The sequence below is a fragment of the Streptomyces sp. NPDC111507 genome, from assembly GCF_055638955.1.
This window is the reverse complement of sequence record NZ_JBVKBU010000002.1, coordinates 282716-398058: the sequence shown is the minus strand read 5'-3', so window position 1 is coordinate 398058 and position 115343 is coordinate 282716. Positions and strand designations below refer to the sequence as shown.

105 protein-coding genes and 2 pseudogenes (2 of these 107 running past the window's edge) are annotated in these 115343 nt (G+C 70.4%); 66 read left to right on the top strand and 41 right to left on the bottom strand.

Annotated elements, in window-relative coordinates:
• Positions 1-2199 carry the final stretch of a golvesin C-terminal-like domain-containing protein gene (locus ACZ7M2_RS09280; protein ID WP_471594748.1) on the top strand. Its footprint begins 2271 nt before the window's first position, so only the last 2199 of its 4470 coding nucleotides appear in the window; the start codon falls outside the window, past its left edge; the stop codon is at positions 2197-2199.
• Between the two features lie 66 nt (positions 2200-2265).
• On the opposite strand, the gene ACZ7M2_RS09275 is transcribed toward ACZ7M2_RS09280, so the two are convergent.
• The 8 genes from ACZ7M2_RS09275 to ACZ7M2_RS09240 form a co-directional block, all read right to left on the bottom strand.
• A complete protein-coding gene (locus ACZ7M2_RS09275) occupies positions 2266-2904 on the bottom strand; it encodes an SMI1/KNR4 family protein (RefSeq protein ID WP_471594747.1) in 639 nt (212 codons plus the stop codon).
• Between the two features lie 74 nt (positions 2905-2978).
• Positions 2979-4442 (bottom strand): catalase, encoded by a 1464-nt coding sequence (locus tag ACZ7M2_RS09270; RefSeq protein ID WP_471594746.1) that lies wholly within the window; start codon positions 4440-4442, stop codon positions 2979-2981.
• Between the two features lie 133 nt (positions 4443-4575).
• Positions 4576-6741, bottom strand: a complete 2166-nt coding sequence (locus tag ACZ7M2_RS09265; protein WP_471594745.1) for a SpoIIE family protein phosphatase — start codon at positions 6739-6741, stop codon at positions 4576-4578.
• 319 nt (positions 6742-7060) lie between these two features.
• Positions 7061-7753 (bottom strand): cytidylyl-2-hydroxypropylphosphonate hydrolase, encoded by a 693-nt coding sequence (fomD, locus tag ACZ7M2_RS09260; protein WP_179436447.1) that lies wholly within the window; start codon positions 7751-7753, stop codon positions 7061-7063.
• A 126-nt stretch (positions 7754-7879) separates the two neighbouring features.
• Entirely contained in the window at positions 7880-9280 is a 1401-nt protein-coding gene (locus tag ACZ7M2_RS09255; RefSeq protein WP_471594744.1) for a class II fumarate hydratase, read from the bottom strand.
• A 109-nt stretch (positions 9281-9389) separates the two neighbouring features.
• Positions 9390-10211, bottom strand: coding sequence for a helix-turn-helix domain-containing protein (locus ACZ7M2_RS09250; protein WP_471594743.1), 822 nt, complete (start codon positions 10209-10211; stop codon positions 9390-9392).
• A 325-nt stretch (positions 10212-10536) separates the two neighbouring features.
• Positions 10537-11052 carry an SH3 domain-containing protein gene (locus ACZ7M2_RS09245; protein WP_471594742.1) on the bottom strand — a complete coding sequence of 172 codons (516 nt, stop codon included), beginning with the start codon at positions 11050-11052 and terminating at the stop codon, positions 10537-10539.
• 177 nt (positions 11053-11229) lie between these two features.
• Positions 11230-12900 carry a fumarate hydratase gene (locus tag ACZ7M2_RS09240; protein ID WP_471594741.1) on the bottom strand — a complete coding sequence of 557 codons (1671 nt, stop codon included), beginning with the start codon at positions 12898-12900 and terminating at the stop codon, positions 11230-11232.
• Positions 12901-13077: 177 nt separating this feature from the next.
• On the opposite strand from ACZ7M2_RS09240, the gene ACZ7M2_RS09235 reads away from it, so the two are divergent.
• The gene (locus tag ACZ7M2_RS09235; RefSeq protein ID WP_403696860.1) at positions 13078-13770 is read left to right on the top strand and encodes a DUF1707 SHOCT-like domain-containing protein; all 693 of its coding nucleotides are present in this window, start codon (positions 13078-13080) and stop codon (positions 13768-13770) included.
• Between the two features lie 199 nt (positions 13771-13969).
• Positions 13970-14341 carry a WhiB family transcriptional regulator gene (locus tag ACZ7M2_RS09230; protein WP_471594740.1) on the top strand — a complete coding sequence of 124 codons (372 nt, stop codon included), beginning with the start codon at positions 13970-13972 and terminating at the stop codon, positions 14339-14341.
• Between the two features lie 196 nt (positions 14342-14537).
• Here the strand turns inward: ACZ7M2_RS09230 and glpX are convergent, their stop codons facing one another.
• Positions 14538-15572: a class II fructose-bisphosphatase gene (glpX, locus tag ACZ7M2_RS09225; RefSeq protein WP_352045847.1), complete on the bottom strand. Its 1035-nt coding sequence runs from the start codon at positions 15570-15572 to the stop codon at positions 14538-14540.
• A gap of 125 nt (positions 15573-15697) precedes the next feature.
• Between glpX and ACZ7M2_RS09220 the strand changes: the two genes are divergently transcribed.
• Positions 15698-16216 (top strand): DUF4245 domain-containing protein, encoded by a 519-nt coding sequence (locus tag ACZ7M2_RS09220; RefSeq protein WP_352045848.1) that lies wholly within the window; start codon positions 15698-15700, stop codon positions 16214-16216.
• A gap of 139 nt (positions 16217-16355) precedes the next feature.
• Here ACZ7M2_RS09220 and ACZ7M2_RS09215 read toward each other — a convergent pair whose 3' ends face one another.
• The 4 genes and pseudogenes from ACZ7M2_RS09215 to ACZ7M2_RS09200 all read right to left on the bottom strand — a co-directional run bounded on the left by ACZ7M2_RS09215 (position 16356) and on the right by ACZ7M2_RS09200 (position 20053).
• Complete coding sequence (locus tag ACZ7M2_RS09215) at positions 16356-16946, bottom strand: malonic semialdehyde reductase (RefSeq protein ID WP_471594739.1); 591 nt, start codon at positions 16944-16946, stop codon at positions 16356-16358.
• 262 nt (positions 16947-17208) lie between these two features.
• On the bottom strand, positions 17209-17466 hold the full coding sequence (locus ACZ7M2_RS09210; protein ID WP_067368332.1) for an exodeoxyribonuclease VII small subunit: 258 nt from the start codon (positions 17464-17466) through the stop codon (positions 17209-17211).
• Between the two features lie 9 nt (positions 17467-17475).
• A complete protein-coding gene (xseA, locus tag ACZ7M2_RS09205) occupies positions 17476-18684 on the bottom strand; it encodes an exodeoxyribonuclease VII large subunit (protein ID WP_471594738.1) in 1209 nt (402 codons plus the stop codon).
• A 56-nt stretch (positions 18685-18740) separates the two neighbouring features.
• Positions 18741-20053, bottom strand: a pseudogene (locus ACZ7M2_RS09200) (APC family permease).
• 152 nt (positions 20054-20205) lie between these two features.
• Here ACZ7M2_RS09200 and ACZ7M2_RS09195 point away from each other — a divergent pair.
• Both ACZ7M2_RS09195 and ppgK read left to right on the top strand, forming a co-directional pair.
• Positions 20206-21231, top strand: coding sequence for a 4-hydroxy-3-methylbut-2-enyl diphosphate reductase (locus ACZ7M2_RS09195; RefSeq protein ID WP_261685650.1), 1026 nt, complete (start codon positions 20206-20208; stop codon positions 21229-21231).
• Positions 21232-21260: 29 nt separating this feature from the next.
• Positions 21261-22007 (top strand): polyphosphate--glucose phosphotransferase, encoded by a 747-nt coding sequence (gene ppgK, locus ACZ7M2_RS09190; protein ID WP_471594737.1) that lies wholly within the window; start codon positions 21261-21263, stop codon positions 22005-22007.
• A 128-nt stretch (positions 22008-22135) separates the two neighbouring features.
• Here the strand turns inward: ppgK and ACZ7M2_RS09185 are convergent, their stop codons facing one another.
• A complete protein-coding gene (locus ACZ7M2_RS09185) occupies positions 22136-22726 on the bottom strand; it encodes a DUF6542 domain-containing protein (protein WP_471594736.1) in 591 nt (196 codons plus the stop codon).
• Positions 22727-22902: 176 nt separating this feature from the next.
• On the opposite strand from ACZ7M2_RS09185, the gene ychF reads away from it, so the two are divergent.
• The 3 genes and pseudogenes from ychF (at position 22903) to ACZ7M2_RS09170 (ending at position 26962) form a co-directional block, all read left to right on the top strand.
• Positions 22903-23991, top strand: a complete 1089-nt coding sequence (gene ychF / locus ACZ7M2_RS09180; protein ID WP_352045854.1) for a redox-regulated ATPase YchF — start codon at positions 22903-22905, stop codon at positions 23989-23991.
• Between the two features lie 157 nt (positions 23992-24148).
• A pseudogene (locus ACZ7M2_RS09175) lies at positions 24149-24691 on the top strand (glycoside hydrolase family 11 protein); the annotation flags it as partial.
• Between the two features lie 63 nt (positions 24692-24754).
• Positions 24755-26962: a DEAD/DEAH box helicase gene (locus ACZ7M2_RS09170; RefSeq protein WP_471595207.1), complete on the top strand. Its 2208-nt coding sequence runs from the start codon at positions 24755-24757 to the stop codon at positions 26960-26962.
• A gap of 50 nt (positions 26963-27012) precedes the next feature.
• On the opposite strand, the gene ACZ7M2_RS09165 is transcribed toward ACZ7M2_RS09170, so the two are convergent.
• Positions 27013-28119, bottom strand: coding sequence for a pyridoxal-phosphate dependent enzyme (locus ACZ7M2_RS09165; protein ID WP_471594735.1), 1107 nt, complete (start codon positions 28117-28119; stop codon positions 27013-27015).
• Positions 28120-28354: 235 nt separating this feature from the next.
• Between ACZ7M2_RS09165 and ACZ7M2_RS09160 the strand changes: the two genes are divergently transcribed.
• From ACZ7M2_RS09160 to ACZ7M2_RS09135, 6 genes are all read left to right on the top strand, one after another.
• Positions 28355-29557 carry a DUF4190 domain-containing protein gene (locus tag ACZ7M2_RS09160; protein WP_471594734.1) on the top strand — a complete coding sequence of 401 codons (1203 nt, stop codon included), beginning with the start codon at positions 28355-28357 and terminating at the stop codon, positions 29555-29557.
• Positions 29558-29704: 147 nt separating this feature from the next.
• Entirely contained in the window at positions 29705-30457 is a 753-nt protein-coding gene (locus tag ACZ7M2_RS09155) for a GntR family transcriptional regulator (protein ID WP_054228262.1), read from the top strand.
• A gap of 334 nt (positions 30458-30791) precedes the next feature.
• Positions 30792-30974 carry an SPOR domain-containing protein gene (locus ACZ7M2_RS09150; RefSeq protein WP_101400465.1) on the top strand — a complete coding sequence of 61 codons (183 nt, stop codon included), beginning with the start codon at positions 30792-30794 and terminating at the stop codon, positions 30972-30974.
• 155 nt (positions 30975-31129) lie between these two features.
• Complete coding sequence (locus ACZ7M2_RS09145) at positions 31130-31537, top strand: (deoxy)nucleoside triphosphate pyrophosphohydrolase (protein ID WP_471594733.1); 408 nt, start codon at positions 31130-31132, stop codon at positions 31535-31537.
• A gap of 258 nt (positions 31538-31795) precedes the next feature.
• Positions 31796-32227 (top strand): ATP-binding protein, encoded by a 432-nt coding sequence (locus ACZ7M2_RS09140; protein ID WP_099920816.1) that lies wholly within the window; start codon positions 31796-31798, stop codon positions 32225-32227.
• Positions 32228-32607: 380 nt separating this feature from the next.
• A complete protein-coding gene (locus ACZ7M2_RS09135; protein WP_471594732.1) occupies positions 32608-35451 on the top strand; it encodes a SpoIIE family protein phosphatase in 2844 nt (947 codons plus the stop codon).
• A gap of 29 nt (positions 35452-35480) precedes the next feature.
• Here ACZ7M2_RS09135 and ACZ7M2_RS09130 read toward each other — a convergent pair whose 3' ends face one another.
• On the bottom strand, positions 35481-37031 hold the full coding sequence (locus ACZ7M2_RS09130; RefSeq protein ID WP_471594731.1) for a hypothetical protein: 1551 nt from the start codon (positions 37029-37031) through the stop codon (positions 35481-35483).
• A 107-nt stretch (positions 37032-37138) separates the two neighbouring features.
• Between ACZ7M2_RS09130 and ACZ7M2_RS09125 the strand changes: the two genes are divergently transcribed.
• From ACZ7M2_RS09125 to ACZ7M2_RS09110, 4 genes are read left to right on the top strand one after another with little or no spacing between them, the layout of a single operon-like run.
• Positions 37139-38314 carry a hypothetical protein gene (locus ACZ7M2_RS09125; protein ID WP_471594730.1) on the top strand — a complete coding sequence of 392 codons (1176 nt, stop codon included), beginning with the start codon at positions 37139-37141 and terminating at the stop codon, positions 38312-38314.
• Positions 38311-39309, top strand: a complete 999-nt coding sequence (locus tag ACZ7M2_RS09120; protein WP_471594729.1) for a phosphotransferase family protein — start codon at positions 38311-38313, stop codon at positions 39307-39309. Before ACZ7M2_RS09125 ends, ACZ7M2_RS09120 begins: the two co-directional genes overlap by 4 nt.
• A 48-nt stretch (positions 39310-39357) precedes the next feature.
• Complete coding sequence (locus tag ACZ7M2_RS09115; protein WP_471594728.1) at positions 39358-39669, top strand: hypothetical protein; 312 nt, start codon at positions 39358-39360, stop codon at positions 39667-39669.
• Complete coding sequence (locus ACZ7M2_RS09110) at positions 39666-39995, top strand: hypothetical protein (protein WP_471594727.1); 330 nt, start codon at positions 39666-39668, stop codon at positions 39993-39995. Before ACZ7M2_RS09115 ends, ACZ7M2_RS09110 begins: the two co-directional genes overlap by 4 nt.
• Positions 39996-39999: 4 nt before the next feature.
• Here the strand turns inward: ACZ7M2_RS09110 and ACZ7M2_RS09105 are convergent, their stop codons facing one another.
• Genes ACZ7M2_RS09105 through ACZ7M2_RS09090 form a run of 4 tightly spaced genes read right to left on the bottom strand, consistent with a single transcriptional unit; the run spans position 40000 to position 43879 of the window.
• Positions 40000-40785 carry a succinate dehydrogenase/fumarate reductase iron-sulfur subunit gene (locus ACZ7M2_RS09105; protein WP_471594726.1) on the bottom strand — a complete coding sequence of 262 codons (786 nt, stop codon included), beginning with the start codon at positions 40783-40785 and terminating at the stop codon, positions 40000-40002.
• Positions 40782-42725, bottom strand: a complete 1944-nt coding sequence (locus ACZ7M2_RS09100; RefSeq protein WP_471594725.1) for a fumarate reductase/succinate dehydrogenase flavoprotein subunit — start codon at positions 42723-42725, stop codon at positions 40782-40784. The genes ACZ7M2_RS09105 and ACZ7M2_RS09100 overlap by 4 nt, the downstream gene beginning before the upstream one ends.
• A 17-nt stretch (positions 42726-42742) precedes the next feature.
• The gene (locus tag ACZ7M2_RS09095) at positions 42743-43564 is read right to left on the bottom strand and encodes a hypothetical protein (RefSeq protein WP_471594724.1); all 822 of its coding nucleotides are present in this window, start codon (positions 43562-43564) and stop codon (positions 42743-42745) included.
• Between the two features lie 24 nt (positions 43565-43588).
• Entirely contained in the window at positions 43589-43879 is a 291-nt protein-coding gene (locus ACZ7M2_RS09090) for a hypothetical protein (RefSeq protein ID WP_168510906.1), read from the bottom strand.
• A 395-nt stretch (positions 43880-44274) separates the two neighbouring features.
• Between ACZ7M2_RS09090 and ACZ7M2_RS09085 the strand changes: the two genes are divergently transcribed.
• The 13 genes from ACZ7M2_RS09085 (at position 44275) to ACZ7M2_RS09025 (ending at position 61423) form a co-directional block, all read left to right on the top strand.
• The gene (locus ACZ7M2_RS09085) at positions 44275-46521 is read left to right on the top strand and encodes an ABC transporter family substrate-binding protein (RefSeq protein WP_471594723.1); all 2247 of its coding nucleotides are present in this window, start codon (positions 44275-44277) and stop codon (positions 46519-46521) included.
• Positions 46522-46702: 181 nt separating this feature from the next.
• Positions 46703-48610, top strand: coding sequence for a translational GTPase TypA (typA, locus tag ACZ7M2_RS09080; RefSeq protein ID WP_352045870.1), 1908 nt, complete (start codon positions 46703-46705; stop codon positions 48608-48610).
• A 721-nt stretch (positions 48611-49331) separates the two neighbouring features.
• Entirely contained in the window at positions 49332-50957 is a 1626-nt protein-coding gene (locus ACZ7M2_RS09075; RefSeq protein WP_471594722.1) for a peptide ABC transporter substrate-binding protein, read from the top strand.
• A 154-nt stretch (positions 50958-51111) separates the two neighbouring features.
• Positions 51112-52044: an ABC transporter permease gene (locus ACZ7M2_RS09070; protein WP_054228247.1), complete on the top strand. Its 933-nt coding sequence runs from the start codon at positions 51112-51114 to the stop codon at positions 52042-52044.
• A complete protein-coding gene (locus ACZ7M2_RS09065; RefSeq protein WP_403696942.1) occupies positions 52037-52984 on the top strand; it encodes an ABC transporter permease in 948 nt (315 codons plus the stop codon). Before ACZ7M2_RS09070 ends, ACZ7M2_RS09065 begins: the two co-directional genes overlap by 8 nt.
• Before the next feature lie 11 nt (positions 52985-52995).
• Complete coding sequence (locus ACZ7M2_RS09060; RefSeq protein ID WP_054228245.1) at positions 52996-54057, top strand: ABC transporter ATP-binding protein; 1062 nt, start codon at positions 52996-52998, stop codon at positions 54055-54057.
• A complete protein-coding gene (locus ACZ7M2_RS09055; RefSeq protein ID WP_351694857.1) occupies positions 54050-55195 on the top strand; it encodes an ABC transporter ATP-binding protein in 1146 nt (381 codons plus the stop codon). Before ACZ7M2_RS09060 ends, ACZ7M2_RS09055 begins: the two co-directional genes overlap by 8 nt.
• An 83-nt stretch (positions 55196-55278) precedes the next feature.
• Positions 55279-55671, top strand: a complete 393-nt coding sequence (locus ACZ7M2_RS09050) for a VOC family protein (protein WP_403696947.1) — start codon at positions 55279-55281, stop codon at positions 55669-55671.
• 88 nt (positions 55672-55759) lie between these two features.
• Positions 55760-57388: a peptide ABC transporter substrate-binding protein gene (locus ACZ7M2_RS09045; protein ID WP_471594721.1), complete on the top strand. Its 1629-nt coding sequence runs from the start codon at positions 55760-55762 to the stop codon at positions 57386-57388.
• A gap of 74 nt (positions 57389-57462) precedes the next feature.
• Positions 57463-58386, top strand: coding sequence for an ABC transporter permease (locus ACZ7M2_RS09040; RefSeq protein WP_352045875.1), 924 nt, complete (start codon positions 57463-57465; stop codon positions 58384-58386).
• Positions 58379-59362 (top strand): ABC transporter permease, encoded by a 984-nt coding sequence (locus ACZ7M2_RS09035; RefSeq protein WP_471594720.1) that lies wholly within the window; start codon positions 58379-58381, stop codon positions 59360-59362. Before ACZ7M2_RS09040 ends, ACZ7M2_RS09035 begins: the two co-directional genes overlap by 8 nt.
• A 5-nt stretch (positions 59363-59367) precedes the next feature.
• Positions 59368-60381, top strand: a complete 1014-nt coding sequence (locus ACZ7M2_RS09030) for an ABC transporter ATP-binding protein (protein WP_471594719.1) — start codon at positions 59368-59370, stop codon at positions 60379-60381.
• Positions 60374-61423, top strand: coding sequence for an ABC transporter ATP-binding protein (locus tag ACZ7M2_RS09025; protein WP_403696959.1), 1050 nt, complete (start codon positions 60374-60376; stop codon positions 61421-61423). Before ACZ7M2_RS09030 ends, ACZ7M2_RS09025 begins: the two co-directional genes overlap by 8 nt.
• 151 nt (positions 61424-61574) lie before the next feature.
• Here ACZ7M2_RS09025 and ACZ7M2_RS09020 read toward each other — a convergent pair whose 3' ends face one another.
• Positions 61575-63707, bottom strand: coding sequence for a prolyl oligopeptidase family serine peptidase (locus ACZ7M2_RS09020; protein ID WP_471594718.1), 2133 nt, complete (start codon positions 63705-63707; stop codon positions 61575-61577).
• A gap of 176 nt (positions 63708-63883) precedes the next feature.
• On the opposite strand from ACZ7M2_RS09020, the gene ACZ7M2_RS09015 reads away from it, so the two are divergent.
• The 8 genes from ACZ7M2_RS09015 to ACZ7M2_RS08980 all read left to right on the top strand — a co-directional run bounded on the left by ACZ7M2_RS09015 (position 63884) and on the right by ACZ7M2_RS08980 (position 71679).
• The gene (locus tag ACZ7M2_RS09015) at positions 63884-64078 is read left to right on the top strand and encodes a hypothetical protein (protein WP_054228237.1); all 195 of its coding nucleotides are present in this window, start codon (positions 63884-63886) and stop codon (positions 64076-64078) included.
• 69 nt (positions 64079-64147) lie between these two features.
• Positions 64148-65110: an N-acetyl-1-D-myo-inositol-2-amino-2-deoxy-alpha-D-glucopyranoside deacetylase gene (gene mshB / locus ACZ7M2_RS09010; RefSeq protein ID WP_471594717.1), complete on the top strand. Its 963-nt coding sequence runs from the start codon at positions 64148-64150 to the stop codon at positions 65108-65110.
• Complete coding sequence (locus ACZ7M2_RS09005; protein ID WP_352045881.1) at positions 65110-65529, top strand: DUF6113 family protein; 420 nt, start codon at positions 65110-65112, stop codon at positions 65527-65529. Before mshB ends, ACZ7M2_RS09005 begins: the two co-directional genes overlap by 1 nt.
• 160 nt (positions 65530-65689) lie before the next feature.
• On the top strand, positions 65690-67933 hold the full coding sequence (locus ACZ7M2_RS09000; RefSeq protein ID WP_471594716.1) for a peptidoglycan binding domain-containing protein: 2244 nt from the start codon (positions 65690-65692) through the stop codon (positions 67931-67933).
• 299 nt (positions 67934-68232) lie between these two features.
• Positions 68233-69159 carry an ABC transporter ATP-binding protein gene (locus ACZ7M2_RS08995; protein WP_471594715.1) on the top strand — a complete coding sequence of 309 codons (927 nt, stop codon included), beginning with the start codon at positions 68233-68235 and terminating at the stop codon, positions 69157-69159.
• Complete coding sequence (locus tag ACZ7M2_RS08990) at positions 69156-69896, top strand: ABC transporter permease (protein ID WP_212726985.1); 741 nt, start codon at positions 69156-69158, stop codon at positions 69894-69896. Before ACZ7M2_RS08995 ends, ACZ7M2_RS08990 begins: the two co-directional genes overlap by 4 nt.
• Entirely contained in the window at positions 69893-71068 is a 1176-nt protein-coding gene (locus ACZ7M2_RS08985) for a sensor histidine kinase (protein ID WP_471594714.1), read from the top strand. Before ACZ7M2_RS08990 ends, ACZ7M2_RS08985 begins: the two co-directional genes overlap by 4 nt.
• Complete coding sequence (locus ACZ7M2_RS08980; RefSeq protein WP_168510936.1) at positions 71065-71679, top strand: response regulator transcription factor; 615 nt, start codon at positions 71065-71067, stop codon at positions 71677-71679. Before ACZ7M2_RS08985 ends, ACZ7M2_RS08980 begins: the two co-directional genes overlap by 4 nt.
• Positions 71680-71787: 108 nt before the next feature.
• Here the strand turns inward: ACZ7M2_RS08980 and ACZ7M2_RS08975 are convergent, their stop codons facing one another.
• Positions 71788-72639: a transglutaminase family protein gene (locus ACZ7M2_RS08975; protein ID WP_471594713.1), complete on the bottom strand. Its 852-nt coding sequence runs from the start codon at positions 72637-72639 to the stop codon at positions 71788-71790.
• A 17-nt stretch (positions 72640-72656) separates the two neighbouring features.
• Positions 72657-73697 (bottom strand): GNAT family N-acetyltransferase, encoded by a 1041-nt coding sequence (locus tag ACZ7M2_RS08970; RefSeq protein ID WP_471594712.1) that lies wholly within the window; start codon positions 73695-73697, stop codon positions 72657-72659.
• 140 nt (positions 73698-73837) lie between these two features.
• On the opposite strand from ACZ7M2_RS08970, the gene fdxA reads away from it, so the two are divergent.
• Positions 73838-74158, top strand: a complete 321-nt coding sequence (gene fdxA / locus ACZ7M2_RS08965; protein ID WP_018089397.1) for a ferredoxin — start codon at positions 73838-73840, stop codon at positions 74156-74158.
• Between the two features lie 154 nt (positions 74159-74312).
• Positions 74313-75407 carry a bifunctional succinyldiaminopimelate transaminase/glutamate-prephenate aminotransferase gene (locus ACZ7M2_RS08960; protein ID WP_471594711.1) on the top strand — a complete coding sequence of 365 codons (1095 nt, stop codon included), beginning with the start codon at positions 74313-74315 and terminating at the stop codon, positions 75405-75407.
• Between the two features lie 188 nt (positions 75408-75595).
• Here the strand turns inward: ACZ7M2_RS08960 and ACZ7M2_RS08955 are convergent, their stop codons facing one another.
• Positions 75596-76039 carry an ATP-binding protein gene (locus ACZ7M2_RS08955; protein WP_471594710.1) on the bottom strand — a complete coding sequence of 148 codons (444 nt, stop codon included), beginning with the start codon at positions 76037-76039 and terminating at the stop codon, positions 75596-75598.
• A gap of 350 nt (positions 76040-76389) precedes the next feature.
• On the bottom strand, positions 76390-77376 hold the full coding sequence (locus ACZ7M2_RS08950; protein WP_471594709.1) for a VldE C-terminal domain-containing protein: 987 nt from the start codon (positions 77374-77376) through the stop codon (positions 76390-76392).
• Positions 77377-77473: 97 nt separating this feature from the next.
• Here ACZ7M2_RS08950 and dapE point away from each other — a divergent pair, with 97 nt between their 5' ends.
• Together dapE and ACZ7M2_RS08940 are read left to right on the top strand one after the other, a co-directional pair.
• On the top strand, positions 77474-78553 hold the full coding sequence (gene dapE, locus ACZ7M2_RS08945; protein ID WP_471594708.1) for a succinyl-diaminopimelate desuccinylase: 1080 nt from the start codon (positions 77474-77476) through the stop codon (positions 78551-78553).
• Positions 78554-78662: 109 nt separating this feature from the next.
• Positions 78663-79421: an LOG family protein gene (locus ACZ7M2_RS08940; RefSeq protein WP_054228224.1), complete on the top strand. Its 759-nt coding sequence runs from the start codon at positions 78663-78665 to the stop codon at positions 79419-79421.
• Between the two features lie 30 nt (positions 79422-79451).
• On the opposite strand, the gene folP is transcribed toward ACZ7M2_RS08940, so the two are convergent.
• A complete protein-coding gene (folP, locus tag ACZ7M2_RS08935; RefSeq protein ID WP_471594707.1) occupies positions 79452-80312 on the bottom strand; it encodes a dihydropteroate synthase in 861 nt (286 codons plus the stop codon).
• 192 nt (positions 80313-80504) lie between these two features.
• Between folP and ACZ7M2_RS08930 the strand changes: the two genes are divergently transcribed.
• Both ACZ7M2_RS08930 and ACZ7M2_RS08925 read left to right on the top strand, forming a co-directional pair.
• Complete coding sequence (locus tag ACZ7M2_RS08930; RefSeq protein ID WP_471594706.1) at positions 80505-80855, top strand: DivIVA domain-containing protein; 351 nt, start codon at positions 80505-80507, stop codon at positions 80853-80855.
• Entirely contained in the window at positions 80852-81433 is a 582-nt protein-coding gene (locus ACZ7M2_RS08925) for a DNA-3-methyladenine glycosylase I (RefSeq protein WP_352045894.1), read from the top strand. Before ACZ7M2_RS08930 ends, ACZ7M2_RS08925 begins: the two co-directional genes overlap by 4 nt.
• Before the next feature lie 81 nt (positions 81434-81514).
• On the opposite strand, the gene chcB is transcribed toward ACZ7M2_RS08925, so the two are convergent.
• The gene (chcB, locus tag ACZ7M2_RS08920) at positions 81515-82318 is read right to left on the bottom strand and encodes a 2-cyclohexenylcarbonyl CoA isomerase (RefSeq protein WP_471594705.1); all 804 of its coding nucleotides are present in this window, start codon (positions 82316-82318) and stop codon (positions 81515-81517) included.
• A gap of 65 nt (positions 82319-82383) precedes the next feature.
• On the opposite strand from chcB, the gene ACZ7M2_RS08915 reads away from it, so the two are divergent.
• Entirely contained in the window at positions 82384-82548 is a 165-nt protein-coding gene (locus ACZ7M2_RS08915) for a hypothetical protein (RefSeq protein ID WP_352045896.1), read from the top strand.
• A 144-nt stretch (positions 82549-82692) separates the two neighbouring features.
• Entirely contained in the window at positions 82693-82860 is a 168-nt protein-coding gene (locus ACZ7M2_RS08910; RefSeq protein ID WP_003966491.1) for a DUF3117 domain-containing protein, read from the top strand.
• Between the two features lie 143 nt (positions 82861-83003).
• Here the strand turns inward: ACZ7M2_RS08910 and ACZ7M2_RS08905 are convergent, their stop codons facing one another.
• Positions 83004-83528 (bottom strand): O-methyltransferase, encoded by a 525-nt coding sequence (locus tag ACZ7M2_RS08905; protein ID WP_054228219.1) that lies wholly within the window; start codon positions 83526-83528, stop codon positions 83004-83006.
• 414 nt (positions 83529-83942) lie between these two features.
• Here ACZ7M2_RS08905 and sigE point away from each other — a divergent pair, with 414 nt between their 5' ends.
• From sigE to ACZ7M2_RS08880, 5 genes are all read left to right on the top strand, one after another.
• Complete coding sequence (gene sigE, locus ACZ7M2_RS08900; RefSeq protein WP_471595206.1) at positions 83943-84644, top strand: RNA polymerase sigma factor SigE; 702 nt, start codon at positions 83943-83945, stop codon at positions 84642-84644.
• A complete protein-coding gene (locus ACZ7M2_RS08895) occupies positions 84641-85621 on the top strand; it encodes an anti-sigma factor family protein (protein ID WP_471594704.1) in 981 nt (326 codons plus the stop codon). The genes sigE and ACZ7M2_RS08895 overlap by 4 nt, the downstream gene beginning before the upstream one ends.
• A 138-nt stretch (positions 85622-85759) precedes the next feature.
• Complete coding sequence (locus tag ACZ7M2_RS08890) at positions 85760-87529, top strand: S1C family serine protease (RefSeq protein ID WP_471594703.1); 1770 nt, start codon at positions 85760-85762, stop codon at positions 87527-87529.
• A 216-nt stretch (positions 87530-87745) separates the two neighbouring features.
• Positions 87746-88201, top strand: coding sequence for a sec-independent translocase (locus ACZ7M2_RS08885; RefSeq protein ID WP_471594702.1), 456 nt, complete (start codon positions 87746-87748; stop codon positions 88199-88201).
• 180 nt (positions 88202-88381) lie between these two features.
• Positions 88382-89038 carry a hypothetical protein gene (locus tag ACZ7M2_RS08880; protein WP_471594701.1) on the top strand — a complete coding sequence of 219 codons (657 nt, stop codon included), beginning with the start codon at positions 88382-88384 and terminating at the stop codon, positions 89036-89038.
• Between the two features lie 123 nt (positions 89039-89161).
• On the opposite strand, the gene ACZ7M2_RS08875 is transcribed toward ACZ7M2_RS08880, so the two are convergent.
• The 3 genes from ACZ7M2_RS08875 to ACZ7M2_RS08865 are packed head-to-tail and all read right to left on the bottom strand — an operon-like array spanning position 89162 to position 92334.
• Complete coding sequence (locus ACZ7M2_RS08875; RefSeq protein WP_352045900.1) at positions 89162-90295, bottom strand: Mrp/NBP35 family ATP-binding protein; 1134 nt, start codon at positions 90293-90295, stop codon at positions 89162-89164.
• Positions 90296-90338: 43 nt separating this feature from the next.
• On the bottom strand, positions 90339-90923 hold the full coding sequence (locus tag ACZ7M2_RS08870) for a DUF1003 domain-containing protein (protein WP_352045901.1): 585 nt from the start codon (positions 90921-90923) through the stop codon (positions 90339-90341).
• Positions 90913-92334, bottom strand: a complete 1422-nt coding sequence (locus ACZ7M2_RS08865; RefSeq protein WP_471594700.1) for a magnesium transporter MgtE N-terminal domain-containing protein — start codon at positions 92332-92334, stop codon at positions 90913-90915. Before ACZ7M2_RS08865 ends, ACZ7M2_RS08870 begins: the two co-directional genes overlap by 11 nt.
• Before the next feature lie 341 nt (positions 92335-92675).
• On the opposite strand from ACZ7M2_RS08865, the gene ACZ7M2_RS08860 reads away from it, so the two are divergent.
• Entirely contained in the window at positions 92676-93434 is a 759-nt protein-coding gene (locus ACZ7M2_RS08860; protein WP_471594699.1) for a hypothetical protein, read from the top strand.
• 27 nt (positions 93435-93461) lie between these two features.
• Here ACZ7M2_RS08860 and ACZ7M2_RS08855 read toward each other — a convergent pair whose 3' ends face one another.
• Complete coding sequence (locus tag ACZ7M2_RS08855) at positions 93462-94007, bottom strand: hypothetical protein (RefSeq protein ID WP_471594698.1); 546 nt, start codon at positions 94005-94007, stop codon at positions 93462-93464.
• Positions 94008-94050: 43 nt separating this feature from the next.
• Positions 94051-95163 (bottom strand): magnesium and cobalt transport protein CorA, encoded by a 1113-nt coding sequence (locus tag ACZ7M2_RS08850; protein ID WP_471594697.1) that lies wholly within the window; start codon positions 95161-95163, stop codon positions 94051-94053.
• A gap of 549 nt (positions 95164-95712) precedes the next feature.
• Between ACZ7M2_RS08850 and ACZ7M2_RS08845 the strand changes: the two genes are divergently transcribed.
• Complete coding sequence (locus ACZ7M2_RS08845; protein WP_471594696.1) at positions 95713-96297, top strand: suppressor of fused domain protein; 585 nt, start codon at positions 95713-95715, stop codon at positions 96295-96297.
• An 80-nt stretch (positions 96298-96377) separates the two neighbouring features.
• On the opposite strand, the gene ACZ7M2_RS08840 is transcribed toward ACZ7M2_RS08845, so the two are convergent.
• Positions 96378-97631, bottom strand: a complete 1254-nt coding sequence (locus ACZ7M2_RS08840; RefSeq protein WP_471594695.1) for an MFS transporter — start codon at positions 97629-97631, stop codon at positions 96378-96380.
• A gap of 189 nt (positions 97632-97820) precedes the next feature.
• On the opposite strand from ACZ7M2_RS08840, the gene ACZ7M2_RS08835 reads away from it, so the two are divergent.
• From ACZ7M2_RS08835 to ACZ7M2_RS08825, 3 genes are all read left to right on the top strand, one after another.
• On the top strand, positions 97821-98462 hold the full coding sequence (locus tag ACZ7M2_RS08835) for a DUF6758 family protein (protein ID WP_403697037.1): 642 nt from the start codon (positions 97821-97823) through the stop codon (positions 98460-98462).
• Between the two features lie 253 nt (positions 98463-98715).
• Entirely contained in the window at positions 98716-99573 is an 858-nt protein-coding gene (locus ACZ7M2_RS08830) for a PHP domain-containing protein (RefSeq protein WP_403697040.1), read from the top strand.
• A 218-nt stretch (positions 99574-99791) separates the two neighbouring features.
• Entirely contained in the window at positions 99792-100397 is a 606-nt protein-coding gene (locus ACZ7M2_RS08825; protein ID WP_054228205.1) for a MarC family protein, read from the top strand.
• A 120-nt stretch (positions 100398-100517) separates the two neighbouring features.
• Here ACZ7M2_RS08825 and ACZ7M2_RS08820 read toward each other — a convergent pair whose 3' ends face one another.
• Complete coding sequence (locus ACZ7M2_RS08820; protein WP_095852725.1) at positions 100518-100670, bottom strand: hypothetical protein; 153 nt, start codon at positions 100668-100670, stop codon at positions 100518-100520.
• 217 nt (positions 100671-100887) lie between these two features.
• On the opposite strand from ACZ7M2_RS08820, the gene ACZ7M2_RS08815 reads away from it, so the two are divergent.
• Positions 100888-101793, top strand: coding sequence for an NYN domain-containing protein (locus ACZ7M2_RS08815; protein ID WP_179436824.1), 906 nt, complete (start codon positions 100888-100890; stop codon positions 101791-101793).
• Positions 101794-101950: 157 nt separating this feature from the next.
• Here the strand turns inward: ACZ7M2_RS08815 and ACZ7M2_RS08810 are convergent, their stop codons facing one another.
• Together ACZ7M2_RS08810 and ACZ7M2_RS08805 are read right to left on the bottom strand one after the other, a co-directional pair.
• Positions 101951-102820, bottom strand: a complete 870-nt coding sequence (locus ACZ7M2_RS08810; protein ID WP_471594694.1) for an alpha/beta fold hydrolase — start codon at positions 102818-102820, stop codon at positions 101951-101953.
• Positions 102821-102986: 166 nt separating this feature from the next.
• Positions 102987-105434 carry a DEAD/DEAH box helicase gene (locus tag ACZ7M2_RS08805; protein ID WP_471594693.1) on the bottom strand — a complete coding sequence of 816 codons (2448 nt, stop codon included), beginning with the start codon at positions 105432-105434 and terminating at the stop codon, positions 102987-102989.
• A gap of 472 nt (positions 105435-105906) precedes the next feature.
• Here ACZ7M2_RS08805 and ACZ7M2_RS08800 point away from each other — a divergent pair, with 472 nt between their 5' ends.
• Positions 105907-106668 (top strand): ferritin-like fold-containing protein, encoded by a 762-nt coding sequence (locus ACZ7M2_RS08800; protein ID WP_075028978.1) that lies wholly within the window; start codon positions 105907-105909, stop codon positions 106666-106668.
• Between the two features lie 131 nt (positions 106669-106799).
• Here the strand turns inward: ACZ7M2_RS08800 and ACZ7M2_RS08795 are convergent, their stop codons facing one another.
• The 4 genes from ACZ7M2_RS08795 to ACZ7M2_RS08780 form a co-directional block, all read right to left on the bottom strand.
• Positions 106800-107069, bottom strand: coding sequence for a hypothetical protein (locus tag ACZ7M2_RS08795; protein WP_054228201.1), 270 nt, complete (start codon positions 107067-107069; stop codon positions 106800-106802).
• Between the two features lie 215 nt (positions 107070-107284).
• Positions 107285-107512 carry a DUF3107 domain-containing protein gene (locus tag ACZ7M2_RS08790; RefSeq protein ID WP_028801993.1) on the bottom strand — a complete coding sequence of 76 codons (228 nt, stop codon included), beginning with the start codon at positions 107510-107512 and terminating at the stop codon, positions 107285-107287.
• Positions 107513-107689: 177 nt separating this feature from the next.
• On the bottom strand, positions 107690-108331 hold the full coding sequence (locus ACZ7M2_RS08785) for a TetR/AcrR family transcriptional regulator (protein WP_054228200.1): 642 nt from the start codon (positions 108329-108331) through the stop codon (positions 107690-107692).
• A 198-nt stretch (positions 108332-108529) separates the two neighbouring features.
• Complete coding sequence (locus ACZ7M2_RS08780; protein ID WP_067368536.1) at positions 108530-108751, bottom strand: hypothetical protein; 222 nt, start codon at positions 108749-108751, stop codon at positions 108530-108532.
• A gap of 200 nt (positions 108752-108951) precedes the next feature.
• Between ACZ7M2_RS08780 and ACZ7M2_RS08775 the strand changes: the two genes are divergently transcribed.
• The 6 genes from ACZ7M2_RS08775 to ACZ7M2_RS08750 all read left to right on the top strand — a co-directional run.
• Positions 108952-109941, top strand: coding sequence for an alpha/beta fold hydrolase (locus ACZ7M2_RS08775; RefSeq protein ID WP_471594692.1), 990 nt, complete (start codon positions 108952-108954; stop codon positions 109939-109941).
• An 8-nt stretch (positions 109942-109949) separates the two neighbouring features.
• Positions 109950-111482, top strand: a complete 1533-nt coding sequence (locus ACZ7M2_RS08770) for a DUF3152 domain-containing protein (protein ID WP_471594691.1) — start codon at positions 109950-109952, stop codon at positions 111480-111482.
• 68 nt (positions 111483-111550) lie between these two features.
• Positions 111551-111643, top strand: a complete 93-nt coding sequence (locus ACZ7M2_RS08765) for an Ms4533A family Cys-rich leader peptide (protein WP_312639156.1) — start codon at positions 111551-111553, stop codon at positions 111641-111643.
• A gap of 179 nt (positions 111644-111822) precedes the next feature.
• Positions 111823-113541 carry an ABC transporter substrate-binding protein gene (locus tag ACZ7M2_RS08760; protein ID WP_471594690.1) on the top strand — a complete coding sequence of 573 codons (1719 nt, stop codon included), beginning with the start codon at positions 111823-111825 and terminating at the stop codon, positions 113539-113541.
• 4 nt (positions 113542-113545) lie between these two features.
• Positions 113546-114652 carry an ABC transporter permease gene (locus tag ACZ7M2_RS08755; RefSeq protein WP_471594689.1) on the top strand — a complete coding sequence of 369 codons (1107 nt, stop codon included), beginning with the start codon at positions 113546-113548 and terminating at the stop codon, positions 114650-114652.
• Positions 114649-115343, top strand: the 5' portion of a protein-coding gene (locus tag ACZ7M2_RS08750) for an ABC transporter permease (protein WP_352045917.1). It continues 304 nt past the right edge of the window; 695 of the gene's 999 nt are visible here — the first part of the coding sequence; the start codon lies at positions 114649-114651; its stop codon lies off the right edge, out of view. Before ACZ7M2_RS08755 ends, ACZ7M2_RS08750 begins: the two co-directional genes overlap by 4 nt.

The following is a 115343-nucleotide window of genomic DNA, read 5'->3' as shown; positions in this document are numbered from 1 at the left end:
TCCTCCAACAGCTGCGACCCGAGCCGGATCTCCGACAGCGCCTCCAACGACAGCGCGAGCAGCGGCCCCTGCGGCCGTGACGACGTCAAGTGCTGGTGGAACAAGCCGGTGACGTGGAAGACCGACTGCGTCGACACCTGCGGATACGAGTTCGTCCGCTTCGGTGACACCGCGCCTGAAGAGGCCGACGGCACGGCGTATCCAGCGAACTGCAGCACCAGCGGACTCCCGGACGGGGCTCTCATCGTCGACGACGTCCCGGGCGACACCCCCGTCGTCCGAGCGGGCTGCAGCAACTCCTGGACGAACTCAGGAACCTTCAGCTTCGACTTCGCTAACAACGCGGTCGAGACCGTCTACCCGGCCAAGGTCGACCTCCACCAACTGGGCGCGGGCTTCGGCGGCCACTTCTGGTTCGGTCACACACGTGCGGACGACACCAAGGGCCAGCGGCTGAAGATCACCGGAACCTGGAAGCTGAACAAGTCGCTCACGGGGCGGGCCAAGGTCCTCGTCCACCTCCCCGATCACGGTGCCCAGACCAAGTACGCGAAGTACCGGATCAAGACCAGAGGCGGCACGCGCACCGAGACGATCTCCCAGTCGGGCAGCAGCAACCGCTGGTTGGAGCTGGGCGTCTACGCGTTCGACAACGTTCCGGAAGTCCAGCTGGACACGATCACTCCCGATGGTACGGGCGACGAGGATGTCGCGTTCGACGCGGTGGCCTTCGTCCCCGGTCGCTACCAGACCGTCGACATCACGTTGCCGGAGCCGGACGACAAGGCGGCGAACATCGACTGGGACAGCATCAACGGACCCCAGACGATGGAGGCTCCTCAGTATGAGCCCGCTCTCCCCGACAACGCGGGCCCCGGCGCGGGCGCCACGGCCTTCAGCGGCAAGCCGGCGAAGCTGAAGGGCTACTCCTGCGGTCCCGCGAACTCGGCCGGCATCAGCGGCTGTTCCCGCCTGCTCACCACGAAGAAGCAGATGGCCGGTCGGCCCGCGGTTCGAAAGGCGATGTCGGGGCGCAGTGCCTTCGACTTCGGGGACATCGTCTCGTGGTGCACCAACACCATCGGATCGCACCGCTTCACCAGGTTCGAGGCCTGCTTCCACACGACGTACGAATACACGGCCATCGACACGAGTGACGGCTCGGTGTTCGCCGAGGCCGACTTCGATGTCTTCCAGCAGATCAAGCTGAACCAGAAATCGAGGGAGTTCGAGCAGCAGATGGAGGTCTGGCCGGTCGGAACCCTGGATCCGAAACTGGTCAACATCACCCTGGACATGCGCTTCAACTGCTTCGACGAAGGCACCACTTGCGCATCCCAGCCGGAGCAGTGGAATTCGTCATTGACCTGGACGCCCGGTGACGCCCACATTGCCAAGGCGACGAAGAAGCACTCCTGGTCCAACTACACCACGGCCAGGGGGTGGGACATCCTCGGCTTCAACTGGAAGTTCCAGGGCTACACGCCCGTGGCCGGTCCCACCGCGGTCAAGGTCTACGCCCACGACCTGCTTCCCCAGTGCGACAACTTCGCCATCAACAACACGGAGGGCTGCAGCTTCGGCGCCTACCAGCCCACTTATCAGTTCAATTCGGCGAAGTACCCGGCGGCCGCCGCTCACGCCTGGCTCATCCAGAACGCGTTGTCACCGCACGCGGGGTCGAAGAAGTTCAAATCGCCGATGAACTTCCTTCCCAATGGGAAGAACCAGTACGGCCGGGACACGGACGCGAACCGGAAGGTCATCTGTCCGAGATCCTATGCCTATCACGACGACACCACGCTGCTGCCGGAGCTGGTGTCCACGGATACTCCGGACGTCAAGTCGTGCGACGAGTTCGCTTTCGCGGGGACTTATCAGTCGGCCGGTATGCCGGAGGAGATGCGGGGCCGTAACCCCGTGAAATCCGGCGACGAGTGTGTCCAGACCTACGCGACCCGTATCACCCAGGGCACCTGGAAACTGTACGACGACGACCGCTACGATCCGCCCACCTTCAGGGAGGTGTGCGGCCGCTCTTCCATGTCCCAGTGGATGAACGGTGGTTCGATGAACCGTTTCGGTGGCTTCGCGTCGTACTTCCGGCTCCTCGACTCCGACTCCTATTGGGTCGACATCCCCGGATTCGACGGCTGCTCGGCCAGCGGCCCGAAAGTCCAATGCACCATGCAACCCTGACCGGTACACCGAGCTGAGGTGAGGTGAGGGGTGCGTGCCTGACGGGCGCGCGCCCCTCACCCGCGTTCAGTCCCAGGACAACGCATCGTCCTTGACGCTGGGCAGATAGCCGCGCATCTTCGTGATGTCCTCGATCGCGCCGGCCAGGCTCTCGGTGAACGTGGCGAGCGACGGCCACCTCCCGCACTCTCCGCCGCTCTCCATGAAGAAGTAGCCGATCTCGCCGTAGCCGGGTCCGGGACGTGCGTCGACGAAGTAGCAGGTGGCCCCGTCATGGTTGGCCGCAAGGGGAATCCACTGAGGGTGCCACCACACGCCGAGAACCTCGTCGCTGTCGATGAAACCGCTCAGCCTTTTGGTCAGCCCTGTGGCCTCCTGCGCCGAAAGCAGTCGTGCGTCGCCCGGTAGAAAGGCGCCGGCGTCGGTGTCGTCGGCCCCGTCGTGCAAGGAGAGGAGGCCTATCAGCTGCTCGGGAAATTCGGCCCCTGTCCGCTCCTGCGCCCAGCTGATGGTCGAGGGTTCGGCCGGGGACCGCAGCGCGGCGTGGCTTTCCGGCGCCATTACTTCGAGCCACTGCTCCACACGTGACCACGCGTTCTCAAGGGATTCCCCACTCATCGCGCCCTCTTTCGCCCGACCGACCGGCTGCTCATTATGGCGGGCGGCCGAAACGGCGGCGACCCCCTTGTGGAGCCCCGCGAGCACCGCGGTGGAGTGTGCCTCGCCCCGTCCCGAGCGCGGGACGGGGCGAGGCACCTGGCCGAGGGGACGGATGCCGGTCACCCTCCGTTGACGTCGTGGGCGATCCGGTCGCCCAGCTCCTTGTCGATGTTGCGCCAGTACTGCAGGGCGCGGTCCAGGACCGGACGGGAGACGTCGGCCTTCAGGTGGCCGCTGACGTTCGAGACCAGGCGGTCGCGGGCCGCGTCGTCGAGGACCTGGCGGACCATCGTGCCCGGCTGGCCCCAGTCGTCGTCCTCGCGGTGCAGCTTGTACGCCTCGCGCACCAGCTCGCCCGTGGCCTCCCAGCTCACCGGGTCGCCGAAGCGGGAGAAGTCGGCCGCGGGGCCGCCGTAGGAGTTGGGCGCGTACGGGCGCGCCGCGAGCGACGGCTCGTAGCGCATCGGGCCGTCCTTGGCGTACGAGTTCACCGGGGCGTGCGGGCGGTTCGGCGGCAGCTGGGCGTAGTTCGGGCCGATCCGGTACCGGTGTGTGTCCGGATAGGAGAACAGCCGGCCGAGCAGCATCTTGTCCGGCGAGGGGCCGATGCCCGGCACCAGGTTGGACGGCTCGAAGGCGGCCTGCTCGATGTGGATGAAGTAGTCCTCGGGGTTCCTGTCGAGGGTCATCCGGCCGACGTCGATCAGCGGATAGTCCCCGTGCGGCCAGACCTTGGTCAGGTCGAAGGGGTTGAAACGGTAGTCCGCCGCGTCCTCGAACGGCATGATCTGGACCTTCAGGCTCCAGCTCGGCGCGTTCCCGGACTCGATCGACTCGTACAGGTCCCGGCGGTGCTTGTCCGCGTCCGACCCGGCCAGCTCGTCGGCCTCCGCCTGGGTGAGGAAGTCGATGCCCTGGTCGGTCTTGAAGTGGTACTTCACCCAGAACTTCTCACCGGCGCCGTTGATCCACATGTAGGTGTGCGAGCCGTAGCCGTTCATGTTGCGGTACGTCTTCGGGATGCCCCGGTCGCCCATCAGCCAGGTCACCTGGTGTGCCGACTCGGGCGAGAGGGTCCAGAAATCCCACTGCATGTCGTTGCTGCGCAGCCCGGTCGCCGGGTGGCGCTTCTGCGAGCGGATGAAGTCCTGGAACTTGATCGTGTCACGGACGAAGAAGACCGGGGTGTTGTTGCCCACCAGGTCGTAATTGCCCTGCTCGGTGTAGAACTTCAGCGCGAATCCGCGCGGGTCGCGCCAGGTGTCGGGCGAACCCTGCTCGCCGGCCACGGTGGAGAAACGGGCCAGCATCTCGGTGCGTTTGCCCGGCTGGAAAAGGTCGGCCTTGGTGAACTGACTGACATCATTCGTTACTTCGAAGAACCCGTATGCGCCACTGCCCTTGGCGTGCACCACCCGCTCGGGGACCCGCTCCCGGTTGAACTGGGCCATCTTCTCGATGAGGTAGTGGTCCTGGAGCAGGATGGGGCCGTCGGGACCGACGGTCAGCGAGTGTTCGTCGCTCTCCACCGGAATGCCGACGTTGTTCGTGGTGTACGGAGCCTTCTGGGGTGCCTGCGTCACGAGCGTCCTCCCGTCAAGAAGAGAGTCTTCAGATCGCTTCGCTCACCTCAGCAGTCAACTCTGCCGACAGGATGTCGGCAACCGGGCCGCCGTGGGGCGAGGCGGATCGCGTACCCCTCGGCCCCCGGCCCATTCAGCCCCGGTTCAGTTCGAACCAGACCACCTTTCCGGTGCTCAGACGCGTGGCGCCCCACCGTCTGGCCAGTTTGTTGACCAGATACAGGCCACGCCCGCCCTCGTCCGTGGCGCGCGCCTGCCGCAGCCTGGGCAGCTGCGGCACGTCGTCGCCCACCTCGCAGCGCAGCACGTCCGTGCGCAGCAGACGGAGGGTGACCGGTCGTGACGCATAGCGCACGGCGTTGGTGACGACCTCGCTGACCAGCAGCTCCACGGAGTCGCTCATGTCCTCCAGGCCCCAGCGGGACAGCGCCCGGCGGGCCAGGCGCCGGGCCCGCCCGGGGGCCGCGTCCTCCGGCTCCAGGAACCAGTACGCCACATCGCTCGGCGCGATCCCGTCGAAGCGGGCGGCGAGCAGCGCGATGTCGTCGTCCCGGTCGCCCGGACCGAGCATGTCCAGCACCTCGTCGCAGAGCGCTTCCAGCGGCGGCGGATGGTCCGGGCCGGTGAGCTGCGCGGTGGCGGCGAGCTTCTCGCGCAGCTGCTCTATGCCGGTCCACACGTCCCTGAGGCGCGACTCGACCAGGCCGTCCGTGTACAGCAGGAGCGTCGCCCCGGCGGGCGCGTCCAGCTCGACCGCCTCGAAATCCACTCCTCCTACGCCGATGGGGGCGCCCGGCGGCACCCGCAGCACCTCGGCCCGGCCGCCCAGGTGCAGCAGCACCGGCGGCGGATGGCCCGCGTTGGCGATGGTGATCCGGTGCGCGACCGGGTCGTAGACGGCGTACAGGCAGGTCGCCATGCGGTCGGTGCCCAGGCGCTGGGCCTGCTCGTCCAGGTGGTGCAGCACCTCCTGCGGGGGCAGGTCGAGCCCGGCGAGGGTCTGCGCGGTGGTGCGCAGCTGGCCCATGATCGCGGCCGAGGTCATCGAGTGGCCCATGACGTCACCGACGACGAGGGCGACGCGGCTGCCCGGCAGCGGGATCGCGTCGTACCAGTCGCCGCCGACCCGCGCGGTCTCCGCGGCCGGCAGATAGCGCGAGGCCAGCCGCACTCCGGTGGGGCGCGGCAGCGTCTCGGGCAGCATGGTGCGCTGCAGCTCGTCGGCGATGTACGCCTCGCGGCCGTAGAGCACCGCCTTGTCGATGCCGAGCGCGCTGTGCGTGGCGAGCTGGGCCGCGACCAGCAGATCGTCCGTCTCGAACGCCATCCGCTCGGGGCGGCGCACGAAGAGTGCCGCCCCGATCACCCGGCGCCGCCCGCGCAGGGGGGCGAGGATCGCGCGCTGGCCGGTGGGCACGATCAGCTCGTCGCCGAGCAGCTCGGGCAGCGCGGCCCGGGCGGCGGGCGCGTCCGCGAAGACCGGGCGCACGCCGCGCAGCACCTCGGCGAGGGCGCCGCCGGGGCGCACCTCGCACAGCTCGGCCGTCATCGCCGAAAGTTCGTTCGGCTCGGGCCGCAGTGCGGGCATGAAGCCGTTCTCGGTGTCCCGCTCCTCGGGGATCCGGTCGGTGCGCCGCAACCGCAGCACGAGGGGCCCGGTGGGCCGCTCGTCGCCGACCGGCAGCGGGTCCCGCAGATAGACGAGGATCGCGTCCGAGAAGGTCGGCACGGTGGCCCGGCACAGACCCATGACGATCTCGTCCAGGTCGATGCCGCGGGCGATCCGCCGGGTCGCCGCACCCACGAAGCGCAGCCGGTCCCCGTCACGCCGCATCGGCATCGGGCCCGCGTGCGGCAGCCCCTGCCCGGTACGCCGGTCCGTGCCCGTGGTGTTCCCGGACGGCCGGTCGCCTTCTATGCCGGGCTGGGCCGGGATGCCCTCGGGAGCCGGGCGCGGGCGGTGCGCGTCGGGCTCGCTGGCCGAGGGCTGGGAGTGCTCGGGGCCGGGGGAGGCGGGCGGCGGCGTGGACGCGCCGGTGCCCGAGGGAGACGGTGTGTCGGTGCTCGCCGACGCCTGGGTGGCGGACGATCCGTGCTGGCCGTAGGGCGTGCCCGGAGCGGAACCGGTGGGGGTGTCGCCGGTGCGGGCGGGTTGTGCGGGTAAGGCGCCGGGCGCGCGCTGCGGCTCCGGGGTACGCAGGAGCGCCCCGCGGGGGTCCGCGGGGGTGGAGGGCCGGCCGGCGCCGCTCTGGCGGCGCTCGTGCGAGGTGGGGTGCTCCGTCACGCGTGTCGAATCCATCCGTCCGGGGCTGCGCGCCGTGCGTGCAGTTCGTCCCGCAGCCCCGATACCCGGAATGTGTGTCCCGGGAACGGAATCTGCGCGTCGTCAGGACGGGGCCTGCCCGTCGCCGACGTGAACGCCATCGTCGGGCCGAACGCCCTGTGCGGCCCGACGGGCCGTCCGCCGACCGTACCGCCGTGGCCCTCGTACCCCTCGCTCACGTCCTGCCGCCCCTCGGTGACTTATGGTCAAGCCCAGCGCATGCTGCGGGAGTTGCTGCTGTGCGCCCTTGCGGAGGACGATCCTACGGTTGTACCACGGGGGCGCATCAAGGGTCTCATGAGGACACGTGCGCGGGCGTACGGTCCCAGTCATCCGGCAGGGAAGGAACCGGCCAGGCGGGATCCGGGCGCCAGTGCTGCCAGCCGTCCGAGAACGGCGCGCCCCAGGCACGGATCACCTCCACCGCGCAGTGCCCTGCCTCTCTTACCTGTGCGGCCAGTTGAGTATCCATCAATCCGGCTCGTTGCGCCTGTGCGAACTCGTCTTCGTCGAGCCAGTGCCAACTGCGGTCCGGGTGCACGGAGATGTCCAGGAAGTGATCCTCGGAGTCGACCCCGCCCTCCCAACGGGCGAGCGGCGCCTCCAGGTTCACGTACCAGTTCTTGAACCGCCAGCCCGGTTCCCAGAACAGCCACACCGACCAGGGCTCGCCGGGCCGCGCCAGTTTCAGCACTCCGTTGCCGAACCAGCGGCCCCGCTGCACCGTTCGCGCCTTGGTGTAGCGGGACTCCAGCGGTTCTCCGTGCACGGGTGTGCCGTCGGCGAGCACGGGCTTCACGCACTCGGTGCCGGGCGCCATCCACACCGCGAGCAGTTCCTCGTCGTCCCGTACGACGGTCACGGGGCGGCAGATGTGGAAGTGCTCACCGGCGTTCTCCCGGTACCGCCACAGAATGTGACTCCCGGGGGCCCAGTACACCGTCGACCCGCCCGCCGCCACTCGCCTCACCGCTCCGCCCTCTGCCATGACCAGATATTAGGTGCCCCAGGCATACGACGCTGCGGTGCGCGTCACGGTTCGCGCGATGGAGCGAATGACGTAACGGAGGCGTCATTCAATGGCTTCCAAGGTCATCCGGGGAGCGAACGCCGTTTACGGATGCGTCATCCTCAGGACATCGAGCGCCTCGTCCAGCTGCTCCAGGGTGAGGTCACCGCGCTCGACGTACCCGGAATCCAGAACGACCTGGCGGATCGTCCGGCGTTCCGCCAGTGCCTTCTTGGCCACCTTGGCGGCCTCCTCGTAGCCGATGTACTTGTTGAGCGGTGTCACGACCGACGGCGAGGACTCGGCGTACTCGCGGGCCCGTTCGCGGTGGGCGACGATCCCGTCGACCGTGCGGTCGGCGAGCAGGCGCGAGACGTTGGCGAGGAGACGGATCGACTCCAGGACGTTCTTCGCGATGACCGGAAGCATGACGTTCAGCTCGAAGTTGCCGGCGGCCCCGGCGACGGCGACCGTCGCGTCGTTGCCCATCACCTGGGCCGCGACCATCAGCACCGCCTCGGGAATGACCGGATTCACCTTGCCGGGCATGATCGAGGAGCCGGGCTGGAGGTCGGGCAGGCTGATCTCGGCCAGCCCGGTGCGCGGACCGGACGCCATCCACCGCAGATCGTTGGCGATCTTCGTCAGTCCGACCGCGATGGTCCGCAGCTGCCCGCTCGTCTCGACGATCCCGTCCCGCGCGCCCTGTGCCTCGAAGTGGTCACGGGCCTCGGTGAGCGGCAGCCCGGTGGCCCGCGCCACCTCGGCGATGACGGCCGCGGAGAACCCGGGCGGCGTGTTGATCCCGGTGCCCACGGCGGTCCCACCGAGCGGCAGTTCGGCGAGCCGGGGCAGCGAGGCGCGCAGGCGCTCGACGCCGTACCGCACCTGCGCCGCGTACCCCCCGAACTCCTGCCCGAGGGTCACCGGCGTGGCGTCCATGAGATGCGTACGCCCCGATTTCACGACGTCCGCGAACTCCTCGGCCTTCCGCTCCAGGGCGGCGGCGAGGTGTTCCAGAGCAGGGACGAGATCCCTGGTCACGGCGGCGGTGGCGGCGATGTGGAGCGAGGACGGGAACACGTCGTTCGACGACTGCGAGGCGTTCACATGGTCATTGGGGTGTACGTCCCTGCCGAGCCGCTCGGTCGCGAGCGTGGCGATGACCTCGTTGGTGTTCATGTTGGAGGACGTTCCGGAACCCGTCTGGAAGACGTCCACCGGGAAGTGCGCGTCCCAGCGCCCCTCGGCGACCTCGCCCGCCGCCTCCTGGACGGCCTCGGCCACGTCCTTGTCGACCACCCCCAGCTTCGCGTTGACCCTGGCCGCCGCGCCCTTGATCAGCGCCAGCGCCTCGATGTGCGCGCGCTCCAGACGCTGACCCGAGATGGGGAAATTTTCCACGGCCCGTTGGGTCTGGGCCCGCCACTTCGCGTCCGCGGGCACCCTGACCTCACCCATGGAGTCGTGCTCGATCCGGTACGGGGCTGCCTGTTCGTCGGCCATCGACGATCACCTCCAGTGGGGACAGCATCGCGGACGTGCCCCCTGTTCCCGGCAAGGCGGCTCCCGTTTCTCCCGGAGAGTCGGCTCGGTGAGCGGCTCTCCCGAGGAGTCAGCTCCGTGAGCCGCCGAGCGGGCCGGTGCACGCCGACGTCCCGCCGACCGTGGCGCAGGCCTCCGCCCCACTGGGGCTCGACGCGGCCAGCATCGGGCTGCTGTAGCCGTCCGAGGGGTCGCCCCGGTAGGCGGCGGACAGCTCGTCCTGATCGGATCTGATCGAGATCTCCCGCGCCCCGCCGGTCCTGGTGCGGACCTCCGACCAGACCGTCGCGCACGAGGGGGAGAAACGCAGCAGCACGACCTGCCCGGCGCGCGTGACGGTGCTCTCCGTACGCGCGTCACGGCCGCAGGCCTCGGAGGTCGGGAACTGCCCCTGGCAGTCGCGGCCCCGGCAGGCGGCGCCGGCGGGGGCCACGGGCTGGTCGGGGTCGAGGACGTCGGCGGCACCCGCGGTGACCACCACCGTGGCCGCCATCGCCGCGAGGGCGATGACGGCCCGGTTGGACCCCCGGACGCGCCGGCCCCGAACCGGCGCGTCCGGAACCGCGGCCTGTGGGACCGAGGCCCCCAGGGGCGGGGTCGCCGCCCTGGACTGGGCCCGGGACGCGGCGTCCCACAGGGAGAGAAGGGGACCCGGGTCGGTGTCCGCCAGACGGCCGAGCGACTCGACCGCCGAGCGCGGCGGAAACTGATCACCGCTCAGGTAGCGGTGCCAGGTCGACTTGCTGAACGGGGTGACGGAGGCCAGCGCGGCCAGACTCAGCCCCGTCCGCTGCTTGAGGCACCGGAGCCGCTCCATCAGCAGCTGCTCCTCGTCGATGTCCTCCGTGCCGATGCGTTCGGTATGGATGCGCTCGGTACCGATGTGCTCCACGTCGATATGCTCTGTTTTCGTACGTACTGCCTTGCTGTGTTCTGTCTCGTCCAACGAGTCGGGCAGCGGCTGTCTCTTGACCCTCACGTGGCTCTTCCTCTCGCTCCCTCGCCCTGCCGGGGTGACCGCCCTGATGTGTTCCCTCGTACGGTGCCCGGGCACACCCCGATCGCCCGAATGCGAACCGAATATGAAGGGGAGTTGACCTGCTGTTTCGTCAGGGGAGTGGGGTCGTCGGCTGATCGATTTGTCCTACCGGCCGGCGGGGCGGACCTCGCCCCGCCGGCCGGCGCCGGACCTCAGGAGGCGAGCGGCGAGGTGTTCGTCAGCACCAGCGGACGGTGCGGCTGTTGCGGACGTAGTGGGCGGAGACGTAGCCCCGGCCGTGGGCGAGCTTGTACCAGCGCGAGTTGCCCATGACGGAGGAACCGCTCTTCTTGCAGACGAGGGTCACCACGCGGCCGGCCCGCCGCGAGCCGACGATCCGGTAGCCGGTACCCGGACCGGACCGGACGCGCAGACGCGTGTGGTGGGTCGTCACCCGGCCCAGGACGTGCCGGGTGAGGTGGTGGCGGGCGTGGTGGCGCGTGTGGGTGATCACGTAGTGCCTGTAGTGGTGCCTCGGGGCCAGTGGCAGGGTGTGCGCGGCGCGCTGGAGGCCGGGGATCGAGGACTGCGGGGACGCCGGGTACCAGCTCGACGACGCGACCGGCGAGAACGCGGCGCCCCGGCTGGGAACGTGCGGGGCGGCCGGGGCGGCGGAGGCGACGGCTGTCACCGGGAAGACGGCGACAGCCGCGATCGCGGCCACCAGGCCGTTGCGCAAAGTGCGACCAATCATGGGATTTCCCTCCGAGATGACCTGCGGACCACAGGCTGTGATCCGGTCATCCCGGAGGGTTTCCGGCAAAGCTCACAAAAATGCTGTCCCACTCGTTCCTGGGACGAAGTGGGACAGCATCGGGGCGTGGCGGGACGCGTCCAGGCAGCGAACAGCTGCCTCTGGCGTCCCGGGACGCTACGCCGGCCCAGGCCCCCGTACCGGAATCGACGTGAACGTCGGAGCCGGGGCGGGATCCTGGAAGAAGTCGTTGCCCTTGTCGTCGACGACGATGAACGCCGGGAAGTCCTCGACCTCGATCTTCCAGACGGCTTCCATGCCGAGCTCCTCGTACTCGACGACCTCGACCTTCTTGATGCAGTCCTGGGCGAGCCGCGCGGCGGGGCCGCCGATGGAGCCGAGGTAGAAGCCGCCGTGCGCGTCACAGGCGTTGGTGACCTGCGCGGAACGGTTGCCCTTCGCGAGCATCACCTTGGAGCCGCCCGCCGCCTGGAACTGCTCCACGTAGGAGTCCATGCGGCCGGCGGTGGTGGGGCCGAACGAACCCGACGCGTAACCCTCGGGGGTCTTGGCCGGACCGGCGTAGTACACCGGGTGGTCCTTGAGGTACTGCGGCATCTCCTCGCCCGCGTCCAGCCGCTCCTTGATCTTGGCGTGCGCGATGTCGCGCGCCACGACGAGCGGGCCGGAGAGCGAGAGCCGGGTCTTGACCGGGTACTTCGTCAGTTCGGCGAGGATGTCGTCCATCGGCTGGTTCAGGTCGATCCGGACGACGTCGTCCTCGGCGGAGTCCAGGTGCTCGTCCGTGGTCTCCGGCAGGAAGCGCGCGGGGTCGGTCTCCAACTGCTCCAGGAACACGCCCTCGGCCGTGATCTTCGCGACGGCCTGACGGTCCGCGGAGCAGGACACCGCGATCGCCACGGGGCAGGACGCGCCGTGCCGCGGCAGACGCACCACGCGCACGTCGTGACAGAAGTACTTGCCGCCGAACTGCGCGCCGATGCCGATCTTCTGGGTCAGCTCGAAGACCTTCTGCTCCAGGTCCTTGTCCCGGAAGCCGTGACCGAGCTCCGAGCCCTCGGCCGGAATCTCGTCCAGGTAGTGCGCGGAGGCGTACTTCGCGGTCTTCAGGGCGTACTCGGCGCTCGTGCCGCCGACCACGATCGCCAGGTGGTACGGCGGGCAGGCGGCCGTGCCCAGCGAACGGATCTTCTCCTCCAGGAACTTCATCATGGAGGCCTCGTTCAGAACGGCCTTCGTCTCCTGGTACAGGAAGCTCTTGTTCGCCGAACCGCCGCCCTTGGCCATGAACAGGAACTTGTAGGCGCCGCCGTCGGTCGCGTACAGCTCGATCTGTGCCGGAAGGTTGGACCCGGTGTTCTTCTCCTCCCACATGGTGAGCGGAGCCATCTGCGAGTAGCGCAGGTTCAGCTGGGTGTACGCGTCGTAGATGCCCCGCGAGAGGGCCTCCTCGTCGCCGCCCTCGGTGAGCACGTTCTGTCCGCGCTTGCCCATCACGATCGCGGTGCCGGTGTCCTGGCACATGGGCAGCACGCCGGCGGCCGCGATGTTCGCGTTCTTCAGCAGGTCCAGGGCGACGAACTTGTCGTTGCCGGACGCCTCGGGGTCGTCGATGATGCGCCGCAGCTGCGCCAGGTGCGCGGGCCGCAGATAGTGCTGGATGTCGTGGACGGCCTCCGCGGCGAGCTTGCGCAGCGCCTCCGGCTCGACCTTGAGGAACGTGCGCCCGTCGGCCTTGAAGGTGGAGACACCCTCGGAGGTCACCAGCCGGTACGGAGTGGTGTCCTCTCCCTGGGGGAGCAGATCGGTGTACGCGAACTCAGGCACTAGCCCATTCCTCACTCGGCAGACAGCGGCATGCCTCCATTGGCAGCATCCACCAGCGTAGAACCTGGCGCGGACGGTGAGTCTGTGAGGTAAGGCTCAGTTGGCGTGAAGGGGCGGTTTTCCACAGGTCGCGAGAAGGGGTAGTCGCGATCTATCGCGTTTGGGTACGCTGCTGACGTGGACCTTCAGAAGCGCACCGAAACCCGGGCCTCCGACGCCGAACTCCGGGCCTCCGACGCCGACCGTGACCGGATCGCCGACATTCTGCGCGACGCCCTCGCCGAGGGGCGCCTGACCGCCGACGAGCACGCCGAGCGGATCGAGGGGGTGCTGGCCACGAAGACGGTGGGAGAGCTCGACCGGTTCGTCCAGGACCTGCCCGCCGCACGCGCGGGCCGCGCGACCCCCGCGTACGCGTCCGTGCCGGACCGCCCCCAGCCGGGCGGCATCCCGGCGGAGGCCGACGAGAACGTGGTGGCGGTGTTCAGCGCCGCCGTGCGCAAGGGCCGCCGACGCGCCGGACGCCGCATCCACGCGTACGCCGTCTTCGGCAGCGTCGACATCGACCTCAGCGAGGCGATCTTCGAGTACCAACAGGTCGTGATCAAGGCGATCTCGGTCTTCGGCAACGTCGAGATCAAGGTCCCGGAGAACGTCTCGCTGCGCGGCAGCGGCGGCGGAGTCCTCGGCAACTTCGAGACGCACACCACGGACGCGGCCGACCCCGACGCCCCCGTGGTCTACGTCGAAGGCTTCGCGGTGCTGGGGAACATCGAGGCGCGGCCCAAGCGCGGCAAGCTCGTCGCCGACATTCTCGACCGCACGATGGACCGGGTGGACAGGACTTTGCGCAAGCACCTCGACCGTTGACGCCTGTGAACGCGACGGCGCGCGGGTCGCATTGGTCCACTCACCCGCGCCCCGTTTTGAACGACCGGCTCCGCTCTCGGGAACTCAGTGCATAGGCGCGCGCACAGCGGGTAGGGCTTGCTGCATCGCCTCTTGGAGGGCGCTGTGGGACTTCCCGCGGTGCCCGGCACGCCCGCGAAGCCGTCGTCAGGAGTAGACCGTGCTGCAACCGCCGCATCAGTCCCTGCAGGTAGCTGCCGTTCCGGCCCAGCGGGCGCCAGTGCGGGACAGGGACCAGGAAGCCCCATGGCACACGGAGGCGGTGTGCCGCAGGGACGAGGCCGGCCTGTTCTTCGCGCCCTCCAAGGAGCCCACGGCGGCCCGGCTGTCCCGCGAGGAGGCGGCGAAGCGCGTCTGCGCCCGCTGTCCCGTGATGGTGGAGTGCCGCGAACACGCACTGTTGCAACCCGAGCCGTACGGAGTGTGGGGCGGCCTCACCGCCGCCGAGCGCCGCGTGGTGCTCGTCCGGCGCCGCCGCCGCGACCTGGAACTCAAGAAGGCCGCCCGCGGCACGATAGCCGCAGCCGGCTGACCCACGCAGACACCGAAGGGGCCACCCCTCCGCACGGGGGCGGCCCCTTCGTACGTGCCCCATAAGGGGCGCGGGGAACTGCGCGACCGGCCACGACGCACCCGCGGTGACCCACGCATCCGCAGTGACCCACGAACCCGCGGTGCCCCACGAACCCGCAGTTCCCCGGCGCTCCCAGCGGAGCGCCCCCGCGGAGCTACTTCGCCCGGTCGAAGTCGATCGCGCTGTACGCCCGCAACTTGCTCAGCCGATGCTCCGACCGAATCTGGCGCACCGTACCCGACTTGGACCGCATCACGATCGACTCGGTGGTCGCGGTCTCCGCCCGGTAGCGCACCCCGCGCAGCAGTTCCCCGTCCGTGATCCCGGTGGCGACGAAGAACACGTTCTCGCCGGAGACCAGGTCGTCGGTGAGCAGCACACGGTCGAGGTCGTGCCCGGCGTCCAGCGCGCGCTGCCGCTCCTCGTCGTCCTTGGGCCACAGCTTGCCCTGGATGGTGCCGCCCAGGCACTTCACGGCGCAGGCGGAGATGATGCCCTCGGGCGTACCGCCGACGCCGAGGAGCAGGTCGATGCCCGTGCCTTCGCGCAGCGCGAGGATAGAGCCCGCGACGTCGCCGTCGGTGATCAGCTTGATCCGGGCGCCGGTCTCGCGGATCTCCTTGATGATCCCCTCGTGGCGCGGCCGGTCGAGGATCACGACCGTGACGTCCTCGGGCGAGGACTTCTTGGCCTTGGCGACCCGGCGGATGTTCACCGCGACGGGCGCGTTGATGTCGACGAAGTCGGCGGCCTCCGGCCCGGTGACCAGCTTGTCCATGTAGAAGACCGCGGACGGGTCGAACATGGTGCCGCGGTCGGCGGCGGCCAGCACCGCGATCGCGTTGCTCATGCCCTTGGCGGTCAGCGTGGTGCCGTCGATCGGGTCGACGGCGATGTCGCACTCGGGGCCGGTCCCGTCGCCCACGCGCTCCCCGTTGAAGAGCATCGGGGCCTCGTCCTTCTCGCCTTCACCGATGACGACGACGCCGTTCATCGAGACGGTGGAGACGAGGGTCCGCATGGCCCGGACGGCGGCGCCGTCGGCGCCGATCTTGTCGCCGCGGCCGACCCAGCGGCCCGCGGCCATCGCGGCGGCCTCGGTGACCCGGACGAGTTCCAGGGCGAGATTTCGGTCGGGGGCCTCGGAAGGGACCTCGAGCTCGGACGGCAGTTGATGATTCTCGGTCATCGAGACGCACCTTTCTGATACGACGACGGCCGGATGAGGGTGTGCCCCGACTCTATCGTCAGGCTGACAGAATGAGCAGGGGGCCCCACGGATGAGCAGGCCAGGGCACCTGCGACCATAGGGGCGTGGCAGGTACGAAAGGCAAACAGAGCGTCCGGGACATGCTTCTCTCCCTGGGTCTGATCGGGCTCATGGCGGGCGTGATCTACATCTTCATCCCGCACGACGACTCCGCGCCTCCTCTCAAGCGCGTCGACTACCGCGTCGAGCTGCTCACGGCGCGCCGCGCGGCGTCGTATCCCGTGGCGGCACCCGTGGGTCTGCCGACGGCGTGGAAGGCGACCTCGGTGCGGTACGACGGCACCGAGTTCGATGCCTGGCACCTGGGCTTCCACGACCCCGACGGTCAGTACGTGGCGATCGAGCAGTCGACTCAGCCCGCGGCCGTCTTCGTCGACTCGGCCAGCCAGGGCGCCAAGGAGACGAAGGCCACCCAGCGGATCGGTGACGCGACGTGGCAGCGGTACGAGGGCGACAAGTACGACGCCCTTGTGCTCAAGGCCAAGGGGGCGACCACCGTGGTGACCGGGACGGCGTCGTTCGGGCAGCTGACGAAGATGGCGGAGGCGCTGAAGACGTCGTGACGTCGTGATGCTGTGACGTCGTGATGCGTCCGCGTAATACGTCCGCGTAATACGTCCGCGTACGTGCATGGGAAGGGCCCCCGGCGCCATTGCCGGGGGCCCTTCCCATGCACGTACGCGCCGGGGCGTACGCGGGGGCTCAGACGGTCGTGATGACCTGGTCGAAGTCCAGGCGCGGGGAGCGCGGGAACCAGGCGTCCTCGCCCGGCTTGCCGATGTTGACGACCATCAGCGGGGTGTGGTCGTCGTCCAGGAACTCCTTCTGGACGCCCGCGAAGTCGAGACCGGTCATCGGGCCGGCGGCGAGGCCGGCGGCGCGGATGCCGATGATGAAGTACGCGGCCTGCAGGGCGGCGTTCAGCGTGGCGGCCCCCTCACGGGCCGGGCGCTCGGCGAAGAAGACGTCCTTGGCCTGCGGGAAGTGCGGGAACAGGGTGGGGAGCTCCTCGTGGAACTCGTTGTCCGCGGAGAGGATCGCGACCAGCGGGGCGGTGGCCGTCTTGGGCTGGTTGCCCTCGGCCATGTGCTGCACCAGGCGCTCGCGGGCCTCGGCGGAGCGGACCAGGGTGATGCGCAGCGGCGACTGGTTGAAGGCGGTCGGGCCGTACTTGACCAGGTCGTAGATCGCCTGCACCTGCTCGTCGGTCACCGGCTCGTCGGTGAACGTGTTGGCGGTACGGGCCTCGCGGAACAGCAGGTCCTGGGCGGCGGGGTCAAGAACGAGAGACATCAGAAACCTTCTCGGAATGTGCGGTGGATCCGGGGGGATCGGTTGGCGATGTCAACAGTACGGGGAGGAGGTTTAAGGTTCAACCAAAAGCGGGGTGAGGTGATCCGCTTCACAGGGAGTGAGGGGGAACGAGGTCGCTTTTGGGCGCCAGGGGGTCCGGGGGAGCGACGAGGCCGCCGTCACCGAGCGGGACGGCGGCCGGGTGTCACGGGGGATGTCGGCCGGGTGTCACCGGCCGCGGAAGGGAGCGGACGTCATGACGTCACTCGGAGTCGCGGCCCCCGTCGCCGTGCCCGTCTCCGTCCCCGCTCTCCGACTCCTCCTCGGCCAGCGCCGCGTCCAGGCGGGCCCGTGCGCCCTCCAGCCAGCGGCGGCAGACCTTCGCCAGCTCCTCGCCCCGCTCCCAGAGCGCCAGAGACTCCTCGAGCGTCGTGCCGCCCGCCTCCAGTCGGCGTACGACCTCGATCAGCTCGTCCCGCGCCTGCTCGTACCCGAGCGCCTCGTCCACCTTGCTGGTCATGCGCCCACCCTATGCATCGACTCGTACCGTGAATTCACCCTCGGCGACCCGCGCCCGCAGCGCCTCGCCCGCCGCCACCTCGTCCGGATCCCGGACCACATGACCGTCGGCCTTCTGGAGCACCGCATATCCCCGCTGGAGGGTCGCGGCGGGGGAGAGGGCCACCACACGCGCGTGGGTGTGCGTCAGCTCCGAGTCGGCGCGGTCGAGCAGATGCCCGAGCGTGCGCCGCCCGCGGTCCAGCAGCGCGGCGACCTGGTCGGCGCGCTCGTCGACCATCCGGTGCGGATCCTCTATCGAGGGCCGGGCCAGCGCGTGCGCGAGCCCGCGCTCCTCCCGGTCGATGAGGGACTGGACACTCCGCCGCGCCCGGTCCCGCAGGAACCGCACCCGCTCGTACTCCTCCCCGACGTCCGGCACGACCTTCTTGGCCGCGTCCGTCGGCGTGGACGCGCGCAGGTCGGCCACGAAGTCCAGCAACGGGTTGTCAGGCTCGTGCCCGATGGCCGACACGACCGGCGTACGACAGGCCGCGACCGCCCGTACGAGCTGCTCGTCCGAGAACGGCAGCAGATCCTCCACGCTGCCGCCGCCGCGCGCCACGATGATCACGTCCACGGTGTCGAGCGCGTCCAGCTCCTTCACGGCCTGCACGACCTGCGGCACCGCGTGCACCCCCTGCACGGGGACGTTGCGCACCTCGAAGCGGACGGCCGGCCAGCGGTGCCGCGCGTTCTCCAGCACGTCCCGCTCGGCCGCGGACGCCCGCCCGCACACCAGCCCGATGAGCTGCGGCAGGAACGGCGGGGCCTTCTTGCGATCGGCCGCGAACAGCCCCTCGCTCGCCAGGGACTTCTTCAACTGCTCGAGTCGCGCGAGGAGTTCCCCCACGCCGACCGGTTTGATCTCGGTGGCCCGCAGTGACAGCTGCCCGCGCGGCGCGTACCACTCGGGCTTCGCCAGGACGACGACGCGGGCGCCCTCGCTCACCACGTCCGCCACCGCGTCGAACACCTGCCGGTAACAGGTGACGCTCACCGAGATGTCGTACGACGGGTCGCGCAGGGTCAGGAAGACGACGCCCGCGCCGGGGCGCCGCGACAACTGGGCGATCTGTCCCTCGACCCACACCGCGCCGAGCCGGTCGATCCACCCTCCGATGAGCCGCGACACCTCGCCGACGGGCAGTGGGGCGTCCGCGGACGTGTTGAGAGCCATGCGCCCGAGAGTAACGGCCCCCACTGACACACAGCCCGTACCGAAGCAGCCCGCCGCTACCCGCGGACGCGTCCCCGATGGGCGAGCAGCACCCCCACCCCCAAGGCCAGCCACACCGCACCGACCACCTGAGCGACCCCGGACGCCTCCACGATCACGGCAACGGTGACCGCGGCCCCGACCACGGGGACCAGGACGTGCCGCCACCACACCACGGGCCCGCCCCGACGCCGTACCGCGAACCACCCCACCACACTCGCGTGCAGCAGCGTGAACGCGGTCAGCGCGCCGATGTCGACCACCGACACCAGACGGTCGAGCCCGTCGTCGCGCCGCGCCGCCCACGCCGCCGCGACCAGCGTGACGACCGCGGCGCACAGCAGCGCGGCCCGCGGCACCCCGGAGTCGGTCTTCGACAGCGCGCGCGGCAGCCGCCGGTCGCGGGCCATCGCGAACACCAGCCGCCCCGCCGCGGCCTGCCCGGCGAGCGCGGCGAAGGCGGCGCCGATCGCCTTGCTCGCGGCCACCAGGTCGTGCGGCCAGGTACCGACCGAGGCGTCCACGGCGTCGTAGAAGGCCGATCCCTGCCTGTCGGCGTCGGCGGGCGAGCCGCGCGGACGACATCGGCTCCAGCAGGGCCACGAGGTACGTTTGCGCCACGAACAGCACACCCGCGAGCGCCAGGCAGAACAGCACGACCCTGGCCACGTCCTCAGAACCGCCGGTCACCTCCTCCGCGAACGAGGCGATCGCGTCGAAGCCCAGATACGACAGGACGGCGATCGACACGGCCCCGAAGACAGCCGACAGCGCGAACGCCCCCTGCGAGCCGTCGCCGGTCAGCGGGGACGGCAGGCCGCGCCGCGCCCCGTCGCGCGCGAGGACGACGACCGCGGACACGGCGAAGACAAGGAGGATCACGATCTCCATCGCGAGCACCAGGAAGCCCACCCGGGCGTCGGCCCGTACGCCCCGGAGGTTGAGCACCGTCGTGACCACCACCGCGAGCGCGGTCCACTCCCCTCGGGAGACCTCCGGGACCAGCGAGTTCATCGCGATCCCCGAGAACAGGTACGCCACCGCCGGGATGAGGACGTAGTCCAGCATCGCCATCCACCCGGCGATGAACCCGGCCTCCTTGCCGAGCCCCGCGCGCGTAGGCGAACACCGAGCCCGCCGGGGGGACCGCCCGCACCATCTGGGCGTAGCTGAATGCGGTGAACGCCATCGCGACCGTGGCGACGACGTAGACCAGCGCCACCGCCCCGTGCGACTCGGCGTCGAGGGTCCCGAAGATGCCGACCGGCGTCATGGGGGCGATGAACAGCCCGTGGACGACCAGGTCCCGGAAGCCGAGGCTGCGCCGCAGTCCGTACCCGGCACCGGTCTCGTCGGCCGCTGCGGCGGTGGTCTGCGTGTCGGACGTCGTGCCTCCCGAGGGTCGCGTCCCGCTCACCCCGTCCGGCTCCCCCTCAGCCTCCCCAAGGAGGCGATCTTCGACGCGTCGGGCGCGGCCTTACGATGGGTGCCATGACTGCTTCGCCTGGCCGCCGTGTCCTGCTCGCCGCCCCCCGTGGCTACTGCGCGGGCGTGGACCGCGCCGTGATCGCCGTCGAGAAGGCCCTTGAGCAGTACGGGGCCCCGATCTATGTCCGCCACGAGATCGTCCACAACAAGTACGTCGTGCAGACTCTGGAGAAGAAGGGCGCGATCTTCGTCGAGCAGACGGCCGAGGTCCCCGAGGGGTCCATCGTCATGTTCTCGGCGCACGGCGTCGCCCCGGTCGTCCACGACGAGGCCGCGGCCGGCAAGCTCGCCACCATCGACGCGACCTGCCCGCTGGTCACCAAGGTCCACAAGGAAGCCGTCCGGTTCGCGAACGAGGACTTCGACATCCTGCTGATCGGCCACGAGGGCCACGAGGAGGTCATCGGCACCTCCGGCGAGGCGCCCGACCACATCACCCTCGTGGACGGTCCCGAGGACGTCGCCAAGGTCGAGGTCCGCGACCCGTCCAAGGTCGTCTGGCTCTCCCAGACCACGCTGTCGGTCGACGAGACGATGGAGACGGTCGACGCGCTGAAGGAGAAGTTCCCGCAGCTCATCTCCCCGCCCAGCGACGACATCTGCTACGCCACGCAGAACCGCCAGCTGGCCGTGAAGCGGATGGGGGAGGAAGCGGACCTGGTCATCGTGGTCGGCTCGCGCAACTCCTCCAACTCCGTGCGTCTCGTCGAGGTCGCCAAGCTCGCGGGGGCGCGGGCGGCGTACCTCGTCGACTTCGCCGACGAGATCGAGGAGGGCTGGCTGGAGGGTGTGACGACGGTCGGTGTCACCTCGGGCGCCTCCGTCCCGGAGGTCCTGGTCGAGCAGGTCCTGGAGTGGCTCTCCGCCCGTGGCTTCGAGGACGTCGAGATCGTCAAGGCGGCCGAGGAGTCCATCACCTTCTCGCTGCCCAAGGAGCTGCGCCGCGATCTGCGCGCGGAGGCGGCGGCGCTGGTGGAGCAGCGCACGGCTGCCGGTGCTTCCGCCCCCTCCGAGAAGTAACTGTCAGTCGTACGACGTAGCGTAGGGCCATGCAGATCTTCGGCGTGGACATCGGCGGATCCGGGATCAAGGGTGCCCCTGTGGACCTGGACCGCGGCGAACTGACGGAGGAGCGCTACAAAGTGCTCACTCCCCATCCGGCGACTCCGGACGCGGTGGCCGACGGCGTGAAGGAGGTCGTCGGTCACTTCGGCTGGACGGGACCCGTCGGCATCACCTTCCCCGGGGTGGTCACGGGCGGCGCCACCATTCGTACGGCTGCCAATGTCGACAAGGCGTGGATCGACACCGACGCGCGTGCTCTGCTGGGCGAGCGGCTGGGCGGCCTCCCGGTGACGGTGTTGAACGACGCGGACGCGGCGGGCGTCGCCGAGATGCAGTTCGGAGCCGGGCGCGACCGTCGGGGCACGGTCCTCCTGCTCACCTTCGGCACGGGCATCGGCAGCGCGCTCTTCGTCGACGGCGAGCTGGTGACGAACACGGAGCTGGGACACCTCGAGTTGAACGGCCACGACGCGGAGAAGCGCGCCTCCACCAAGGCCAAGGAGGACCACGAGCTGACCTGGGAGCAGTGGGCCCACCGGGTGCAGAAGTACCTCGCCCATGTGGAAATGCTCTTCTCGCCCGAGCTCTTCATCATCGGCGGCGGCGTCAGCCGCAAGGCCGACAAGTTCCTGCCGCTGATCGAGGGCATCAAGGCGGAGATCGTCCCGGCGCAGCTGCAGAACAACGCGGGGATCGTGGGGGCGGCGATGCGGGCGGCGAAGTCCGCGTAGGCCCTCCGGGCGCGCGGGGCCGGTGTGGCCGCGGTCGTCGCCCCCGTCGAGTTCGTCGGCCCCGTCGTGTCCGTCGCCCCCGGTTGTGTCCCTCGGGCCCCTCGTGTCCGCCGGGCCCCTCGTGTCTGTCAGGCCGGACGGCGGCGCGGCCGGATCTCCGGGCGGGGCCTCTGGGCCGCCCTGCGCTGGGCGGCCCGGCGGCTCATCAGGTGGATCTTCCGTACGGTGGTGATGACCCCCGCGACCAGCGTCCCCCCGTACAGCCATCCCGCCTGGGTCGCCAGCGCGGTGACGAGCCCCATCAGTTCGCCCCCCATCCCGCCGCCCCCGTCGGCGACGGGCAGCAGTCCGAACGCGAAGGCGATGGGCACGACGACGGGCGCGGTGACGATGTCTCCCCGGCGCACCCACAGCGCGGTCAGCGCGCACACCGGCAGGAACAGCACCCCGTAGACCACCAGCGACGCCCCGAAGAGCAGCTGGTCGAGACAGGCGAGCGCGAACATCGTCGCCCCGCAGAACAGTCCGCCGCCGAGCCCGGTGAGCCGGGGGTTCGGCATCCGCCGTCGCGCCGGAGCGGGCCTGGGCACGGGCGCGGGTCGCCGCGCGGGAGGAGCACTCCTGCGTACACGGTCGGCCGCGGCGCGCCCGGTCTGGGCGGGAAGAGGTGCGCCGCGTCGCGGTCTGTACTGAGGGGGACGCGTCCTGTGTTGCTCCACTGGACCAACTTAGGTCGGTTTATGTGCGGAATAGCCCCTCAGACACGCCGATGGGCCGACCTTGGCCATGCGTTCGATGCGTCGCCGGTAAGGGACCTCGCACCCCGTAGACTGGTGGATCGGCCCGCGCACCTTCGCGGGCCTGTCGCCCACCCTCACGTACGGGAAGTCGCAACGTGTCGCTCACGATCGGAATCGTCGGTCTGCCCAATGTCGGCAAGTCGACCCTGTTCAACGCCCTGACCAAGAACGACGTGCTCGCGGCCAACTACCCGTTCGCGACGATCGAGCCGAACGTCGGCGTGGTCGGTGTCCCCGACGCGCGCCTGACGAAGCTGGCCGAGATCTTCTCCTCCCAGAAGATCCTCCCGGCGACCGTCGACTTCGTCGACATCGCGGGCATCGTGAAGGGCGCATCCGAGGGCGAGGGCCTGGGCAACAAGTTCCTCGCGAACATCCGCGAGTCGGACGCGATCTGCCAGGTCATCCGTGCCTTCAAGGACGAGAACGTCGTGCACGTCGACGGCAAGGTCTCGCCCAAGGACGACATCGAGACGATCAACACCGAGCTGATCCTCGCGGACCTCCAGACCATCGAGAAGGTCCTGCCGCGCCTCCAGAAGGAGTCGCGCATCAAGAAGGACATCGCTCCCAAGGTCGCGGCGGTCGAGGCGGCGAAGGAGATCCTGGAGAAGGGCGACACGCTCTTCTCGCAGGGCATCGTCCAGGGCTCCGGCAACGAGGAGCTCCTGCACGACCTCCACCTCCTGACCACCAAGCCGTTCCTCTACGTCTTCAACGTGGACGAGGACGAGCTGGTCGACGAGGACTTCAAGGCCGAGCAGCGCACCCTGGTAGCCCCCGCCGAGGCGATCTTCCTCAACGCCAAGCTGGAGGCGGACCTCGCCGAGCTCGACGAGGAGGACGCCATGGAGCTCCTGGAGTCGGTGGGCGCCGAGGAGCCGGGCCTCGCCACCCTCGCCCGCGTCGGCTTCGACACCCTCGGCCTGCAGACCTATCTGACGGCCGGCCCCAAGGAATCCCGCGCCTGGACCATCAAGAAGGGCGACACCGCCCCCGAGGCCGCCGGAGTCATCCACACCGACTTCCAGAAGGGCTTCATCAAGGCGGAGGTCATCTCCTTCGAGGACCTCGTCGACACGGGCTCGGTCGCCGAGGCCCGCGCCAAGGGCAAGGCCCGCATGGAGGGCAAGGACTATGTCATGCAGGACGGCGACGTGGTGGAGTTCCGCTTCAACGTGTAGCGGCTGAGATGTCACCACGTCGATGATCTGGCAGACATCCAGGTCAGAGAGGGTCCGACTCTTCGGAGTCGGGCCCTTTATTTTTTCCCGTGCTGGGACGGTGCTGGGATGGGATGAGAACGCCCGTGCTGGGTTTCGGGCGTCATGCAGCCCGATGCGAGCCACGCGGTACAACGCCCCCTCCGTGGAAGGCACGCCCACCTTCGATCAGTACTGGAGCGTCCGGCAGACGAAGCGGACCGGCGGCACCATCACCGCCGGCAACCACTTCGACGCCTGGGCCCGCGCCGGAATGCCCCTGGGCAGCCTCACCTACTACATGATCCTCGCCACCGAGGGTTACCAGAGCAGCGGGAACTCCAACATCACGGTGGGCGACGCGGGTTCGGGCGGTGGCGGCAGCAGCGGCTGCACCGCGACCCTGTCGGCCGGCCCGCCGTGGGGGGACCGGTACAACCTCAACGTCTCGGTGAGCGGCTCCAGCAACTGGACCGTGACGATGAACGTGCCGTCCCCGGCGAAGGTCCTCTCCACCTGGAACACCGCCGCCTCCTACCCGAGCAGCCAGGTGCTGACCGCCAAACCCAACGGCGGCGGCAACAACCGGGGCGTCACCATCCAGCCGAACGGCAACTGGACATGGCCCACGCTCTCCTGCACCGCGACCGTCGCCCGAGCCACGAGACCGTCAACGAGGTGATCGACCTTCCTGGCCGCTGACCCAGGGGCTTGCCTCCGGCGGCGTGCCCGGAGCCGGGTCGGGCTGTCGGTGGTGGGCAGTAGTGTCGGGCCGGTGGGGAAACGTGAACGGGGTCTGCTCGCCGAGGGCGTCGGACTGCACGAGGCCGCGCGGGGTGTGCTCGCCGATCACGCCCGCGCGCTCGAAGCGGTGCGCGCGGCGCTGGCACCGATCCACGCCGAACTCGTCGGCAAGGAGCTGGAGTCCATCCCCGTCTCCCGGCTGAAGGACGTCACCGAGGGGCGGCTGCGGCTCGGGGCGCTGGAGACGGCCGGGTTCGCGTCGGTGCGGGCGGTGTACGAGGCGGGGCGGTACGAGTTGCGCCGGCTGCCGGGGGTGGGCGCGCAGACCGCCGACCGCGCCCTCGCGGCGGCCCGGCAACTCGCGAGGGCGGTGGAGGAGACCGTCTCCGTACGGATGGACGTCGACCGGCCCGAGCCCCGTACGACCGCCCTGGTGATCGCGCTGCGCACCCTCGTCGAGGCCGGTCCCGAGCTGCGCCGGGCCGTGGACGCGGCGAAGCGGCTCGACGAGCGGCTCGGGGCGCTGCTGCCCGCGGCCCGGCCCGCCGGCGGACGGCTGGGGATGGCGCTCGCGGGGCGGGAGCGGCGACGGAGCGCGCTCGACGCGATCGCCGAACTGCGCGAGCTGACCGCCGACGCCGGCGCCCGTGACGTACGTCTGCTGCTCGCGCAGGCCTCGACCGACCTGCTGCGGACGCCCGCCTCCGAGATCGAGGCGTGGGTCGACTTCGAGTTGCGCTCCGCGGAGTACTACAGCCAGCTCGCCGACGTCTCCGAGCACCGTTCGGACGTGGCGGCCGCCGAGGGCTTCCTGCCGTCGGAGGTCGCCGAGCGGGTGCACGCCCAGACGCTGGACGACACCCGGCGCCGGGTCTCGCTGCGCGGCTACCAGGACTTCGGCGCCCGGTTCGCGCTCGCCCAGCGCCGGGTCGTCCTCGGCGACGAGATGGGGCTCGGCAAGACCGTGCAGGCCATCGCCGTACTCGCGCATCTCGCGGCGGACGGGCACAGCCACTTCCTGGTCGTCTGCCCGGCGAGCGTACTGATCAACTGGACGCGCGAGATCGGCGCGCGCAGCACACTGCGGGCCCTGCCGGTGCACGGCGCGGAGCGGCTGGACGCCTACGAGGAGTGGCGAGAGCGCGGGGGCGTCGCGATCACCACGTACGACATGCTGCACCGGCTGCCCGCCCCGGACGGTGAAGGGGCGAAGCCGGGGATGGTGGTCGTCGACGAGGCGCACTACGTGAAGAATCCGGACACTCGCCGCTCCAGGGCGGTCGCGGCCTGGACGGGGTACTGCGAGCGCGTCCTGTTCCTCACCGGGACGCCCATGGAGAACCGGGTCGAGGAGTTCCGCACCCTCGTCCGCTACCTCCAGCCGGCCCTCCTCCCCGCGATACGGCACACCACCGCGGCCGCCGGCCCGCACGCCTTCCGCAAGTCCGTCGCCCCCGCCTATCTGCGCCGCAACCAGCGCGACGTGCTCACCGAACTGCCCGCGCTGGTGGAGGTCGACGAGTGGGAGGAGTTCAGCGCCGCGGACCGGGAGGCGTATGTCAAAGCGGTCGCGGACGGGAACTTCATGGCGATGCGCCGGGCCGCGTACGCCGACGCGGAGAAGTCCGCGAAGCTGGGGCGACTGCGCGAACTGGTGGCCGAAGCGGCGGAGAACGGCCTGAAGGTGGTGGTGTTCTCCTACTTCCGCGATGTGCTGGCACTGGTCGGACAAGCCTTGGGAGACGGCGTGTTCGGGCCGCTCTCCGGTGCCGTGCACGCCGCGCGCCGGCAGCGTCTCGTCGACGACTTCACGGCCGCTCCCGGTCACGCGGTCCTCCTCTGCCAGATCGAGGCCGCCGGTATCGGCCTCAACCTTCAGGCCGCGTCCGTGGTCGTCCTGTGCGAACCGCAGGTCAAGCCCACGATGGAACACCAAGCCGTGGCCCGCGCCCACCGTATGGGCCAGGTCCGCCCCGTCCAGGTGCACCGCCTCCTCGCCACCGACAGCGTCGACCAGCGCCTGCTGCACATCCTCAAGAACAAGACCCGCCTCTTCGACGCCTACGCCCGCCGCAGCGACACCGCCGAACAGAGCCCGGACGCGGTCGACATCTCCGACAGCGCCCTCGCCCGCCGCATCGTGGAGGAGGAGCAACTACGCCTGGCGGGCGCCGCGGGGCCGGGGCAGGGCGGTGCGCGGGAGCCGTGAGGGACACGTCTTTCGACGAGTGAGCGCCGCCCGGGGCGCCGGCGCCCCGCCTACCCCCGGGCCGGCCCCGTCTTCACGCCCGCGCCGCACAACGGCACCACCGCCGTACGTCCTGCGAGCACCCCCTCCCGTACGGCCGCCCAGCACGCCACTCCCGTCGACTCGACGTACAGGCCCCGCGACGCCAAGTCCCGCTGGGCGTGGCGGATCTGGTCCTCCGTCACCGTGAGAAACGTGCCACCGGAGTCGCGTACGGCGCGCAGGATCTGGCGGGCCCGGGGCGGGCGCGGGATGGCGATGCCCTCGGCGAAGGTGGGGGCCGAAGGGGTGACGCCGACCAGGTCGTCCGCGCCCTCGGCCCAGGCGTGCGCGAGCGGCGCCACCGCGGCGGCCTGGACGGCGTACAGCGCGGGCCGCCGGTCGATGAGCCCCGCCCCGTGCAGTTCCGCGACGGCGAGGGCGGCGCCGAGGAGCAGCGTGCCGTTGCCGACGGGGACGACGATGACATCGGGCAGGCGCCCGCCCAGGTCCTCCCAGAGCTCGTGCACGTACGTCTTCGTACCGTGCAGGAAGTACGGGTTGAAGACGTGCGAGGCGTAGAAGGTGCCCGGGAGGTCCGCGGCGTCGCGCGCCGCCCGCGCCGTCGCCTCCCGGTCCCCGTCCACGACGTGCACCCGCGCCCCGTGCGCCTCGATCTGCTCCAGCTTCTTCGGCGACGTGCCCTCGGGGACGTACACCGTGCAGGGCAGAGCGGCCCGCGCGCAGTACGCGGCGATCGCCGTCCCCGCGTTTCCGCTGCTGTCCGCGATCACCTGCCGTGGCCCCAGCCGCAGTGCCAGCTCGGCCAGCAGGACGGCGCCGCGGTCCTTGAAGGACAGGGTCGGCATCAGGAAGTCCAGCTTGGCGGAGATGCTCCCGCGCAGCTCCACCAGCGGGGTGCGGCCCTCGCCCAGGCTGACCGTGGGCGCGGCCAGCGGCAGGCACTCCGTGTACCGCCACAGTGAGTTCACCCGCCCGGTCAGGGAGGTGAGGGGCGCGGGGGTCGGCGCGAAGTCCAGGTCGAGCGGGCCGCGGCAGACCCGGCAGCACCAGTCGAGCGAGCCACCGGGGACGCGCGTACCGTCCGCCGGGCAGAAGCGATCCGGCAAAGGTGTCATGTGCGCAGGCTATGCGGGCGCCTCGACGTCCTCGGGGAACGGCTCCGGGTCCGTGACCCACCCCGCCGCCGCATTCCGTCCCTGCCCCTGCCCCCGCCCCCGCCCCGGCCCCGCCTCCCTACCGTGCCGCGCTTACGATGCGCCCAACTGTGCGGCGAACACATGCCCGTCGTACGTCGGTTCCGTACTGGTCTTCCGTACGGCCGAGCCCGCCCGGACTAGGAGCAGAGCACTCGTGGCCATACCCCCGCCACCCGGGCCCGAGCGGCCCGAAGGCCCGTACCCGCCCCCCGTTCAGGGGTCGTATCAGGGGCCGTACCAAGCGCCGTATCAGGGGCCGTACCAGGTCTGGGGTCAGGGTTACTCCCCGTACAACCGTCCCGCGCCCGTCAACGGGCTCGCGATCGTCGCGCTCGTGTTCGGCGTCCTCTGCTTCCTGCCCGCCGTCGGGCTGGTCCTCGGGATCGTCGCGCTCACGCAGATCAGGAAGCGGGGCGAGCGGGGCAAGGGGCTGGCGGTGGGCGGCATGGTGATGTCCTCGCTCGGTGTCGCGCTGCTCGTCCTGACCGTCGCCACCGGCGGCGCGAGCGACTTCTGGGACGGCTTCAAGGGCGGGATGAACGACTCGGCGCGCACGGGCACGGTCTTCTCGCTCAGGAAGGGGGACTGCTTCGACGAGCCGGGCCACTCGTCGAAGAGCGTGACCGTCTACGTCGACAAGGTGCCGTGCGCCGGGAGCCACCACGCCGAGGTGATCGCGAACTTCGCCATGAGCGGGGCGGGTTACCCCGGCCGCGGCAGTCTGCGCGATGTCGCCGACACCAAGTGCCGCACGTTCGAACGCGCGTACACGATGGACGCCTGGGCCGTCCCGGACGACGTCCGGCTTTACCGCTTCATCCCGACCCGCGACAGCTGGAACCTCGGCCGTCACTCGATCATCTGCATGCTCGAGAACGGGGACGGCAAGAGCGCCCTGACGGGTTCGCTGCGCAGGGACGGCTTCACCCTGAACGCGGACCAGTTCGCGTATCTGCGGGCCGTGAACACGCTCGACGAGGCCCTGCGCGCGGCGCCCGCCGCGAAGTACGTCGACGACGACCTGCGGGGTTACAAGGAGTGGGCGGCCGGGGTGTCCGCCGCGCTCGACGACGAGGCGCATCTGCTGCGCGGACACGCCTGGTTCCCCGCCGCCGAGAAGCCCGTCGCCACCCTCGTCGACGACGCCGAGGCCGCGCGGAAGGAGTGGACGAAGGCGGCGGCCGCCACGGACGCGGACACCTTCTCCGCCCCCTACAAGAAGGGCCTGAAGCTCATCGACCCGAGGAGGACGGTCACCGCACGCAAGGTTCTGGGCCTCACCACCACCCCGCCGTCGCACGACGGGGGCGGGGACAGCCGGGGCAACGGGGGAAGCGGTGGCGGTCTGGAGGTGTGACGCGGGCTATAGCGGGGAGAAAGTGCCTGGGTAAAGCCCACGGCGGGGTTAGGTAATCACATCGAGTGATTCTTTGGCCTCCGCTTGCATGGCACAACCCACGGTTGCCAGGCTGTTGCTGTCTGTACAACCTGATGGGAGCGGCCAGTGACTTTCGGTGAGCAGCCGGCGTATCTGCGTGTCGCGGGTGATCTCCGCAAGAAGATCGTCGACGGTTCGCTGCCACCGCACACCCGCCTCCCCTCCCAGGCCAGAATCCGCGAGGAGTACGGCGTCTCGGACACGGTCGCCCTGGAAGCGCGCAAGGTGCTGATGGCCGAAGGCCTGGTCGAGGGCCGCTCCGGCTCGGGGACGTATGTGCGGGAGCGGCCGGTGCCGCGCCGGGTGGCCCGCTCCGGGTACCGCCCGGACAGTGGAGCGACCCCCTTCCGCCAGGAGCAGGCCGACCTGGCCGTGCGCGGCACCTGGGAGTCGCACAGTGAGCAGGCCGAGGCGAGCGGCGCGATCGCCGAGCGCCTCTCGATCCGGCCCGGCGACCGTGTGATGTGCACGAACTACGTCTTCCGGGACGCCGGCGAGGCGATGATGCTCTCCACCTCCTGGGAGCCCCTCGCCGTCACGGGCCGCACCCCGGTGATGCTCCCCGAAGAGGGCCCGCTCGGGGGCATGGGTGTCGTCGAGCGGATGGCGGCCATCGACGTGATCGTGGACAACGTCACGGAGGAAGTGGGCGCCCGTCCCGGCCTCGCGGAGGAACTCCTCGCGCTCGGCGGTGTCCCCGGGCACGTGGTCGTCGTCATCCAGCGGACGTACTTCGCCTCGGGCCGTCCGGTGGAGACGGCCGACGTCGTCGTACCGGCGGACCGGTATCGCATCGCGTACCACCTGCCGGTGAAGTAGACGCAGGAGTTCATGGGCGGTCGGCGTCCGCGGGGCCCCCTCGTTCCCGGGCGAGCCGACCGCCAAGTGCCCCGCGCGCGACGTCGGTTGCAATCTGGCCTTTCTCAAATGCCCTGCCCCGGGCGGAGTTCGCGCTGCCTGACGGGCGCACGGAGGGCGCGCGACGGCGCGTTCGTACCCGTGCGCCCCCTCCGTCTTGGCTGGTTGCGTACCTCTTTGTGTAAAGGCGTATTCGCTGCGTGAAGGTTAGGCGTAGGCTCGGGCATATGCGGATTGCGGTTTCGTTAGGGTGCGGGGCACGGCGCGGGCCGGGGGCGGGAAGTGGAGGGGCTCGATGAACGACGGCACGATCACTCTTCCCTGGCTCGTCATACGGCAGGACGACAACGGCAATCGCTACCGCGTCGGCAGGTACGCGACCCGGGCCGAGGCCCAGAAGATCGCGGACAGCCTCGACGACCGCGGTCACAAGCAGCTCTACTGGGTCGAGCGGATCGCGCAGAACGGATCCAGGTGACGGTGTGACGGCCCCGGTCCCGACTTCGGCCCCGGTTCCGACTTCGGCTTCGGTTCCGACTTCGGCTTCGGTTCCGACTTCGGCCCCCGCCCCGGCCTCGGCTTCGGTCCGACGTCCTGTCCGTGTCCGGTGTGCCCTGCCGTAGTCTCCGGCGCATGGACGAAACGATCGTGGTGGTGGGCGGCGCCCTGCTGCACGACGGACGCCTGCTCGCCGCGCGCCGCAGCGCACCCCCCGAACTGGCCGGACGGTGGGAGCTGCCCGGCGGCAAGGTGGAACCGGGCGAGGCCCCCGAAGCCGCCCTCGTACGCGAACTGCGCGAGGAACTCGGCGTCACGGCGGAGTCCGTCGAGCGCGTCCCGGGGGAGTGGCCCCTGCGGACGCCGTACGTCCTGCATGTGTGGACCGCGCGGCTGCTCCCGGGCTCGGCCGACCCCACGCCCCTCGAGGATCACGACGACCTGCGCTGGCTGAGTCCGGACGAGCTCTGGGACGTGGACTGGCTGGACCAGGACGTCCCCGCCGTGAAGGCGGTGCTGCGGCGCTGGGACGACAGGGTCTAGGGCCCCGCCTGGACGCCGGCAGGCCGCAGCACCGGGTGCCGTGCGCCGGCTCCTCTCTTTGGGGGACACCGGTGACGTGCGAGGTGCGGGCGTGGGCGCCGGTGCACGGCGCTGCGTGTACGGCTTTCGGGAGCGGGACAGCGCGAGTCGTGTCCGCGGCTCGAAGTCCCGTACGCCGTTCGTGCCACAGTGCGCCCACCTGTGCGGTAAAGCGTCCCGGATATCGGGTATGTGCCAATTAACCCCACGAAACCGGACATGGGTGGGTTCCTGGCCTGGGAAGTGATCGGCGTGATCGACACCGAAGGCGACTGTGCCGAGTGGAGTTTTCCCGCGGAGCCCGGTGCCGTCCGTACCGCCCGTGCCGTCGTCCGGGGCCAGCTGCGCACCTGGGGGCTGGATTCCCTCGGTGATGTGACCGCGCTGCTGGTCAGTGAGCTGGTGACCAACTCGCTGCGGCACGCCGCAGGGCCCATCGGTGTCCGTCTGGTCAGACCCGGGGGACTGCCGGGCGCTCTCCTCGTGGAGGTCTCCGACCCGTTGCCCGACCCACCCCGTGAGCGGTCCGCCGACGCGGACGACGAGAGTGGCCGAGGGCTGCAACTGGTGGCGGGGTCGTCGCGGCGTTGGGGTACCCGGCCCGGGGACACTGGAAAGACGGTGTGGTTCGAGCTGGGGGTGCCCGGCTGAGGGCGCCGGCGGTGCCGGTTGAGGGTGCGGCGGTGCCTGGTCGAGGGTGTGGACGGTGCCCGGTTGAGGGCGTGGACAGTACTCGGTTGAGGGTGCGGACGGTGCCCAGCTGAGGGTGCGTCGGCTGTCGTGCTGAGGGTGTGTCGGGCGGAGGGTGGGGCGACCGATTGGTTCAGGCCACCAGAGTTGTCCGGAGTCTTTGATTCGATGGGGCGCCACCTGGTTAGAAGACTGGGAGTATGTCGCGGCCGGTCCAAAAACCATCGGGACCGTGCTGTGATCGTGAACACCGTGTTGTGCGGCGCCGTAGTGCTGGATACTGCGGGCAGCCGCCCCCGGTGACCGGTGCCGGACGCGGTGAGCTGGAGGGGACGGTTCGCGTGAGCGAGATACCAGCGAAGGCCACGGAGTCCGAGGACCCGTCGGACGGCGCGAGGGCGGGGGCCGCGGGTGATTCCGCCGTGGCCGGAGCGACGGGCGGGGCGATGGGCGACGCCATGACCCCACTGCGAGGCGACGCGAGAACCGAGCCGAGGCACACACCATGGGGCGGCGCGCCCTCCGGACCGAGCGACGCCGCGAGGCCCCGGACGGCGGGCGCCTCGACGGGCGAACCGACGGACGCGGGCACGGACATCGGCGCGGACCCGCACCGGGCCATGGCCAAGTCGCCTGGTGGACCGCAGGGCGGAGCGCCCGTCGAACCGTCCGGTGAGCCCATGGGCGACGCGATGTGGCAGAGCAGCCCGCCCGGTTCGATCTACGACTACATCAAGGTCGCCTCGTTCTCCATCGGCGCCGACGGCCTCGTCGACCAGTGGAGCCTGCGTGCCGAGCAGCTCTTCGGGATATCCCCCGAGCGCGCCCTCGGCATGGACCCCATCGAGGCGTTCTTCGAACCCGATCAGCGCGAGCGCGGGCAGCGCAAGATGGCGGAGATCCTGGACGGCCGCGAGTGGACCGGTGTGGTCCCCTTCCGCGTGCCGGCCGCCGAGGACGGCGAGCCGGGCACCGAGGGCCTTGCCGAGGTCTATGTGATGCCCACCACGACGGAGGACGGCGAGCGGGCCGCCGTGTGCATCGTCGTGGACGTCCGGACCCTCCGCAGCATCGAGACGGACCTCGCCGCCTCGCAGGCGATTTTCGGTCAATCTCCGTTCGGCTTCCTGCTCATCGACACGGATCTGCGGGTCCGGCGCGCCAACAAGCGGTTCGCCTCGGTGTTCGGCGGAAACGTGGAGAGTCACCGTGGCGGTACCGTCCACGACTATCTGCCGCGTTCCGAGGCCGATCGGGTCGCCGCGACGCTGCGCCGCGTCCTCGAAACCGGCGACTCCATCACGGACATGCACGTCACCGGTTTCATACCTGGCTCCGACGAGCGCCGGCACTGGTCGATCAACCTCTACCGCGTGCACAGCGGCACCGGCCGCCCCATCGGTATCGCCTGGCTCGGAACCGACATCACCAGCCGACGCGCCGCGGCCCGGGAAGCGGCCGCCGCCCGGCGCAATCTCGCTCTTCTGAACGAGGCGGGCGCCCGCATCGGTAACTCCCTCGACCTGGAGACCACCGCGCGCGAACTTCTCGACGTCGTCGTGCCCGGTTTCTGCGACCTCGCCACCGTCGACCTGTACCAGGGCCTGCTGGCGGGCGACGAGACCCCGCGGGCGCTCGCCGACGGCAGCGCGGAGCTGCGCCGGGTCGCCTTCGCCAGCGCCGTGTCCGACGCGCCGTTCATCGGCGGACCGGCCCCCGTGGCCGTGGGCGCCGTCCACCACTACCCGTTCAACTCGCCCTGCGCGGACGCCCTGCGCACCGCCCGCCCCCAGCACGTCCCCGCCGAGGACGGCGGGCTCATCCAGTCCACGCTGGCGGTCCCGATGGTCGCCCACGACACGGTGGTCGGCCTCGCCCAGTTCTCCCGTACGAAGGGCAGCGAGCCCTTCGGCGACCGCGACCGGGCGCTCGCGGTGGAACTCGCGGCGCGCGCCGCGGTCTGTATCGACAACGCCCGGCTGTACCGCCGTGAGCACGAACGCGCGCTGATCCTGCAGCGCTCGCTCCTCCCGCCGGGCGACCCGGAGGCCTCCGGTCTGGACATCGCGTGCCGGTACCTGCCCGGCAACGCGGCCACCGAGGTCGGCGGCGACTGGTTCGATGTCATAGAACTCCCCGGACACCGCACGGCGTTGGTCGTCGGCGACGTCATGGGGCGCGGTCTGCGGGCGGCGGTCGCCATGGGTGAACTGCGCACCGCGGTCCGTACCCTGGCCCTTCTCGACCTCGAACCCGCCGAAGTCCTCTCGGCGCTGGACGAGATCGCCCGCGGCCTCGGCACCCCCGGCGGAGTCCAGCAGGCCACCCGCGCGGCCCGCCAGCCCCGCGACGCCGACCTCTCCGAGGTGTACCTGGCGACCTGCGTGTACGCGGTGTACGACTCCGTGACCCGCCGCTGCACCTTCGCCAACGCGGGCCATCTTCCGCCGGTGCTGGTCGAACCCGGCGAGAGCGCGCTGATGCTCGACGTGCCGCCGGGCATGCCCCTCGGGGTGGGCGGCGAGCCCTTCGAGGAGGTGGAGGTCGAACTACCCGAAGGCGCACTGTTGGCGCTCTACACGGATGGACTGGTCGAATCGCGCGATCACCCCCTCGACGAGGGTCTGCAGGCCTTCGTCGGCGCGCTCACCGACCCCTCCCGCCCCCTGGAGGACGTGTGCGACCACGTCCTCAACACCCTCGACACCCACCACGGCGAGGATGACATCGCGCTGCTGATGGCTCGCGTCCAGGGGCTGCCCGCCGATTCCGTCGGCGACTGGACGCTGCCGCGCGAGCCGCGCAGCGTGGGGCGGGCCCGTGAGTACGCGCGCACCCAGCTCACCGCCTGGGACCTGGAGCCGCTCGTCGACACCGCCGAGCTCCTGGTCAGCGAACTCGTCACCAACGCGCTGCGCTACGGCGAGGGTGAGATCAGGCTGCGTCTGCTGCTGGACCGGACCCTCGTGTGCGAGGTCTGGGACGCGGGCCTCGTCCAGCCGCGCCGGCGCCGCGCCCGCGACACGGACGAGGGGGGCCGGGGGCTGCAGCTCGTCGGTCTGCTCTCCGCCTCATGGGGCTCGCGGCGGACGCCACGCGGCAAGACGGTCTGGTTCGAACTCCCCCTCCCGGACGGCGGCACGCCCCTCACGGACCCGGCGGAGGCGTTGCTGAGCCTGTTCTGACGGCACAGTTCCCCGCACCCCTGAACGCCTCACGCTCCAAGGCCCCTGCGCCCGCGTGTCCTCGGTCCGCCGAAGCTCGCCGCGGGGGCGTCGGGCGTGTCGTCGAGCAGGATCCCGCCGAGCACCGCACCGCCGACGCCCGCGCCTTCGGGCCCGGCGTACGGATTCCCGTACGTCCGCACGTCCCGCTCCGCGAGCTGCTGGGCCTCCAGAGCCAGCCCGTCGGCGCGCCGGACGTCGAGGAGGGTGCGGGGCGTGAGCGCGAGGTGCCGCTCCGCCTCCGACAGCCGGGTCCGGGCCTCGACCCCGACCGCTCCCCGGTGTGTCGTGACGAACTCGGAGGCGAGGGCGACGACACTGCGGGCCGGAAGGAGCACGTGGTCGAAGAAGGCCCGGTCGAGGAAGGTCCGGTCGACGGGCACGCGGTCCTCGGCCAGGAGCGGTGCCCCGGCGGCGACGAGGCGACGGAGGGCGCCGAGGGGGTCGTACGGACGGACGCCGCTCGTGATCTCCCGCCGCACGTCGGCGACAGCCGACGCGGCGTGCGTGATCCGACCGGGCAGCGCACCGACGGCCGGGAGGCCGCGCGCGGCCACGAGCTCGGCGTCCGCGTCACGCAGCGCGCCGGGCAACAGGGCCGTCGTGGAGGTGAGTTCGCAGGCCAGCCGGTCGATACCGGCCATGAAGAGGTCCGCCTGATCGACGGCGGCCTCGGCGGCCCGCAGCTGCGCCGTCGCCCGCGCGCCCTCCCCCCGGTCCAGGGACTGCCGGGCCCGGTCCAGGCGGGTGGTGGCGAAGACGAGCCGGTCCTTGGCCTGTTCGACGTTGCCCGCGACGGACAGGGACGCGGAGGGCGCGTACCGCTCGCGCAGTTCGGTGAGCGTCGCCTCCGCGGCCGGGGTGCGCGCGGTGAGCTCCCGGAAACGGGCCTCCGCCGACTCCAGTGCGGCAGGCAACGTCCGTTCCAGGGCGCGCAGCAGGTCGAACCCGGGCGCCTCCGCGTCCAGCCGCCGCCCTGCCTCCGTACAGCGGGCGACGATCTCCTCCAGCAGCTGCCGCCTCACGAGGCTGTCGTCCGTCCGGGTGTCGTCCAGCCGCTGCCACAGCCGGAAGGAAGCCGTCAGCTCGGAGCGCGCGAACGCCAGTGCCTGCGTGCAGGTCGCGACGGCCTCCTCCCCGAACTGGGCCGCGGCCCAGCCGAGTTCCTCCGTTCCGGTGCGCACGCAGTCGTCGATCCCGACGAGCAACCGCCCTGCCTGCCGGTCGAGTTCGGCGAACGGCACGGGGTGCGGGGTGCCGCCGCCGGGCGTCGTACGGGTCCGGGCCCGTCGTGTCCGCCGCGCGTACGAATACGCCGCCAGCGCCCCCGCGGCGACCACCGCGACGAGGGGCAGCACGAGATCGCCGGTGCTCGTCCCACCCCGCCCGGGCGCGGCCCGCACCTCGTCGGCTCCCGCCCGTGCGACGGGCAGCAGCAGCCACCCCACCGCCAGCAGCCCCCCGAGCACGGCATGCGCCACCCGTACGGCTATGTGGGACGTGGCTCGGCGTGACCGGCTTCGGCTCAGGGGCGACGTCACATTTGGGAGCGTATGACCGCTTGCACCGGGGCGCGACCGGGGGTGCGCCGAGGCGGGGCCGCTTAAGGTACCGGGGATACGGGGGCATACGGAGGGGGCACCGGGGGATGGACGAGCAGCGCACGGGGACCGGGCTGGAGCCGGTGGCGGAGACGCCGGCGACACCGGTCGGGGCGGGGACCGGCAGGGAAGAGGGCAAGGAAGAGGGCGACCAGGGCCGTACCTCCCCGAGCCGGGTCCCCGCCTGGCTTCGCACGGTGGGCCAAGGCTGGCGACACCCCCGCCTCCGCTGGCCCAAACGGGTCGCGCTCGCGCTCGTGGTGACGGTGGTCCTCTCCCTGCTCACCGCGGGCATCGCCCTGCGGGCCAACTACGCCGGAGACCCCGCCTCCGGTACCCGGACCAGGGACCGTGACGCCCTCTGGATGGGCCACGCCTGGGTGGACGGCCGGAAGAAGGACGCGGACGTCAAGGCGCTCGCGAAGCGGCTGCGGACCACCGGGATCCGGGATCTGTATGTGCACGCGGGACCGCTGGAGCACGACGGGACCCTGCCCGAGTCGGCGTACCCGAAGGCGCGTTGGCTGGTCGACGCCGTGCACCGCGAACTGCCCGGTGTCCGTGTCCAGGCCTGGCTCGGCGATGTGCTCGCCACCGAGGGGGAGGTCGGGATGCGCCTGGAACGGGCGGCGACCCGGGCCGCCGTCGTCCGCTCCGCCGGGCAGATCCTCGACGCCGGTTTCGAGGGCGCCCACTTCGACCTGGAGCCCCTGCACTCCGGCGACGCGAACTACCTTTCCCTGCTCGACGATCTGCGCCACGTCACCCGCGCCCACGACGCCCAGCTCTCCGTCGCCGCCCACCAGATCGACCCGCTCCCGAACCTCCACTCCGTCTTCGGCGCCTTCACCGCGCACCCCAAGTGGTGGTCCCAGTCGTTCTTCGGACAGGTCGCCCGCCGGGTCGACCAGATCGCCGTGATGTCGTACGACACGGCGCTTCCGCTGGAGAGCCTGTACGGGGGTTACGTCGCCGAGCAGACCTCCCTCGCCCTCGAAGTCACCCCGAAGTCGACCGATCTGCTGATGGGCCTGCCCTTCTACTACGAGGACAACATGGACCACCACGGCTCCGCGGAGACGGTCGCCGCGGCCGTCCGTGGCACCCGCCTCGGCCTCTCCCGCACCGACCGCACCCGGGAACACTTCGGCGTCGCCCTGTACGTGGACTTCGCCGCCCGGGAGAAGGACTGGACGGCGTACGAGGAGGGCTGGGTCCGATGACCGCCACGCGCAGGCCGCTCACGAGGGACGAACTCGCGCCCCTCGCCCGTGCCGCTCTCGGCCCGGCCCGGACGCTCACCGCGGTCGCCCGACTGCGCGGCGGCAGCAAGAAGGGTGTCTACCGGCTCTTCCTCGACGACGGCTCCACCGCGGTCGCCTACGTCTGGGACCCGGCCGAGGACTACTGGGACGCGGCCCCGGCCGACCCGCGCGACTCCTTCTCGCACGCATCCGGGCTCGACCTCTTCAGCGCCGCGTACGACAGGCTCACCGCCCTCGGCATCCGCACCCCCCGCCTGCTGTTCGCCGACCGCAGCCACACGCAGCTGCCCTCGGACGCGGCCGTGGTGGAGGACGTGCGCGGCGGCAGCCTGGAGGACCTGCTGCACCGCGACCCCCAGGCCGCCGAAGGGCCCCTGCGGGAACTGGCCGGGGTCCTGCGCACCCTGCACGCCCACCCCGCACCCCGCCACGGCAAGGTCGCCGTCGTCGACAACGGCGGCGCCGCGCACGGCGGTTCGTGCGAGCAGGTCGTCCTCGAACGGGCCCTGGCCGACCTGGCGGAGGCCGCCGCACGCGACCCTCGGATCGCCGCCGTACGCGAGGCCCTGTACGACCGTCTGCACGCCCTCGCCGAGCCGGTCCGACCGCGCGGCCGCGTCGGCCTGGTCCACGGCGAACTCGGTCCGGACCACGTCCTCGTGGACGAGCACGGCCACCCCGCCCTCATCGACATCGAGGGCCTGCTCTACTTCGACGCGGAGTGGGAGCACGTCTTCCTGCGCCAGCGCATCCAGCACGCCTACGAGGCCCTGCGCGCCGACGGCCTCGACGAGGACCGGCTGCGCCTCTACCGCCTGGCCATGCACCTGTCGCTGGTCGCGGGCCCCCTCCGGCTCCTCGACGGCGACTTCCCGGATCCGGAGTTCATGCGGGGGATCGCGGAACACAGCGTCGGGCAGACCCTCACGCTGCTGGAGAACCCCGTGCCATGATCTGAGGGCGCGCGCCGGTTCGGCGCGCTCTGGGGGAGAGGAAAGTCCGTGCACCCGTATCTGGTGGGCTTCGCCGCGCTGGCCATGACCGGCGCGGCGCTGATGGGGGTCGCCGGGATCGTCACGGGCTGGGTGCCGCCCTGGCTGCGCCCCCGTGTCCTCCGGCCGAAGCTGTGGGGGTACGGCTCGCTGGTGGGGGCCGTCGGAATGTCCCTGTACATGTTCCTCGGCCCGTTTCGAGGGCCCGACCTCGGCATGGCGCCCTTCGCGATGACCGGTATGGCCCTGTTCATCGCGGGGCTCGTGCTGCAGATGGCCTCGCGGCGTCCTGGTCGCCCCGGTATCCCCGCACGCCGATGACGGGGCCCTGGCTCTTCGCGGCGGGCCTCGGCGAGGGCGTGGTCCTCGGACTCGCCGCGGCCGTCGGGATCGTCGCCGTGCGCGGCGGCCGGGTGCCCGGGTGGGAGCGCCGTCCCGTCGTCCGGCGCCGCCTGTGGGGCCAGGGCGCGCTGGTACTGACGGCGGCCCTCGCCCTTGAGTCGCTGAGCCTGGCCTTCACGGGGCCCGGGTTCGTCCAGTTCGCCGCCGCCGTCGTGAGCGGCGCGGGCCTGATCACCGGCGTCGCGCTGATGCACCGCGCGACCCGCGACCGCCGCCGCGGGCCGTCCGCTCCTTCGGCTCCCTAGGGTCCTAGGAGTCCGATGAAGACGAATTCCGCCTCCTGATCTTCGAACCCAGCCACACCAGCGGGTCGTACTTGCGGTCGACCGCGCGTTCCTTCAAGGGGATCAGAGCGTTGTCCGTGATCTTGATGCCCTCGGGGCAGACCTCCGTGCAGCACTTGGTGATGTTGCAGTAGCCGAGGCCGTGCTCGTCCTGGGCGGTGCGCTTGCGGTCCAGGCCGGTGTCGGAGGCGGCGTCCAGCGGATGCATGTCCAGTTCGGCGACGCGCATCAGGAAGCGCGGGCCCGCGAACGCCGGTTTGTTCTCCTCGTGGTCGCGCACGACATGGCAGGTGTCCTGGCACAGGAAGCACTCGATGCACTTGCGGAACTCCTGCGAGCGGTCCACGTCCTCCTGCTGCATGCGGTACTCGCCGGGGCCGAGACCGGCCGGCGGGACGAAGGCGGGGACCTGCCGCGCCTTCGCGTAGTTGAAGCCGACGTCCGTGACGAGATCCCGTACGACCGGGAAGGCACGCAGCGGTGTGACGGTGATCGTCTCCTCCCGCGTGAACACCGACATGCGCGTCATGCACATCAGCCGGGGGCGCCCGTTGATCTCCGCCGAGCACGAACCGCACTTGCCCGCCTTGCAGTTCCAGCGGACGGCCAGGTCCGGGGCCTGGGTCGCCTGGAGCCGGTGGATGATGTCCAGCACCACCTCACCGTCGTTGACCTCGACCGCGAAGTCCTCCAGGCCGCCGCCCTTCACATCCCCGCGCCACACCTTGAAGCGGGCTTCGTAGCTGCTCACTCGTAGAGCTCCTCTTCGGCGAGGTACTTGACCAGCTCCTCCTTCTCGAAGAGGGCGAGCAGGTCGGGACGAATGGGTTCGGTGGTCTCGCGGCTGAGGTCGATCTGGCCGTGCACCGGGTCGGTGGCCGCCAACCCGCCCGTGGGGTCGGTGAGTTGGCACAGGAGGTTCACGCGACGCCAGGTCCGCTCCATCGTCGGATGGTCCTCGCGGGTGTGGCCGCCGCGTGACTCCGTGCGCTCCAGGGCGGCGCGGGCCACGCACTCGCTGACCAGGAGCATGTTGCGCAGGTCGAGGGCGAGGTGCCAGCCGGGGTTGAACTGCCGGTGGCCCTCGACTCCGGCCCGCCGTGCCCGTACCCGCAGCTCCGCGAGTTTCTCCAGGGCCTGTTCCATCTCGGCCTCGCGGCGGATGATGCCGACCAGGTCGTTCATGGTCTGCTGGAGTTCCTGGTGAAGGGAGTACGGGTTCTCGGGCGGGCGTCCGCTCTCCGAACTCGGCTCCGGACCCTCGGCCGAGAAGGGCCGCAGGGCCTCGGCCGCCGCCGTGTCGATCTGGATGTCGTCCACGGGCGGGCGGTCCTCGGCCAGGTCGGCGGCGTACCCGGCGGCGTGCAGTCCCGCCCGCCGCCCGAAGACCAGCAGGTCGGACAGGGAGTTGCCGCCGAGCCGGTTGGAGCCGTGCATGCCGCCCGCGACCTCACCGGCGGCGAACAGCCCCGGTACGCCGCGCGCGGCCGCCGAGTCCGACGCGACCGCGATGCCGCCCATCACGTAGTGGCAGGTGGGTCCGACCTCCATCGCCTCCGCCGTGATGTCGACGTCCGCGAGCTCCTTGAACTGGTGGTACATGGAGGGAAGCCGGCGCCGGATCACCTCGGCGGGCATCCGGGTCGACACATCGAGGAAGACCCCGCCGTGCGGCGACCCGCGACCCGCCTTCACCTCGGAGTTGATGGCGCGGGCGACCTCGTCGCGGGGCAGCAGCTCCGGGGGACGCCGGTTGTGGTCCGGGTCCTCGTACCAGCGGTCGCCCTCCTCCTCGGACTGCGCGTACTTCTCCTTGAAGACGTCCGGGATGTAGTCGAACATGAACCGCTTGCCGTCGGAGTTCCTGAGCACCCCGCCGTCCCCGCGCACCGACTCGGTGACCAGGATCCCCTTCACCGACGGCGGCCAGACCATGCCCGTCGGATGGAACTGCACGAACTCCATGTTGAGCAGCGGCGCTCCGGCGAGCAGCGCGAGGGCGTGCCCGTCGCCCGTGTACTCCCACGAGTTCGACGTCACCTTGAACGACTTGCCGATACCGCCCGTGGAGATCACGACGGAGGGCGCTTCGAGGACGAAGAAACGGCCCGATTCGCGCTCGTAGCAGAAGGCGCCCGAGACCCGGTTCCCGTCCTTCAGGATCCGGGTGACGGTGCACTCCTGGTACACCTTCAGGCGGCTCTCGTAGTCCCCGGTCTCCTTCATGTCCTCCTGCTGGAGGGCCACGATCTTCTGCTGCAGGGTCCGGATGAGCTCCAGGCCCGTCCGGTCGCCGACGTGCGCGAGCCGCGGATACTCATGGCCGCCGAAGTTGCGCTGCGAGATTCGCCCGTCCTTCGTACGGTCGAAGAGGGCGCCCCAGGTCTCCAGCTCCCACACTCGGTCGGGCGCTTCCTGGGCGTGCAGCTCGGCCATCCGCCACTGGTTGAGGAACTTCCCGCCGCGCATGGTGTCGCGGAAGTGGACCTGCCAGTTGTCGTGCTCGTTGACATTGGCCATCGCCGCCGCGATGCCGCCCTCGGCCATCACGGTGTGCGCCTTGCCGAACAGGGACTTGCAGATCACGGCCGTACGAGCGCCACGTTCGCGCGCCTCGATGGCGGCGCGCAGTCCGGCGCCACCGGCGCCGACCACGACAACGTCCCACTCCTGCCTGTCAACCACGGACATCAGAGGGCCCCACTCAGCTAGAAGAAGCGCGGATCGTCGAAGGCGCCGGACGCGAGGAGATACACGTAGAAGTCCGCGAGCGCCACGCTGATCAGCGACGCCCAGGCGAGCAGCATGTGACGGGCGTTGAGCTTCCCGACCCACTGCCACATCCGGTAGCGCACGGGATGTTTGGAGAAGTGCTTGAGCTTGCCGCCGACGATGTGCCGGCAGGAGTGGCAGGACAGGGTGTACGCCCAGATCAGCGTGATGTTGAGCAGGAAGACCAGGGTGCCCAGGCCCATGTGGCCCCAGTTGTAGTGCTCGTCGCGGAAGGACAGCACGGTGTCGTACGTGAGGATGCCGGCGACGATGATGGCCGCGTAGAAGAAGTACCGGTGGATGTTCTGCAGGATGAGCGGGAAGCGGGTCTCGCCGGTGTACTTCTTGTGCGGTTCGGCGACCGCGCAGGCCGGTGGCGACGCCCAGAAGCTGCGGTAGTACGCCTTGCGGTAGTAGTAGCAGGTCAGCCGGAAACCGAGCGGGAAGATCAGGATGATGATGGCGGGGGAGATGCCCCACCAGCTCCCGAAGAGGTTCGCGTTCGGGCCCGCGTGCATGGTCTGGCACCGCTCGGCCAGACAGGGCGAGTAGAACGGCGAGACGTACGGCGCCGAGTAGTAGTTCGTGTCCGCGAACGCACGCCAGGTCGAGTACACGACGAAGGCCAGCAGCCCGGCCGCGGTGACGGCGGGAGCCAGCCACCAGCGGTCGGTGCGCAGATGCGGGGCGGTGATCGCGGCGCGCGTACCGGTGTGCACGCCGCCGCTGTTCGGATGTGGTTCCGTACCAGTGGTCAAGGGAGAGCTCCGGTCGGGGTCGGGTCAGGGGGCGTGCCGGTCGCGGGCGCCGAGACCCTCGTCGTCCGAGTCGGTCCACAAGGCGTTGTCGTACGGGGTGTCGGGGATGGCCACGAGATCGGGGCGCCGCGGCGAGGTGACGCCGGGGGCCGTCTCGCGCAGCAGCGCGACGCTCTCGCGCAGATGGTCGGCGTCGGCACGGACGCGGCGCATCTCGAGTCCGCCGCTGCCGATTTGCTGTTCCAGGCGGCCCACCGACCGGTTCAGGTCTTCGAGGCAGCGCTGCACTGACATCAGGTCGTCTTGCACGGACATGACGTGACCTCACTTCCGTGGGCCCTCTGGGCCCTGGGTGGCAACGTTCATGCGCCTGCGAGTGTTGCGCGTCACACCTGCCGGTGTGAAGGGACGTGCACCAATTGGCGGGCGTGCGCTGGGGGCGCCGTCCCCTGGGGGTTGCGCCCCCAGACCCCCGCTTCGGCTTGAACGGTCTCGTCCTCGAACGCCGGACGGGCTGAATCGAGTCGGCCGGCGTTACGCCGCACGGGTGTGCTTTCTCTCGCTCCCCGCGTGTCGCCACCGGCAGGTGAACCCTTTCCTCTTCAGTGGGTCCGTAGATCTGATCAACTCCTTATATCGGTAAATATACTGCCAAACATGATCAGAAACCCTGTTCGCCCGCGGAGCGGCTTGTCCCGGAGGTACCAGAGATGTCCCACGACGGCGTCGGACTGCGCGCGGTGATGCGCTCGGTCGCGTTCCTCACCGCGGGCGCGCTCGCGGTACCCGCCCTCGCCGCGTGCAGCGCCGACGAGGAGGTCGCCAAGCCCCTCGCCGCGCAGGACATCGCACCTGCGACCCGCGACCAGATCGCGGACGGCGGCACCCTGCGCTGGGCGGTGGACGCCGTACCGGAGACCCTCAACACCTTCCAGGCGGACGCCGACGCCGGCACCTCCCGGATCGCCGGCGCCGTACTGCCCGCCCTGTACCGCCTCGACTCCAACGGCACCCCGCAGCTCAACCCCGACTACCTCGAATCGGCCAAGATCGTCGAGACCGAGCCCAAGCAGGTCGTGCTCTACAAGCTCAACCAGCAGGCGGTCTGGAGCGACGGCCGTGAGATCGGCGCCGCCGACTTCGCCGCCCAGTGGCGCGCCCTGTCCGGCAAGGACAGCGCCTACTGGACGGCCCGCAACGCCGGCTACGACCGCATCGAGAAGATCGAGCGCGGCAAGAGCAACCTGGAGGTCCGCGTCACCTTCAGTCGCCCCTACGCCGACTGGAAGTCGCTCTTCTCACCGCTGTACCCCAAGGACGTGATGGGCACCGCGGACGCCTTCAACGACGGGGCGCGCACCAAGCTCCAGGCCACCGCGGGCCCGTTCGCCCTCCAGAAGATCGACCACAAGAGCGGCGAGGTCCTCCTCGCCCGCAACCCGCGCTGGTGGGGCCGCCCCGCCAAGCTCTCCGAGATCGCGCTGATCGCCGTCCCGCGCGACAAGCGGGCCGAGGCGCTCGCCGCCGACAAGGTCGACCTGGCCGAGATCGACCCCGAAGAGGCCGGCCGGATCGCGCTCGCCGCCCGCGAAAAGGGGACCGTCCGGCTGCAGGGACCGGGCTCCGCGCTCACGCCCGCGAAAGCGCTGCGTTCCTGGGCGGTCGCGCACGGCTCCGACGAGGAGGCCGCGTCCGACGAGATCAAGGCCCGCAAGAAGCAGCGCACGGCGATCGCGACGTACGCCCGTCAGCAGACGTCCCTGCGCGACTTCGTGGTCCGCAAGTCCCTCGAGCCCGCCTACACCCAGCTGGCCCTGAACGGCTCCGAGGGCCCGCTCGCCGACGAGCGCGTCCGCCGCGCAGTCGCCCGCGCGATCAACCGCGACGAACTCGCCCAGGCCGTCCTGGGCCCGCTGGGCCTGCCCGCCGTCCCGGTCGGCAGCCACCTCGCGCTCTCCGGCCAGCCGGACTACGCCGACAACAGCGGCGCGCTCGGCGGTCAGGACACCAAGGAGGCGCAGGCGCTGCTGGCGGATGCCGGATGGGTGCCCGGGGGACCGGTGAACGAGCAGCAACAGCATCAGAAGAAGGACAAGGACAAGGCGGCCGGGCCCGAGGGCAAGAAGGCGGACCCTGGCGCGGACTCGGACGACGGAACGTTCATCGTCGGCGAGGACGACAAGAACGGTGAGGCCGACCGGGACAAGAAGGACCCGAAGGACCACGCCGAGAAGCACGGGAAGAACGGGAATCAGCACGGGGACGAGGAGGCCGGCAAGCATCTCGACGGCAGGCAGTACGCCCCCAAGGACAACCGGCAGGGCGGGGCGCCCGGCGCCTACGCGCCCAAGGGCACGGCCGCCCCGGCGGGCGCCGCGGCGGGCGCGCTCGCCAAGGACGGCAAGGCGCTGACACTGCGCTTCGTCCTGCCCTCGGGTCCCGGTTCGGACTCGCTGCGCACGGTGGCCGACCAGATCTCGCGGATGCTGGAGCACATCGGCATCCGTACCGAGACGTCCAGGGTGCCGGACGACAGCTATTTCAAGGACCACATCGCCTCGGGCCAGTACGACCTGGCGCTGTACTCCTGGCCCGCCTCGGCCTTCCCCGCCACCGACGCCCGCCCGATCTACGCGAAGCCGGTCCCGGCGGCCGACGGCTCCCTCGCCGTCGAGCAGAACTACACCCGGGTCGGCACCGATCAGGTCGACCAGCTGTTCGATCAGGCCATCGCGACGCTGGACGAGGACGAGTCGCGTTCCCTGGTCCGCAAGGCCGACGCCCGGATCTGGGCCGCCGCCGGATCGATTCCCCTCTATCAGCGCCCCCAGCTCACGGCCACCCGCCTGAACCTCGCCAACGCCGGCGCCTTCGGGTTCCAGACCCCCCTCTATGAGGACATGGGCTTTCTGAAGAAGGGTGCGCAGGGGGGAACGGCACCCAAGAAGGACAGGTAGGAAGGGCAAGCAGGAAGGGCGGTCAACGCCGCCCACGGCCTCCGCGGAACAGCCCGCGGAGGCCGTGCCCGTCAAGGCCACGTACCATGGGGTAAGGCCGTGGCGTGTCCAGCCCGGCAGGGTCCGCGTAGCACTGACGTACGCGCAGGCCGTCCACTCACTCCGGGAGAAGCGCCTCAATATGGCCACGCGCCACGACATCCGCAACGTAGCCATCGTCGCCCACGTCGACCACGGCAAGACCACCCTGGTCGATGCCATGCTCAAGCAGGCCGGTGCCTTCGCCGCGCACGCCGCCGAGTCGCTTGACGACCGCATGATGGACTCGAACGACCTGGAGCGTGAGAAGGGCATCACGATCCTGGCCAAGAACACGGCCGTGAAGTACCACCCGAAGGATGGTGGTGAGGTCATCACCATCAACATCATCGACACCCCGGGCCACGCCGACTTCGGTGGCGAGGTCGAGCGCGGTCTGTCGATGGTGGACGCGGTCGTCCTCCTCGTCGACGCCTCCGAGGGCCCGCTGCCGCAGACCCGCTTCGTGCTGCGCAAGGCGCTGCAGGCCCGCCTGCCCGTCATCCTGTGCATCAACAAGACGGACCGTCCCGACTCGCGCATCGACGAGGTCGTGAACGAGGCGTACGACCTCTTCCTCGACCTGGACGCCGACGAGGACCAGATCGAGTTCCCGATCGTCTACGCGTGTGCGCGTGACGGCGTCGCCTCCCTGACCAAGCCGGAGAACGGCACGGTCCCGCAGGACAGCGACAGCCTGGAGCCGTTCTTCACCACGATCCTGGAGTCCGTCCCGGCCCCGTCCTACGACGAGTCCGCCCCGCTCCAGGCGCACGTCACCAACCTGGACGCCGACAACTTCCTCGGCCGTATCGCGCTGCTCCGCGTCGAGCAGGGCGAGCTGCGCAAGGGCCAGACCGTCACGTGGATCAAGCGCGACGGCACGATGTCCAACGTCCGCATCACCGAGCTGCTGATGACCGAGGCGCTCACCCGCAAGCCCGCCGAGGTGGCGGGCCCCGGTGACATCTGCGCCGTCGCCGGTATCCCGGAGATCATGATCGGCGAGACCCTCGCCGACCCCGAGAACCCGATCGCGCTGCCGCTGATCACGGTGGACGAGCCGGCGATCTCGATGACGATCGGTACGAACACCTCGCCGCTGGTCGGCCGTGGTGGCACCGGCAAGGGCGCGGACGCCAAGTCCGCGGTCAAGGACCGCAAGGTCACCGCCCGCCAGGTCAAGGACCGTCTCGACCGCGAGCTGGTCGGTAACGTCTCCCTGCGGGTGCTGGACACCGAGCGTCCGGACGCCTGGGAGGTCCAGGGCCGTGGTGAGCTCGCGCTCGCCATCCTGGTCGAGCAGATGCGCCGCGAGGGCTTCGAGCTGACCATCGGCAAGCCCCAGGTGGTCACCCAGATCATCGACGGCAAGGTGCACGAGCCGGTCGAGCGCATGACGATCGACGTGCCCGAGGAGCACATGGGCGCGGTCACGCAGCTCATGGGCGTCCGCAAGGGCCGTATGGACAACATGTCGAACCACGGCTCCGGCTGGGTCCGACTGGAGTTCGTCGTGCCCTCCCGCGGCCTCATCGGCTTCCGGACCGAGTTCCTGACCGGCACGCGCGGTACGGGCATCGCCCACTCCATCCACGAGGGTCACGAGCCGTGGTTCGGCACGCTGACCACCCGTAACAACGGCTCGCTGGTCGCCGACCGCTCCGGCGCCGTCACCGCCTTCGCGATGACGAACCTCCAGGAGCGCGGTGTGCTGTTCACCGACCCCGGCACCGAGGTGTACGAGGGCATGATCGTCGGCGAGAACTCGCGCGCCGACGACATGGACGTGAACATCACCAAGGAGAAGAAGCTCACGAACATGCGGTCGTCCTCGGCCGACTCGTTCGAGGCGATCGTCCCGCCGCGCAAGCTCTCCCTGGAGCAGTCCCTGGAGTTCTGCCGCGACGACGAGTGCGTCGAGGTGACCCCGGAGGCCGTGCGCATCCGCAAGGTCGTCCTCGACCAGAAGGAGCGCGGTCGCACCGCCAGCCGGGCCAAGCACGGCTGACCTCGACCGTTCCGCAGTGATTTCGGGCACCTCGCATCCGCGGGGTGCCCGTTGCGTTGGGGGGCGGGCCGAGCCCGACGCGCGGTTTGCGCCGCGGTACGTGGCTGCGATAGGGCGGAGAGCGAGGGGAGGGTAGGGAAAACCCTTCATTACGGAGGAGGAGCCCTCCAAATTGGCCGGTTCCCACTACCCTGCAATCACGTGGGTCCCGGCCGCACGGCGCCTCTCGGCGCAGTGATCACACCGTCGGGGGACGTACCCGCTTGATCAGCGAACGGCCTTGTCATGGAAGCCCGTTGACCGCGAAACGGGGCAGCTGCCTCCGCCGGTCCGGGGTGGGTGGGCACGCCGATGGCACCCCCACATGACGGCCACGATAGTCGCAACCTCTTTTTTCGCTCCGCGCGTCCGCAATGCGGACGGTCGAGACCGATAGATGTGTAACAAGTCCGTTTCGGAGGGATCTTTCAGCAAACCCTTTGTCCGGATTTTGGAAGAAGTAGGCGACAGGTGTGATCGAACCGAGACCTTGTGAGTGTGGTCGGGCTCTGGCCCATGGCAGATAGTTAGGCGCGTAGAGCTCGGATCAACGGGCCATACGCCTTCAGGTGGCGTCGGCTTGCGAGCGCAGGGGGCACCAGCACTTTCTCCGTCCCAAGTGTCGGCAGTGTGACTAGTGCTCCCTTTTGCGGTGAACCAATGGACTCATGAGGAGGAACCCATGCGCGGTGCCAAGAGCGCCAAGTGGGTCGCGATAGCCGCGGTTGTGGCGCTGGGAGCGACCGCCTGTGGTGGTGGCGGTAGCGACAAGGGCAGCGACAGCAAGGCCGCCGTCGACCCGGCCGGTAAGTTCTCGGTCGAGGTGGGCGAGCCGCAGAACCCGCTGCAGCCGGCCAACACCATGGAGTCCAACGGCAGCATCGTCATCAAGTCGCTCTTCTCGCAGCTCGTGAGCTACGACGACAAGGGCAACATCGTCTACGTGAACGCCCAGTCGGTGGACACGAAGGACAACAAGACGTACACGGTCAAGCTGAAGTCGGGCTGGAAGTTCCACGACGGCACCCCGGTGACCGCCACGTCCTACGTCAAGGCGTGGAACTGGGCTGCCGCCCCGGCGAACAAGCAGACCAACAGCTTCTGGTTCTCCGACATCGCGGGCTACGACGACGTCGCCCCGGCGAAGGGCAAGCCGAAGGCCACGGAGATGTCCGGTCTGAAGGTCGTCGACGACAACACCTTCACGATCACGCTCTCCAAGGCGATCCCCTACTACGTCTACAAGCTCGGCTACGAGGTCTTCTCGCCGCTGCCCGAGTCCTTCTACAAGGACCCGAAGGCCGCGGGCGAGCACCCGATCGGCAACGGCCCGTACAAGTTCGTCAGCTGGGCGCACAAGAAGCAGATCGAGGTCGCCAAGTTCGACGGCTACCAGGGTCCGGACAAGGCCAAGAACGGTGGTGTGCTCTTCAAGAACTACACCAACCTGGAGACGGCCTACGAGGACCTGAAGTCGGGCAACGTCGACGTTCTGCGTCAGGTCGCCCCGAAGGACCTGCCGGTCTACAAGTCGGACCTCGGCAGCCGCGCGGTGGACAAGGCGTACTCGGCGATCCAGACGATCACGCCGGCCTTCTACACCAAGCAGTGGAAGGACATCAACCCGAAGGTCCTGCAGGGCCTGTCGATGGCGATCGACCGCGCCACCATCACCAAGACGGTGCTCCAGGGCACCCGCGAGCCCGCCACCGGCTGGGTCGCGAAGGGTGTGCTCGGCTACGAGCCGAACGTCGGCGGTGACGTCTTCACGTACAACCCGACCAAGGCGAAGCAGCTCATCAAGGACGGCGGCGGCGTCCCGGGCAACGCCATGACCATCCAGTACAACGCCGACGGCGGTCACAAGGAGTGGGTGGAGGCGGTCTGCAACTCGATCACCAACGCCACCGGTGTCAAGTGCTCCGGCGACTCCAAGGCCGACTTCCAGGCCGACCTGGACGCGCGTGACGCGCACGCGGTCAAGTCCATGTACCGCAGTGGCTGGGTGCTCGACTTCCCGATGAACGCCAACTTCATCCGTGACCTGTTCGGCACCAAGTCGGACGGCAACACGAGCGGCTTCTCGAACAAGAAGATCGACGCCGATATCGCCGCGGCCGACAGCGCCAGCTCGCTCGCGGACTCGGAGAAGAAGTACCAGGACATCGAGAAGGAGCTCGTCAACTACATGCCGAGCATTCCGCTCTGGTACTACAAGGTCAACGCGGGCTACTCGGACAAGGTCACCGGCGTCGAGTACGCCCAGGACGGCGACCCGATCCTGACCGGCGTTCAGGTCAAGAAGTAACCGCAATCAGCCCGTGATCCCGGGTGCGGCGCCGCCTCGTGCGCCGCGCCCGGGGGGACGGCAGCGGCCGGGGGGCCCTTTCCATGCGCATCGTTCAGGGGTGCGCAGGGAAAGGGCCCGTCGGCTGTCGTCGTAGTAACTATATGGAGGCACGATGGGGCGCTACGTCGCACGACGACTGCTCCAGATGATCCCGGTCTTCATCGGGACAACCCTGCTGATCTTTCTCATGGTTTACGCCCTGCCCGGCGACCCCGTGCGAGGCCTGTTCGGCGACAAGGGCGGAAGCCCTGCCGTCATCGCCTCACTGAGACATCAGTACGGCCTGGACCAGCCGATCCTGGTGCAGTACTACCACTACATGAAGGACATGATCCTTCACTTCGACTTCGGCACGCAGATCGCGAGCGGCCGCCCCGTCACGGACGTCCTCAGCGAGGCGTTCCCGGTGACCCTTCGCCTGGCCTCGCTGTCCTTCGCCATCGAGGTCGTCCTGGGCATCGCCCTGGGCGTCTGGGCGGGCATGCGCGCCGGGCGGTTCGCGGACAACGCGATCCTGCTGGTCTCGCTGCTGCTGATCTCCGTTCCGGTGTTCGTTCTCGGCTTCATCCTGAAGGTCGTCTTCGCCTTCCAGCTCAACTGGCTGCCGCCGAACGTGAACGACTCCACGAACTACAACGAGTTGCTGATGCCGGCGTTCGTCCTCGCGACCGCCTCGCTGGCCTATGTGACCCGGCTCACCCGTACGTCGGTCGCCGAGAACCTGCGCGCCGACTACATCCGTACGGCCATCGCCAAGGGCCTGCCCCGGCGTCGTGTGGTGGGTGTCCACCTCATGCGCAACTCGCTGATCCCCGTGATCACCTACCTGGGCACCGACATCGGCGCGCTGATGGGCGGAGCCGTCGTCACCGAGGGCCTGTTCAACATCCAGGGCATCGGCGGCACGATCTACCAGTCCATCGTGCGGCGTGAAGGCACCACGCTCGTCGGCCTGGTGACCATTCTGGTGCTGGTCTATCTCCTCGCCAGCCTGCTCGTCGACCTGCTGTACGCGGTCCTGGACCCGAGGATTCGCTATGCCTGACGTGACCAAGACCGACGTCCAGACGGCGGTGGCGACCGACGGCGCGGCCACCCCGGTGGCGGTTCCCGCGGCCAAGCCGGAGAAGTCCCGCAGCCTGTGGGGCGACGCCTGGAACGACCTCCGGCACAGCTGGATCTTCGGTGTCTCGGCGGTGCTGATCCTGCTGCTGCTGACGATCACCTTCTTCCCGGGGCTGTTCACCGACACCGACCCGATCAAGGGCGATCTGGCCAAGCACTTCCTGCAGAAGCCGAAGCTGGGCCATGTGTTCTCCGCGGACTGGCTGGGCTACGACCAGCAGGGCCGCAGTGTCTACGCCCGTACCATCTACGGCACCCGGGCCTCCGTGGCCGTGGGCTTCGGCACCACCCTCGCGGTGACGGTCGTGGGTGGCCTGATGGGCATGATCGCCGGATACTTCGGCGGCATCGTCGACTCGATCCTGTCGCGCCTGACGGACGTCTTCTTCGGCATCCCGTTCCTGCTCGCCACCATGGTCGTGCTGACCTCCTTCCCGGACCGCACGACCTGGGTCGTCATCGGCGCGCTGGCCGCCTTCGGCTGGACGCAGATCGCCCGAGTGATGCGCGGCGCGGTGATCACCACCAAGCAGGCCGACTACGTACACGCGGCCAAGGCCCTGGGCGCGAGCACCCCGCGGATCATGTTCCGGCACATCCTGCCGAACACCCTCGCCCCCGTGATCGTCGTCTCCACCATCTCGCTCGGTGTCTACATCTCCGCCGAGGCGACCCTGTCCTTCCTCGGACTCGGCCTCAACGGCGTGTCCTGGGGCAACGACATCTCGGACGGCGGCAACCAGATTCGCGTGGCGCAGTGGATCATGCTGTACCCGTCGATCATGCTCAGCATCACGGTGCTGGCGTTCATCATGCTCGGTGAGGCCGTCCGTAACGCCCTCGACCCGAAGCTGCGCTGAGGGAGGCGTACGTGACCATCATCGAAGAAGACTCCGTCCCGGTGCCCGCCCCGCGTAAGGGCGGCGCCGACGACGGGCCGCTGCTCGAAGTGCGTGACCTGCACGTCGAGTTCCACACCCGCGAGGGCGTGGCCAAGGCGGTCAACGGCGTCAACTACAGCGTCAGCGCGGGCGAGACCCTCGCCGTGCTCGGCGAGTCCGGCTCCGGCAAGTCCGTGACCGCGCAGGCGATCATGGGCATCCTCGACATGCCGCCGGCGAGGATCCCGCAGGGCGAGATCCTCTTCCGCGGCCAGGACATGCTCAAGATGTCCGGCGAGGAGCGCCGCAAGATCCGCGGCCAGAAGATCGCCATGATCTTCCAGGACGCGCTCAGCTCGCTCAACCCGGTCCTGTCCGTCGGCTACCAGCTCGGCGAGATGTTCCGGGTGCACCAGGGCCTCTCCAAGAAGGAGGCCAAGGCCAAGGCGATCGAGCTGATGGACCGGGTGAAGATCCCGGCCTCCGCGGCCCGCGTGAACGACTACCCGCACCAGTTCTCGGGCGGTATGCGCCAGCGCATCATGATCGCGATGGCGCTGGCCCTGGAGCCGGACCTGATCATCGCGGACGAGCCCACCACGGCGCTCGACGTGACGGTCCAGGCCCAGGTCATGGACCTGCTCGCGGACCTTCAGCGCGAGTACAACATGGGCCTGATCCTGATCACCCACGACCTCGGCGTCGTCGCCGACGTCGCGGACAAGATCGCCGTGATGTACGCGGGCCGGATCGTGGAGCGCGCCCCGGTCCACGAGCTGTACAAGCGCCCCGCGCACCCGTACACGCGGGGTCTGCTGGACTCGATCCCGCGCCTGGACCAGAAGGGCCAGGAGCTGTACGCGATCAAGGGGCTGCCGCCCAACCTGCTGCGCATCCCGACCGGCTGCGCGTTCAACCCGCGCTGCCCCAAGGCCCAGGACATCTGCCGCACCGACGTGCCGGCGCTGCTCCCGGTGAGCGAGCAGGACGGCACCGAGCTGGTCGGCCGCGGTTCGGCCTGCCACTTCTGGAAGGAGACGATCCATGGCTGAGCTCAGCAAGAACGACGAGCAGGAGGCCACCCCGAACGTCTCCGACGTGGAGGTCGTCGACGCCCACTCCGAGACGGAGGCGGTCGCCGCGATCGAGGCGCCGGTGGACCGTGGCGAGCCGATCCTTCAGGTGCGCAACCTGGTGAAGCACTTCCCGCTCACCCAGGGCATCCTGTTCAAGCGGCAGATCGGCGCGGTGAAGGCCGTCGACGGTGTCTCCTTCGATCTGCACCAGGGCGAGACGCTGGGCATCGTGGGCGAGTCCGGCTGCGGCAAGTCCACCGTGGCCAAGCTCCTGATGAACCTGGAGCGGGCCACCGCGGGCGAGATCTTCTACAAGGGCCAGGACATCACCAAGCTGTCCGGGCGTGCCCTGAAGGCCGTGCGCCGCAACATCCAGATGGTCTTCCAGGACCCGTACACCTCGCTCAACCCCCGTATGACGGTGGGCGACATCATCGGTGAGCCCTTCGACATCCACCCCGAGGTGGCTCCGAAGGGCGACCGGCGGCGCAAGGTCCAGGAACTGCTGGACGTGGTCGGCCTCAACCCCGAGTACATCAACCGTTACCCGCACCAGTTCTCGGGCGGTCAGCGTCAGCGCATCGGCATCGCCCGCGGTCTCGCGCTCAACCCCGAGATCATCATCTGCGACGAGCCGGTATCGGCGCTCGACGTGTCGGTGCAGGCGCAGGTCATCAACCTGATGGAGCGGCTCCAGGACGAGTTCAACCTGTCCTACCTCTTCATCGCGCACGACCTGTCGATCGTCCGGCACATCTCGGACCGGGTCGGCGTGATGTACCTAGGCAAGATGGCGGAGATCGGCAGCGACGAGCAGATCTACGACCACCCGACGCACCCCTACACCCAGGCGCTGCTGTCGGCCGTGCCGGTGCCGGACCCGGAGGCCCGTGAGCACCGCGAGCGGATCATCCTGACCGGTGACGTGCCGTCCCCGGCCAACCCGCCGTCGGGCTGCAGCTTCCGCACCCGCTGCTGGAAGGCCCAGGACAAGTGCTCCGTGGAGACCCCGATCCTCGCGGTGCCCGAGGTGTTCATGGGCGTGGACTCGCCGGCGGCCCATGAGTCGGCGTGCCACTTCGCCGAGGAGAAGAACGTCGTGCACGCGGCCTGAGCGCCACGCGTCCCGTGATCGACAGGCCGGTTCCCGGCACCGCCACCGCGGTGCCGGGAACCGGCTTTTTCAGGTGAGGGAAGATGCTGCATCACGTCGAACTGTGGGTGCCGGACCTGGAGCGCGCGGTCCGCTCCTGGGGATGGCTGCTGGAGCGCCTGGGCTGTGAGCCGTACCAGGAGTGGCCGCACGGCCGCAGTTGGCGCCGGGGCGAGACCTATCTCGTCGTCGAGCAGTCGCCCGCGCTGAAGGCGGACTCCCACGACCGTCTGCGCCCCGGCCTGAACCACCTCGCCTTCCATGTGCCGGACCGCACCGAACTCGACCGGCTCGTGGCCGAGGCGCCCCGCCACGGCTGGTCACCCCTCTTTTCGGACCGCTATCCGCACGCGGGCGGTCCGCAGCACTGCGCCGCGTATCTGGAGGACGCGGACGGCTTCGAGGTGGAGTTGGTCGTCCACGTACGGGTGGCCTGAATGTGCGGTATGCGCGTTACCGGTTGATATTGGCCGGTAATGGAACAGCGCCGCGGCGCTGGCGGCAGCGCACTCTGGGAGGCACTCCATGCGTGGAGCGACGCATGCCACATGGGCCGTGGGCGCGGCGGCGGTGGCCCTCGTGGCGACGGCCTGCGGCGGCGGAGGCGGCGGCAGCGGCGGCGGCGCGTCCGGCGTGCTCAGTTCCTCCTGGGGGGACCCGCAGAACCCGCTGGAGCCGTCCAACACCAACGAGGTGCAGGGCGGCAAGGTCCTCGACATGATCTTCCGGGGTCTGAAACGGTACGACGCCACGACCGGCGCGGCCCAGAACATGCTGGCGCAGAAGATCGACACCTCGGACTCGCAGAACTTCACGATCACCGTCAAGGGCGGCTGGACGTTCAGCAACGGAGAGCCCGTCACCGCGCAGTCCTTCGTGGACGCCTGGAACTACGGGGCCAGTCTCAAGAACAACCAGAAGAACGCGTACTTCTTCGGGTACATCGAGGGCTACGACAAGGTCCACCCCGAGACGGGAACGCAGAGCGCGGACACGCTGTCGGGGCTGAAGGTCACCGGCGCGCGCACCTTCACCGTCAAGCTCAACCAGAAGTTCTCGACCTTCCCCGACACCCTCGGCTACGTCGCCTTCGCACCGCTGCCCAAGGCGTTCTTCAGCGACCACGCGGCCTGGCTGAAGAAGCCGGTCGGCAACGGGCCCTACACCGTCGACTCGTACACCAAGGGCTCGATGATGTCCCTGCGGAAGTGGGACGCGTACCCGGGGACGGACAAGGCACAGAACGGCGGGGTGGACCTGAAGGTCTACACCGACAACAACACCGCCTACACCGACCTGTTGGCGGGCAACCTCGACCTCGTCGACGACGTGCCCGCCGCCCAGCTCAAGAACGTGAAGAACGATCTCGGCGGCCGGTACATCAACACCCCGGCGGGCATCATCCAGACCATCGCCTTCCCGTTCTACGACCAGGCCTGGGACAAGAGCGGCATGGAGAACGTCCGCAAGGGCCTGTCCATGGCGATCAACCGGGACCAGATCACCAGCACGATCTTCCAGAAGACCCGCACCCCGGCCTCCGACTGGACCTCACCGGTGCTCGGCGCGGCCGGCGGCTTCCAGGACGGACTGTGCGGCGCCTCCTGCCGGTACGACCCCGCGCAGGCGAAGAAGCTGATCCAGGGCGGCGGCGGACTGCCCGGCGGCCAGATCAAGATCTCGTACAACGCGGACAGCGGCTCCCACAAGGAGTGGATCGACGCCGTCTGCAACTCCATCAACAACGCGCTGGGCAACGACAAGGCCTGCGTCGGCAACCCGATCGGCACCTTCGCCGACTTCCGCAACCAGATCGGGCAGCACAAGATGCCGGGTCCGTTCCGGGCCGGCTGGCAGATGGACTACCCGCTGATCCAGAACTTCCTTCAGCCGCTGTACTACACGAACGCCTCCTCCAACGACGGCAAGTGGTCCAACAAGGACTTCGACAAGCTCGTCGACCAGGCGAACGCCGAGACCGACAAGGCCCAGGCCATCAAGCTCTTCCAGCAGGCCGAAGGGGTCGTACGGGACAACATGGCCGCCATCCCGCTCTGGTACCAGAACGGCAGCGCGGGCTACTCGGACAGGATCTCCAACGTGGCGCTCAATCAGTTCAGCGTGCCCGTCTACAACGAGATCAAGGTCAGCTGAGCCGTCCACGGGGTGAACGTCCGGGTTGCTGAAGCGAACCCGGGCGTGGGCCCCGTACTACCTCCGGAGCCCTCATGGGACGGTATGTGATCCGGCGTCTGCTCCAGATGATCCCGGTCTTCATCGGCGCCACGCTCTTGATCTTCCTGATGGTGAACGTGATGGGCGACCCCATCGCGGGTCTGTGCGGCGAGCGGCAGTGCGACCCCGCCACCGCCGCCCAGCTGCGCAAGGAGTTCGGCCTCGACAAGCCGGTGTGGCAGCAATACCTCACGTACATGGGCAATGTCTTCACCGGCGACTTCGGCACCGCCTTCACCGGGCAGCCGGTGACCGAGCTGATGGCCGACTCCTTCCCCGTCACCATCCGGTTGACGATCGTCGCGATCCTCTTCGAGATCGTCATCGGCATCCTGCTGGGCGTCGTCACCGGGCTGCGCCGCGGCCGGCCCGTCGACACCGGTGTCCTGCTGCTCACCCTCGTCGTCATCTCGATCCCGACCTTCGTCACCGGATTGCTGTTGCAACTACTTCTCGGTGTCGAGTGGGGCTGGATCAGACCCTCGGTCTCCCCGGACGCCACCTTCGGCGAACTGATCGTGCCCGGACTGGTCCTCGCCTCCGTCTCCCTCGCCTATGTCACCCGGCTCACCCGGACCTCCATCGCCGAGAACAAGCGGTCCGACTACGTCCGGACAGCCGTCGCCAAGGGCCTGCCCCGGCACCGGGTGATCACCAAGCACCTGCTGCGCAACTCGCTGATCCCCGTGGTCACCTTCATCGGCACGGACATCGGCGCGCTCATGGGCGGCGCGATCGTCACCGAGCGGATCTTCAACATCCACGGCGTCGGCTACCAGCTCTACCAGGGGATCGTGCGGCAGAACACCCAGACCGTGGTCGGCTTCGTGACCGTCCTCGTGCTCGTCTTCCTGGTCGCCAACCTGCTCGTCGACCTCCTCTACGCCGTACTCGACCCGAGGATCCGCTATGCCTGAGCAGCCGCCGTACCAGCGGGAGGGCGCCATCGCCGCGACCGGCGCGGGCGGCGCCATGGACCTCGCCACGAGCGAGGGCGCCACCCTGGAGCGGACGCCCGGCGGCCCCGAGGGCACGGGCCCTCAGGAGAAGCCCAGGAGCCTGTGGTCCGACGCCTGGCGCGATCTGCGGCGCAACCCCGTCTTCATCGTCTCCGGGCTCCTCATCCTCTTCCTGGTCGTCATCTCCCTGTGGCCCTCGCTGATCGCCACCCAGAACCCCCTCAAGTGCGACCTCGCCAAGGCCCAGGAGGGCTCGCAGCCGGGACATCCCTTCGGGTTCGACGGGCAGGGCTGCGACGTCTACACACGGGTGGTGTACGGGACCCGCGTGTCGATCAGCGTCGGCGTCTGCGCCACTCTCGGCGTCGCGATCCTCGGCTCGGTGCTCGGCGGGCTCGCCGGGTTCTTCGGCGGCGTGGGCGACTCGGTCCTCTCCCGGATCACCGACATCTTCTTCGCGATCCCCGTCGTGCTCGGCGGCCTGGTCCTGCTCTCCGTGGTGACCAGCAACACCATCTGGCCCGTCATCGGGTTCATGGTGCTGCTCGGTTGGCCCCAGATCTCGCGCATCGCGCGCGGCTCCGTCATCACCATCAAGCAGAACGACTACGTCCAGGCCGCCCGCGCCCTCGGTGCCTCGAACTCCCGCCTGATGCTCCGGCACATCACCCCCAACGCCGTCGCGCCGGTCATCGTCGTCGCCACCATCGCGCTCGGCACGTACATCGCGCTGGAGGCGACGCTCTCCTACCTCGGCGTGGGCCTGAAGCCCCCCACGGTCAGCTGGGGCATCGACATCTCCTCGGCCTCCGCCTACGTCCGCACGGCCCCGCACATGCTGCTGTGGCCCGCCGGCGCCCTCGCGATCACCGTGCTCGCGTTCATCATGCTCGGCGACGCGGTGCGCGACGCCCTCGACCCGAAGCTGAGGTGACGGCCGTGCTGCTCGAAGTGCGCGATCTGCACGTGGAGTTCCGCACCCGGGACGGAGTCGCCAAGGCCGTCAACGGGGTCGACTACGGCGTGGACGAGGGCGAGACGCTCGCCGTCCTCGGTGAGTCCGGTTCCGGCAAGTCCGTCACCGCGCAGGCCGTGATGGGCATCCTCGACATGCCGCCCGGCAGGATCACCGGCGGCGAGATCCTCTTCCAGGGCCGGGACCTGCTGAAGCTCAAGGAGGACGAGCGGCGCAAGGTCCGCGGCGCCGAGATGGCGATGATCTTCCAGGACGCGCTGTCCTCCCTCAACCCCGTGCTCAGCGTCGGCGACCAGCTCGGCGAGATGTTCACCGTGCACCGCGGGATGTCCCGCAAGGACGCCCGCGCCAAGGCGATCGAGCTGATGGACCGGGTGCGCATCCCGGCCGCCGCCGACCGGGTGCGCGACTATCCGCACCAGTTCTCCGGCGGTATGCGCCAGCGCATCATGATCGCCATGGCGCTGGCCCTGGAGCCCGCCCTGATCATCGCCGACGAGCCGACCACCGCCCTCGACGTCACCGTCCAGGCCCAGGTCATGGACCTGCTCGCCGAGCTGCAGCGCGAGCTCGACATGGGGCTCATCCTCATCACCCACGACCTCGGCGTCGTCGCGGACGTCGCCGACCGGATCGCCGTCATGTACGCGGGCCGGATCGTCGAGTCCGCGCCGGTCCACGACATCTACAAGGCCCCCGCCCACCCGTACACCAAGGGCCTCCTGGAGTCGATCCCGCGCCTCGACCAGAAGGGCCAGGAGCTCTACGCGATCAAGGGCCTGCCGCCCAACCTGATGCACATCCCGCCCGGCTGCGCCTTCAACCCGCGCTGTCCGATGGCCCAGGACATCTGCCGCACCGAGGTGCCGCCGCTGTTCGAGGTGGACCGTGAAGGGGTGGGCCGTGCGGAGGCGGACCCCGAAGCCGGGGCCCGCACCAGCGCGTGCTTCTTCTGGCGGGAGTGCCTCGATGGCTGAGGCGATTCTGGAGGTCAGCGGCCTGGTCAAGCACTACCCGCTGACGCGGGGGATTCTCTTCAAGAAGCAGATCGGCGCGGTCAGGGCCGTCGACGGAGTCGACTTCGAACTCGCCGCGGGCGAGACCCTCGGCATCGTAGGCGAGTCCGGCTGCGGCAAGTCGACGGTCGCCAGGATGCTGGTCAATCTGGAGAAACCGACGGACGGGACGATCAAGTACAAGGGCGAGGACATCACCAAACTGTCCGGCAGGGCGCTCAAGGCCGTACGCCGCAACATCCAGATGGTCTTCCAGGACCCGTACACCTCGCTCAACCCGCGCATGACCGTCGGCGACATCATCGGGGAGCCCTACGAGATCCACCCCGAGGTCGCGCCCAAGGGCGACCGCAGGAGACGGGTCCAGGACCTGCTGGACGTGGTCGGCCTCAACCCCGAGTACATCAACCGCTACCCGCACCAGTTCTCCGGCGGTCAGCGTCAACGCATCGGCATCGCGCGGGGGTTGGCGCTGCGCCCCGAGATCATCGTCGCCGACGAGCCCGTCTCGGCGCTCGACGTCTCGGTGCAGGCGCAGGTGATCAACCTGATGGAGCGGCTCCAGGACGAGTTCGACCTGAGCTACGTCTTCATCGCGCACGACCTCTCCATCGTGCGGCACATCTCCGACCGGGTCGGCGTGATGTACCTCGGACGGATCGTGGAGACCGGCAGGGATGCCGAGATCTACGACCACCCGACGCACCCGTACACCCAGGCCCTGCTCTCCGCCGTGCCCGTCCCCGACCCGGAGGCCCGCGAACGCCGGGAGCGGATCATCCTCGCCGGAGACGTGCCCTCCCCGGCGAACATCCCCTCCGGCTGCCGCTTCCGCACCCGCTGCTGGAAGGCCCAGGAGCGCTGCGCGCTGGAGGTGCCGCCGCTCGCGGTGCCCATGGAGTTCCGCCTCGTGGAGGGTCCGGCCGCGCACGACTCGGCCTGTCATTTCGCCGAGGAGAAGCGGGTCGTACCGCCGGAGGAACCGCCCGAGCGGGCGACATAACCCCGCAAATGCTGGCGAACTTCGTTAACACGCAGGCAACTTGGCCGAAGCGGCACCGATATACGGACGCGTCAAGGTAATCATCGTACGGCCGTGCGGGTGCCGTAGACGGGCCGGGGCGCGCCATGTCGCCCCGGCCCGTCGCATGTGTTCAGCCCGTCATGCCCAGTGATCGCTTCAGGAAGTCCACCTGGAGCAGGAGCAGGTTCTCCGCGACCTGTTCCTGCGGGGTCATGTGGGTGACGCCCGACAGGGGCAGCACCTCGTGCGGACGGCCCGCGGCCAGCAGCGCCGAGGAGAGCCGCAGGGCGTGCGCGACCACCACGTTGTCGTCCGCGAGGCCGTGCACGATCATCAGCGGCCGGTGGGGTTCGGCGGGCGCGGACAGTCCGTCGTCCGTGATCAGCGAGTTCTTCGCGTACGCCTCGGCGGCCGCCGCCGGATCACCGAGGTAGCGCTCCGTGTAGTGGGTGTCGTACAGCCGCCAGTCGGTGACCGGGGCGCCCGCGATGCCCGCGTGGAAGACGTCGGGGCGGCGCAGCACGGCGAGCCCCGCGAGCCAGCCGCCGAACGACCAGCCCCGGATCGCCACCCGGGACAGATCCAGCGGGAACCTCTCCGCGAGGCCGTGCAGCGCGTCGATCTGGTCGTCGAGGGCGAGCGTGAAGTCGTCGCGGACCGCCTTCTCCCAGGCGGGGGAGCGGCCGGGGGTGCCGCGGCCGTCGGCGACGACCACCGCGAAGCCCTGGTCGGCGAACCACTGCGAGGTGAGGTGCGCGTTGTGCGCGGCCAGCACCCGGGGGCCGTGCGGACCGCCGTAGGGGTCCATGAGGACGGGGAGGGGAGTGACACCGTCGTAGTCAGTAGGCATAAGCAGGGCGCATGAGATTTTCCGTGCGCCCCCCTCGGTGAGCGTCACGCGCGGGGACAGACCGGGACTTTCTGCATACGACGTGACAGTCGCCGTCCGCTTTCCGCCCCGCAGCACCTGCACCTCGGCTCCCGGCCGGTCCGGCACCGAGGAGACCAGCACGGTCACGCCCCCGCCGCGCACCGCCGCGTGCACGCCGGGTTCCTGGGAGAGACGCTCGACACCGAGCTCGTTGACGCGGTAGACATGCACCTCGCCCGTCTCCGGGGCGGTCGCCGCCTCGCCGGCCGACGCCGAGATCAGCATGTCGTCGTCCGAGACGTCCAGCACCGCGCGCACATGCAACTGCGGTCCCGTGAACGGGCGTTCGCCGAAGGCCAGGACCCGCGCCCCGCCCTCGTCGGCGATCCGTACGAGCTGTCCCGCGGGACTCCAGCACGGCACACCAGGGAAAAGATCCAGCCATTGTCGATCTTCGTCGGCGTGCACCATCCGGGTCGCCCCGGTGTCCGGGTCGACAGCCAGGAACAGCTGACTGCGCTGGTCCCGCGCCTGCACCAGAATCAGTGGCGCGCCCGCCGCTGACCAGTGCACATGCGCCAGATACGGGTAGTGCGCCCGGTTCCAGACCACCTCCGTGCGCACCCCGTCGAGGCCGACCACGAAGAGCCTTACGTCCGCGTTGTCCGTTCCGGCGGCCGGATAGCCGACCTGCTGCGGAGCGCGTTCCGGTTGTGCGGGATCGGAAATCCACCAGCGCCGCACAGGCGCGTCGTCGACCCGCGCGACCAGCAGCCGGTCCCCTTCCGGAGACCACCAGAAACCGCGCGAACGCCCCATCTCCTCGGCCGCGATGAACTCGGCCAATCCATAGGAAACCGTCCCCGGATCCGCATCGGACTCCGGCTCCACCAGCGCCCGGTCGCCGTCCCCCTCGGCGCCGACGACCCGCAGGGCGCCCCCGCGGACATACGCGACGAGCCGTCCGTCGGGTGAGGGGCGCGGGTCGATCACCGGTCCAGGGACCCGGAGTTCACGCGCCGTACCGGCTCGCAGCTCCGCCGTGAAAAGCCGCCCTGACAAGGCGAAAGAGGCCAGCTCGACCGCCGTGTCCGTGGCATACCCGACGATCCCCGCGCCCCCCTCGCGACTGCGCTCGCGGCGCGCCCGCTCCGCCGCCGACAGGCGCTCCGTGGCGCCGCCGAGCAGCGCCCGCGGGTCGGCCGCGACGCGCTCCTGCCCCTCCGCGACATCGAGGACCCACAGCTGATTCGCCCGGTCCGTACCGGAGGAGGACCTCAGAAACACCACCCGGGAACCGTCCGGGGAGACGCTGAACGCGCGGGGCGCGCCGAGGGTGAAGCGCTGCGTCCGGGCGTACCGGCGGGGGAAGGAAAGAGGCTCGGTCGTCATGCCTTGACCATATTGGCCATGCGCCCCCTTGTGCGGCCGTGCGCCGATCGATGCGCGCGTATGGATAGTTATGATCACTGGCGGTGTGTGGGTATGAACCTGCTGGCCGCTGTATGGATTTACCGACCCCCATGTCCGACCCCCCGTGTCCCTGGGATCTTTGGAGGTGAGCCGCCGTGGCACTCTCGATTTCGGCGGTGGTGCTGCTGGCGATCATCGTCGTCATCCTGGTCAGGAAGTCCGGGTTGAAGGCCGGCCATGCGGTCGTGTGTGTCCTGTTCGGCTTCTATCTCGCCTCTTCGACGATGGCCCCCACGATCAGCGACCTGACGACGAACGTCGCGGACATGATCGGCAGCTTCAAGTTCTGACGGGGGGCTTCGGCGCCGCGACCCGTGCCCGCCTCGGCGGTGGGCCGGGCGCCTCGTAGGGTGGGTTCCATGACGGATCTGCCCGACCGGCGTCTGCTCCTGGTACACGCGCACCCGGACGACGAGTCGATCAACAATGGCGCGACCATGGCCAGGTACACGGCCGAGGGCGCCCATGTGACGCTGGTGACCTGCACCCTCGGCGAGGAGGGCGAGGTCATCCCGCCCGAGCTGGCGCATCTCGCGCCCGACCGCGAGGGCGGGCTCGGCCCGCACCGGATCGGCGAGCTGGCCGCCGCCATGAAGGAGCTCGGGGTCACCGACCACCGCTTCCTCGGCGGTCCTGGGCGCTTCGGCGACTCCGGGATGATGGGCCTGGAGCAGAACCACCGCGCGGGCGCCTTCTGGTCCGCCGACGTCGACGAGGTCGCCGCGTACTTGGTCGAGGTGATCCGCGAGGTCCGCCCCCAGGTGCTCGTCACCTACGACCCCGACGGGGGCTACGGACACCCGGACCACATCCAGGCCCACCGCGTCGCCGTGCGCGCCGTCGAGCTGGCCGCGGACCCCGCCGTCCACCCCGGCCTCGGCGCGCCCTGGGAGATCACCAAGGTCTACTGGAACCGCGCCCCGCGCTCCGTCGTCGAGGAAGGCTTCCGACGGCTGCGCGAGGCCCTGCCCGGACTGCCCTTCGAGCACTCCGCCGCCGTGGCCGACGTACCCGGCGTGGTCGACGACACGGTGGTCACCACCGCGATCGACGGGACCGCGTACGCCGCCGCGAAGGCCGCCGCCATGCGGGCGCACGCCACCCAGATCGAGGTGGCCGAACCCTGGTTCGCGCTGTCGAACGCACTCGCACAACCGCTGTTCACCACCGAGTACTACGAGTTGGTGCGCGGGGAGCGCGCGGGACCCGGTCGTGAGACCGACCTCTTTGCGGGGATCGAGGGGATCGATCAGGGTTCCACGGGGATCGATCAGGGTTCCACAAAGACCGAAGAGACCGAGCAGGGAAAGGCGGACGCGTGATGAGCATGTCGGGACAGCGGGGGAGCGCGCTCGCCCAGCCGCTGCCGCGGCCCTCGGCCGGGCGGACCGTGGCCCACCTGGGCCTGTTCCTGCTCGGCGCGGTGGTCGGGGCCGCCGGAACACTGGTGCAAGCCGCCTGGTTCCCGGGTGGGTTGCTGCTCGCCCTGGCCGGCGCGGCCGGGCTCTTCCTGGGCGGATCGCGCGCGACCGGCTCCCGGGCCGGCGCCGTCGCGCCTGCCGCGGGCTGGATGATCGCGGTCATCCTGCTTACCTCCACCCGCCCGGAAGGGGACTTCTTCTTCGGCGCGGGATTCGGTTCCTATCTCTTCCTGCTCGGCGGGATGGCTGTGGCTGTGATGTGCGCCACGCTTGGTCTGGGGCGGCAACCGCATGACTCCGCCGTCCGACTTGGGAAGTGACGTACCACTTCGCGGTACCGGACAGGTGCGGGTCCCGTGCGAATTTCCTGGGCGGGCGAGGTTTGCGCGCCGAATGCGGCCAGTATGGTGGTGCGCGCCGCCGAGCTGCCCGAGATGAGGTCGAGTAAACGGGCGGCGGAGCCAACCGGGAGAACCTGCCTTGAGTCGTGAAACTGACAGTTCGTCCTCCGGGCCCAACGGGCGCGGTGGAGCCGCGTACCCGTCGGGGACGCCCCCCTACGGGACCCCCATGGCTTCCGAAAACGGTGCCGACGCGGGCCGTTCGGCCGGCGGCACCCCGCCGGAGGAGCGCAAGACCGAGACCACGCTGACGACACGGATCCGGATCAACATCCCCGGATCGCGGCCCATCCCGCCGGTCGTCGTGCGCACACCGGTCGGGGACGCCGAGTCGCCCGCCGAGTCCGCCGGTTCCGCGGGAGCCCCGGCGGAGGCGCAGCGTGCCGTGAGTGCGCCCGTGGCAGCGGCCACGGCCACCGAGACCTCGGCCGAAGCCGCCGCCGCGGGCGGTGCTCCGGCCAGAGAGAAGACCAGCGACTGGTTCGCGCCCCGCAAGTCCGGTGCGCCGGGCGGCGCCCCGGGTGGCGGGTCCACCAACGGGGCGGGTCTGCCCGGCGGTTCGGGACCCGCGGGTCCCGCGGCGCCGCAGGGCGCGGGTACGCCGGGCGGTAACGGCAACGGCGGTGCGCGTCCGGGCGCCCCCGGTGGCGCGAACGGTGCCCGGCCGGGCGGGGCGAACGCGCCCCGCCCCGGGAGCGGCGGTACGAACGGTGCCGGGCTGCCCGGTGCCACCGGCGCCGGACCCGTGGCCCCCGGTCACGGCGGCGGCACCGGTTCCTTCGACGTCTCCGCGGCGCTGGGCAACACGGCCTCGTTCCCGGCCATAGGAAGCGACGGCCCGGGCAGGCCCGGTGCCTCCGGAGGCCCGGGTGGCCCCGCGGGGCCCGGTGGCGAACCGCGCCGTGACGACCTCCCGTACTTCGCGGAGAACTTCTCGGAGAACGGCCGGGGCGGCCCCGCGGGCCCGACCGGCGGTCCGGTCACCGGTGACGGCCCGTTGGTGCCGCCGGCCGGCCCGGGCGTGGCTCCGGGCAGCCTGGCCGCGGGACCCGGTGGGCCGGGTGGCCCCGGTGGTCATGGCGTCCCCGGCGGGCACGGCGCGGCCGGCCTCGGCGCGGGATACCCCGGTGGCGGCCTCAGCGACGACACCGCGATCCTCACCCCGCAGAAGCCCGCGCCCGATCCGGGCGGCCAGGGCTACGGCGGCCCCGTGGACAACGTCTCCGGGCACACCCTGACCAGCGGCGTCCCCGTCGTGCCGGCCGCCCAGAACTCCCCGTTCGGGCCGGGCGCGCACACCGACGGACCGCTGCCGCACACCCCGCCGAAGGCGCCCGAGCCGGCCCCGAAGCCCGCCGCCTCCTCGAAGAAGCCGGCCAAGAAGGGCCGCAGCAAGCTGACGCTCCTGGTCGTCGGCGTGGTGTTCATCGCCGGTGGCGTCTACGGCGCGGGGCTGCTGATGAACCGCTCGGACGTCCCCAAGGGCACCACGGTGCTGGGCGTCGACATCGGCGGCGGCACCCGCGACGAGGCCGTCAAGAAGCTTGACGACGCCTTCGGGGCCCGTATGAACACGGCGCTCAAGCTGTCGGTGGACGGCACCACCGTCTCGCTGAAGCCGGACCAGGCCGGGCTCCAGTTCAACGCCCAGGACACGGTCCGCGCCGCCGCGGGCAGCGACTACAACCCGGTCTCCGTGATCGGCTCGCTGTTCGGTCAGCAGCGTGTCGTCGAGCCGGCGATGCCCGTCGACGCGGAGAAGCTGCAGGCCGCCCTGGAGCGCACCGCGAGCGGCTCCGGCTCGGCGAGCGACGGCACCATCAAGTTCCAGTCCGGCAAGGCCGTCGCCGTGTACGGCAAGGCGGGCAAGGGCATCGACGTGGCGGCCTCGACCAAGGCCGTCGAGGACGCCTACCGCGCCCAGGTCGAGACCGGCACCACCACCCCGGTGAAGGTCGCCACCACGACCCGTCAGCCGACCGTCTCGAACGCCGAGGTCGACCGGGAGATGAAGGAGTTCGCCCAGCCCGCGATGTCCGCCCGCGTCACCATTCAGACCGACGCGGCACACAGCATCCAGTTCGGCGCCCTGTCGCTGCCGAAGATCCTCGGCTTCAAGGCCGTCAACGGCAAGCTCGTGGAGACGTACGACCTCACGGCGCTCAAGGCGGCGTACGGCAAGACCTTCGACGGCGTGCAGATCCAGACCGCGGGCGGGAAGCGCGCTCTCACGCCGCAGGACGTCGTCACCGCACTGGGCAAGGCCCTGCGCGGCAAGACGACGGCGGAGCGCGTCGGAGTCATCGACACCAAAGCGAGCTGACCCCTGGTCGTCCGGATGAACGGAGCCCCTGCCCGCACCGGGCAGGGGCTCCGTTGTCGCAGGGCGAATGCGTGGCGGCCCGTCCTGGGAGGACGGGCCGCCACGGGCTTCACGAGGTCACGGACGCGTGATGCAGTACAGGGCGATGATGGGCATGCGCATACGCGCTCCACGCGCACCGAGCCTGCCACCGTGCCGAAGGGGTCGACCAGCACCAGGCAGGACATGACATCTGTCATCCGGCACTCAGGACCGCCGACACTGCCGGGCACCGGGCCCGCGCGGCCACGATGGTCCCCATGACGACAACAGCGGCGCCCGCCACCACCCCGGTGGTCGGGTTCGATCAGGTGAGCAAGAGCTACGGGAACGTACGGGCTGTCGACGGGCTGACGCTCGACCTGCACCCGGGCGAGACCGTCGCCCTGCTGGGTCCGAACGGCGCGGGCAAGTCGACCACGCTGGACCTGCTCCTCGGCCTCAAGCGCCCCGACACCGGCGCGGTCCGGGTGTTCGGCACAGGCCCCCGCGAGGCGATCGTCGGCGGCCGGGTGGGCGCCATGCTGCAGAGCGGCGGCCTGATGGACGAGGTGACGGTCGGCGAGCTGGTGAAGCTGGCCTGCGATCTGCACCCGAAGCCGTACAAGGTCACTGACGTGCTGGCCCGCGCGGGCATCTCGGGGATCGCCGACCGCAAGGTCAACAAGCTCTCCGGAGGCCAGGAACAGCGCGTCCGCTTCGCGCTCGCCACCGCCGGCGCCAACGACCTGATCGTCCTGGACGAGCCCACCACCGGCATGGACGTCTCCGCCCGCCAGGCCTTCTGGGCCACCATGCGCGAGCAGGCCGACCAGGGCAGGACCGTCCTGTTCGCCACGCACTACCTGGAGGAGGCCGACGCCATCGCGGACCGCGTCCTCGTACTGCACCGGGGCCGCCTGCTGGCCGACGGCACCGCCGCCGAGATCAAGGCGAAGGCCGGCGCCCGCCGCATCGCCTTCGACCTGGAAGGCCCCATAGACGAGGCCCCGCTGCGCACCCTGCCCTTCCTGACCTCGATCGACGTGTCAGGGCACACCGTCCGCATCCAGTCCTCCGACGCCGACGCGACCGTACACGCGCTGTACGGGCTCGGCCTCTACCCCCGCAATCTCGAAGTCGCCGGGCTCGGGCTCGAGCAGGCCTTCGTCGCCATCACGGCCGCCGAGGAGGCGAAGTCGCAGTGAACAGCCTCATCAAGCTCGAAATCACCCGCGCCCTGCGCAACAAGAAGTTCCTGTTCTTCTCGGTGGTCTACCCCTCGGCCCTGTTCCTGCTGATCGCGGGCAGCGCGGACAGCACCACCAAGGTGGACGGCACCGGGCTGACCCTGCCGACCTTCTTCATGGTCTCCATGGCCTCCTTCGGCGCCCTGACCGCGGTCCTGATGGGCAACAGCGAGCGCATCGCGAAGGAGCGCGAGAGCGGCTGGGTACGGCAGCTCAGGCTCACCACCCTGCCGGGCCGCGGCTATGTCCTGGCGAAGACCGCCAGCGCCGCCGTGATCAGCCTGCCGTCGATCGTGGTCGTCTTCGCGGTCGCCGCCGCCGTGAAGCACGTACGGCTGGACGCCTGGCAGTGGCTCGCGCTCACCGGCGCGATCTGGGCCGGCAGCCTCGTCTTCGCCGCGCTCGGCGTGGCCATCGGCTATCTCGCGAGCGGCGACGCGGTCCGCCCGATCACGATGATCCTGTACTTCGGGCTCTCGGTGCTCGGCGGCCTGTGGATGCCCACGACCACCTTCCCCGACTGGCTCCAGAAGATCGCGTCCTGGCTGCCCACGCACGCGTACGCTGCCCTCGGGCGGTCCATCGAACTGGGCGACGCCCCACACGCGAAGGACCTCGTCATCCTCGCCGTCTCCTTCCTCCTGTTCGCGGGCGGCGCGGCATGGCTGTACCGGAAGGACACGCTGAAGGCGTGAGCAGCGTCGGCATCGGGCAACGCCCGAAGAATCGCAGGCAGAAGATGGTCAAGGCCATCTGGACCGGCATCTGGCTCGTCTATCTGAGCGCGCCCGTCAGCGATCTGGTGCACGGCGGGCACAGCACCGCTGTCGTCGTGCTCGGCTGGTGCGGCCTGGTGGCCTTCGTCGGGTGGTACGGGGCCCTGGTCTTCCGTACCGGCAGCGGTGACACGACGCCCTTCGTGTTCGTCTCCCTCGTGGTCCTCGCGGCCGAGGCGGCCCTGCTCTCCTTCACGCTGGGGCGGGAGTGGCTCGTCCTGTTCGTGTACGTCTCGATCGCGTGCGGCGCGGTGCTTCCGCTGCGGTTGGCGCGCTGGGCCATCCCGGCCGTCTCCGCCGTGCTGACGGGGATCGCCCTGACCGTTTCGGGCGGCAAGGAGTATCTGGCGGGGCTGCTCATCCCGGCGTTCCTCGGCGGGTTCGCCATGACCGGCGTCCGCGAACTGATCCGCACGACGATCGCGCTGCGCGAGGCCCGTGCGACGGTCGCCCAACTGGCCGCGAACGAGGAGCGCCTGCGCCTGGCCCGCGATCTGCACGACCTGCTGGGCCACTCGCTCTCCCTGATCACCCTCAAGAGCGAGCTGGCCGGCCGGATGCTCCCCGACCACCCCGAGAAGGCGGCACAGCAGGTCGCCGACATCGAACAGGTCAGCCGGCAGGCCCTCGTCGACGTGCGCGAGGCGGTCTCCGGATACCGGCGCCCCCGGCTTTCCGGCGAACTCGCGGGCGCACAGGTCGCGTTGACGGCGGCGGGCGTCAGCGCGGACCTGCCCGCGGAACCGGACCTCACCGACGTCGCCGAGGAGAGCGAGTCCGCGCTCGCCTGGGCGCTGCGGGAGGCGATCACCAATGTCGTACGGCACAGCGGGGCCCGGCGCTGCACCGTCGAGCTCGTCCGCCGCCAGACACTGGACGGCCCGGTGCTCGAACTGAGCGTGGAGGACGACGGTTCGGGCGGCTCGGGCCATGGTCCGGGCAACGGTCTGACGGGCCTGACCGAGCGGCTGGAGAAGGCGGGCGGAGCCCTGGAGGCGAGCCGGGTGCGCCGCGGCTTCCGGCTGGTCGCACGGGTACCGGCGCAGGCCCCCTTCGAGGCCGCCGATCACCCCGTAGGATCCGGTGCATGAGCCGCACGATCAAGGTCCTGCTCGCCGAGGACCAGTCGATGGTCCGCGAGGCGCTGGCCGCGTTGCTGGGCCTGGAGCCCGACATCGAGGTGGTCGCCCAGGTGGCGCGCGGCGACGAGGTGCTGGCCGCGGCCCGCGCCCACGACGTGGACGTGGCGCTCCTCGACATCGAGATGCCGGGCAAGACGGGCATCGAGGCGGCGGCCGAAGTCCACAAGGAACTCCCCGGCATCAAACTGCTCATCCTCACGACCTTCGGCCGCCCCGGCTATCTGCGCAGCGCCATGGAGTCCGGCGCCGATGCCTTCCTCGTCAAGGACGCCCCGGCCGCCCAACTCGCGGCGGCGGTACGCAAGGTGCTCGCCGGCGAACGGGTCATCGACCCCACCCTCGCGGCCGCCGCCCTCGCCGAGGGCGCCAACCCCCTGACCGACCGCGAGCGCGAGATCCTCCGCGCGGCGGCCGACGGCTCCACCAACGCCGAACTGGCCACCGCCCTCCACCTCTCCCAGGGCACGGTCCGCAACTACCTCTCGACAGCCATCCAAAAACTGGCGGCCCGCAACAGAGCAGAGGCGGTCCGGATAGCAAGGGAAAAGGGCTGGTTGTAAGCGCCGTCGAGGTAGGCGCCCCTGAAAGGGGCGCGGGGAACTGCGCGACCAGCCACGACGAGCCCGCAGTCGCCCGAAGTCAGCTCCCTTCACGGCGCTTGGGCGAACTCAGTTCAACATCGCCCGAGCCGCCCGCGCCTGCCCCCGAACCTTCTCCGCCGAAGGCGGATCCACCGCGGCGACCACATCGGCGTAGGCATCCAACTCCGCAGCCCCACCCAGGAAATCCCCACGCTGCACCAGCAGCTGAGCCCGCTCGTACCGCAACCGCGCAGGATGCGACGGCAACAGCAGCGCCAACTCCACGGCCCACAGGCCGACATCCGACCGCTCCGGCCGTGCCGCCGCCCACGCCCGGACGTTGTTCAGGATCCGCACGACCACGTCGAGGGGAGGGGCGGGGACGAGCATCGAGGGATCGAGCGGCGCCCCGGTGGCGCCCTGCACGAGCAGCTCGGCATCGGAGCCGCTCAGCACCCGCCCCCCGTCGAAGGGATCGGCGAGCACCTGCTGCTCGGCCGGCCCGAAGCCCACCACGAAATGCCCGGGCAGGGCGACCCCGTACACCGGCGCGCCGGCCCGTCTGGCCACCTCCATCCACACCACGGAGAGCAGGATGGGCAGCCCGCGCCGCCGCCGAAGCACCGCGTGCAGCAGCGACGACTCCAGCCGTTGATAGTCCCCGGGCGAGCCCCGGAACCCGCAGCGCCCGCCGAGCAGTTCGGCGAGCGCGGTCGCCCAGGACAGCGCCCCACCGGGCCGGAACGGCAGCTGTCCGGCGAGCCGGTCGAGTTCGATCTGGGCCGCGTCCGTCCCCGCCTCGTCCAGCGTGCCGTCCGCCGCCGCCCCGATCAGCAGACACAGCGCCGCCAGGTCGGGCCGCTCGGACCGTGCCTCCTCGGCGAACCTCCGCCGCACCTCGGCGGCTCGCTCCGGCTCCGGGGGTTGGGGGGAAGGCATAGCGGTCTGGTACCCCTTCACGCCGGTCGAGGGCGGTCGTCGGCGGACGCCTCAGGCGCGCGGTAGTGGTGGTACGCGTGATGCGCGGCGAAGCCCATCCCGGCGTACAGCGCCCGCGCCCCCGCGTTGTCCGCCTCCACCTGGAGCCAGGCCGCCGAGGCGCCCTCGTCCAGGGCACGGCGGGCGAGCGCGGCCATGACGGCGGTGGCGAGGCCCCGACGGCGCTGGGCGGGGTCGACCTCGACGGCGGCGAAACCGGCCCACCGCCCGTCGACGACACACCGCCCGATCGCGGCCGGAGGCTCCCCCTCGGCGCCGGGCACCGTCGCGAACCACACCGAGGGCCCGCTGCCCAGGACGTGCAGCGCGACCTCGCTCAGCCCCTTGCGCTGGTAGCGGCCCAGCCAGGCCTCGTCGGCCGCGCGGGCGAGGAGGACCTCGGAGGCCTGTGCGACCTCGAGGTCGGCGAGCGGCGCGAGCGCGCCGATCCACAGCCCGGCACTCACCTCGCGCGCCCAGCCGCGCGCCTCCAGCTCCGCGCACAGCACCTCCTGCGTGCCCTCGGCCCCGGTGGCGGTCTGGACGTAGGCGGGCAGGTCACGGGCCGCGTACCAGTCGCGTACGTACGTCAGTGCCTCGTCGAGCGGCACGCCCGGGTCGCCGAGCGGCAGCACGGAATTCGCGCGCCGGGTGAACCCGGAGGCCGCCCGCAGCTCCCAGTCGCCGAGCCGCTCGCTCTCCACCGGCTGCCAGGCCCGCGCGGTGACCCGCGCCAGCTCCTCGTACGAGGCCGCGGGGCCCCGCCGACGCGCCGGGGCGGCCGGTACGACCTTGCCCGCGACCAGCGAGGATTCCGGAATCCGGACGATTTCGCCGTCGCGCCGTGTGATCAGCAGCACACTCTCGTCCCATGATGTGAGAACACCGACCGTGTCAGTGAATTTCTCACCGCCGGTGGCACCTTCGATATCTACGATCATCCGCCGAACAGAGACACGTTTGCCCACGTCAGCAGCGGTGATTCGGACCTCGAGACGTCCGGCCGCAGAGATTTCCACAGGTCAGTTCACCCCTCCTGTATGGATCACGCCCCGGAACGGAGATACTAGGTGCGGGCATCGACGACGCCGCGCTCCCGCGCGCCAGGCGGCGGAGCCTACGGAGGCCCGCCAGCGCCCTATCGAGGAGGAACGACAGCGTGACCTACGTCATCGCGCAGCCTTGTGTCGACGTCAAGGACAAGGCGTGCATCGAGGAGTGCCCGGTCGACTGCATCTACGAGGGCTCCCGGTCCTTGTACATCCACCCGGACGAATGCGTCGACTGTGGAGCCTGTGAGCCGGTGTGCCCGGTCGAGGCGATCTTCTACGAAGACGACACTCCCGAAGAGTGGAAGGACTACTACAAGGCGAACGTCGAGTTCTTCGACGAGCTCGGCTCGCCCGGCGGCGCCAGCAAGCTCGGTCTGATCGAGCGCGACCACCCCTTCATCGCAGCGCTGCCGCCGCAGAACCAGTAAGCGGCCGCATCTACGCGCCGCCTCGGTCCCGTACGGCCCGATCCCCTCGATCGCCGTGCGGGGCCGAGGCGTTTGCCGTAGCGGCCCGTACCGGCCACAGGCGCGCAGGCCGTGTGTGTACGGGTCGTACGAACGAGAAAGTGAGCCCGATCCCGTGTCCGCAGTCTCCGACCGGCTTCCCGTCTTCCCCTGGGACAAGCTGGAGCCCTTCAAGGCGACGGCCGCCGCTCATCCGGGTGGCATCGTCGACCTGTCCGTCGGCACCCCGGTCGACCCGGTGCCCGAGCTGATCCAGAAAGCTCTGGTCGCGGCCGCGGACTCGCCGGGCTATCCCACGGTGTGGGGCACGCCCGAACTGCGCGACGCGCTCACCGGCTGGGTCGAGCGGCGGCTCGGCGCACGCGACATCACCCACCAGCACGTGCTCCCGGTCGTCGGCTCCAAGGAACTCGTCGCCTGGCTCCCCACCCAGCTGGGCCTGGGCCCCGGCGACAAGGTGGCGTACCCGCGCCTCGCGTACCCGACGTACGAGGTCGGCGCGCGCCTGGCCCGCGCCGACCATGTGGTCTACGACGACCCCACGGAGCTGGACCCGACCGACCTGAAGCTCCTGTGGCTGAACTCCCCGTCGAACCCGACGGGCAGGGTCCTGTCCGCCCCGGAACTCGCCCGGATCGTCGCGTGGGCCCGCGAGCACGACATCCTCGTGTTCTCCGACGAGTGCTACCTCGAGCTGGGCTGGGAGGCCGACCCCATCTCGGTCCTGCACCCGGACGTCTGCGGCGGCTCCTACGAGGGGATCGTCTCGGTCCACTCGCTCTCGAAGCGCTCGAACCTGGCCGGCTACCGCGCCGCGTTCCTCGCCGGTGACCCCGCCGTCCTCGGCGACCTGCTCCAGATCCGCAAGCACGGCGGCATGATGACGTCCGCGCCGACCCAGGCCGCGGTGGTAGCCGCCCTCGCGGACGACGTCCACGTCCGCGAACAGCGCGAGCGCTACGCGGCCCGCCGCACCGCCCTGCGCGAGGCCCTGCTGCGTCACGGCTTCCGCATCGAGCACAGCGAGGCGAGCCTGTACCTGTGGGCCACCCGCGGCGAGTCCTGCTGGGACACCGTCGCCCATCTGGCCGAACTGGGCATCCTCGTCGCCCCGGGCGACTTCTACGGCGAGGCGGGCGAGAACTTCGTCCGCGTGGCCCTGACGGCGACGGACGAGCGGGTGGCGGCGGCGGTGCAACGCCTGGGCTGAGAGACGCCCCGGCGGGGAGCGCCCGGGCAGGGGCGCGGGGCCCTGGCCTTGTGCGGCTCCGCCGCGTGGGCGCGCCCAGCCCCCACCGGCCCGCACGCCAGGAACCGACGCACGCGAAGGGGGCCAGGGAAACTCCCTGGACCCCTTCGCCGTACAGCATCCGTACAAGATCCGTACGGCCCCGGCGGCTAGCCGAGCGGCAGCCCCTTCAGCGGCAGCTGCCCCGTCGGCAGACCACCCTTGGTCACCGCGTCCGTCGGAAGACCACCACCGGTGGTCTTCGCGGTGTCACCGAGCAGACCCCCGGCCTGCCCCGCCGCGTCCCCGGCCACCTTCTGCGCGGCCGGCGTCGCCGTCCTGGCGACACTGCCACCCGTCTTGCCCGCGGCCGGGACAGCCTTCTTGAGGGCGTTGCCGCCGGTCGTGCCCGCGAGCCCGGTGACGTTCTGCGTCGCACCGTCGACCGTGTTGCCGACGTGCGCGCCGTCCAGAGCGGTCAGGCCGCCGAGGTTGGGGGTGGCCGGGAGTTCGGCCGCCGCGCTGGCGGAGCCGGCCGCACCGACCACGGGCGCCGCTCCCGCTGCGATGAGCAGCGCGGCACGGGCGATCCGGCGGGTCAGGGGGAGGGACATGATGCTCCTTAGACGGAAGAGAACGGTGAAGTGTCCACCCGTGCCCGGGAGTTGACCGTCCGGCCGCCGACCGGCTGTCGGGCGACCCGTTGATCGTTCCGGGCTCGGACGCAGTGACTACCGCTCGAGACCCGCGAAGGTTGCGGTGGCCCGACGTAAAGAGTTGGCAATGCGTCGCATTATCGTTTGTGGATAAAAACGGGCAAAGGGTATCCGGTCGGAAAGTCTGCCGAATCCTTACGGCCCTTTGTTTTCAAGGGGTCCGGCGGAATCCGGGGTGAGGACGCGAAAACCTGCTCGCAGCGGCAACGCGCCACGCCGCGCGTCCCCCGTACAGGTGAGGCCTCGTACTACTGCGCGGTGACGATGCGGACCTCGTCGGCGGACTGCGTCGTCGTCGAACCGCCCTTGGCGACCGGCGCGCGCCACTCGCCGTTCCTTTCCCCGGCCGTCCACTCCCGCCCCGCGTAGGAGACCCGTTGGATGTGCAGCGTCGAGGAGTTGGCCACCGCCCAGTGCGCCAGCTCCCAGCCACGCTGGCGGACGGTGGAGTCGCTGGTGGGGTCCTTGCGCACGGGCACGGTCACGGTCCGGCCGGAGACGCTCGGTGAGGGAGCGAGCGTCGGTGAGGCCGTCGAGGAGGCGGGGGAGCCCGCGGTGCTCACATCGGCTCCCGCCTCCTGCAGCACCTCGCGCCCGAAGTCCCGCACGAGCGCGGCGCGCACCGAGTCCGGGCCGCCGACCGGGGTCGCCCCCGGGCGGCCCTCGCAGGTCAGCGTGGCCGCCGCGCGGCCGGTCAGGGCCGCGGCCAGCAGCGTCGCGTCCGGCTCGTGCTTCGCGTACGCCTGCGGATAGCCGCTGCGCTGCACGCGCTGCGCGGCGACGGTGAGCGGCAGCCGCGTGTAGCCCGGCACCTTGGCCAGGTGTTCGTAGAACATGCCGGCCGCGTACGTCGGGTCCATGATCTGTTTCGTCGTCCCCCAGCCCTGCGAGGGGCGCTGCTGGAACAGACCGAGCGAGTCCCGGTCGCCGTGCTGGATGTTGCGCAGCCCCGACTCCTGGAGCGCGGTCGCGAGCGCGATGGCCACGGCGCGCTCCGGCAGCCCGCGGGTGGTGCCGACCGCAGAGATCGTCGCCGCGTTCACCGCCTGCTCCGGGGTGAACTCGTACGACGCGCCGTCGCTCTTGCCCGAGACGACTCTGCAGCGCGGCGCACCCGTCCCTCCTGTGAGGTACTGCACCGCGAGGTAACCCGCGAGCGCGAGCATGACTACGACGGCCGCTCCGAAACGGAAGAGGCGGCCGCGCCGGACAGGGGTGGGGGACGGCTCTGGCACGCGTACAAGGTACTGGAGGCGACTGTTGGCGGCGTATGAGGTTGTGGACAACCCGTGTGCGGCAGAGCGCCGAGCAGGGGGCGCTAGGGTCGAGGGCATGGCCGACACCACCCTTGACCTCACGTTGGACGCCGCCGAGCTCACCGCGCGGCTCGTCGACTTCCCCTCGGAGAGCGGCAACGAGAAGCCGCTCGCGGACGCCGTCGAGGCCGCGCTGCGCGCCCTGCCGCATCTGACGGTCGACCGGTACGGCAACAACGTCGTGGCGCGTACGAACCTGGGGCGGGCCGAGCGCGTGATCCTCGCCGGCCACATCGACACGGTCCCCATCGCCGGCAACGTGCCCTCGCGCCTCGACGAGGACGGCGTCCTGTGGGGCTGCGGCACCTGCGACATGAAGTCCGGCGTCGCCGTGCAGCTGCGCATCGCGGCCACGGTCCCGGCACCCAACCGCGACCTCACCTTCGTGTTCTACGACAACGAAGAGGTCGCCGCCCACCTGAACGGCCTGAAGCACGTCGCCGAGGCCCACCCCGACTGGCTGGCGGGCGACTTCGCGATCCTCCTGGAGCCGACGGACGGCCAGGTGGAGGGCGGCTGCCAGGGCACGCTCCGGGTGCTCCTGAAGACCAAGGGGGAGCGTGCCCACTCCGCGCGCGCGTGGATGGGCTCCAACGCGATCCACGCGGCGGCGCCGATCCTCGCCAGGCTCGCCGCCTACGAGCCGCGCACGCCGGTCGTGGACGGCCTCCGGTTCCACGAAGGCCTCAACGCCGTCCGCATCGAAGGGGGCGTGGCCACCAACGTCATCCCCGACGCCTGCACCGTCGTCGTCAACTTCCGCTACGCGCCCGACCGGAGCGAGGCGGAGGCCGAGGCCTTCGTCCGTGACTTCTTCGCCGACTGCGACATCGACGAGTTCATCGTCGACGACCACACCGGCGGAGCCCGGCCCGGTCTGACCCACCCGGCCGCCGCGGCCTTCCTGGGGGCCGTCGGCGGCGAGGCCCGCCCCAAGTTCGGCTGGACGGACGTCGCCCGCTTCAGCGCGCTCGGGGTGCCCGCGGTGAACTACGGGCCCGGCGCGCCGCTCCTCGCCCACAAGGTGGACGAGCGGGTGCGGGCGTCGGAGATCCCCGAGGCCGAGGAGCGCCTGCGCGCCTGGCTGACGTCCTGAGGACCCGCCCGAACCTTCGTGGTGCACGGCGGACATGCGCATGTCCCCCCTCCGTAACCCGCGTAGATCTACGCTGGGCCTGAACCACTTGCAAGCGGAGGGAGCGCACATGGCTACTGGCAACCCCGAGGGCAAGAAGCAGCCACCGGAGGAGCAGCGGCTGGGGCCGGTACTGCGCAGGCGGGGCCAGGTGCAGGCGAGTACCACGGACCAGCGGCTGCTCGACGCGGGCGGCCCCTCCGACTGGGTGCACACCGACCCCTGGCGAGTCCTGCGCATCCAGTCGGAGTTCATCGAAGGCTTCGGCACGCTCGCCGAACTCCCGCCCGCGATCAGCGTCTTCGGCTCCGCCCGTACGCCGGTGGACTCGCCCGAGTACGAGGCGGGAGTCGCGCTCGGCCGAGGCCTGGTCGAAGCCGGCTTCGCCGTCATCACGGGCGGCGGGCCCGGCGCGATGGAAGCCGCCAACAAGGGCGCCTGCGAGGCGAAGGGCATCTCGGTCGGCCTGGGTATCGAGCTCCCCTTCGAACAGGGCCTCAACCCCTACGTCGACATCGGCCTCAACTTCCGGTACTTCTTCGTCCGCAAGATGATGTTCGTCAAGTACGCCCAGGGCTTCGTGGTCCTGCCCGGCGGCCTCGGCACCCTCGACGAACTCTTCGAGGCCCTCACCCTCGTCCAGACCCAGAAGGTCACCCGCTTCCCGATCGTCCTGTTCGGCACGGCGTACTGGGGCGGTCTCGTCGACTGGCTCAAGAACACCCTGATCGCCCAGGGCAAGGCCTCCGAAAAGGACCTCCTCCTGTTCCACCTCACGGACGAGGTGGAGGAGGCGGTCGCCCTGGTCTCGAAGGAGGCGGGCCGGTAGCGGAGCGTCTCCGCAAGGGGCGCGGGTGGTCTACGCCAGGCCCCGGCGGGCCACCGCCGGAGGGCGGTGGCCCGCGATCGACGCCACCATGTCCAGGACCTGACGCGTCTCGGCGACCTCGTGGACGCGATACACCTGCGCCCCCAGCCACGCCGACACCGCCGTCGTGGCCAGCGTCCCGACCACCCGCTCCTTCACCGGCTTGTCGAGCGTCTCCCCGACGAAGTCCTTGTTGGAGAGGGAGACAAGCACGGGCCACCCCGTCTCCACCATCTCGCCCAGCCGCCGAGTCGCCTCGAGGCTGTGCCGCGTGTTCTTCCCGAAGTCGTGCCCGGGGTCGATCAGCACGGACTCCCGGGGCACCCCCAGGGCCACCGCCCGCTCGGCCAGCCCCACGGTCACCCGCAGAATGTCGGCCACGACGTCGTCGTAGGCGATCCGATGCGGCCGCGTACGAGGCTCGGCGCCCCCGGCATGGGTGCACACCAGCCCCACCCCGTACCGCGCGGCCACCTCCGCGAGCCGCGGATCCACGCCACCCCACGCGTCGTTGAGCAGATCCGCCCCCGCCTCGCAGACCGCCTCCCCGACCTCGTGCCGCCAGGTGTCGACGCTGATGATCACGTCCGGGAACCGCCGCCGCACCTCGGCGACGAAACCGACCGTACGGCGCGCCTCCTCCTCGGCGGTCACTTCTTCCCCGGGCCCGGCCTTGACCCCGCCGATGTCGATGATGACGGCGCCCTCGGCCACCGCCTGCTCCACGCGCGCGAGCGCAGGCTCGTCGCGGAAGGTGGCTCCCTGGTCGTAGAAGGAGTCAGGGGTCCGGTTCACGATGGCCATGATCACCGGCTCGTGCGGGTCGAATTCGTGCCTGCCCAGCCTGAGCATCCCCTGTGACCTCTCCTAGTAAGTCCCGCTGCTTAGCCGCCTGCGACCTTAACTGTCAGACTCGCATGGCACGATCGGACCCTGACACTTTCAGCGCCGGACCGCTTCGGCACTCGTCAGACGTATTCAGTAGCTTCAGTACTTTCGCGCCGGCGCCCAACGCGTCGGCACCAGAGCGTGGGGACCTCAGCGATGTTCATGTTCTTGTTCCTGGTCGTCGCGCTCGCCGTCGTGGTCGCCGCGGTGACACTGTCCGTGGTGGGCGGCGGCGAGAGCGCCCCCCTTCCCGACGCCGAGCCCGATCGGCTGGTGGATTCGCTCCCCCAGGACCGGCCGGTGAACCGCGCGGACGTGGAGTCCGTGCGCTTCCCGCTCGCCCCCCGCGGCTACCGCATGGCGGACGTGGACGACGCCCTCGGCCGGCTCGGCGCCGAGCTCGCCGAGCGGGACGCCAGGATCGCCGACCTGGAGGCCGCGCTGGCCGGCGCCCGCGCCACCACGACCATGTCGCTGCGCAAGCCGGCCGAGGGGGAGCAGCAGTGAGCGACGCGCTGGCCGGGCCCGACGGCGCGCTGCGCTGCCCCTGGGCCCTGTCCACCGAGGACTACGTCTCGTACCACGACAAGGAGTGGGGCCGCCCGGTCCACGGCGACGACGCGCTGTACGAGCGGCTCTGCCTGGAGGCCTTTCAGTCGGGCCTGTCCTGGATCACGATCCTGCGCCGCCGGCCGGGTTTCCGTGCCGCCTTCGCCGACTTCGAGATCGCCTCGGTGGCCGCGTTCACGGACGCCGACAAGGAGCGCCTCCTCGGCGACCCGGGCATCATCCGCAACCGCGCCAAGATCGAGGCGACCGTCGCCAACGCGCGCGTGCTGGCCGACTGGGCGCCGGGCGAGCTGGACGAGCTGATCTGGTCCTTCGCCCCCGACCCGGCCATCCGCCCGGCCCCGAAGCGGCTGGCCGACGTCCCGGCCGTCACCGACGAGTCGACGGCCCTCTCCAAGACCCTCAAGAAGCGCGGCATCCGCTTCGTGGGCCCGACCACGGCCTACGCGCTCATGCAGGCGTGCGGCCTGGTCAACGACCACTTGGAGGATTGCGCGGCCAGGAGCGCCCCCTGAGGGGCGCGGGGAACTGCGCGACCAGCCACAGACGGCCCGCAGTTCCCGTACCGACCTCCGACCGCCGAATCCAGCGAAGCGTCACCGCCCCAAGTACTTCGGCTTCTCCTTGTTGACGAACGCCTGCACCGCGATCACATGGTCCTCGGACGCCCCGGCTCGCGCCTGCAGCTCGTCCTCCTTCTCCAGCGTCTCGTCCAGAGAATGAGTGAGCCCGTACGCCACGGACTCCTTCAGCGCGGCGTACGCGACCGTCGGCCCCGCCGCCAGCGCCCGCGCCACCTTCTCCGCCTCGCCGCGCAGCTCGGACGACGGGACGAGCCGGTTGGCGATCCCGAGCTCGAAGGCCTCCTGCGCGCTGATACTGCGCGGGAAGAGCAGCAGATCGGCGGCGCGGCCCGGTCCGATCAGCCGCGGCAGGGTCCATGACGTGCCCGAGTCGGCGGTCAGCGCGACCCCGGCGAAGGACGTGTTGAAGGCGGCGGTGTCGGCGACGATCCGGTAGTCCGCGCAGAGGGCGAAGCCGAAGCCGGCCCCCGCGGCGACGCCGTTCACCGCGGCCACCACGGGCTTCGGGGCCCCGGTCAGGGCGCGCACGATCGGGTTGTAGTGCTCGCGCACGGTGCTCATCGTGTGCCGCGACCCCGACTCCTTGTCGGCGGCCAGCAGCCCGATGTGCTCCTTGAGGTCCTGCCCGACGCAGAACGCCCGGTCACCTGCGGCGGTGAGCAGGATCGCCCGTACGCCGCCGTCCGCCGCGGCGGCCTGGGCCGCGTTCCGGAGGGCGACCTTGGTCTCGGTGTTCATCGCGTTCATCGCCTCGGGGCGGTTCAGCGTGATCGTCGCGAGTCCGTCGCTCACCTCGTAGAGCACGGTGTCGGCCATGGTGGGTCTCCTCCGGTTTCGCGGCTCCGACGTACTGGTCGGTACGTCCTGCGTGCGAGGACAGCATGCAGGACAGCATGGCGGAGATCACGGCCGGGGCGTGGACAGGACATGTGACCTGCGTCAAAGAATTCCGTGCCGTGGAAGTCGATGCAGCGGCGCAGTATCGCAGTCACATCGCCGAATTGAGTGGTTTTGCTCAAGCGCGTTGCGCAAGCGATGCCGACTGATGTTGGTCATCGGGTCCTGAGATGCGGGATAATGGCCTGGAAGCAATGTGTTCGATGCCGGTGACGTGTGTCCTATGAGGGGACGTGCGTGCCCTTCAAGGGGCCGTCGGCGACGATGAGCTGGTTTCAGGAAGGGGAACGAGCATGGCGGCCATGAAGCCGCGGACGGGCGATGGCCCGCTCGAGGTGACCAAGGAGGGGCGGGGCATCGTCATGCGCGTTCCGCTCGAAGGCGGCGGTCGGCTCGTCGTCGAGCTGACCCCTGACGAGGCTGACGCGCTCGGCGACGCCCTCAAGAAGGTCGTCGGCTGACGCGGAACGCGACCATACCTTTCAGCTGCCCCGGCACCGTATTCGGTGCCGGGGCGGTGGTTTTCCTGGGCTGCGGCAGCGGCGTGCCCGTCTGCATCGATGCAGGTCAGGCATGCAGTGCGGGTACGGGGTCGAGCGTGCGGTCAGCGCTTGACCCCGCACAGCAGCCCGTCGCCCACCGGCAGCAGCGAGGGCACCAGGTCCTGGCTCTCGCGCACCGCGCGCAGCAGTTCGCGCAGCCGGCCGACCTCGGCGGGCTGCGGGCCCGATTCGACCGTGCGGCCGTCCGCGAAGACCCCCTCGAAGACGACCAGCCCGCCCGGACGCAGCAGGCGCAACGATTCAGCGAGGTAGTCCAGGCACTCCAGACGGTCGCCGTCGCAGAAGACGAGGTCGTAGCCCGCGTCCGCGAGCCGGGGCAGGACGTCCAGTGCGCGGCCGGGGATGAAGCGGGCGCGGTTGCTGGCGAAGCCGGCCGCGCGGAAGGCCTGGCGGGCGAACTGCTGGCGGTCCGGTTCCGGATCGACGGTGGTCAGTACCCCGTCCGGCCGCATGCCGTGCAGCAGATGAATTCCGGAGACGCCGGTCCCGGTCCCGATCTCCGCCACCGCTTTCGCGTCCACGGTGGCGGCGAGCAACCGCAGCGCGGCGCCCGTGCCGGGCGACACCGGGCGCAGCCCTGCTTCGCGGGCCCGGTCGCGGGCCCAGCGCAGCGCTTCGTCCTCGGCGACAAAGGCGTCGGCGAACGCCCAGCTCGTCTGCCGGTTGCCGGTAATGACCCTCTCCCTGTCCCCGTGGTTGCCTGGGCGTGACTGTATCCGTTGGTGCCGGGAACCCGCAGATGGGACCAGGCGTTTAGAAGGGTGCGGAAACAGAGCGGGGGGAAGTCGATGGAACGGTGCGTGGAGCGGGGCGTGGAGCGGGGTGGCGAGCACATGCTGACGCAGGCATATGAGCACGTATCAAATTCTCGTAAAACCGCTTATCCGGAGCTAACGGGCGAGGTGGCTATGGTAGGGGCTCCACTGGACACCACCAGAGCCGACAGGGGAGGTGCGGCTGCGCCTGTGGATCGGGGCGGGGTGCTGCGGCGCCTCCTCAGATCGACGGGTGAGCCGAAATCCGTGACCGACACCGCTGACAAGTTCCATGCTGCTGCCCCCGCGCAGACCGCGACGTTCACCACCGACGCGGAGTCGCAGGCGTGGACTCCGCCCACCTGGGAGGAGATCGTCAGCACGCACAGCGGCCGGGTCTACCGGCTCGCCTACCGCCTGACGGGCAACCAGCACGACGCCGAGGACCTCACGCAGGAAGTCTTCGTCCGCGTCTTCCGCTCCCTGTCGACCTACACGCCCGGCACCTTCGAGGGCTGGCTGCACCGCATCACCACGAACCTCTTCCTCGACATGGTGCGCCGCAAGCAGCGCATCCGCTTCGACGCCCTCGGTGACGACGCGGCCGAGCGCCTGCCCAGCCGCGAGCCCTCCCCGCAGCAGGTCTTCAACGACGCGCACTTCGACGCGGACGTCCAGCAGGCGCTGGACACCCTCGCGCCCGAGTTCCGCGCCGCCGTCGTCCTCTGTGACATCGAGGGACTTTCGTACGAGGAGATCGCCGCGACCCTGGGCGTCAAGCTCGGTACGGTCCGCAGCCGGATCCACCGTGGCCGTTCGCAGCTGCGCAAGGCCCTCGCACACCGGTCTCCCGAGGCCCGTGCCGAGCGCCGCGGCTTCGCGATCACGGGAGTTCCCGCGCTGGGAGGAGGGGGCGCGACCGCGTGAGTGGATCCCGGCCCGACTCTACGGAGCGGCGTGTTGCCGACCAGCATCTTGGGGACCGACTCTCCGCCCTGGTGGACGGAGAGCTCGGTCATGAGTCGCGCGATCGCGTCCTGGCCCACCTCGTCACCTGCGCGAAGTGCAAGGCCGAGGCGGACGCCCAGCGCCGACTGAAGAACGTCTTCGCGGAAGTCGCCGCTCCGCCCCCCTCCGAGAGCTTCCTGGCCCGTCTCCAGGGACTGCCCGGGGGAGGTGACTTCGACGGCGGTGATGGCTCACCGTTCGGCGGGGGCGGATTCGGCGGAAGACTCCCCTCCGGCGCCCCGGTGACCGGCGTCTTCGGAGTGCGCGGAGAGCCCTTCGGATACGTGCCCGCCGCGCCGCACGGTGACGTGCTGCCGCCCGACTCCGGGCGCGGTTTCCGTATCCATGACGTCAGCCGTCACGAGGCCGACCGGTCGGCCTCGCGCGGGCTGCGCTTCGCCTTCGCCGCCGCCGGTGCGGTGTCGCTGGCCGCGGTCGCGCTCGGCGGGGTGTCTACAGGAGTGCCGGCCGACACCGCGGACGCGCGCGGTGGCTCCGGCGGCAGCAATGTGACGCCGGCGCGTACGCCGGGCTCGGGGCCCGCGACGGCTCCCGAGACACAGCGCCGCCGCTCCGACGGGCCGCTGCTCGCCCAGGGAGAGCGTTCGCTCGGTGTGGCGCCCGCGGTATCGACCTCGGTGTCCGCACCCCTGCTCCCCGGAGTTCCCGCTCCAGTGCCCCGGGCAGACGACCTCATGCACACGCTGACCACCCCCGTGGTGGCCGGTGCCGCCGTGATGTCCCCGCTCATACATCCGCTCACCCCGGCGCAGCAGATCGCGCAGACCTCCTGGTCGACGCCGCCCGGCCTCACGCCTCCGCGCCTGCTCGCCGCCCCGGCCACCACCCCGTCCCCCTCTTCCTCATCGTCCCCCTCCTCCCGTACCGCCCACTGACCGGCCCTCTGCGCCCCGGCCCCGGAACCTGGTTGAATCCAGGGTGGGCCGCGTCCGCCGGAGGGATTCCCGGACGCGGAGTCGGCAATCTGCGGTGACCGTCGGCGTGTGGTGCCGCGGGCCAGGTGTGGGGAGAGCATGAACGAGGGGAAGCCCACGAAGGCGAAGTGGTGGAGTCGGCCCCGTCAGGTCCCTCCGGGGGTCGGCGAGGTGGGCCCGGTCGAGGACATCCCCGGACCCGACGCGAACCACGACTCCGACGGGGACTACGAACTGGACCGGCCGGCGACGGCTCCGACGGGTGTGGCCAGTGCGACTGGTGCGGCTTCGCCGTACGTCGTACCGGCGGGGCCCGGTGCCGGGAGCGGTGTCGACGGCGGTGACTTCGAGCTGGAGCGTCCTGTCCTTCAGGGAAGCGCGCCGGATGCGGAGGCGGTCGGGGGTCCCTCCGACGACGTGGCCGCGGGCCGGGCCCCGGTCGCCGCCGTACCGGCGCAACAGGCCCCCGTCGACCGCCCCCGGCCCCTGCACGACCCCGACCCCTACAGCACCCCGCCGTACGGCGAGCCGGGCCCCTGGGCGCCCGCCCCGCCCGTCCAGCACCCGGCGGCCACCCCCGCGCACGGCACCGCCATGCCCCCGGGCCCGCTCCCGCTTCCGGCCCCGGCGCCGCTCCCGGCCCCGGCCCCGTACCCGAGCAACCCCCACCCGGCCCCCGCCCCGTGGCAGAACTACGACCCCTGGGCCGCCCCGGGACCGCTCCAGCAGAACGGGGCGGCTGTCGAGACGAAGACCCAGCGGCGTCAGCGGGCGAGGAAGACGCTGGTCCTCGGGGCCGTGGCGCTCGCCCTCGTCTCCGGAGGCGTCGGAGGCGCCGTAGGGGCCTATCTGGAGCGCAACGGCGGGGTCGGTGACGTCACACTGCCGCAGGCCGCCAAGGAGGCGCCCGGGCGGCCCACGGACAGCGTGGCCGGGATAGCGGCCCGCGCGCTGCCCAGCGTGGTCACCCTGCATGTGCGCGGCTCCAGCGAAGAGGACACCGGCACCGGGTTCGTGCTCGACACCCGGGGTCACATCCTCACCAACAACCACGTGGTCGAGCCGGCCGGCAGCGGCGGCGAGATAACCGTGACGTTCAGCGGCGGCGAGAGCGCCAAGGCCACCGTCGTCGGGCGCGACAGCGGCTACGACCTCGCCGTGGTCAAGGTGTCGGGAGTCGGCGGGCTGCGGCCCATGGCGCTGGGCAACTCCGACAGCGTCCAGGTGGGCGACCCCGTCGTCGCCATCGGCGCGCCCTTCGACCTCGCCAACACCGTCACCTCCGGGATCATCAGCGCCAAGGAGCGGCCCATCACGGCGGGCGGCGAGAAGGGCGACGGGAGCGACGTCTCGTACGTCGACGCGCTGCAGACCGACGCGCCCATCAACCCCGGCAACTCCGGCGGCCCCCTCCTCGACGCACGGGCCCGCGTCATCGGCATCAACAGCGCCATCCGCTCGGCCGACGGCGGCACCGACCTCCAGGGCGGCCAGGCCGGTTCCATCGGGCTCGGCTTCGCCATCCCCGTCAACCAGGCCAGGCGCGTCGCCGAGGAGCTGATCAACACCGGCCGGGCGACCCACCCGGTGATCGGGGTCATGCTCGACATGGACTACACGGGCGACGGCGCCCGGGTCGGCACGAAGGGCGACGGCGCGCCGGTCACCGCGGGCGGCCCCGGGGCCAAGGCGGGCATCAAGGCCGGCGACGTCATCACCGAGGTCGACGGCCAGCGCGTCCACTCCGGTGAGGAGCTGATCGTGAAGACACGCGCACACCGTCCCGGCGACAGGCTCCGGCTGACCCTCCGGCGGGGCGGCTCCCAGCGGACGGTCACCCTGGTCCTCGGCTCCGCGAGCGGCGGCTGACCTCTTTCGACAGCAACTGACATGAACTTCACAGGAGGGGCCCCGCGCCCGTGCTGAGCGGCGTACATCCGGGGAAACTCGTCGTGTACACGAACCCGGAAGCCCCGGGACAGTTCCGGACGGACGGGATCGACGGGTACCGTGGACCCGGCCCGGACCACGGAAGAATCCCGAGGGCCGAGGGTCGAGGACTGAGGACATCGCAAGGAGCTTCAGGTGTTCAATGACATAGGACCGCTCGAGCTGGTGACGCTCGTTGTCCTTGCCGTGCTCGTCTTCGGTCCGGAAAAGCTCCCGAAGATGATCCAGGACGTCACCCGCACCATCCGCAAGATCCGCGAGTTCTCGGAGAGCGCCAAGGCGGACATCCGTGAGGAACTCGGGCCGGAGTTCAAGGACTTCGATTTCGAGGACCTCAACCCCAAGACGTTCATCCGCAAGCAGCTGGACAACGACGAGCTGGGGCTCAAGGAGATCCGCAACGGCTTCGACCTGAAGAAGGAGATGGCCGAGGTCACGGATGCGGTCCACAGCCGCGACACGGACTCGTCTTCGTCTTCCTCGTCCTCGTCCTCGTCCTCCGGTTCCTCCGGCGGCTCGATCGACATGACCAAGAAGCCCGAGAAGACCGATCCGGACGAGCGCCCGCCCTTCGACGCGGACGCCACCTGAGCCGTACCCGCAGGCGTGTGACACGGCCTGAAAACGGCGCGTGCGCGTCTCACGCGCCGGGTGCTTTCCCTGCTGTTCGGAGCGGTGTGGCTATGCTGCCCAGTTGTTGTGCGGACCGCTGAGGACGCCCGAGGGGGGCGGGCCACCCGGTCCGACGAGAGCAAGGAGGCGTCCGGGCAGATGGAGACGACAAGTCGGGTAGGCGCGCAGGCGCCGGCCGCGGAAGACGGACAGCAGGTCCCCTCCGCCCGCCGCACGGTAGACGGTTACCTGCTGGCGTCCTTCCCGTGGTACGGCCTCGACGAGGCCTTCACGGGGCCGCGCTGGCTGATGCAGGTCGGTACGTCGGCGGACGGTGCCGTCGAGCACGGTTCGATCGGGCACGGGGAAGAGCCCTCGGTGCGCAGCGAGTCGACGGAGGACAAGGAGCGGTTCGCGGTCGTGGTGACCGTCGCGGCCAGTCCCTCGCGCCGCAGTGCGGACGGTACCGGGCTCCTCGAGGCCACGTCGGTGTCCTCGGCGGCCTGGCTGGCCGGTGTGGGGCTGCTGTCCTTCACCTGGCCCGGCCAGATGGACCACACCCGGCGGGACGACTGGCTGGACCAGCAGACCGAGACGGCGTGGGTGCTCGCGGACGACCTGGACGGGCCCGACTGGTCCTCGCTGTCCCTCCCCGTGGACGGCGTCCCCACTCCGTTCCACTACCGCGAGTCCGAGTTCGGCTGGGTCCTCGCGGGCTCCACCCAGGAGGGGGTCCATGTGGGGGCGTACGGGCGGGGAATGAGCGCGTACGGGCTGGGCTTCGCCATGATCAAGGACATCGCGGCGTACGCGTAGGGCTCCGCCCGGGTGGGCGGGAGACCGCGGGCCGGTTGCCGGCCGCCGGTTCGTCGTGGCTGGTCGCGCAGTTCCCCGCGCCCCTTTCGGGGCGCGGTACTGCCCGGCCTCGTGTACGAAGCCCTAGAACTTGTTCCTCGGGGTGATGCCCAGGGACATGCCGGACAGGCCGCGCTGGCGGCCGCCGAGCTTGCCGGCGATGGCGCGCAGGGCGGAGCCCGCGGGGGACTCCGGGTCGGTCAGGACGACCGGCTTGCCCTCGTCGCCGCCCTCGCGCAGGCGGACGTCGATCGGGATGGAGCCGAGGACGGGAACGCTCGCGCCGGTGGTGCGGGTCAGGCCGTCGGCGACCGTCTGACCGCCGCCCGTGCCGAAGACGTCGACCATCTCGCCGCAGTGCGGGCACGGCAGGCCCGACATGTTCTCGACCACGCCCACGATCTTCTGGTGGGTCTGGACGGCGATGGAGCCCGCGCGCTCGGCGACCTCGGCCGCCGCCTGCTGCGGGGTGGTGACGACCAGGATCTCCGCGTTCGGGACCAGTTGGGCCACCGAGATCGCGATGTCGCCCGTACCCGGCGGGAGGTCGAGGAGCAGGACGTCCAGGTCGCCCCAGAAGACGTCCGCCAGGAACTGCTGGAGGGCACGGTGGAGCATCGGGCCGCGCCAGACCACCGGTGCGTTGCCCGGGGTGAACATGCCGATGGAGATGACCTTCACGCCGTTCGCGGACGGCGGCATGATCATGTTCTCGACCTGGGTCGGACGGCCGTGCGCGCCGAGCATGCGGGGCACCGAGTGGCCGTAGATGTCCGCGTCGACCACGCCGACCTTGAGGCCGTCGGCCGCCATCGCCGCCGCGAGGTTCACGGTCACCGAGGACTTGCCGACACCGCCCTTGCCGGAGGCGACCGCGTACACGCGCGTGAGCGAGCCCGGCTTGGCGAAGGGCACCTCGCGCTCGGTCTGGCCGCCACGCAGCGCGCTCGCCAGCTCCTTGCGCTGCTCGTCGCTCATCACGTCCAGGGTCACGTCGACGCGGGTGACACCCTCGACCGCCGAGACCGCCTCCGTCACGTTCTTCGTGATGGTCTCGCGCATCGGGCAGCCGGAGACGGTCAGATACACGGTGACCGCGACCGCGCCATCCGCACCGATCTCCACCGATTTGACCATCCCCAGCTCGGTGATGGGTCGCTGGATCTCGGGGTCGTTCACCGTCGCCAGTGCTTCGCGCACCGCGTCTTCCGTAGCCATAGGACGATGGTACGGCGCCGGGCCCGGGGCCCGGAAAGCCCCGTCAGCGGTCGTCTACGTCACGTCGCGGCGGCCGTTCTGCCGGGAATACGACCCGGCCGTCGGTGCGGTGTTCCTCCAGCTCCCTGATCAGGTCCTGGAATTCGGAGCGGATCCAGTCGCGGGTGGCGACCTCGCCGAGGCCCATGCGCAGGGCGGCGATCTCGCGGGTGAGGTACTCGGTGTCCGCGATCGAGCGCTCGTTCTGCTTGCGGTCCTGTTCGAGGTTGACCCGGTCGCGGTCGGCCTGGCGGTTCTGCGCGAGGAGGATCAGCGGGGCGGCGTAGGAGGCCTGGAGCGAGAGCATCAGGGTCAGGAAGATGAACGGGTACGGGTCGAAGCGCAGGTGGCGCGGCGCCGCGACGTTCCACACCAGCCAGACGATGATGACGACCGTCATCCAGACGATGAACCGTCCGGTGCCGAGGAAACGCGCGATCCGTTCCGAGAGCCGCCCGAAGGCCTCCGGGTCCCATTCGGGCACCAGTCGGCGGCGCGGCGGCAGCGGCTGGTCGAGGCGGGTGCGGGGCCGGGTGGTGGCGGTCGCCCCGGTGGCGGCCCGTTCGCGGGTCTCGCGGTCAGGCCCCATCGCGCCCGCCTTCGTCCACGCCTTCGCGGCCGTCCCGCTGGTCGCCTTCCTTGTCGCCTTCCTTGTCGTCTCCCCGGTCGTCGCCGAGGTCGTCGTCGCGGTCATGCGGGCGCTCGTCCTGGGGTTCGTCCAGACGTTCGTGCTGCGGTTCGTCGTCGTGCAGATGGAACTCGGTCTCGCGCCAGTCCTCCGGCAGCATGTGGTCCAGTACGTCGTCCACGGTCACCGCGCCGAGCAGCGAGCCGCTCTCGTCGACGACGGGCGCGGCGACCATGTCGTACGTGGCGAAGAACCCGGCGACGACGGGCAGCGCGGCGTCCGGCGCGAGGGGCTGAAGATCGTCGTCGAGGATCGAACTGACCAGCGTGTACGGCGGGTCGCGCAGCAGTCGTTGGAAGTGCGCCGCACCGAGGTACTTCCCGGTCGGCGTCTCGTCCGGCGGGCGGCACACGTACACCTGGGCGGCGAGCGCGGGGGACAGGTCGGGATTGCGGACCCGGGCGAGCGCGTCGGCGACCGTGGCGTCGGGCCGCAGCACGATGGGCTCGGTCGTCATCAGACCGCCGGCGGTGCGCTCCTCGTAGGCCATCAGCCGTCGTACGTCGGCCGCCTCGTCGGGACGCATCAGCCTCAGCAGTCGCTCCACGTCGTCCTCGGGGAGTTCGGCGAGCAGGTCGGCCGCGTCGTCGGGGTCCATCGCCTCCAGGACGTCGGCGGCGCGCTCCTCCTTGAGCTTGCCCAGGATCTCGATCTGGTCGTCCTCGGGGAGCTCCTCCAGGACGTCGGCGAGGCGGTCGTCGGCCAGGGCGGCGGCCACCTCCCCGCGCCGCTTCGGTGACAGGTGGTGCAGGACGTTGGCCAGGTCGGCGGCGCGCAGCTGTTCGAAGGTGGCGAGGAGGCTCTCGGCGCCCTGTCCGTGCTCCTCCAGCGAGAACCCGGTGACGGCGGACCAGTCGACGGTCATCGTCTCGCCCTTGGTGCGCCGGAAGGTCCCGCTGCGGCCCTTGCGCACGAAGACGCGGCCGATCTCCCACTCCCGGCGCGCGGGCAGCTGCTGGACCGACACGTCGAGCACGGTCACCTCCTCGCCGGTCTCGACGAGCTGGACCCGCCGGTCGAGCAGCTCGCCGAAGACGAGCCGCTCGGTGGGCCGCTGCTCGAAGCGGCGCACGTTCAGGACACCGGTGGTGATGACCTGGCCGGACTCGATGCCGATGACGCGGGTCATGGGCAGGAAGATGCGCCGCCGGGTGGAGAGCTCCACGACCAGCCCGAGCAACCGGGGCGGGCGGCGTCCGACGCGGAGCATGGCGACCAGGTCCCGCACGCGGCCCACCTGGTCGCCGCTGGGGTCGAAGACGGCGACACCGGCGAGGTGCGAGACGAAGATCCGGGGGGCGGCTGCGGCCATGCCCGCGCCTCCTTCTTTCCGCGTTGCTCTTTCTTCCGTGTCGCTGGTCACGTGGTGCTCGTTGCGTGTCGCCCCGGACGCGTGCCGGCATTCTCCGTACGGGCGTTTGGTCCCGACCTGTCCGCTCAGGTGGGCTTCAGGCTAGCCCGTCCCGGTCGGATACGTCCTGGTGAGCGGTCCGGACGGACTGGCTCCGCCGGGCGCGTACGGCACCGGTACGCTGCCGTACGCCGTTGGGGACACCCGGCACGGCCACCCCGGCATGGGCACCCGCACGGACACGCGCACGGACAGGCGCTTGGACACCCGCATGGACACCCGTATGAAAGGCAGCCCTACCTGTGACTGCGATTTCCCAGGGCCGTACCCGCAGGGCCGCACTGGTGGGCGCGATGTGCGCACTGGTCGTGACGGGGACGGCGCTGACGGGGTGCAGTAGTGAGGATCCGGACGCGGGCACGAACGGGGTGGGGAAGCTGTCCGCCACCGAGATCCAGTCGAAGACGCGCAAGGCCGCTACGTCGGCCGAGGCGGTGCGACTCGCCGGGACCGTGGTGTCGAACGGGCGCACGTACAAGCTCGACATGCGGCTGAGGTCCGACGGCGGCACCGGTTCGGTCACCTCGGAGGGGGCGAGTTTCCATCTGCTCCGGGTCGGCCGGCATCTCTTCCTCAAGGCCGGCGCCGAGTTCTGGAACCACCAGGGCGGCAAGAGCGGTGCCACTTCGGCGGACACCGCGGCCGCCGACAAGCTCGACGGCAAGTACGTGAAGGTCCCGAGCGGCGACCCGGCCTACAAGCGCTTCATCAGCTTCACGGACAAGGACGTCCTGCTCGACGGTCTGCTGACCCTGCACGGCTCCCTCGCCACGGACGGGCACCACGAGCAGTCCGGCGTCCGCACCATCCGTATCACCGGCGACAAAGGCGCGGGCGGCACCCTGGACGTCTCCCTGAAGGGAACCCCGTACCCGCTGCTGCTGGTCCGCGCGGGCGACGCGGGCACGCTCACCCTCACCGACTGGGGCAAGAACTTCGCTCTCGCGGAACCCGCCAAGGACGAGACCGTGGACTACGGCCAGCAGCTGCCGACGTCGTAGCCCCGGGGCCTCTTTGCCGGAGAGGTCCTAGCGGCGGCGTCCCCGCTTTCTGAAGAGCAGGCGCGGTACGGCGGCCGGGATCGGTTGGCGGGTGGTCGCGGGGGACGGGACCGGCGTGGCGGCCAGCGAGCCGTCCGGCAGCGGGAGGGTGCCCGCCCGGGGCTCCAGGCGCAGCACCCGGCACTCGCGGGCCCAGCGGGCCGGCATCTCCTCGCCGTCGGGCGCGTTCAGACGCTTGCCCTTGAGCTCGGCGACCGTCGCCTCCCACGCGGGGGAGCCGGGCGCGAGCTCGACCACCTTCGCGGTCCACGCGGCCAGCCGCCCGCCCTTGTCCTTGCTGCGGACGACGACGACCGCGTCGCCCCCGTCGACGAGCCCGGGCAGCGGCTGCTCTCCGGGCCCGTCGCCGACCAGGCAGGCCGCGCCGTCGTGCCACACGTGCCACAGGGCCCGGGTGGGAGCCTCGGCGCCCGGCGCCTCATGCGCCGCCGCGCCGCCGCTCCGCACCCAGATCAGCCCGGACTTCTTCGTGGCCTCCTCGACGAGGGCCCGGTCGAGCAGCTGTTCCGTCATGGGCCCAGCCTATCCAGGGGCACCAGGGGGTCACCCGGTGCGCTCAGAGCCAGCCGTTGCGCTTCAGGATCCGGTGGATCGACAGACACATCCCGACCGTGGCGCCCAGCACGAGCGGGTAGCCGAACTTCCAGTGCAGCTCCGGCATGTAGTCGAAGTTCATGCCGTACACGCCACAGACCATCGTCGGTACGGCGATGATCGCGGCCCAGGAAGTGATCTTGCGCATGTCCTCGTTCTGCGTCACGGACGCCTGCGCGAGGTTGGCCTGGAGGATGGAGTTGAGCAGTTCGTCGAAGCCGAGGACCTGCTCCTGGACGCGGGCGAGGTGGTCGGCGACGTCGCGGAAGTACTTCTGGATGTCCGGGTCGATCAGCCGCATCGGGCGCTCGCTCAGCAGCTGCATGGGGCGCAGCAGCGGGGACACGGCCCGCTTGAACTCCAGTACCTCGCGCTTGAGTTGGTAGATGCGGCCGGCGTCCGTGCCGCGCGGGGTGCCCTTGCGGCCCGGCGAGAAGACCTCGGTCTCCACCTCGTCGATGTCGTCCTGCACGGCGTCCGCGACCGCGATGTACCCGTCGACGACGTGGTCGGCGATGGCGTGCAGCACGGCGGAGGGGCCCTTGCCGAGCAGCTCGGGGTCGTCCTGCAGCCGGTGCCGCAGCGCCCGCAGCGAGCCCTGCCCGCCGTGCCGGACGGTGATGAAGAAGTCCCGCCCGGTGAAGCACATGACCTCGCCGGTCTCCACGATCTCGCTGGTGGCGGTGAGTTCGTCGTGCTCGACGTAGTGGATGGTCTTGAAGACGGTGAACAGGGAGTCGTCGTAGCGCTCCAGCTTGGGTCGCTGGTGGGCCTGGACGGCGTCCTCGACGGCCAGCGGGTGCAGTCCGAACTCGCCCGCGATACCGGCGAATTCGGCCTCCGTGGGCTCGTGCAGACCGATCCACACGAAACCGCCGTCGCGGTGCACCAGCCGCATCGCCTCCTGGGGCGTCAGCGGCTCGGGGGTCTGGACGCGGGCGCCGTCGCGGTAGACGGCGCAGTCGACCACGGCGGAGTTGGTCCCGGGGGCGCGGGTGTGGTCGTACGAGCCACTGTCCTTGCGCAGCGAGGGACGGGGACGGACCGCGGCACGCAGGTCACGAATCATCGACATGACGGGCTCCTTCGCAACGGAGGCGACCGACGACGGTTGAAACTACCCGGAATGGGGACGTCCTGACTGCGGATGTTTGGTACGTCCACAAAGCGGGGAGCACCGCACCGTCGCGGTGGCAGCTTCGCTACTGATTCAGATCAGACAGATCGGATGGATCAGGCGGAAACGAAGCGCTCTTCCGTGGTGCACCGGGACAACGCTGACACGTATGCACACGTTTGCAGGAGGAAGCAGCCGACAGAGCTACGGGAGCCGGGGAGCGGCTGGAACCAGCTACAGAACTTCAGCGACCGGAAGAGCGGGTGGTACTGCCAGGTCGACTTCGGTCCATTGCAGCCCCACCTCCTCCGGTCGGTCCCCCGTGAGGGACGATCCATCCCCCGTGGGGGAGCTGGCTCCCCCCGTGGGGAAGACAGTCAGTCTCAGTGCGTCGGAGCTTGAGAGCGACGCTTCTGCGTGCTGCCCCGACCAGCGGCCAAGACTATCAGCGCACTGAAGCGTCAAGCCGCCGCTTTGCCCGTTACTGACGAGTTCTATGCTCGGCTCATGGCTGATGTTCTTCCTTTGGTCGAGGCCCGGTTGCGCTCTGCGCTGGGCGAACCCGACGCCCGGGCCGCGGTCACCTTCCTCGGCACCGACCGTATCGAAGTGCTGCGCTTCACAGAGGGTGACGTCGTCCGCTACGCCACGCTCGGTATGTCCGCCCAGCCGATGGCGGACCCCACGGCGGTCCTCGCCGACCCGGTGAAGGGCCCGCGCGCGGAGCTGGTCCTGTCGGTCCGCCCCGGCGCCGCCGACACCGACAAGGTGCTCCGCCCGCTCGCCGTGCTCGCCGCGTCCCCGCAGGTCGAGGGGCTGATCGTGGCTCCTGGTGCCTCGCTCGACGTGGGCGGGGCGCTGTGGCCCGGCGCGCCGTTCACCTCGGTCCTGGTCGCGGAGTCCGGTGGCCTGGTCGAGGACCTGGAGCTGGACGCGCCCGCCGATCCCGTACGGTTCCTGCCGCTGCTCCCGATGACGCCGAACGAGGCAGCGTGGAAGCGTGTGCACGGCGCCGGGGCCCTCCAGGAACGCTGGCTGAACGGCGGAACGGACCTGCGCGATCCCTCACGCACATCCGTTCGGCTGGATTGAGCACTTCTTGGCCCGTCTTTTCCGCCGACCTGGGACCAGGCCCGGTTTCCTGGCCGAGAACAGTCAGTTGGCGAACTCGGTCAGTTGGCGAACACGGTCACACTGTCCTCGGTGGCGTGCTTCGGCTGGAGCTCCTCGGCCTCGTGGGAGAGCGCGTTGCGGCGTACGAAGACCACGACCGCTCCGATCGCGGCGGTGACCGCGGCGACCACGAACGGGATGTGGATGTCGCTCCACTCCTCGATCTTCGGCGCGAAGTAGGGCGCGGCCGCGGCGGCGAACCACCGGACGAAGTTGTAGCCGGCGCTCGCCACCGGGCGCGGCGCGTCCGACACGCCGAGCGCCAGTTCGGTGTAGACGGTGTTGTTCACGCCGATGAAGGCGCCCGACAGGATCGTGCAGACCACGGCCGTGGTGTGGTTGCCGTACCCGAGCACGAGCACGTCGGCGGCGAGCAGGACCAGGGAGCCGCCCAGCACCTTGAGCGAGCCGAACCGTGCCTGCATCCGCGGCGCCACGATCACCGAGAAGACGGCCAGCAGCAGGCCCCAGCAGAAGAACACCGCGCCCGACTTGTAGGGGGTCATGTTCAGCACGAACGGGGTGAAGGCCAGCACGGTGAAGAACGTGTAGTTGTAGAAGAACGCCGACACGGCCGCCGAGGCGAGGCCGCCGTGGCCGAGCGCCTTGATCGGGTCGAGCAGTGAGGTCTTCTTCGCGGGCCTCGGCTGCTCCTTGAGGAACGCCGTGATGCACAGGAAGCCGACCGCCATCAGGAACGCGGTGCCGAAGAAGGGGTAGCGCCAGCTGGCGTTGCCGAGCAGGGCGCCGAGCAGCGGCCCGCACGCCATGCCGAGGCCGAGCGCGGACTCGTAGAGCAGGATCGCCGCGGCGCTGCCGCCGGCCGCCGCGCCGACGATGACGGCGAGGGCGGTGGAGACGAACAGCGCGTTGCCCAGGCCCCAGCCGGCCCGGAAGCCGACGAGTTCGCCGACCGAGCCCGACGTGCCCGCGAGCCCCGCGAAGACCACGACGAGCGCGAGGCCGAGCAGCAGGGTCTTCTTGCCGCCGATGCGGCTGGAGACGAAGCCGGTCACCAGCATCGCGACCGCGGTGATCAGGAAGTACGAGGTGAACAGCAGCGAGACCTGGCTCGGGGTGGCGTCCAGGCCCTTGGCGATGGAGGGCAGGATCGGGTCGACGAGCCCGATGCCCATGAAGGCGACGACGGATGCGCCGGCGGTCGCCCAGACGGCCTTCGGCTGCCGCAGGATGCTGCCCGCGCCGGCGTCGAACGTGTCCCCCTCGGCGGGACCTCCCGTGGTGTTCGTCATGCTCGCTCCTCGACTGCGTAGGGAGAGATCGGTGGCCGTGGATCGACGGCTAGATCGTTGGCGTATACACATAATAAGTTAGAAGGGCTAATTAATGCAAGCTGCATCTAGTTCCATCGGGTGACCGCCACGCTCCGGACGGGTGATCGTCCTTGACGCGGCGAAATACGGGGAGGACCGTGGGGCCCTATGAGGGGCGAACCCAGTTGCCCGAAGTGTGGTGGCCGGGTCAGGGCTCCCGGCCTCTTTGCCGACTCCTGGCAGTGCGATGTGCACGGGACCGTGCATCCGCTGCAGCCCGTGATCCCGCCCAGCGTCGAGGCCCTCGGTGTAGTGGTGCACCGTGCCCAGGTGCCGGTGTGGATGCCGTGGCCGCTGCCGGTCGGCTGGCTGTTCACCGGCGCGGCCTTCGCCGGTGACGATCGCAGCGGAGGGCGTGCGACGGCCGTGGCCTGCTCGGGTCCCGGACCGCTCGGCGGCATAGGGGAGCTGATCCTCGTCGCCGAGGAGCTCGGCGTCGGCCTCGGCGCGCGGTACGCGGGCGTCGACGGACCCGACCCGGGGCCGTACATGAACGTCGAGAAACCACCCCAGGCGAAGGTCCTCGCGGCCGGCCGCCCGACCCCGCTCTGGCATGTGACCGGCAGCCCCGACGACCGTGCCGTCTTCGCGGGCGAGGCGCTGGGGCTGTGGGTGTGGGCGGTGGTGTGGCCCGAGCAGTCGGGGCTGCTGATGTACGACGAGCTGGTGCTGACGGATCTGCGGGACGCGGGGGCGGAGGTGGATCTGCTGCCGTGCGGGGCGTTGTCGCCACGGATCCTGGAGCCGTAGCGCTCCGGTGTGGTGAGCGGCGCCGCGGGTCCTTGGGTCCGCGGGTCTTTGGGTCCGTGGGTCTTTCGGTGGTTGCGTGGGGCGCGTGCGGGTTGTTCTGGGCTGAGCGCGCGGTTCCCCGCGCCCCTGACGGGGTGCTTCGCACGGGTTGGTTGTAGGGGGCGCCCGGTACTTGAGGCTGTGACAAGGCGCTCGGAACTCCCGTTATGCTTGAGCGTCCCCTGTCACCCCGTCATCGCCTGGAGTCCGCGTCGTGCGCATCGATCTGCACACCCACTCCACCGCCTCCGACGGTACGGACACCCCCGCCGAGCTGGTGCGCAACGCCGGCGCCGCCGGTCTCGACGTCGTCGCGCTGACCGATCACGACACGACCCGCGGGTACGCGGAGGCGCTGGCCGCGCTGCCCGAGGGGCTCACCCTCGTCACGGGCGCCGAGCTCTCCTGCCGCCTCGACGGCATCAGCATGCACATGCTGGCCTACCTCTTCGACCCCGAGGAGCCAGGGCTGCTCGCCGAGCGCGAGCTCGTGCGCGACGACCGCGTGCCGCGTGCCCGGGCCATGGTTGCCAAGCTCCAGGAGCTCGGTGTGCCGGTCACTTGGGAACAGGTCGCGCGCATCGCGGGCGACGGATCCGTCGGGCGACCGCACGTCGCCTCCGCCCTGGTCGAGTTGGGCGTCGTGGACAGCGTCTCCGACGCCTTCACACAGGACTGGCTGGCCGACGGCGGGCGGGCTTACGTCCCCAAGCACGAGACCGACCCCTTCGAGGCGATCCGCCTCGTCAAGGCCGCGGGCGGCGTGACCGTGTTCGCGCACCCGGCCGCCGCCAAGCGCGGCCGGACGGTGCCGGAGTCCGCGATCGCCGACCTGGCCGCCGCTGGGCTCGACGGCATCGAGGTGGACCACATGGACCACGAGCCCGCCACCCGCGCCCGGCTGCGCGGCCTCGCCGCCGACCTGGGGCTGCTCGCCACCGGGTCCAGCGACTACCACGGCAGCCGCAAGACCTGCGTGCTCGGGGAGTTCACCACCGACCCCGAGGTGTACGGCGAGATCACCCGGCGTGCGACCGGGGCGTTCCCCGTCCCGGGCACCGGCGGAGCCTGACACCCGCCTTCGCGCCCCAGGTTCCTGGAAGCATCCGACAGAGCACCTGACAAAGCGCACTGCACAGTGCACTGCGTAGCGCACGGCAAAGTGCCCGGCAATGTGCCCCACGCCGGCCGTCGTGTGCCTCCGTTCCGCCCGGCGGAACGCCTTTCCCCAGCGGTGGCGGCAGATCTCGCCGCGCCGTTCTCCCCACCTCCGCAAGGCCTCACTCACTCATGTTCGACGTCGCCGTCTTCGGCTCCCTCTTCCTCACCCTCTTCGTCATCATGGATCCCCCCGGGATCACCCCGATCTTCCTCGCGCTCACCGCGGGACGCCCCGCCAAGGTCCAGAAGCGGATGGCCCTCCAGGCCGTCTGCGTGGCCGGCGGGGTGATCGCCGTCTTCGGCCTCCTCGGCCACCAGATCCTCGACTACCTGCATGTGTCCGTGCCCGCGCTGATGATCGCGGGCGGGCTGCTGCTCCTGCTGATCGCCCTCGACCTGCTGACCGGCAAGACCGACGAGCCCAAGCAGACCAAGGACGTCAACGTCGCCCTCGTACCGCTCGGCATGCCGCTGCTGGCGGGCCCCGGCGCGATCGTGTCGGTGATCCTCGCGGTCCAGAAGGCCGACACCGTCGCCACCCAGGTGTCCGTGTGGGTCGCGATCCTCGCCATCCACGTCGTCCTGTGGCTGGTCATGCGCTACTCGCTGCTGATCATCCGCGTCATCAAGGACGGCGGTGTCGTGCTGGTGACCCGGCTCGCGGGCATGATGCTGTCCGCGATCGCCGTGCAGCAGATCATCAACGGGATCACCCAGGTGATCCGGGCGAGCTGACCGTGAGCCGGTGAGAACGCGCAAAGCCCCGTACGGCGTCGTGCCGTACGGGGCTTTGAAATCTGAAGGCGTCCGCCCGGAGGTGAACTGCTCCGTGATGCTTCGAACTGCTCTGAAACGTTATGAAGCGGACGATTCGGCCGGGCGGATCCACAGTCGCTGCCCGATGGCGGCGGCCTGCTGAACGATCCGGTTGACGGAGGCGGCGTCTACAACGGTGGTGTCCACGGGCGTGCCGTCGACATCGTCGAGTCGCATGATTTCGAAGCGCATGGGCTTCTCCCTTCGTCTGGTCATCCTCCTGAGGAGAACTACTGGTGTGCGGTGCGCGAGACGTCGGTGCTCACGCTTCCGTTCGTATTCAACGGGGTGCGTGTTACAAACATTCCCTACGCTAAGGAAATTTTTCGAGAACCTAATTACTGTCGGGTAAGAAGTCTGAAGGAGACTGAACGGGACCGGTTGTGTTCGCAGCGTGACCGCCGGGACAATGGAGGTGATGAACGACGACCACGCGGCGCTCGGCGCCCGCATCGACCGCACGAACGAGCTGCTCCAGCGCATGCTCGCCGAGGTGGCGAAGACGCCCTCGACCCATGCGATCTTCGTCGACGCCGGATACCTGTACGCGGCCGCGGGGCGGCTCGTCGCCGGGACCGAGGACCGTCGCGCCTTCGACCTCGACGCCGAAGGCCTCATCGACGCGCTCATCGACAGGGCCCGCACCATCTTCGCCGACAGCAGGCTGCTGCGCGTCTACTGGTACGACGGCGCACGGCGCCGTATCCACACCGCGGAACAGCAGTCGATCGCCGAACTCCCGGACGTGAAGGTCCGGTTGGGCAACCTCAACGCCAACAACCAGCAAAAGGGCGTCGATTCCCTCATCCGCTCCGACCTGGAGTCCCTCGCCCGGCACCGCGCCATCAGCGACGCCGCGCTGCTCGGTGGCGACGAGGACCTGGTGTCGGCGGTCGAGGCGGCGCAGGGGTACGGGGCGCGGGTCCACCTCTGGGGCATCGAGGCGCCCGAGGGCCGCAATCAGGCCGAGCCGCTGCTGTGGGAGGTCGACAGCCAGCGCACGTTCGACCTCGAATTCTTCAAGCCCTATGTGTCCCGGCGCACCTCCGCGACCTACGACCCGACAGCGGCGAGCAGGCCCACCCGTGAGGACGTGCGGTTCGTGGGCGCCCAGATCGCCGCGAAGTGGCTGGCAGCGCGGGGGCGCGAGGCGCTGGTGGAGCTGCTGCCCGGCCACCCCTATCTGCCCGGCTCGGTCGACCAGGATCTGCTGGTCGAGGCCGAGGGGCTGCTGCAGTACTCCCTGCGGGGCCAGGCGGACCTGCGCCGCGCGCTCCGGGACGGCTTCTGGGAGCACTTGCAAGCGCAGTACTAAGCAGGTCGGGCGAAGTCCGCTGCGGTTCGGCAGCGCCCTGAAGGGGCGCGGGGAACTGCGCGACCGGCCACGATGGAGCCGCAGACGATCGACGGCACCTCCCCGCACTTCCAGCGGAGCGCTTAGGTTCTGGCTTCCACCGGGGTCCGCCCCCGGATCACTCCTGCGTCTGATCCCAGAACTTGGCGAGGGCGAGGGCCGTCCGCTCGGGCTGGTCCGTGTTCGGGGAGTGCTCGGCTCCTCGTACGACCGTGCGCCGGGCCTTGAGACGTACGGCCATGTCGTCCAGGAGAGGCACCGGCCAGGTGTCGTCGAACGCACCGGACAGCACATGCTTGGGCAGGGGTACGGCGGCCAGCTCGGCGACGCGGTCGGGCTCCGTGCACAGCTGACGGCCGGTCGCGATCAGCTGGGCCGGTCGGGTGAGCAGCCAGCGGCGCCGCAGGTCCTCGCGGTCGTCCAGCCCACCGTCGAGATCGGCGGTGTCGATCTCCTCCGGCGGTTCCATCGCCTGGATGGCGTCCCACACCTGGGCCATGTCCATCACGGCGAGGGCGTCCCGGAGCAGCTTGACGCGCTGTTGCTGGGAGGTGGAGATCTGGGCGGGGCCCGAGGCCATGAGAGTGAGCGAGGCGAAGGGGGCCGGGTCGAGGAGGACGGCGGCGCGGGCGACCAGTCCGCCGAGGGAGTGGCCGACGAGGTGCACGGGGGTGCCGACGGCTGCCGCCTGGGCGAGCACGTCCTTCGCCAACTCGGCCTGCGCGTACGCCGATTCGTCGTGCTCGGGACCGTCGCTCTCGTACTGCCCGCGGCCGTCCACGGCGACGGTACGGTACCCGCGCGCCGCGAGCGGCTCGTGCAGCGCGATGAAGTCTTCCTTGCTGCCGGTGAAACCCGGCAGCAGCAGCACGGTTCCCTTCAGCTGCGCCTGCGGCGCGGCGTCGAGCGCGGCGAACTCGCCGCGGGCGGTGCGGAGACGGTAGGCACGGACACCGGCGGGCGGCGCGAAGGAGGGGGGCCTGCTCATGCCCCGAGGCTATCGGGCGGGGCTGAGCCCCGGCTCCCCGCCCACCTGTAGTTGTCCGGCGTTCGAGAACGAGGCCGATTGGGCCGGCAACAGACACACCCGGGTGGTGGGAAAACGCCGATGGCCCGGCCCCACTGCGTGTGGGACCGGGCCATCGGGCTGAGGATCAGCTCTCCGCGGGCTCCGCGGCAGCCGCCGCCTTGCGCGTACGCCGACGCGGCGCTGCCGCCTCGGGCGCCGCCTCCGCGGCGACCGCGGGCTCCGCGACCTTGCGGGCACGTCGACGCGGCTTGGCCTCCGGCTCGTCAACGGCGGCCGACTGGGCGGGAATCGCCGCCTCGACGGTCTCCGTGACGGTCTCCGCGACGGCCTTGCGGGTCCGGCGACGGACGGGCTTGGCCGGGGCTTCGGCACTGTCCACGGCGGCTTCGGCGGGCGCCTCGGCCGCGGCCTTGGCCCGCGTACGCCGCGGCTTGGTGACGGGGGCCTCCGGCGCGGCCTCGACCGCGTCCACCACGGCCACCGCCGCCTTGCGCGTACGCCGCGGCTTGGTGACCGGCGCCTCGGCGACACCCTCCGCCGTGTCGACCGCGACCTCCGCGACCTCCGCGGCCTTGCGGGTACGACGACGAACCGGCTTGGCCGGAGCCTCCGCGACGGCCTCGGCGGCGACGGCGGCGGTCTGCGCCGGAATCTCGGCCTCGACGGGCGCGACGGCCTCGACGGTCTCCGCGACGGCCTTGCGGGTCCGGCGACGGACGGGCTTGGCCGGGGCTTCGGCACTGTCCACGGCGGCTTCGGCGGGCGCCTCGGCCGCGGCCTTGGCCCGCGTACGCCGCGGCTTGGTGACGGGGGCCTCCGGCGCGGCCTCGACCACGCCCTCGGCCGTGTCGACGACAGCCTCGGCGGCCTTGCGGGTACGGCGACGAACCGGCTTGGCCGGAGCCTCCGCGACGGCCTCGGCGACGGCTTCCACGACGGGCGCCGATTCCGCGACGACCGCCACGGTCTCGACCGGGGCGGGAGCGGCCTCCGCCGTCTTACGGGTCCGACGGCGACGCGGCTTCGCGACCGCGTCCTCCGGCGTGGCCTCGACCATGCCCTCGGCCGTGGCGACCGCGGTCTCCGCTGCCTGCGGGGCCTCGCTCACCGACGGCTCGGCGACGGTGGCGGCAGCCGCCACCGTCTCCGCCGTACCCCCGACGCGCGTGCGGCGACGGCGGCGCGGGGTGCGGGGCTCGGTGGCCTCCGCGGCGGCGGGCTCGGTGGTCGCCTCCGGAGTCGGCGTCGTGGCCGTCTCCTCCAGCGCGGAACCGTTGCGCGTACGGCGACGGCGGCGGGGCGTGCGCGCCGGGCGCTCGCGCTCCACGGGCGCAGGCGCCGACGAACGGCCACCGCGGCCGCGCGGACCGCCACGCCCGCCGGTCTCGCCGAGGTCCTCGACCTCTTCGGCCGCGAGGCCGGCGCGGGTGCGCTCGGAACGCGGCAGGACACCCTTGGTGCCGGCCGGGATGTTCAGCTCCTCGAAGAGGTGCGGGGACGTGGAGTACGTCTCCGGCGGGTTGCTGAAGCCGAGGTCCAGCGCCTTGTTGATGAGCTGCCAGCGCGGGATGTCGTCCCAGTCGACGAGGGTGATCGCGATGCCCTTGGCGCCCGCGCGGCCCGTACGGCCGATGCGGTGCAGGTACGTCTTCTCGTCCTCGGGGGACTGGTAGTTGATGACGTGGGTGACACCCTCGACGTCGATGCCGCGGGCGGCGACGTCGGTGCAGACGAGGACGTCGACCTTGCCGTTGCGGAACGCGCGCAGTGCCTGCTCGCGGGCGCCCTGGCCGAGGTCGCCGTGGACCGCGCCGGAGGCGAAACCGCGCTGCTGGAGCTGGTCGGCGAGGTCCGCCGCCGTCCGCTTGGTGCGGCAGAACACCATCGCCAGCCCGCGGCCGTCGGCCTGCAGTATGCGTGCCACCAGCTCGGGCTTGTCCATGTTGTGCGCGCGGTAGATGAACTGCGCGGTGTTGCGGACCGTCGCGCCCTCGTCGTCCGGCGCCGTGGCGCGGATGTGCGTGGGCTGCGACATGTAGCGGCGCGCGAGACCGATGACGGCACCCGGCATGGTCGCCGAGAACAGCATGGTCTGACGGCGGGCCGGCAGCATGTTCATGATCTTCTCGACGTCGGGCAGGAAGCCCAGGTCGAGCATCTCGTCGGCCTCGTCGAGGACGAGCGCCTTGATGTGCTTGAGGTTGAGCTTCTTCTGGCCCGCGAGGTCCAGCAGTCGGCCCGGGGTGCCGACGATGACGTCGACGCCCTTCTTGAGGGCCTCGACCTGCGGCTCGTACGCCCGGCCGCCGTAAATGGCGAGAACGCGTACGTTGCGGACCTTGCCGGCGGTCAGCAGGTCGTTGGTCACCTGGGTGCACAGCTCGCGCGTCGGGACGACGACGAGGGCCTGCGGGGCGTCGGTGAGCTGCTCGGGCTGGGCCCGGCCCGCCTCGACGTCCGCGGGGACGGTGACACGCTCGAGGAGCGGGAGGCCGAAGCCCAGCGTCTTGCCGGTGCCGGTCTTGGCCTGGCCGATGACGTCGGAGCCCGAAAGGGCTACGGGGAGCGTCATCTCCTGGATGGGGAAGGGGGTGATGATGCCGACGGCTTCAAGGGCTTCGGCCGTCTCGGGAAGGATTCCGAGCTCTCGGAAAGTCGTAGTCAGGGTGCTGCCTCTTCTGTGTACGCGGTGCGAGGCGAGCGCGGGGGTCGTGTCGGGGACCGTGCCGGGGACGTCGGCCGCTCTTGACGGGCGGGCCGAGTGGCATGGGACCACTGCCGACGCTCGAGCTCTCGTACCGCTGAGGGTTCCCTCCGGATGTCGTACGCAATGTGCCGTACGGACGAGGAGGGCTGTCGGGTCGGAGCCGATCGGGCCACCGACCGGGCATCCTCATTCGTGCGGCCCGTCGAATACTCGCCGGGCGCATTACCACCATACCCCGGAATCGCGCATACGCGATGGCCGATTTGGTCACGTAGTCGTCGTCACACTGATTGACCAGGGACTTCCCTGTTGCGTCGAGCGGGCTATTGTGCGCTTCATGACGACGCCTGACAACGCCGCTGACCCTTCCGCCGAGGCCACCGACAAGACCACCCCCGCGGCCACCGGAGTCGCCGCGCAGAACTGGGACACGGCCGCCGCCGACCCCCAGTACCGCGCCGCGGTCGTGGACCTGCTCGGAGCGCTCGCGTACGGCGAGTTGGCGGCGTTCGAGCGGCTCGCGGAGGACGCCAAGCTGGCCCCGACGCTCAGTGACAAGGCCGAGCTGGCGAAGATGGCGTCGGCCGAGTTCCACCACTTCGAGCGGCTGCGGGACCGGCTCGCCGCGGTCGGCGCGGAGCCGACCGAGGCGATGGAACCGTTCGTCGCAGCGCTCGACGGCTTCCACCGGCAGACGGCTCCCTCGGACTGGCTGGAGGGCCTCGTCAAGGCGTTCGTCGGCGACTCGATCGCCAGCGACTTCTACCGCGAGGTCGCCGCGCGCCTCGACGCCGACACGCGCGGGCTCGTGCTCAGTGTCCTCGACGACACCGGCCACGCGAGCTTCGCCGTCGAGAAGGTGCGCGCCGCCATCGACGCGGACCCGCGCGTGGGCGGCCGGCTCGCGCTGTGGGCGCGGCGGCTGATGGGCGAGGCGCTGTCGCAGTCGCAGCGGGTCGTCGCGGACCGTGACGCGCTGTCGACGATGCTCGTGGGCGGCGTGGCGGACGGGTTCGACCTCGCCGAGGTCGGCCGGATGTTCTCGCGGATCACCGAAGCCCACACCAAGCGGATGGCGGCACTGGGCCTGGCGGCCTAGACCCCGGCCAAGACCGGGCCTGGACCTGGTCTAGACCCGGTTCCCTCGGTTTCCTCGGCCTTCTTGGTTTCCTCGGATTCCGTGGGGCTTGTCGGCCTCAGTGTCGTCAGTTTCGCCGTCGCCCGCTTCGGTCACGCCGTCGCCGAGCGGCGGCGAAATCTTTCCGCGGGGCGCAGCAGAAGCGACAGCAGCGCGGCGGAGACGATCACGGCGCCGGCGAGGATGACCAGGAAGTGGCCGGAGCCCAGTGCCGTGTGCGTCAGGAAGGCCCCGAACAGGGCTCCGGCGACACCGGTCGACAGGACCAGACCGCGGCTCGGCAGTCGGTGCGGCAGGCGGTACGCCGCCCCCCATGCCAGCGCGAGACCGAGCATCGCGGCGCCGAGCGCTTCCAAGAACATGGTGAGGGTCCCTCCCGCACGGCCGGTGCAAATCGGTCGTAGCGGGTTTACCCCCGAGGTGCGGAACGCAATCCTCCCCTGTGGATGTTCTGTGCTCCATTCGTGGTGGTGAGACCGCGGGTACGGGCTCGGCACGAGGTGCGCGGAGGATCCGGTTCCGGTGCATGCGAAGGGGCCCGGCGACAGCGTCACCGGGCCCCTTCCGCTCGCCTGAACTACAGCGCGCTGAATCCCACCTTGCGCTGGGTGGGCTCGCCGAGCTCCACGTACGCGAGGCGGTCGGCCGGAACCAGGACCTTGCGGCCGTGGTCGTCCACGAGGCTCAGCAGCTGCGACTTGCCGGCCAGCGCCTCGGACACCGCGCGCTCGACCTCTTCCGGGGTCTGACCGCTCTCCAGAACGATCTCGCGGGGCGCGTGCTGCACGCCGATCTTGACCTCCACGGCTTTGTCCCTCCGACGGTCAGTCATGTGCGCGTCTCTCCGCGCCGTACGCTGCACACATTAGCCCGGTGAGGGGATGTGCACGTTCCGGCCGAGAACGCCAAGAGCGAACAGCGGACGGGAACAAAGAGACGGATCAGGGCGGTCGGGCGTGAGTCGTCGGGCGGCAGGCGTGAGTCAGTGGTGATCGGTGCCGTGCAGCGGGAAGCCCGCGATACCCCGCCAGGCCAGTGACGTCAGCAGCTGCACCGCCTGGTCGCGCGGGACGCTGCGGTCGCTGTGCAGCCAGGAGCGGGCCACCACCTGTGCGAGGCCGCCCAGGCCCGAGGCGAGGAGCATCGACTCGGCGCGTGAGAGACCGGTGTCCTCCGCGATGACCTCGCAGATCGCTTCCGCGCACTCGTGCGTGACCTTGTCGACGCGCTCGCGGACCGCGGGCTCGTTCGTCAGGTCGGACTCGAAGACGAGCCGGAAGGCGCCGCCGTCGTCCTCGACGTACGCGAAGTAGGCGTCCATCGTGGCGCGGACGCGCAGTGAGTTGTCCGTGGTGGACGCGAGCGCCGTCCGTACCGCATGCAGCAGGGACTCGCAGTGCTGGTCCAGCAGCGCGAGATACAGGTCGAGCTTGCCCGGGAAGTGCTGGTAGAGAACCGGCTTGCTGACGCCCGCGCGCTCGGCGATGTCGTCCATGGCGGCCGAGTGATACCCCTGCGCAACGAATACTTCCTGGGCGGCGCCGAGGAGCTGGTTGCGTCGGGCACGGCGCGGCAGGCGAGTGCCCCGCGGGCGTGCCGCCTCTGTCTGCTCGATGGCTGTCACGCCGCCTCCCAAAATTGTCCACGTGCGGTGTGCGCCGCGCCGCCATCGTACTTTTCGGTAACCCCACTGTGCGCGGTGCGAGCGCAGAATTTCACGGACCGGACGCGTGCGATAACGACACAGAGGGTGACGAACGGGGTGAGAAGGGCATGACGCCACACCGGATACCGCTGGTCGGCGGGGTCCGGTCACATGGGGTCATCCCCTGTAGTCGTCCTCGTTGAGCCGGACGACCCTGGCCTGCTCGGCGAGGTCGGCCTCGTTGGCGTTGAGGGGGTCACCGGGGGGTTCGGGGTCGATGTCGTCCACCGGATCCAGTTCGCTGAGCTGCTCGGCGAGGTCCGCCTCCGGGGCTTCCGGGTCAAGGATCTCCCGGAACCGGTCGTTGAAGGTCTCGGGGTCTGTCGGGTCGACTGTCATGATTCCTCTTCCCGAGCGGTGCGAGTGCGCTCCTGATGTACGGATCCCTGGGTATGGATCCCTGGTAGGGATCCTGGTGTACGTACGAGTGCCCTCGATCGAAGCCTAGGAGACACCCGATCGAGGCGCTAGACGATCCGCGCACGATCTGTGACAGCGAACACATGAACCACTGCGTGATCGTCTCGTAACATTGCCGCATGTCTTCGACCGAGCTGCCCGCCGCGCTGGCCACCACCGTCACGCCGAGGGTCGGGACCGTCCGGGTCGCGGAGGGGGAGCGCCTGCGATCGGTCGGTCTGCCCGGGATCACCCTGACCGTGCGTTCGAGACCGCCCGCGCGCGAGGGACTGCCGCCCGCCCTGTACGTCCATGGGCTGGGCGGTTCTTCGCAGAACTGGTCGGCGCTGATGCCGCTGCTCGACGGGCTCGTGGACAGCGAGGCGCTCGATCTGCCCGGCTTCGGGGACTCGCCGCCGCCCGACGACGGCAACTACTCGCTGACCGGGCACGCGCGCGCGGTCATCCGTTATCTCGACGCGGCCGAGCGCGGCCCCGTGCACCTCTTCGGGAACTCGCTCGGCGGAGCGGTCGCCACGCGCGTCGCCGCCGTACGGCCCGACCTGGTCGAGACGCTCACCCTGATCTCGCCCGCGCTCCCGGAGATCCGCGCGCAGCGCACCGCGTGGCCGACGGCGCTGCTCTCGGTGCCGGGGGTGGCGCGGCTGTTCACCCGGCTCACCAAGGACTGGAGTGCCGAGCAGCGTGTCCGCGGGGTCATGGCGCTCTGTTACGGCGATCCCGGCATGGTGACGCCCGAGGGGTTCCGCGACGCGGTCGAGGAGATGGAGCGGCGGCTCGCGCTGCCCTACTTCTGGGACGCCATGGCGCGTTCGTCGCGCGGTCTGGTGAACGCGTACACGCTGGGCGGCCAGCACGGGCTGTGGCGCCAGGCCGAGCGGGTGCTCGCGCCGACGCTGCTCGTCTACGGCGGCCGTGACCAGCTCGTCGCCTACCGCATGGCCCGGCGCGCGGCGCGCGCCTTCCGCGACTCCCGGCTGCTGTCGCTGCCGGACGCGGGGCATGTCGCGATGATGGAGTACCCGGAGACGGTAGCCTCGGCGTTCCGCGAACTCCTCGCGGAAACAGGCGAGTTGACCTCTCCGGCCGGCGCGGACGCGGGGAGCTGAGGCGGGGCGTGGGACGTCACAGTCGCCGGGGGCGGGCCGGTAAGAGCGACACGGGGGAGCTGCCGAGGGTTCCGGCACCCGGTGCCGCACCGGGCACGGCTCAAGGGGCGGCGCCGGGTACGGGCCCGGCGGCGACCTCGCCGCAGGGGGCCACGCGCGGCCCCCTGGGCCCACAACCACCGGGACCTCGACGCCCCGTGTCGGCCGGCCCTCCGCTGCCCGGAACTCCCCGCCCCCAGGGCGGCACGCCGGTGCATGGTGTGCCGCGTTATCCGGACGGGACTCCGGCGCACGGTTTCCCGCGCCTCCCGGACGGGACTCCGGCGCACGGCTTCCCGCGTCTCCCCGACGGCACGCCGGCCCACGGTGTTCCGCGGTTCGCCGATGGGACTCCCGCGCACGGCACCCCCGCGCGTGGTGTGCCCCAGGCGCGTGCGGGACATCCCGAGCAGCGTGAACCCGGCGGTGGCTGGGGCGCGTTCACGGGTGGCCCGCGGACGGCGGGGACCATGGACGGCGGGCCGCAGGCCATGCCGCAGAGGGCGCCCCAAGGCATGGCCCAGGGGGCGCCCGGACCGCGCATCCCTCGGCAGCGGCAGGAGGCCGACGCCGGGCTCGGGCCCGGCCCGGGGCTCCGGCAGGCCTACGTCGACGCCTTCGACGAGAGCGAGAGCGACAACGGGGGCAGGACCGGGACCGAAGAGCCGGGGACCGAGGAGGCGGAGAAGGGCAAGGGCGTCAAGGGGCGGGCGTTCACCGGAATCGCCGCGGCCGCCGTCACCACCGTGCTCGCCGTAGTGGTGGCCGGACAGGTGGCCGCCGGGCGGCACCACGCCACCGCGCAGACGCAGTCCGCCGCCGGTGGCGGACTGGACGCCCGCGCGTCCGCCTCGCCCGGGGGCACCGGGTCGACCCCGTCCGCGGCGCCGAGCGCGACACCGCTGACGTACGACCAGAAGATGGGCGTGACGTACGCGCTCAGTGCCACCCTCAAGGCCTCGGGGAAGTTCGACGCCGTCCCCGGGTTCGACAAGGCACCCGGTAAGGGGCGGAAGTACACATATCGGGTGGACGTGGAGAAGGGCCTCGGCCTCGACGCCGCCCTCTTCGCGCAGGCCGTCCAGAAGACGCTGAACGACAAACGGAGTTGGGCCCACAGCGGCGCCCGCACCTTCGAGCGGATCTCCTCCGGCAAGCCCGACTTCGTGATCACGCTGGCCAGCCCCGGCACCACCGCCGAGTGGTGCGCCAAGTCCGGGCTGGACACGACCGAGGACAACGTGTCGTGCGACTCGGCCTCCACCGAGCGCGTGATGATCAACGCGTACCGCTGGGCGCAGGGCTCCAAGACCTACGGTGACGCAATTCACCCGTACCGGCAGATGCTCATCAACCACGAGGTCGGCCACCGCCTCGGATACGGCCATGTCACCTGCGACAAGGACGGCGAGCTCGCGCCCGTCATGCAGCAGCAGACCAAATTCCTCGACCATGACGGAATCCACTGTCGGGCCAACCCCTGGCCCTATCCGGGGAGTTGACGGAGCGGTCGCGGGGGGCCACTGGGGTCACGTTGACATGCTCCGAAAGTTCGTTCATATTTCTGCGCATGTGGTCTAGTCATGCCGTCCGTCGCGCCGCCATCGAGCTGGCGCTGATTGGCGTGACCGCGCTCTGCGTCGCAGACATCCACTGTCGCTGACGCCCGCCCTTGGCGTGCGCGTCGTGCTTCCGCTTCCGTCGTGACCCTGGGTGACCGTATCGGTCCCTGGGTTTCCGACTTCGCGACCTTTTCTGACGACCTGACGCCGGGGCAGACGTCCGTTCACTTCCGTCTCACTCCTCGTCAATCTGTCTCATCATTCGAGAGGTCGTCTTCCGATGCGTCAACCGTCCGTCATAGCCCGCCGCGTGGCCGCGGCATCCGTCACCCTGGTCGTGGCAGCGGGCGCGGCCGCCTGCGGGCCGAAGGACAACGATGCCAAGGGCGCCGGTGGCGACTCCAAGCCGCAGAAGGGAGGCACGCTCACCGTCCTCAACGCGAGCCCGCAGGAGGACTTCGACCCGGCGCGCCTCTACACCTCCGGCGGCGGCAACGTCCCCTCCCTCGTCTTCCGTACGCTGACCACGCGCAACCGCGAGAACGGGGCCGCGGGCGCCAAGGTCGTCCCCGACCTCGCCACCGACACCGGCCGCCCGAGCGAGAACGCGACCGTGTGGACGTACACCCTGAAGAAGGGCCTCAAGTACGAGGACGGTTCGCCGATCACCTCCGCCGACATCAAGTACGGCATCGAGCGTTCCTTCGCGGCCGAGCTCTCCGGCGGCGCGCCCTACCTGCGGGACTGGCTCATCGGCGGAGCCGACTACCAGGGGCCGTACAAGGACAAGAAGGGCCTCGCCTCGATCGAGACCCCGGACGACCTGACCATCGTCTTCCACCTGAACAAGTCCGAGGGCGAGTTCCCCTTCCTCGCCACGCAGACCCAGTTCACGCCCGTCCCGAAGGCCAAGGACAGCGGCACGAAGTACGAGGAGCACCCGATCTCCTCCGGCCCGTACAAGGTCGTCAAGAACGAGAACGACGGCGAGCGGATCACCCTGGAGCGCAACTCGTACTGGTCCGCGGCGACCGACGCCGAGCGCAAGGCCTACCCGGACAAGATCGACGTACGGTCGGGCCTGGACTCCTCCGTGATCAACCAGCGGCTGTCCGCGTCCCAGGGCACGGATGCCGCCGCCGTCACCACGGACACCAACCTCGGCCCGGCCGAGCTGGCCAAGGTGACGGGTGACAAGGCGCTGGCGGCACGCGTCGGCACCGGCCACTTCGGCTACACCAACTACATCGCCTTCAACCCGAAGGTGAAGCCGTTCGACGACCCGAAGGTGCGGCAGGCGATCGCGTACGCCGTCGACCGTTCGTCGGTGATCAACGCGGCCGGTGGTTCGTCGCTGGCCGAGGCCGCGACCACGTACCTGCCGAACCAGAAGTCCTTCGGCTACACGCCCTACGACCACTTCCCGGCGGGCGCGTCCGGCAACCCGGCCAAGGCAAAGGAACTGCTGAAGGAGGCCGGTCACCCGAACGGGATCACCGTCACCCTCACGCACTCCAACGACAAGAACTTCGAGACCAGCCCGGAGATCGCGACCGCGCTCCAGGACGCCCTGAAGAAGGCCGGCATCACGGTCAAGCTCCAGGGCCTGGAGGACAACGACTACCGGGACAAGATCCACGGCGTGAAGACCGAGCCCGGCTTCTTCCTCGCCCACTGGGGTGCCGACTGGCCCTCCGGCGGCCCCTTCCTGGCCCCGATCTTCGACGGCCGCCAGATCGTGAAGGACGGCGCGAACTTCAACACCGGCTTCCTCGACGACAAGTCCGTCAATGACGAGATCGACGCGATCAACAAGTTGACGAATCTTGACGAGGCCGCGAAGCGCTGGGGCGCGCTGGACAAGAAGATCGGCGAGCAGGCCCTGACCGTGCCGCTGTTCCACCCCGTCTACAAGCGCCTGTACGGCAGCGCGGTCAAGAACATCGTGATCAGCGACTGGACCGGCGTGCTGGACATCTCCCAGGTCGCGGTGAAGTAGCGCCGTGAGCGAGGCAATCGTCGCCTCTCAGGCCCCCGGGACGGACCTCGCGTCCGCCCCGGGGGCCTCGGGGGCCCGTCAGTTCTGGCGGCGGCTGCGCACGCAGCGCGCTGCCCTCGTCGCGGCGGGCGTCGTCGCGCTGCTCGTCCTGCTCGCGCTCGCCGCGCCGCTGCTCACCGCGATCGAGGGCCAGGACCCGACCACCTACCACCCGTCCCTCATCGACTCGGCGCGCGGCGGTGTGCCCGTGGGCTCGTTCGGCGGCGTCAGCGGCGACCACTGGCTCGGCGTCGAACCGCAGACCGGCCGCGACCTCTTCGCCCGGCTCGTGTACGGCGCCCGGGTCTCGCTGGGAGTCGCGCTGGGTGCGACCGTCGTACAGGTCCTCGTCGGTGTCGTGGTGGGCGTCGCGGCCGCACTCGGCAACCGATGGATCGATCAACTGTTGAGCCGGATGACCGACATCTTCGTCGCGATGCCGTTGATGATCATGTCGTTGGCCCTGCTGGCGATCGTGCCCAGCAGCTTCCCACGGCCCTTGCTGGTCGCGCTCGTCATCGGCCTGATCGCCTGGGGCAACACCGCGAAGATCGTGCGCGCCCAGACCCTCACCCTCAAGGGGCTTGACTACGTCTCCGCCGCGCGGCTCAGCGGCTGGAACACCTGGCGCATCGCGCGCCGCGAACTCCTGCCCGGACTGGCCGCCCCCGTCATCACCTATGCCGCGCTCCTCGTGCCGATGAACATCTCCGCCGAGGCCGCGCTGTCCTTCCTCGGCGTCGGAGTGAAGCCCCCGACGCCGTCCTGGGGGCAGATGCTCACGGCCGCCAACGTCTGGTACCAGGCGGCCCCGCAGTACCTGCTGCTGCCCGCCGGGGCGCTCTTGGTGACCGTGCTGGCCCTGACCGTCCTCGGCGACGGCGTCCGCACGGCTCTGGACCCGCGCGCGGCCTCGCGCCTGCGCGTCGGCACGGGCCGCAAACGGGAGGCCAAGGCGGACGCGGACTCCAAAAAGGCCGCTACGGACGTGGATTCCAAGAAGGCCGCGGCGGACGCGAGCGCCGAGAAGGCCGCGGCGGGCGCGAGCGCCGAGAAGGAGGCCAAGGCATGAGCGGCTTCGGAGGATTCGTCCTGCGCCGCGCCGTCGGCACCGTGATCACCCTGCTCGCCATCTCGGTGATCGTCTACGTCGTCTTCTACGCCACCCCCGGGAACGTCGCCCAGATCACCTGCGGCCCGCGCTGCTCTCCGGAACAAGTGCACCAGGTCGCCCAGCAGTTGAGGCTCGACGACCCGCTGTACGTGCGCTACTGGCACTTCCTGCAGGGCATCCTCGTCGGCCAGGACTTCTCCACCGGCACCTCGGTGGAGCACTGCTCGGCGCCCTGTCTCGGCCTGTCGTACCAGGGCGACACCCAGGTCACCCAGCTGATCCTGGCGAAGCTGCCGGTCAGCCTGTCCCTCGTGTTCGGCGCGATGGTGCTGTGGCTGATCCTCGGCGTCGGCACCGGCATCCTCTCCGCGTGGCGGCGCGGCCGACTCACCGAGCGCGTGCTGACCGGCATCACCCTCGTCGGCGTCGCCACACCGGTCTTCGTGATCGGCCTGGTGCTCATGATCGTCGTCTGCGGCCAGCTGCAACTGCTGCCCTTCCCGCAGTACGTCGGCCTCACCGACGACCCCGAACAGTGGGCCTGGAACCTGGTGCTGCCCTGGTTCTCCCTCGCCCTCATCGAGGCCGCCGCGTTCGCCCGGCTGACCAGGGCCGCGATGTTGGAGACCCTCGCCGAGGACCACATCCG

Coding starts and splice junctions, on each gene's coding strand:
- chcB (WP_471594705.1), bottom strand. CDS start 82,318: ATGGCCGACACCGTGCTCTACGAGGTGAGCGACGGACTCGCGACGATC.
- ACZ7M2_RS09110 (WP_471594727.1), top strand. CDS start 39,666: ATGACGGGGCCCTGGCTCTTCGCGGCGGGCCTCGGCGAGGGCGTGGTC.
- ACZ7M2_RS08850 (WP_471594697.1), bottom strand. CDS start 95,163: ATGTCGATGATTCGTGACCTGCGTGCCGCGGTCCGTCCCCGTCCCTCG.
- ACZ7M2_RS09085 (WP_471594723.1), top strand. CDS start 44,275: ATGTCCCACGACGGCGTCGGACTGCGCGCGGTGATGCGCTCGGTCGCG.
- ACZ7M2_RS08810 (WP_471594694.1), bottom strand. CDS start 102,820: ATGAGCAGGCCCCCCTCCTTCGCGCCGCCCGCCGGTGTCCGTGCCTAC.
- ACZ7M2_RS08955 (WP_471594710.1), bottom strand. CDS start 76,039: ATGTCCCTCCCCCTGACCCGCCGGATCGCCCGTGCCGCGCTGCTCATC.
- ACZ7M2_RS09075 (WP_471594722.1), top strand. CDS start 49,332: ATGCGCGGTGCCAAGAGCGCCAAGTGGGTCGCGATAGCCGCGGTTGTG.
- ACZ7M2_RS08760 (WP_471594690.1), top strand. CDS start 111,823: ATGCGTCAACCGTCCGTCATAGCCCGCCGCGTGGCCGCGGCATCCGTC.
- ACZ7M2_RS08825 (WP_054228205.1), top strand. CDS start 99,792: ATGTTCGACGTCGCCGTCTTCGGCTCCCTCTTCCTCACCCTCTTCGTC.
- folP (WP_471594707.1), bottom strand. CDS start 80,312: ATGCTCAGGCTGGGCAGGCACGAATTCGACCCGCACGAGCCGGTGATC.
- ACZ7M2_RS08930 (WP_471594706.1), top strand. CDS start 80,505: ATGTTCATGTTCTTGTTCCTGGTCGTCGCGCTCGCCGTCGTGGTCGCC.
- ACZ7M2_RS09020 (WP_471594718.1), bottom strand. CDS start 63,707: ATGACGACCGAGCCTCTTTCCTTCCCCCGCCGGTACGCCCGGACGCAG.
- ACZ7M2_RS08765 (WP_312639156.1), top strand. CDS start 111,551: ATGTGGTCTAGTCATGCCGTCCGTCGCGCCGCCATCGAGCTGGCGCTG.
- ACZ7M2_RS08995 (WP_471594715.1), top strand. CDS start 68,233: ATGACGACAACAGCGGCGCCCGCCACCACCCCGGTGGTCGGGTTCGAT.
- ACZ7M2_RS08815 (WP_179436824.1), top strand. CDS start 100,888: ATGGAGGTGATGAACGACGACCACGCGGCGCTCGGCGCCCGCATCGAC.
- xseA (WP_471594738.1), bottom strand. CDS start 18,684: ATGGCTCTCAACACGTCCGCGGACGCCCCACTGCCCGTCGGCGAGGTG.
- ACZ7M2_RS08910 (WP_003966491.1), top strand. CDS start 82,693: ATGGCGGCCATGAAGCCGCGGACGGGCGATGGCCCGCTCGAGGTGACC.
- ACZ7M2_RS08980 (WP_168510936.1), top strand. CDS start 71,065: ATGAGCCGCACGATCAAGGTCCTGCTCGCCGAGGACCAGTCGATGGTC.
- ACZ7M2_RS08880 (WP_471594701.1), top strand. CDS start 88,382: ATGGAGACGACAAGTCGGGTAGGCGCGCAGGCGCCGGCCGCGGAAGAC.
- ACZ7M2_RS08915 (WP_352045896.1), top strand. CDS start 82,384: ATGCAGGACAGCATGGCGGAGATCACGGCCGGGGCGTGGACAGGACAT.
- ACZ7M2_RS08845 (WP_471594696.1), top strand. CDS start 95,713: ATGGCTGATGTTCTTCCTTTGGTCGAGGCCCGGTTGCGCTCTGCGCTG.
- ACZ7M2_RS08890 (WP_471594703.1), top strand. CDS start 85,760: ATGAACGAGGGGAAGCCCACGAAGGCGAAGTGGTGGAGTCGGCCCCGT.
- ACZ7M2_RS08775 (WP_471594692.1), top strand. CDS start 108,952: ATGTCTTCGACCGAGCTGCCCGCCGCGCTGGCCACCACCGTCACGCCG.
- ACZ7M2_RS08800 (WP_075028978.1), top strand. CDS start 105,907: ATGACGACGCCTGACAACGCCGCTGACCCTTCCGCCGAGGCCACCGAC.
- ACZ7M2_RS09165 (WP_471594735.1), bottom strand. CDS start 28,119: ATGACACCTTTGCCGGATCGCTTCTGCCCGGCGGACGGTACGCGCGTC.
- ACZ7M2_RS08805 (WP_471594693.1), bottom strand. CDS start 105,434: ATGACGCTCCCCGTAGCCCTTTCGGGCTCCGACGTCATCGGCCAGGCC.
- ACZ7M2_RS09215 (WP_471594739.1), bottom strand. CDS start 16,946: ATGTCTCTCGTTCTTGACCCCGCCGCCCAGGACCTGCTGTTCCGCGAG.
- ACZ7M2_RS09065 (WP_403696942.1), top strand. CDS start 52,037: ATGCCTGACGTGACCAAGACCGACGTCCAGACGGCGGTGGCGACCGAC.
- ACZ7M2_RS09035 (WP_471594720.1), top strand. CDS start 58,379: ATGCCTGAGCAGCCGCCGTACCAGCGGGAGGGCGCCATCGCCGCGACC.
- ACZ7M2_RS09045 (WP_471594721.1), top strand. CDS start 55,760: ATGCGTGGAGCGACGCATGCCACATGGGCCGTGGGCGCGGCGGCGGTG.
- ACZ7M2_RS08875 (WP_352045900.1), bottom strand. CDS start 90,295: ATGGCTACGGAAGACGCGGTGCGCGAAGCACTGGCGACGGTGAACGAC.
- mshB (WP_471594717.1), top strand. CDS start 64,148: ATGACGGATCTGCCCGACCGGCGTCTGCTCCTGGTACACGCGCACCCG.
- ACZ7M2_RS09120 (WP_471594729.1), top strand. CDS start 38,311: ATGACCGCCACGCGCAGGCCGCTCACGAGGGACGAACTCGCGCCCCTC.
- ACZ7M2_RS08975 (WP_471594713.1), bottom strand. CDS start 72,639: ATGCCTTCCCCCCAACCCCCGGAGCCGGAGCGAGCCGCCGAGGTGCGG.
- ACZ7M2_RS08820 (WP_095852725.1), bottom strand. CDS start 100,670: ATGCGCTTCGAAATCATGCGACTCGACGATGTCGACGGCACGCCCGTG.
- fomD (WP_179436447.1), bottom strand. CDS start 7,753: ATGGCAGAGGGCGGAGCGGTGAGGCGAGTGGCGGCGGGCGGGTCGACG.
- ACZ7M2_RS08855 (WP_471594698.1), bottom strand. CDS start 94,007: ATGACGGAACAGCTGCTCGACCGGGCCCTCGTCGAGGAGGCCACGAAG.
- ACZ7M2_RS09255 (WP_471594744.1), bottom strand. CDS start 9,280: ATGGCCGACGAACAGGCAGCCCCGTACCGGATCGAGCACGACTCCATG.
- ACZ7M2_RS09245 (WP_471594742.1), bottom strand. CDS start 11,052: ATGATTGGTCGCACTTTGCGCAACGGCCTGGTGGCCGCGATCGCGGCT.
- ACZ7M2_RS08940 (WP_054228224.1), top strand. CDS start 78,663: ATGGCTACTGGCAACCCCGAGGGCAAGAAGCAGCCACCGGAGGAGCAG.
- dapE (WP_471594708.1), top strand. CDS start 77,474: ATGGCCGACACCACCCTTGACCTCACGTTGGACGCCGCCGAGCTCACC.
- ACZ7M2_RS09040 (WP_352045875.1), top strand. CDS start 57,463: ATGGGACGGTATGTGATCCGGCGTCTGCTCCAGATGATCCCGGTCTTC.
- ACZ7M2_RS09090 (WP_168510906.1), bottom strand. CDS start 43,879: ATGTCCGTGCAAGACGACCTGATGTCAGTGCAGCGCTGCCTCGAAGAC.
- ACZ7M2_RS08795 (WP_054228201.1), bottom strand. CDS start 107,069: ATGTTCTTGGAAGCGCTCGGCGCCGCGATGCTCGGTCTCGCGCTGGCA.
- ACZ7M2_RS09070 (WP_054228247.1), top strand. CDS start 51,112: ATGGGGCGCTACGTCGCACGACGACTGCTCCAGATGATCCCGGTCTTC.
- typA (WP_352045870.1), top strand. CDS start 46,703: ATGGCCACGCGCCACGACATCCGCAACGTAGCCATCGTCGCCCACGTC.
- ACZ7M2_RS08780 (WP_067368536.1), bottom strand. CDS start 108,751: ATGACAGTCGACCCGACAGACCCCGAGACCTTCAACGACCGGTTCCGG.
- ACZ7M2_RS08840 (WP_471594695.1), bottom strand. CDS start 97,631: ATGACGAACACCACGGGAGGTCCCGCCGAGGGGGACACGTTCGACGCC.
- ACZ7M2_RS09140 (WP_099920816.1), top strand. CDS start 31,796: ATGGGTGGGTTCCTGGCCTGGGAAGTGATCGGCGTGATCGACACCGAA.
- ACZ7M2_RS09125 (WP_471594730.1), top strand. CDS start 37,139: ATGGACGAGCAGCGCACGGGGACCGGGCTGGAGCCGGTGGCGGAGACG.
- ACZ7M2_RS09195 (WP_261685650.1), top strand. CDS start 20,206: ATGGGTGCCATGACTGCTTCGCCTGGCCGCCGTGTCCTGCTCGCCGCC.
- ppgK (WP_471594737.1), top strand. CDS start 21,261: ATGCAGATCTTCGGCGTGGACATCGGCGGATCCGGGATCAAGGGTGCC.
- ACZ7M2_RS09025 (WP_403696959.1), top strand. CDS start 60,374: ATGGCTGAGGCGATTCTGGAGGTCAGCGGCCTGGTCAAGCACTACCCG.
- glpX (WP_352045847.1), bottom strand. CDS start 15,572: ATGACCGAGAATCATCAACTGCCGTCCGAGCTCGAGGTCCCTTCCGAG.
- ACZ7M2_RS09145 (WP_471594733.1), top strand. CDS start 31,130: ATGGACGAAACGATCGTGGTGGTGGGCGGCGCCCTGCTGCACGACGGA.
- ACZ7M2_RS09100 (WP_471594725.1), bottom strand. CDS start 42,725: ATGTCCGTGGTTGACAGGCAGGAGTGGGACGTTGTCGTGGTCGGCGCC.
- ACZ7M2_RS09150 (WP_101400465.1), top strand. CDS start 30,792: ATGAACGACGGCACGATCACTCTTCCCTGGCTCGTCATACGGCAGGAC.
- ACZ7M2_RS08870 (WP_352045901.1), bottom strand. CDS start 90,923: ATGGGGCCTGACCGCGAGACCCGCGAACGGGCCGCCACCGGGGCGACC.
- ACZ7M2_RS08835 (WP_403697037.1), top strand. CDS start 97,821: ATGAGGGGCGAACCCAGTTGCCCGAAGTGTGGTGGCCGGGTCAGGGCT.
- ACZ7M2_RS08865 (WP_471594700.1), bottom strand. CDS start 92,334: ATGGCCGCAGCCGCCCCCCGGATCTTCGTCTCGCACCTCGCCGGTGTC.
- ACZ7M2_RS09005 (WP_352045881.1), top strand. CDS start 65,110: ATGAGCATGTCGGGACAGCGGGGGAGCGCGCTCGCCCAGCCGCTGCCG.
- ACZ7M2_RS09265 (WP_471594745.1), bottom strand. CDS start 6,741: ATGGATTCGACACGCGTGACGGAGCACCCCACCTCGCACGAGCGCCGC.
- ACZ7M2_RS09210 (WP_067368332.1), bottom strand. CDS start 17,466: ATGACCAGCAAGGTGGACGAGGCGCTCGGGTACGAGCAGGCGCGGGAC.
- ACZ7M2_RS09055 (WP_351694857.1), top strand. CDS start 54,050: ATGGCTGAGCTCAGCAAGAACGACGAGCAGGAGGCCACCCCGAACGTC.
- ACZ7M2_RS09050 (WP_403696947.1), top strand. CDS start 55,279: ATGCTGCATCACGTCGAACTGTGGGTGCCGGACCTGGAGCGCGCGGTC.